Annotated in this window: 100 protein-coding genes (2 of these 100 cut by a window edge); 62 read left to right on the forward strand and 38 right to left on the reverse strand. The window is 40.9% G+C overall.

The window, feature by feature from the left end; genetic code table 11:
- Positions 1-1,182, reverse strand: the 5' portion of a protein-coding gene (gene betB, locus EAH57_RS10950; RefSeq protein ID WP_121930088.1) for a betaine-aldehyde dehydrogenase. The gene continues 291 nt to the left of window position 1, outside the view; only the first 1,182 of its 1,473 coding nucleotides appear in the window; it begins with the start codon at positions 1,180-1,182; its stop codon lies beyond the left edge, outside the window.
- Positions 1,175-1,798 (reverse strand): transcriptional regulator BetI, encoded by a 624-nt coding sequence (gene betI / locus EAH57_RS10955; RefSeq protein WP_121930187.1) that lies wholly within the window; start codon positions 1,796-1,798, stop codon positions 1,175-1,177. Before betI ends, betB begins: the two co-directional genes overlap by 8 nt.
- Before the next feature lie 201 nt (positions 1,799-1,999).
- On the opposite strand from betI, the gene EAH57_RS10960 reads away from it, so the two are divergent.
- Entirely contained in the window at positions 2,000-3,598 is a 1,599-nt protein-coding gene (locus tag EAH57_RS10960; RefSeq protein ID WP_121930089.1) for a BCCT family transporter, read from the forward strand.
- Positions 3,599-3,715: 117 nt separating this feature from the next.
- Positions 3,716-5,773, forward strand: coding sequence for a choline transporter (locus EAH57_RS10965; RefSeq protein ID WP_121930090.1), 2,058 nt, complete (start codon positions 3,716-3,718; stop codon positions 5,771-5,773).
- A gap of 55 nt (positions 5,774-5,828) precedes the next feature.
- Here the strand turns inward: EAH57_RS10965 and EAH57_RS10970 are convergent, their stop codons facing one another.
- The 3 genes from EAH57_RS10970 to EAH57_RS10980 all read right to left on the reverse strand — a co-directional run bounded on the left by EAH57_RS10970 (position 5,829) and on the right by EAH57_RS10980 (position 9,791).
- Complete coding sequence (locus EAH57_RS10970) at positions 5,829-6,284, reverse strand: hypothetical protein (protein WP_121930188.1); 456 nt, start codon at positions 6,282-6,284, stop codon at positions 5,829-5,831.
- Positions 6,285-6,698: 414 nt separating this feature from the next.
- Positions 6,699-8,339, reverse strand: coding sequence for a malate dehydrogenase (quinone) (gene mqo / locus EAH57_RS10975; RefSeq protein WP_121930091.1), 1,641 nt, complete (start codon positions 8,337-8,339; stop codon positions 6,699-6,701).
- A 540-nt stretch (positions 8,340-8,879) separates the two neighbouring features.
- Positions 8,880-9,791 (reverse strand): LysR family transcriptional regulator, encoded by a 912-nt coding sequence (locus EAH57_RS10980; protein WP_121930092.1) that lies wholly within the window; start codon positions 9,789-9,791, stop codon positions 8,880-8,882.
- 123 nt (positions 9,792-9,914) lie between these two features.
- Between EAH57_RS10980 and EAH57_RS10985 the strand changes: the two genes are divergently transcribed.
- A complete protein-coding gene (locus EAH57_RS10985; protein ID WP_121930093.1) occupies positions 9,915-11,297 on the forward strand; it encodes an MFS transporter in 1,383 nt (460 codons plus the stop codon).
- Positions 11,294-11,686, forward strand: a complete 393-nt coding sequence (locus EAH57_RS10990) for a DUF4440 domain-containing protein (RefSeq protein ID WP_121930094.1) — start codon at positions 11,294-11,296, stop codon at positions 11,684-11,686. Before EAH57_RS10985 ends, EAH57_RS10990 begins: the two co-directional genes overlap by 4 nt.
- Before the next feature lie 221 nt (positions 11,687-11,907).
- Here the strand turns inward: EAH57_RS10990 and EAH57_RS10995 are convergent, their stop codons facing one another.
- The 4 genes from EAH57_RS10995 to EAH57_RS11010 are packed head-to-tail and all read right to left on the reverse strand — an operon-like array spanning position 11,908 to position 16,727.
- Entirely contained in the window at positions 11,908-13,191 is a 1,284-nt protein-coding gene (locus EAH57_RS10995; protein WP_121930095.1) for a ribonucleotide-diphosphate reductase subunit beta, read from the reverse strand.
- 52 nt (positions 13,192-13,243) lie between these two features.
- The gene (locus tag EAH57_RS11000; RefSeq protein WP_121930096.1) at positions 13,244-13,696 is read right to left on the reverse strand and encodes a hypothetical protein; all 453 of its coding nucleotides are present in this window, start codon (positions 13,694-13,696) and stop codon (positions 13,244-13,246) included.
- Between the two features lie 9 nt (positions 13,697-13,705).
- A complete protein-coding gene (locus EAH57_RS16150) occupies positions 13,706-13,837 on the reverse strand; it encodes a preprotein translocase subunit YajC (RefSeq protein WP_121930097.1) in 132 nt (43 codons plus the stop codon).
- A 55-nt stretch (positions 13,838-13,892) separates the two neighbouring features.
- The gene (locus EAH57_RS11010) at positions 13,893-16,727 is read right to left on the reverse strand and encodes a ribonucleoside-diphosphate reductase subunit alpha (protein WP_121930098.1); all 2,835 of its coding nucleotides are present in this window, start codon (positions 16,725-16,727) and stop codon (positions 13,893-13,895) included.
- A gap of 523 nt (positions 16,728-17,250) precedes the next feature.
- Between EAH57_RS11010 and bfmR the strand changes: the two genes are divergently transcribed.
- A complete protein-coding gene (gene bfmR / locus EAH57_RS11015) occupies positions 17,251-17,967 on the forward strand; it encodes a response regulator transcription factor BfmR (protein ID WP_004669852.1) in 717 nt (238 codons plus the stop codon).
- Between the two features lie 85 nt (positions 17,968-18,052).
- Positions 18,053-19,693 (forward strand): sensor histidine kinase BfmS, encoded by a 1,641-nt coding sequence (bfmS, locus tag EAH57_RS11020; protein ID WP_121930099.1) that lies wholly within the window; start codon positions 18,053-18,055, stop codon positions 19,691-19,693.
- A 97-nt stretch (positions 19,694-19,790) separates the two neighbouring features.
- Here the strand turns inward: bfmS and EAH57_RS11025 are convergent, their stop codons facing one another.
- Positions 19,791-20,147, reverse strand: coding sequence for a hypothetical protein (locus EAH57_RS11025; RefSeq protein ID WP_004669854.1), 357 nt, complete (start codon positions 20,145-20,147; stop codon positions 19,791-19,793).
- 372 nt (positions 20,148-20,519) lie between these two features.
- Positions 20,520-21,938: a GGDEF domain-containing protein gene (locus tag EAH57_RS11030; RefSeq protein WP_121930100.1), complete on the reverse strand. Its 1,419-nt coding sequence runs from the start codon at positions 21,936-21,938 to the stop codon at positions 20,520-20,522.
- A gap of 395 nt (positions 21,939-22,333) precedes the next feature.
- Between EAH57_RS11030 and EAH57_RS11035 the strand changes: the two genes are divergently transcribed.
- The 16 genes from EAH57_RS11035 to EAH57_RS11110 all read left to right on the forward strand — a co-directional run bounded on the left by EAH57_RS11035 (position 22,334) and on the right by EAH57_RS11110 (position 39,357).
- Positions 22,334-22,885 (forward strand): NADH-quinone oxidoreductase subunit A, encoded by a 552-nt coding sequence (locus tag EAH57_RS11035; protein ID WP_121930101.1) that lies wholly within the window; start codon positions 22,334-22,336, stop codon positions 22,883-22,885.
- Between the two features lie 6 nt (positions 22,886-22,891).
- On the forward strand, positions 22,892-23,569 hold the full coding sequence (locus EAH57_RS11040; protein ID WP_004669857.1) for a NuoB/complex I 20 kDa subunit family protein: 678 nt from the start codon (positions 22,892-22,894) through the stop codon (positions 23,567-23,569).
- 86 nt (positions 23,570-23,655) lie between these two features.
- Entirely contained in the window at positions 23,656-25,443 is a 1,788-nt protein-coding gene (gene nuoC / locus EAH57_RS11045) for an NADH-quinone oxidoreductase subunit C/D (RefSeq protein WP_004669858.1), read from the forward strand.
- A 12-nt stretch (positions 25,444-25,455) separates the two neighbouring features.
- Complete coding sequence (gene nuoE, locus EAH57_RS11050; protein WP_121930102.1) at positions 25,456-25,965, forward strand: NADH-quinone oxidoreductase subunit NuoE; 510 nt, start codon at positions 25,456-25,458, stop codon at positions 25,963-25,965.
- Positions 25,962-27,287 (forward strand): NADH-quinone oxidoreductase subunit NuoF, encoded by a 1,326-nt coding sequence (gene nuoF / locus EAH57_RS11055; RefSeq protein ID WP_121930103.1) that lies wholly within the window; start codon positions 25,962-25,964, stop codon positions 27,285-27,287. Before nuoE ends, nuoF begins: the two co-directional genes overlap by 4 nt.
- An 11-nt stretch (positions 27,288-27,298) precedes the next feature.
- A complete protein-coding gene (gene nuoG, locus EAH57_RS11060; protein ID WP_121930104.1) occupies positions 27,299-29,983 on the forward strand; it encodes an NADH-quinone oxidoreductase subunit NuoG in 2,685 nt (894 codons plus the stop codon).
- A gap of 3 nt (positions 29,984-29,986) precedes the next feature.
- Positions 29,987-31,003 (forward strand): NADH-quinone oxidoreductase subunit NuoH, encoded by a 1,017-nt coding sequence (nuoH, locus tag EAH57_RS11065; RefSeq protein ID WP_121930105.1) that lies wholly within the window; start codon positions 29,987-29,989, stop codon positions 31,001-31,003.
- A gap of 18 nt (positions 31,004-31,021) precedes the next feature.
- Positions 31,022-31,564, forward strand: coding sequence for an NADH-quinone oxidoreductase subunit NuoI (gene nuoI / locus EAH57_RS11070; RefSeq protein ID WP_121930106.1), 543 nt, complete (start codon positions 31,022-31,024; stop codon positions 31,562-31,564).
- Positions 31,564-32,082, forward strand: a complete 519-nt coding sequence (gene nuoJ / locus EAH57_RS11075) for an NADH-quinone oxidoreductase subunit J (protein WP_171065302.1) — start codon at positions 31,564-31,566, stop codon at positions 32,080-32,082. Before nuoI ends, nuoJ begins: the two co-directional genes overlap by 1 nt.
- Entirely contained in the window at positions 32,082-32,390 is a 309-nt protein-coding gene (gene nuoK, locus EAH57_RS11080) for an NADH-quinone oxidoreductase subunit NuoK (protein ID WP_004638057.1), read from the forward strand. The genes nuoJ and nuoK overlap by 1 nt, the downstream gene beginning before the upstream one ends.
- On the forward strand, positions 32,387-34,282 hold the full coding sequence (gene nuoL / locus EAH57_RS11085; RefSeq protein ID WP_121930107.1) for an NADH-quinone oxidoreductase subunit L: 1,896 nt from the start codon (positions 32,387-32,389) through the stop codon (positions 34,280-34,282). The genes nuoK and nuoL overlap by 4 nt, the downstream gene beginning before the upstream one ends.
- A 1-nt stretch (position 34,283) precedes the next feature.
- Positions 34,284-35,882 carry an NADH-quinone oxidoreductase subunit M gene (gene nuoM / locus EAH57_RS11090; protein ID WP_121930108.1) on the forward strand — a complete coding sequence of 533 codons (1,599 nt, stop codon included), beginning with the start codon at positions 34,284-34,286 and terminating at the stop codon, positions 35,880-35,882.
- Positions 35,883-35,885: 3 nt separating this feature from the next.
- On the forward strand, positions 35,886-37,382 hold the full coding sequence (gene nuoN / locus EAH57_RS11095) for an NADH-quinone oxidoreductase subunit NuoN (RefSeq protein ID WP_121930109.1): 1,497 nt from the start codon (positions 35,886-35,888) through the stop codon (positions 37,380-37,382).
- A 106-nt stretch (positions 37,383-37,488) separates the two neighbouring features.
- Positions 37,489-38,124 carry a uracil phosphoribosyltransferase gene (gene upp / locus EAH57_RS11100; RefSeq protein WP_121930189.1) on the forward strand — a complete coding sequence of 212 codons (636 nt, stop codon included), beginning with the start codon at positions 37,489-37,491 and terminating at the stop codon, positions 38,122-38,124.
- A gap of 119 nt (positions 38,125-38,243) precedes the next feature.
- On the forward strand, positions 38,244-38,534 hold the full coding sequence (locus EAH57_RS11105; RefSeq protein WP_004669869.1) for a cold shock domain-containing protein: 291 nt from the start codon (positions 38,244-38,246) through the stop codon (positions 38,532-38,534).
- A 115-nt stretch (positions 38,535-38,649) separates the two neighbouring features.
- Positions 38,650-39,357: a cold shock domain-containing protein gene (locus EAH57_RS11110; protein WP_121930190.1), complete on the forward strand. Its 708-nt coding sequence runs from the start codon at positions 38,650-38,652 to the stop codon at positions 39,355-39,357.
- Positions 39,358-39,367: 10 nt separating this feature from the next.
- Here EAH57_RS11110 and gigC read toward each other — a convergent pair whose 3' ends face one another.
- A complete protein-coding gene (gene gigC, locus EAH57_RS11115; RefSeq protein WP_121930110.1) occupies positions 39,368-40,252 on the reverse strand; it encodes a LysR family transcriptional regulator GigC in 885 nt (294 codons plus the stop codon).
- 112 nt (positions 40,253-40,364) lie between these two features.
- On the opposite strand from gigC, the gene EAH57_RS11120 reads away from it, so the two are divergent.
- Positions 40,365-41,126, forward strand: a complete 762-nt coding sequence (locus EAH57_RS11120; RefSeq protein ID WP_121930111.1) for a ferredoxin--NADP reductase — start codon at positions 40,365-40,367, stop codon at positions 41,124-41,126.
- 86 nt (positions 41,127-41,212) lie between these two features.
- On the opposite strand, the gene EAH57_RS11125 is transcribed toward EAH57_RS11120, so the two are convergent.
- The gene (locus EAH57_RS11125) at positions 41,213-41,635 is read right to left on the reverse strand and encodes a hypothetical protein (RefSeq protein WP_121930112.1); all 423 of its coding nucleotides are present in this window, start codon (positions 41,633-41,635) and stop codon (positions 41,213-41,215) included.
- A gap of 208 nt (positions 41,636-41,843) precedes the next feature.
- On the opposite strand from EAH57_RS11125, the gene EAH57_RS11130 reads away from it, so the two are divergent.
- From EAH57_RS11130 to EAH57_RS15975, 3 genes are all read left to right on the forward strand, one after another.
- The gene (locus EAH57_RS11130; protein WP_121930113.1) at positions 41,844-42,044 is read left to right on the forward strand and encodes a hypothetical protein; all 201 of its coding nucleotides are present in this window, start codon (positions 41,844-41,846) and stop codon (positions 42,042-42,044) included.
- A gap of 237 nt (positions 42,045-42,281) precedes the next feature.
- Positions 42,282-43,844 (forward strand): mechanosensitive ion channel, encoded by a 1,563-nt coding sequence (locus EAH57_RS11135; RefSeq protein ID WP_121930114.1) that lies wholly within the window; start codon positions 42,282-42,284, stop codon positions 43,842-43,844.
- A gap of 95 nt (positions 43,845-43,939) precedes the next feature.
- Complete coding sequence (locus EAH57_RS15975) at positions 43,940-44,116, forward strand: hypothetical protein (RefSeq protein WP_171407441.1); 177 nt, start codon at positions 43,940-43,942, stop codon at positions 44,114-44,116.
- Between the two features lie 33 nt (positions 44,117-44,149).
- On the opposite strand, the gene EAH57_RS11140 is transcribed toward EAH57_RS15975, so the two are convergent.
- Positions 44,150-45,346, reverse strand: coding sequence for an NAD(P)/FAD-dependent oxidoreductase (locus tag EAH57_RS11140; RefSeq protein ID WP_121930115.1), 1,197 nt, complete (start codon positions 45,344-45,346; stop codon positions 44,150-44,152).
- 137 nt (positions 45,347-45,483) lie between these two features.
- Between EAH57_RS11140 and EAH57_RS11145 the strand changes: the two genes are divergently transcribed.
- A complete protein-coding gene (locus EAH57_RS11145; protein ID WP_004669878.1) occupies positions 45,484-45,849 on the forward strand; it encodes a DUF4870 family protein in 366 nt (121 codons plus the stop codon).
- A 29-nt stretch (positions 45,850-45,878) separates the two neighbouring features.
- Here EAH57_RS11145 and EAH57_RS11150 read toward each other — a convergent pair whose 3' ends face one another.
- From EAH57_RS11150 to EAH57_RS11165, 4 genes are all read right to left on the reverse strand, one after another.
- Positions 45,879-46,754 (reverse strand): 1-aminocyclopropane-1-carboxylate deaminase/D-cysteine desulfhydrase, encoded by an 876-nt coding sequence (locus EAH57_RS11150; RefSeq protein ID WP_121930116.1) that lies wholly within the window; start codon positions 46,752-46,754, stop codon positions 45,879-45,881.
- A 66-nt stretch (positions 46,755-46,820) separates the two neighbouring features.
- Positions 46,821-47,885: an HlyD family secretion protein gene (locus EAH57_RS11155; RefSeq protein WP_228200047.1), complete on the reverse strand. Its 1,065-nt coding sequence runs from the start codon at positions 47,883-47,885 to the stop codon at positions 46,821-46,823.
- A 120-nt stretch (positions 47,886-48,005) separates the two neighbouring features.
- Positions 48,006-49,661 (reverse strand): MFS transporter, encoded by a 1,656-nt coding sequence (locus EAH57_RS11160; protein ID WP_121930118.1) that lies wholly within the window; start codon positions 49,659-49,661, stop codon positions 48,006-48,008.
- 13 nt (positions 49,662-49,674) lie between these two features.
- Positions 49,675-50,223, reverse strand: a complete 549-nt coding sequence (locus tag EAH57_RS11165) for a TetR/AcrR family transcriptional regulator (RefSeq protein WP_121930119.1) — start codon at positions 50,221-50,223, stop codon at positions 49,675-49,677.
- Between the two features lie 185 nt (positions 50,224-50,408).
- On the opposite strand from EAH57_RS11165, the gene EAH57_RS11170 reads away from it, so the two are divergent.
- Entirely contained in the window at positions 50,409-51,032 is a 624-nt protein-coding gene (locus tag EAH57_RS11170) for a LysE family translocator (RefSeq protein WP_121930120.1), read from the forward strand.
- A gap of 57 nt (positions 51,033-51,089) precedes the next feature.
- Here the strand turns inward: EAH57_RS11170 and EAH57_RS11175 are convergent, their stop codons facing one another.
- Positions 51,090-52,061 carry an MBL fold metallo-hydrolase gene (locus EAH57_RS11175; RefSeq protein ID WP_121930121.1) on the reverse strand — a complete coding sequence of 324 codons (972 nt, stop codon included), beginning with the start codon at positions 52,059-52,061 and terminating at the stop codon, positions 51,090-51,092.
- Positions 52,062-52,436: 375 nt separating this feature from the next.
- On the opposite strand from EAH57_RS11175, the gene EAH57_RS11180 reads away from it, so the two are divergent.
- Positions 52,437-53,195: a class I SAM-dependent methyltransferase gene (locus EAH57_RS11180; RefSeq protein ID WP_121930122.1), complete on the forward strand. Its 759-nt coding sequence runs from the start codon at positions 52,437-52,439 to the stop codon at positions 53,193-53,195.
- Between the two features lie 45 nt (positions 53,196-53,240).
- Here the strand turns inward: EAH57_RS11180 and metG are convergent, their stop codons facing one another.
- On the reverse strand, positions 53,241-55,298 hold the full coding sequence (gene metG / locus EAH57_RS11185) for a methionine--tRNA ligase (RefSeq protein ID WP_121930123.1): 2,058 nt from the start codon (positions 55,296-55,298) through the stop codon (positions 53,241-53,243).
- A gap of 199 nt (positions 55,299-55,497) precedes the next feature.
- Between metG and EAH57_RS11190 the strand changes: the two genes are divergently transcribed.
- Positions 55,498-55,959 (forward strand): hypothetical protein, encoded by a 462-nt coding sequence (locus EAH57_RS11190; RefSeq protein WP_121930124.1) that lies wholly within the window; start codon positions 55,498-55,500, stop codon positions 55,957-55,959.
- Between the two features lie 25 nt (positions 55,960-55,984).
- Here EAH57_RS11190 and EAH57_RS11195 read toward each other — a convergent pair whose 3' ends face one another.
- Positions 55,985-56,482 (reverse strand): hypothetical protein, encoded by a 498-nt coding sequence (locus EAH57_RS11195; protein ID WP_121930125.1) that lies wholly within the window; start codon positions 56,480-56,482, stop codon positions 55,985-55,987.
- A 107-nt stretch (positions 56,483-56,589) separates the two neighbouring features.
- On the opposite strand from EAH57_RS11195, the gene EAH57_RS11200 reads away from it, so the two are divergent.
- The 4 genes from EAH57_RS11200 (at position 56,590) to EAH57_RS11215 (ending at position 60,198) form a co-directional block, all read left to right on the forward strand.
- Positions 56,590-57,132: a GNAT family N-acetyltransferase gene (locus EAH57_RS11200; RefSeq protein ID WP_171407442.1), complete on the forward strand. Its 543-nt coding sequence runs from the start codon at positions 56,590-56,592 to the stop codon at positions 57,130-57,132.
- Between the two features lie 182 nt (positions 57,133-57,314).
- Positions 57,315-57,764 carry a hypothetical protein gene (locus EAH57_RS11205; protein ID WP_121930127.1) on the forward strand — a complete coding sequence of 150 codons (450 nt, stop codon included), beginning with the start codon at positions 57,315-57,317 and terminating at the stop codon, positions 57,762-57,764.
- Between the two features lie 157 nt (positions 57,765-57,921).
- Positions 57,922-59,151, forward strand: a complete 1,230-nt coding sequence (gene apbC / locus EAH57_RS11210; RefSeq protein WP_121930128.1) for an iron-sulfur cluster carrier protein ApbC — start codon at positions 57,922-57,924, stop codon at positions 59,149-59,151.
- A gap of 171 nt (positions 59,152-59,322) precedes the next feature.
- Positions 59,323-60,198: a 5'-methylthioadenosine/S-adenosylhomocysteine nucleosidase gene (locus tag EAH57_RS11215; RefSeq protein WP_171407443.1), complete on the forward strand. Its 876-nt coding sequence runs from the start codon at positions 59,323-59,325 to the stop codon at positions 60,196-60,198.
- A 73-nt stretch (positions 60,199-60,271) separates the two neighbouring features.
- On the opposite strand, the gene EAH57_RS11220 is transcribed toward EAH57_RS11215, so the two are convergent.
- The 4 genes from EAH57_RS11220 to EAH57_RS11235 form a co-directional block, all read right to left on the reverse strand.
- Positions 60,272-62,293, reverse strand: coding sequence for a TRAP transporter permease (locus tag EAH57_RS11220; protein WP_121930129.1), 2,022 nt, complete (start codon positions 62,291-62,293; stop codon positions 60,272-60,274).
- Positions 62,290-62,766, reverse strand: coding sequence for a DUF1850 domain-containing protein (locus EAH57_RS11225; RefSeq protein ID WP_121930130.1), 477 nt, complete (start codon positions 62,764-62,766; stop codon positions 62,290-62,292). The genes EAH57_RS11220 and EAH57_RS11225 overlap by 4 nt, the downstream gene beginning before the upstream one ends.
- The gene (locus EAH57_RS11230; protein WP_121930131.1) at positions 62,763-63,767 is read right to left on the reverse strand and encodes a TAXI family TRAP transporter solute-binding subunit; all 1,005 of its coding nucleotides are present in this window, start codon (positions 63,765-63,767) and stop codon (positions 62,763-62,765) included. The genes EAH57_RS11225 and EAH57_RS11230 overlap by 4 nt, the downstream gene beginning before the upstream one ends.
- Positions 63,768-63,919: 152 nt before the next feature.
- Positions 63,920-64,462, reverse strand: coding sequence for a DUF2062 domain-containing protein (locus tag EAH57_RS11235; RefSeq protein WP_121930132.1), 543 nt, complete (start codon positions 64,460-64,462; stop codon positions 63,920-63,922).
- A gap of 238 nt (positions 64,463-64,700) precedes the next feature.
- On the opposite strand from EAH57_RS11235, the gene dcd reads away from it, so the two are divergent.
- The 7 genes from dcd to EAH57_RS11270 all read left to right on the forward strand — a co-directional run bounded on the left by dcd (position 64,701) and on the right by EAH57_RS11270 (position 75,015).
- On the forward strand, positions 64,701-65,270 hold the full coding sequence (gene dcd, locus EAH57_RS11240) for a dCTP deaminase (protein ID WP_004669899.1): 570 nt from the start codon (positions 64,701-64,703) through the stop codon (positions 65,268-65,270).
- 331 nt (positions 65,271-65,601) lie between these two features.
- Entirely contained in the window at positions 65,602-67,683 is a 2,082-nt protein-coding gene (locus tag EAH57_RS11245; RefSeq protein WP_121930133.1) for a hypothetical protein, read from the forward strand.
- 12 nt (positions 67,684-67,695) lie between these two features.
- The gene (locus tag EAH57_RS11250; RefSeq protein ID WP_121930134.1) at positions 67,696-68,388 is read left to right on the forward strand and encodes a hypothetical protein; all 693 of its coding nucleotides are present in this window, start codon (positions 67,696-67,698) and stop codon (positions 68,386-68,388) included.
- A gap of 19 nt (positions 68,389-68,407) precedes the next feature.
- Entirely contained in the window at positions 68,408-70,804 is a 2,397-nt protein-coding gene (locus EAH57_RS11255; RefSeq protein WP_121930135.1) for a DUF6160 family protein, read from the forward strand.
- 20 nt (positions 70,805-70,824) lie between these two features.
- Complete coding sequence (locus EAH57_RS11260; RefSeq protein ID WP_121930136.1) at positions 70,825-72,321, forward strand: hypothetical protein; 1,497 nt, start codon at positions 70,825-70,827, stop codon at positions 72,319-72,321.
- A 59-nt stretch (positions 72,322-72,380) separates the two neighbouring features.
- A complete protein-coding gene (locus EAH57_RS11265; protein ID WP_121930137.1) occupies positions 72,381-73,880 on the forward strand; it encodes a tryptophan 7-halogenase in 1,500 nt (499 codons plus the stop codon).
- A gap of 145 nt (positions 73,881-74,025) precedes the next feature.
- Positions 74,026-75,015 carry a DUF6160 family protein gene (locus tag EAH57_RS11270; RefSeq protein ID WP_121930138.1) on the forward strand — a complete coding sequence of 330 codons (990 nt, stop codon included), beginning with the start codon at positions 74,026-74,028 and terminating at the stop codon, positions 75,013-75,015.
- Between the two features lie 88 nt (positions 75,016-75,103).
- Here the strand turns inward: EAH57_RS11270 and EAH57_RS11275 are convergent, their stop codons facing one another.
- Entirely contained in the window at positions 75,104-76,036 is a 933-nt protein-coding gene (locus EAH57_RS11275) for a tRNA dihydrouridine synthase (protein WP_121930139.1), read from the reverse strand.
- Between the two features lie 79 nt (positions 76,037-76,115).
- Entirely contained in the window at positions 76,116-76,925 is an 810-nt protein-coding gene (locus tag EAH57_RS11280) for a cytochrome C assembly family protein (protein ID WP_004669908.1), read from the reverse strand.
- A 146-nt stretch (positions 76,926-77,071) separates the two neighbouring features.
- Here EAH57_RS11280 and ffh point away from each other — a divergent pair, with 146 nt between their 5' ends.
- Positions 77,072-78,484, forward strand: a complete 1,413-nt coding sequence (gene ffh, locus EAH57_RS11285) for a signal recognition particle protein (protein WP_004669909.1) — start codon at positions 77,072-77,074, stop codon at positions 78,482-78,484.
- A gap of 161 nt (positions 78,485-78,645) precedes the next feature.
- Positions 78,646-79,233, forward strand: coding sequence for an RBBP9/YdeN family alpha/beta hydrolase (locus tag EAH57_RS11290; RefSeq protein WP_121930140.1), 588 nt, complete (start codon positions 78,646-78,648; stop codon positions 79,231-79,233).
- Here the strand turns inward: EAH57_RS11290 and EAH57_RS11295 are convergent.
- Complete coding sequence (locus EAH57_RS11295; protein ID WP_121930141.1) at positions 79,203-79,946, reverse strand: pantothenate kinase; 744 nt, start codon at positions 79,944-79,946, stop codon at positions 79,203-79,205. The genes EAH57_RS11290 and EAH57_RS11295 overlap by 31 nt on opposite strands.
- 15 nt (positions 79,947-79,961) lie before the next feature.
- Complete coding sequence (locus tag EAH57_RS11300) at positions 79,962-80,714, reverse strand: biotin--[acetyl-CoA-carboxylase] ligase (RefSeq protein ID WP_121930142.1); 753 nt, start codon at positions 80,712-80,714, stop codon at positions 79,962-79,964.
- A gap of 29 nt (positions 80,715-80,743) precedes the next feature.
- Between EAH57_RS11300 and EAH57_RS11305 the strand changes: the two genes are divergently transcribed.
- The 5 genes from EAH57_RS11305 (at position 80,744) to ligA (ending at position 89,287) form a co-directional block, all read left to right on the forward strand.
- Positions 80,744-81,544 carry a sulfite exporter TauE/SafE family protein gene (locus EAH57_RS11305; protein WP_121930143.1) on the forward strand — a complete coding sequence of 267 codons (801 nt, stop codon included), beginning with the start codon at positions 80,744-80,746 and terminating at the stop codon, positions 81,542-81,544.
- A gap of 411 nt (positions 81,545-81,955) precedes the next feature.
- Positions 81,956-82,651: a GntR family transcriptional regulator gene (locus EAH57_RS11310; protein WP_004669914.1), complete on the forward strand. Its 696-nt coding sequence runs from the start codon at positions 81,956-81,958 to the stop codon at positions 82,649-82,651.
- Between the two features lie 21 nt (positions 82,652-82,672).
- Complete coding sequence (smc, locus tag EAH57_RS11315) at positions 82,673-86,173, forward strand: chromosome segregation protein SMC (RefSeq protein WP_121930144.1); 3,501 nt, start codon at positions 82,673-82,675, stop codon at positions 86,171-86,173.
- A gap of 1 nt (position 86,174) precedes the next feature.
- Positions 86,175-87,188 (forward strand): cell division protein ZipA C-terminal FtsZ-binding domain-containing protein, encoded by a 1,014-nt coding sequence (locus tag EAH57_RS11320; protein ID WP_121930145.1) that lies wholly within the window; start codon positions 86,175-86,177, stop codon positions 87,186-87,188.
- Positions 87,189-87,262: 74 nt separating this feature from the next.
- On the forward strand, positions 87,263-89,287 hold the full coding sequence (gene ligA, locus EAH57_RS11325; protein ID WP_121930146.1) for an NAD-dependent DNA ligase LigA: 2,025 nt from the start codon (positions 87,263-87,265) through the stop codon (positions 89,285-89,287).
- 42 nt (positions 89,288-89,329) lie between these two features.
- On the opposite strand, the gene EAH57_RS11330 is transcribed toward ligA, so the two are convergent.
- Positions 89,330-90,385, reverse strand: a complete 1,056-nt coding sequence (locus EAH57_RS11330) for an SDR family oxidoreductase (RefSeq protein WP_121930147.1) — start codon at positions 90,383-90,385, stop codon at positions 89,330-89,332.
- Between the two features lie 353 nt (positions 90,386-90,738).
- Between EAH57_RS11330 and ftn the strand changes: the two genes are divergently transcribed.
- Complete coding sequence (gene ftn, locus EAH57_RS11335) at positions 90,739-91,203, forward strand: heteropolymeric bacterioferritin subunit Ftn (protein ID WP_004669950.1); 465 nt, start codon at positions 90,739-90,741, stop codon at positions 91,201-91,203.
- 51 nt (positions 91,204-91,254) lie between these two features.
- On the opposite strand, the gene EAH57_RS11340 is transcribed toward ftn, so the two are convergent.
- Positions 91,255-91,830 (reverse strand): peroxiredoxin, encoded by a 576-nt coding sequence (locus EAH57_RS11340; RefSeq protein WP_171407452.1) that lies wholly within the window; start codon positions 91,828-91,830, stop codon positions 91,255-91,257.
- 132 nt (positions 91,831-91,962) lie between these two features.
- On the opposite strand from EAH57_RS11340, the gene EAH57_RS11345 reads away from it, so the two are divergent.
- The 7 genes from EAH57_RS11345 (at position 91,963) to EAH57_RS11375 (ending at position 98,179) form a co-directional block, all read left to right on the forward strand.
- Entirely contained in the window at positions 91,963-92,286 is a 324-nt protein-coding gene (locus tag EAH57_RS11345) for a DUF6176 family protein (RefSeq protein WP_121930149.1), read from the forward strand.
- 34 nt (positions 92,287-92,320) lie between these two features.
- The gene (locus EAH57_RS11350) at positions 92,321-93,055 is read left to right on the forward strand and encodes a hydrolase (protein WP_121930150.1); all 735 of its coding nucleotides are present in this window, start codon (positions 92,321-92,323) and stop codon (positions 93,053-93,055) included.
- 284 nt (positions 93,056-93,339) lie between these two features.
- Positions 93,340-94,635 carry an adenosylmethionine--8-amino-7-oxononanoate transaminase gene (gene bioA / locus EAH57_RS11355; protein ID WP_121930151.1) on the forward strand — a complete coding sequence of 432 codons (1,296 nt, stop codon included), beginning with the start codon at positions 93,340-93,342 and terminating at the stop codon, positions 94,633-94,635.
- Complete coding sequence (locus tag EAH57_RS11360) at positions 94,622-95,776, forward strand: 8-amino-7-oxononanoate synthase (RefSeq protein ID WP_121930152.1); 1,155 nt, start codon at positions 94,622-94,624, stop codon at positions 95,774-95,776. The genes bioA and EAH57_RS11360 overlap by 14 nt, the downstream gene beginning before the upstream one ends.
- Positions 95,773-96,561, forward strand: coding sequence for a malonyl-ACP O-methyltransferase BioC (bioC, locus tag EAH57_RS11365; protein ID WP_121930153.1), 789 nt, complete (start codon positions 95,773-95,775; stop codon positions 96,559-96,561). The genes EAH57_RS11360 and bioC overlap by 4 nt, the downstream gene beginning before the upstream one ends.
- On the forward strand, positions 96,558-97,202 hold the full coding sequence (gene bioD / locus EAH57_RS11370) for a dethiobiotin synthase (protein ID WP_121930154.1): 645 nt from the start codon (positions 96,558-96,560) through the stop codon (positions 97,200-97,202). The genes bioC and bioD overlap by 4 nt, the downstream gene beginning before the upstream one ends.
- Before the next feature lie 305 nt (positions 97,203-97,507).
- Positions 97,508-98,179: a hypothetical protein gene (locus tag EAH57_RS11375; RefSeq protein WP_121930155.1), complete on the forward strand. Its 672-nt coding sequence runs from the start codon at positions 97,508-97,510 to the stop codon at positions 98,177-98,179.
- Between the two features lie 73 nt (positions 98,180-98,252).
- Here EAH57_RS11375 and EAH57_RS11380 read toward each other — a convergent pair whose 3' ends face one another.
- From EAH57_RS11380 to EAH57_RS11400, 5 genes are all read right to left on the reverse strand, one after another.
- Positions 98,253-98,672: an ExbD/TolR family protein gene (locus tag EAH57_RS11380; protein ID WP_121930156.1), complete on the reverse strand. Its 420-nt coding sequence runs from the start codon at positions 98,670-98,672 to the stop codon at positions 98,253-98,255.
- A 21-nt stretch (positions 98,673-98,693) separates the two neighbouring features.
- Positions 98,694-99,119, reverse strand: a complete 426-nt coding sequence (locus EAH57_RS11385; protein ID WP_004669976.1) for an ExbD/TolR family protein — start codon at positions 99,117-99,119, stop codon at positions 98,694-98,696.
- Between the two features lie 11 nt (positions 99,120-99,130).
- Positions 99,131-100,006, reverse strand: a complete 876-nt coding sequence (locus tag EAH57_RS11390; RefSeq protein ID WP_121930157.1) for a MotA/TolQ/ExbB proton channel family protein — start codon at positions 100,004-100,006, stop codon at positions 99,131-99,133.
- A gap of 40 nt (positions 100,007-100,046) precedes the next feature.
- Positions 100,047-100,754, reverse strand: coding sequence for an energy transducer TonB (locus EAH57_RS11395; RefSeq protein WP_121930158.1), 708 nt, complete (start codon positions 100,752-100,754; stop codon positions 100,047-100,049).
- Between the two features lie 149 nt (positions 100,755-100,903).
- Entirely contained in the window at positions 100,904-103,585 is a 2,682-nt protein-coding gene (locus tag EAH57_RS11400; RefSeq protein WP_171407444.1) for a TonB-dependent receptor, read from the reverse strand.
- Between the two features lie 657 nt (positions 103,586-104,242).
- Between EAH57_RS11400 and EAH57_RS11405 the strand changes: the two genes are divergently transcribed.
- Genes EAH57_RS11405 through EAH57_RS11430 form a run of 6 tightly spaced genes read left to right on the forward strand, consistent with a single transcriptional unit; the run spans position 104,243 to position 113,735 of the window.
- On the forward strand, positions 104,243-106,027 hold the full coding sequence (locus EAH57_RS11405; protein ID WP_121930193.1) for an ABC transporter substrate-binding protein: 1,785 nt from the start codon (positions 104,243-104,245) through the stop codon (positions 106,025-106,027).
- A gap of 14 nt (positions 106,028-106,041) precedes the next feature.
- A complete protein-coding gene (locus tag EAH57_RS11410; RefSeq protein ID WP_121930159.1) occupies positions 106,042-107,853 on the forward strand; it encodes an ABC transporter substrate-binding protein in 1,812 nt (603 codons plus the stop codon).
- A gap of 21 nt (positions 107,854-107,874) precedes the next feature.
- Entirely contained in the window at positions 107,875-109,890 is a 2,016-nt protein-coding gene (locus EAH57_RS11415; protein ID WP_121930160.1) for a M3 family metallopeptidase, read from the forward strand.
- 11 nt (positions 109,891-109,901) lie between these two features.
- A complete protein-coding gene (locus EAH57_RS11420; protein ID WP_004669991.1) occupies positions 109,902-110,840 on the forward strand; it encodes an ABC transporter permease in 939 nt (312 codons plus the stop codon).
- Between the two features lie 7 nt (positions 110,841-110,847).
- On the forward strand, positions 110,848-111,990 hold the full coding sequence (locus EAH57_RS11425; RefSeq protein ID WP_121930161.1) for an ABC transporter permease: 1,143 nt from the start codon (positions 110,848-110,850) through the stop codon (positions 111,988-111,990).
- Positions 111,991-112,004: 14 nt separating this feature from the next.
- On the forward strand, positions 112,005-113,735 hold the full coding sequence (locus EAH57_RS11430) for an ABC transporter ATP-binding protein (RefSeq protein WP_121930162.1): 1,731 nt from the start codon (positions 112,005-112,007) through the stop codon (positions 113,733-113,735).
- 53 nt (positions 113,736-113,788) lie between these two features.
- Here the strand turns inward: EAH57_RS11430 and rluB are convergent, their stop codons facing one another.
- Both rluB and scpB read right to left on the reverse strand, forming a co-directional pair.
- On the reverse strand, positions 113,789-114,733 hold the full coding sequence (rluB, locus tag EAH57_RS11435) for a 23S rRNA pseudouridine(2605) synthase RluB (RefSeq protein ID WP_121930163.1): 945 nt from the start codon (positions 114,731-114,733) through the stop codon (positions 113,789-113,791).
- Positions 114,734-114,774: 41 nt separating this feature from the next.
- Positions 114,775-115,343, reverse strand: partial view of an SMC-Scp complex subunit ScpB gene (scpB, locus tag EAH57_RS11440; protein ID WP_121930164.1) — the 3' portion only. The gene runs 31 nt beyond the window's last position; the window shows 569 of its 600 coding nt (coding positions 32-600); the start codon falls outside the window, past its right edge; it ends in the stop codon at positions 114,775-114,777.

A 115,343-nucleotide genomic window follows, 5' to 3' on the forward strand; every position in this document is an offset into this window, starting at 1 on the left:
ACTCATGACTGGCCCAAAAATTTCGTCCTGTACAATCCGCATATCATCGGTACAGTCACTAAACACGGTAGGTTGAACGTAAGCACCTTGTGCAAAAGCATCTTCAGTGAGACGATCGCCACCAATCAATAATTTGGCACCTTGTTGCTTGCCTGCATTGATATATGAGAGGACTTTGTCCATATGAGCAAAGCTGGTAAGTGGGCCAAAGTTAGTTTCAGGATTCATCGGGTCACCGATACGAATACATTTCACGCGTTCGACGATGGCCGCTTCAAAATCAGCTAACAGGGCTTTTGGTACAAAGACACGGGTACCATTGGTACAGACTTGACCCGAACTAAAGAAGTTTGCCATCACCGCAATATCTGCGGCACGGTCGATATTTGCATCGGCACAAATGATCAGTGGTGATTTACCACCGAGTTCCATGGTGACTTCTTTAAGGGTAGAGCCTGCGGCACTGGCCATGACTTTTTTGCCAGTTTCGACTCCACCAGTAAATGAAATTTTTTCGATGATTGGATGTTCAGTTAACCATTGTCCAATTTCACTACCAGCACCTTGTACAACGTTAAATACGCCGTTAGGAAGACCTGCTTCGGTATAGATTTCTGCAAGTTTGAATGCGGTTAGGGGAGTGGTTTCACTTGGTTTGAAAATCATGGCATTGCCTGCTGCAAGCGCAGGGGCAGATTTCCATAAAGCAATTTGAATCGGGTAGTTCCAAGCACCAATCCCTGCAACCACACCGAGTGGTTCACGGCGAGTATAGAAAAAGCTTGATTCACGAAGCGGGACTTGTTCGCCTTGAATTGCAGTCGCAAGACCAGCGTAGTATTCAAGTACATCGGCACCTGTGACGATATCAACGGTTGATGTCTCGCTGTAGGCTTTACCAGTATCGAGCGTTTCAAGTTGCGCCAGCTCATCATTACGTTCACGTAAAATGTCAACTGCACGGCGTAAAATACGAGAACGCTCTATGGCGGTCATGGCAGCCCAGATTTTTTGTCCTTGTTGCGCGCTATGAACTGCGGCTTCAATATCTTGTTGCGAGGCTTGTTGAAGTGTTGCAATCACTTCACCATTGGCAGGGTTAATACTATCAAATGTCTTACCACTGGTTGCTTCTACATAGCGTCCGTGGATATATAATTGATGAACGTGTGCATCACTCATTCTGTTTCTCCTGCAAAGGTTTTTGCGCAAATTGTAATTGCGTTTTGACATAGTCATAGGCAATGGAACGGGCAAGTTGGCTGTCAAACTCTTCATGACTGCTCAAACTACCGCGTAGCCATAATCCGTCAATCAATGCCGCTAATCCGCGAGCGGCAATGCTGGCCTGTTCTTTATCGAGTAACTTGAGAAAATAAAACTTCAAGTTTGAATACAGGCGTTGATCATTAATGCGTTGCAAACGACCCAGTTCAGGTAGGTGCATACTTGCAGACCAGAAATCCAACCAAACGCGCATGGCTTGTTTATTGACCTGACTGATATCAAAGTTGGAATCAATAATCGCCTTAATTTGGCTTTCTGGCTGCGAGTCAGCTTCAACTTTATATTGATCAGTTTTCTGACGTAAAACGTTGAGCATTTCTTGCATACAAGTATTGATTAAGCCTTGTTTATCACCAAAATAGTGACTCACAATACCCGTTGATACTTCAGCTTTTTTTGCAATTTGTGCAATGGTGGTATTGGATAGCCCCACTTCATAAATCACATCGAATGCAGCATTGATGATTTCTTCACGCCGCACATGCTCTGGTTTTACTTTACGTTTCGTCATGTTGATCCATTGAAAGCCCGATATTGGTACTTTTTTATTTAACATTTCTCAATGTTGAACATCATAACATTTTTTTATCATACTTTTTATTGATTGAACGTTCAATCAATAAAAAGTATGATCTGCAAAAATCAACTAATTTTTGATTGATTGGTCAAGATTTAAAGCAATAAGAATACACCGATTGCAAGGAGCAACAACATGGTGTCAAAAGGTAGTGATGGATTTTTTTCAGAACGTATCCGATTAAATTTATTCGTTTTTTGGAGCTCTGCAAGCAGTATTGGCGTTTTCGGCTTATTGTTTGTGTTGTTTCCAGAACAAAGTCAGTTTTGGCTCACTTATGTGCAAGAACAAGTCAACCAATTGTTTGGCTGGTATTACATGCTGGTCATTGTCGCTTGTTTAGGTTTTGTTGCTTGGCTGGCATTTTCTCGGGTTGGACAGATTCCATTAGGGAAAGATCACGATAAACCTGAGTTTGGTTATATGGCTTGGGTGTCGATGTTATTTTCAGCTGGTATTGGTATTGCCTTACTCTATTATGGTGTTGCTGAACCTGTTGATCATTTTCTAAGACCACCAGAAGGTGAGGGCGGCACGGTTCAGGCGGCGCGAGATGCCATGATGTATAGCTTTTTACATTGGGGTATTCATGGTTGGGTGCTGTATGCCTTGATCGGTGTCACGCTGGGTTATTTTGCTTTCCGTTTAGATTTGCCTTTGGCATTACGTTCCGCCCTTTATCCTATCTTTGGTGAGCGAATTTATGGCTGGGTCGGGGATTTTGTCGATGGATTTGGTATTTTAGCCACGGTTATTTCATTGGTCACCAACTTGGGTATTGGCGCATTAGTCCTCGTCTCTGGCCTTGTTTATCTGATACCCGACATCCCTAATAATCATACAACGCTGATTGCCGTGGTGTTGTTGATGATGTTTGTGGCAACGATTACCACGGTGATTGGGATTGAAAAAGGACTGGCTTGGCTTTCACGGATTAATTTGCGCTTATTGTATGTTTTATTGTTATTTGTGTTTTTAACAGGACCAACCAATCATCTGCTCAATGGTTTGGTGCAGAATGTTGGGGATTATCTGAGCCAGTTTATTGCCAAAAGTTTTGATATGTATTTGTACGATCAGCAGGCAAATACGTGGTTAGGTTCATGGACGGTATTTTACTGGGCATGGTGGATTGCTTGGGCGCCATTTGTTGGCATGTTCATCGCGCGTATTTCCAAAGGGCGAACTATTCGTGAGGTGGTTTTAGGTGTATGTCTTGTGCCGCTTGGTTTTACCTTGGCATGGATATCGATTTTCGGGAACACCGCAATTCATTTAATTTTAAATCAAAAACAAAAAGTTTTAGGGGAAATGGTCTTAGCCGATCCCGGATTATCCTTATTTAAGTTTCTCGAATTTTTACCTTTCAATCCTTATATTGCAGGGATTGTTGTTATGATTTGTTTCGTTTTGTTTTTGACTCCTGTGGGTTCGGGTACACTCATGATCGCAAATCTGTCCTCGAAAGGCGGCAGTAATGAGAGTGATTCACCTATTTGGTTGCGTATCTTCTGGTCTGTGGTAATTACTATTGTCAGTATTGGCTTGCTCTTAGCAGGTAGCTTTGATGCGATGCAAAGTGCAGTTGTACTCTGTGGATTGCCATTCTCCGTGATTATTTTGCTTTATATGTTTGGTTTAGCTAAAGCACTTAAACAGGACAAATTTTTACAGATGGCAACGAGAACATCTCCGCCACCACCTCAACATACCAAACCATCAGAAGATATGTAATTTCGGTAAATGACCTTTTTTCATTTTTTATTCATCCTTGTCTTTTTGTTTTGAAGCCAATCGCGAAACGACAAGGATGAGTATTTTCTTTTTTTCTCTAACTCACTTGAGGATTGTATGGCAACAGATAATCCAAGAGCGGTAGATGATTCATCTCAAGAAAAAGATCAGTTAAATCGTGTGGTCTTTTATGTTTCAGCGCTCATAATTTTAATATTTTCATTAACTACGATTTTGTTTAACGACTTCGCCAATCACGTATTGAATACGGTTTTGGGTTGGGTCAGTTCTACATTTACTTGGTACTACCTACTTGCAGCAACGCTTTATTTAGTCTTTGTGGTCTTTATTGCTTGTTCTCGCTATGGTGATATCAAGCTTGGACCAAAACATTCAAAACCTGAATTTAGTTTATTGAGTTGGTCTGCGATGTTGTTTGCCGCAGGGATCGGGACGGACTTAATGTTCTTCTCGGTGGCAGAACCATTGTCCCATTATATGAACCCACCTATAGGTGAGGGGCAAACCTATGAAGCTGCACGTCAGGGCATGGTGTGGACACTATTTCACTACGGCTTGACTGGCTGGGGTATGTATGCCTTGATGGGCATGGCTTTGGGTTACTTTAGCTATCGTTATAATTTACCATTGACCATTCGTTCGGCTTTGTACCCTATTTTTGGTAACAAAATTGATGGTCCAATCGGGCATTCTGTTGATACAGCAGCCGTGATCGGAACGATTTTTGGTATCGCCACAACCTGTGGTATTGCTGTCGTTCAAATCAATTATGGTCTACATGTTTTATTTGATTGGCCTGAAGGTTTGTGGATTCAGTCGGGTCTCATTTTAGTTGCAGTCATTGTCACGATTATTTCTGTGACGGCTGGGGTTAATAAAGGAATTAAAGTTTTATCCGAAATTAACATTTATGTTGCCATTGGCTTAATGTTATTTGTTTTATTTTTGGGTAATACCGAATTCTTACTCAATGCTTTGGTACAAAACTTTGGTGATTATATCAGTCGTTTCCCAAGTTTATCACTCGAAAGTTTTGCTTTTGAACAACCAACTGAGTGGATGAATAGCTGGACTATTTTCTTTTGGGCATGGTGGGTAGCATGGTCGCCATTTGTTGGATTGTTCTTGGCGCGTATTTCGCGTGGGCGAACCATTCGTGAGTTTGTCTGCGGCACGTTAATCATTCCTTTGTTGTTCACTATTACATGGTTGTCTATCTTCGGTAATAGTGCTTTATACAATGTCATTTTTGATGGTAATACAGCATTAGCGCAAACGGTTCTCACTGATCCTGCACATGGTTTCTATGATCTATTGGCACAATATCCATGGTTTGCATTTGTTGCTGGGATTGCCACGATTACAGGCTTGCTGTTTTATGTGACCTCTGCCGATTCTGGCGCATTGGTATTGGGTAACTTCACAACCAAATTTTCCAATATTGATAATGATGCACCACGTTGGTTGCGTGTCTTTTGGGCGGTTGCTATTGGTTTATTGACCCTTGCGATGTTGATGGCAAATGGTATCACCGCCTTACAAAGTGCGACGGTGATCATGGGACTCCCATTTAGTTTTGTCATGCTGTTGGTGATGGCGGGATTGTATAAATCTTTACGTTTGGAAGACTACCGTAATGCCAGTCGCAGCCTCAATGCTGCACCAGTAGTGGGTAATGTCGATATTCTAAACTGGAAGCAGCGTTTACGGCGTGTGATGAAGCATCCGGGGACAACCGAAACGCAGCATATGTTAGATACGGTGTGTCATCCTGCGGTGAAAACAGTTGCAGATGAGCTGATTAAGCAGGGTATGCAGGTTGATGTGACCAGTACACCGCTTGAAGAAAACGATGCGCTGTATCATCTTGATCTCACGATTTATTTGGAAGAGGAACATAACTTCGTCTATCAAATCTGGCCTGTGCGCTATACAGCGCCAAACTTTAGTGAGCGCGGTAAGCGTGGTAAACAATTCTACTATCGTTTAGAGACCTTCTTATATGAGGGCTCTCAGGATAATGATTTGGCTGGCTATACCAAAGAACAGGTGATTAATGATATTTTGGATAAATATGAACGTCATATGTCTTTCTTGCATATGAATCGTATTGGTCCGGGAAATCGACTTTTGTATCCTGACTCGCAGGATTAAAACAACGCTATCAAAAAAAACCCTACAAATCATTGTGGGGTTTTTTATTGGGTTGTTATAAAGCACCGTACTGTTGCCATGTTTCACCTGTGTCATGAGCTGCGTATTTTTCTTTTAACTCATGTAAGGATTGAGCTTGATAAAGTGCAAAGACGATTAAAATTAAAAATAAACCCGCCAGTTTGATAAGCTTTTTATATCGATAATGTCCTGAATATAAATAAAAAATACAATAGAATGCTAACACTAAATAAGTGCAAAAAAGAGAGTTTAACGCTAAATAAATCAGCAGGAAGGTCGTGAACACCAAAGCTGTTCGATTTTTAAAAGTGCTTGGTCGGAAACTCAATAGATGAAGTACCAACAAACCCAACGACGTCCAAAACAGATAAGTGCTACCGCCAATGATCACAATATAAGTGGATTGGAGGCATAAAAGAGCCAACCATACCAAGACGGAAAAAATAATAACTTTTGAGTGGCCAGATGTTGCAGGTAACGAGTCTTTCATATGAATTAGATTACAAAATACCAAGCGCATGATTAGACGTCATAAAGATGCCACCGATAGCGGCGGCGCGTCCAAGAATGCTCTCGGAAAAGGGTAAATTGCAGTTGAGGTTACTGAATAAAAAATGTTGATGCTGTCACATGTGCTCATCATAGTGAGAAATAAGACAAAAAAATACAGTTGTCTGGTAACAATCAAGAATAGCAAAGTGCGAGGGCTAATGAGCACAAATAGCTTTTTTTTAATCAAGTAATGTAACAGAAAAGTGCGGACTGTATATTGATGGTCAATACGCTCAAGTCTCGACGCGAACATGCTGTAAACATGGGTGATGTTATAGAGAAAAGCAGGGCATACTCAATAAAAAAAGGGATGAGTCGTAACTCATCCCTTTTGATGGATCTAAGGATTTACTTATTGAGCTACAGCTTCCGCTTGAGCTACTTTTTTAGCAGGAACTAAGTTCGCAGGCGTTGAGTAGGTTAAGCCTAATGTTGAGCTGGTGTAATGACGGATTTGATCTAACAACGCTGGATCTGTTGCAAGGTCTTGACCATAAGAACGAACGATCTCATGAAGTTTGCCATTCCATTCCCCAGCCGTTTGCTCAGGGAATGCTTTTTCAAGCAAGTTCAACATGATGTACGGTGAGGTCGAAGCACCTGGAGACGCGCCAAGGAGTGCCGTTACAGACTTATCTTCAGAGGCGAAGATTTCTGTACCAAACTGCAATTTGGCTGGTTTGCCCGGTTCTTTTTTGATGATCTGGACACGCTGACCACCTTGGCGTAAGTGCCAGTCTTTAGGATCAGCTTCAGGGTAGTATTTTTTCAACTCATTGAAACGATCTTCATCAGACATCAATACTTGGCTAACCAAATACTGAACGAGGTCAGCATTTTGCATCCCAATCGCTGCCATTGGCAACACATTGTTCTTGTTGGTCGATGCAAGTAAATCAAGTTGTGAACCATATTTTAGGAACTTATTTGAATAGGTTGCAAAAGGTCCAAACAAGACATATTTCTTACCGTCGATATAACGTGTATCAATATGCGGTACTGACATCGGAGGCGCGCCTAGATCAGCACGACCATAGACTTTGGCAGTGTGTTTCTCGGTAATTGCAGGGTTATCAGTAACAAGGAATTCACCACCGACAGGGAAGCCAGCATATTGTTTTGCTTCTGGCAAACCTGTCATTTGCAATAATTTAATGGCTGCACCGCCCGCACCAATAAACACAAAACGTGTTTTGACATGGTTTACTTCACCAGATTTCAAATCTTTAAACGCAACAGACCATGTATTGTCATCATTTTTACTGATGCCAGTTACTTCAGTTGACGTTCTGAGTTTGAAGTTTGGATTTTTTTCCAGATGATTGACCAGTTGAGTTGTGATCGCGCCGTAGTTCACGTCAGAGCCAACGTCCATACGTGTAGCTGCGAGTTTTTGTTGCGTATCACGACCTGCCATAACTAAAGGCGCCCATTGCTTAATTTCAGCTGGGTCTTCAGTGATTTTCATGCCTGCAAACAATGGTTCTTTGATCATGGCTGCATAACGCTTTTCCATGAATTCCACATTGTCGCCCCATACAAAGGCAATATGTGGCACAGGATTAATAAAGCTGTTTGGAGTACCCAATACACCTTGTTTCACTTGGTGTGCCCAAAACTGCTTTGCAATTTCAAACTGGCTTGCCACATTGACTGCTTTAGAAACGTCCATCTTACCGTCTTTTACTTCGGTATAGTTCATTTCCATAAAGCCAGAGTGACCTGTACCCGCATTGTTAAAACCATTTGAACTTTCTTGAGCAACTGTATCAAGACGTTCATACATGCGAACGTTCCAATCGGGTTGTAGTTCGTTGAGATAAGCACCTAAAGTGGCACTCATGATACCGCCACCGATGAGAACAACATCGACAACTGGTTCGTTAGTTTTAGTTTTGATTGCCTTAGACGTAACAGGTCTAAAAAGAAAGGCAATTGCGATAACGATTAGCACTAGAAGGAGTGCTAATAAGTATTTCCAAAATTTTTTCATTCAATTTACCTTAAAAATTAAATGACTCCCTATATGTTTGATATAGAGAGAAAAGATTTAAATGAGGATTGGCGTATTAAAGACACATCAGGATAGGCGAGTGCTTTAATTGAAGTTGGAGACAATTTTGTGAATTTTACTTTAATTTGGACAGTATTTTTGTGTGTTTAGTGTTTCAGAATACGTGATTCATATCACTTTTTTAAATTTTGGTTAGGATAACTTATGGGAGGGTTTGAGCGTTGTGTGATACATGTTTTGATATTTTAGCCAATTTAATTTCAATGAGACTAGCTAGACGTCTAGGATGATATCGGGGAGCATCCACTTCTTATTATAACACCAGAGGCAATTGAGCAAATCTCTCGTATCTAGTTTGATCTTGATACTCCAAGGTATCTACAACCAAAAGGCATTTTACGACGAAATAAAACTTACTCGAACAAAGCTGAAATTAAATGAAAAGCTCTCTGTTGAGTGTATTGTCACTTATCATGAATCATACGAATGTATTTTAGATAAAAGTTCTGAGTTTCGTTACTATCTGCCACGCTGTTTATCTATTTGGCTTTGTAAAAAATCTATAAATGCCCTCACTTTCTCGGGCACATGGCGGGTATTGGGATAAAGTGCATAGATACCTTGTCTAGGAAAACAGTGGTCGGGCAGTAAATGAATTAAAGATCCAGTGGCAATATCTTCCTGTACCAACCAAGCGGGTAGTAAAGCTATACCTGTGCCATTACGTGCAAAAGCTAATAACGAAGCTGCGCTATCAGCCATAATTATGGGGGTGGCATCTGCCTTGAACACTACATTTTTTCCAGTCGGTGTTAGGACATCCCAAGTTAATGGTGTAGCGAGGCGACTATGAGCGAGCCAACGTGCGGTTTGTAGCTGTTTTAGATCAGTGATAGCACTATCATAATGCATCATCAAATATTCTTTTGAAGCGACAGGTAAAATGTCGAATCTATCGATTAACTTTGCTCGATGCGTGGAATCTACTAGTTGACCAAGACGTATTGCGACATCAAAACGTTCTGCTATCAAATCATCATTTTTTGAAGAAGACGAGTGCAAAATGTGCAGTTGCGGATGTAAGGCTGAAAATGCTGAGAGTATTGGAACGATGACTTTGGCTCCATATTCTGGCGTCGTGGTGATCCGTAGTCTACCTCTTAGACCTGTATGATCATTGCGAAAATCATCTAAGATACTTTCTGCATCTTGCAATAATTGCTGACAGCGTAAATAAAAATGCTCGCCTGCATCAGTGACAGCTACTTTTCGGGTACTGCGAGTGAGCACAGAAAAGCCCAATTCCTGCTCAAGCTGTTTTATATTAAAGCTCACTACTGCTTTGGTCAGCCCTAAAGTATCTGCTGCATTGGTAAAACTTTTGGTTTCCACAACCGCCACAAATATTTCTAAACGCTGCATATTCAGCATGACTCTTCCTAGTAACTTAATCTATTGTCAAAATAATTTTGACAGTGTAACTCCTTAATGTCGATTTATCTTTATTTTTCTAAATTTATACTACGTCTATTGTTTTATTTTTCATGAGAAGTTATGAGTTATCGAGGACGTGTCGCCAGCATCTATCTGCTAGTTTTTTTCATCGATTTGGTCAACATGTTTATCGCTAATATTGCTTATCCTGATATTGGTCAGCAACTAAATGTGTCAGTTAATCAGTTGGCATGGGTGAGTAATGGCTACATTCTTGGATTAACTGTGGTTATCCCTATAAGTGGTTGGCTGTCCAAAAGAATAGGTTCAAAGCGTTTATTTATCTTCTCATTGTTTATTTTTATCATCAGTACGTTGGGGGTAGCAGGCTCTAATCAAATTGAGCAGCTTATTATTTGGCGTTTGGTTCAAGGGATGGGAGGGGGGATGTTGATCCCTGTTGGTCAAGCAATGACTTATGCCCTCTATCGTAATCATGAACGGGCAAAGCTCTCTTCAATTGTTATGCTAGTCGCTTTATTGGCCCCAGCTCTTTCTCCTGTCATCGGTGGCGTGCTAGTAGACAATGTCAGTTGGCGTTGGGTCTTCTTGATCAGTTTGCCCTTTATGTTCGTTGCATTGGTTCTTACTATCTGCTGGCTAAAGAGTGATGTTGTTAATATCAGTACTGAACGACTAGATTTTAGTGGGCTGATATTGGGCTGTCTGGCGCTGATGCTAATTTTGATGAGCCTGACTTACATGGGGGAAACTGCTCATCTAAGCTTGGGAGGGATTTTACTGATATTTGGTATTTTGCTAATGGTCTGGTATGTCTGCTCTTCGTTACGTAAAACGCACCCCTTGCTCAATCTACGTTTAATTCGTGAGCCGATGCTGCATACTGCGATGCTAATCTATCAACTTGTTCCAGGTATTTTTACTGGCGTTAGTTTGATTACGATGCTGTATTTACAGGATATATTGCATATTCACGCTACCCTAGTAGGTGCGATGATGTTTCCTTGGGCTATAGCCGCGTTTGCAGCTATCTCTCTCACTGGCAAAAATTTTAATAAGATTGGCCCGCGTCCACTATTTATCATTGGTTGTGTTGTACAGGGATGTGGTATCGGACTATTACCTCTAATTGGCAGCGTCGACAATATCACTTTAATTGCTGTTTCTTATGCAATGATGGGGTTTGGCGGTAGCCTTTGTAGTAGTACTGCGCAAAGCTTAGCCTTTATTCATGTGCATGATAGTGAGTTAGCTGATGCTAGTGCCTTATGGAACATTAACCGTCAGCTTAGTTTTTGTTTTGGTGTAACGATAATCAGTTTATTACTAAACGTATTACTTAACATGTCAGATATGCAGCAGATTCAAGCTTATCAAATGTGCTTTGTAGTAGCGGCTATCAGCTCTGTCATTCCCATTTTACTCAGCCTACGCATAACGAATAAGAGTGTTTTACTTATGTTTAATCAGGAGAAATTATGAATCGCTACTTTCAAGAAGTATTAGATGCTCATGTATTGATCCGTCGTTGGCTTGGCGATGTGAGTATTCCCTACGAAGTTTGTGAGGATTTATTGGCACGTTTCAGTCCAGCATTTTCTATGGTAACGCCAAATGGTGATCAGCTTAATTATAAGTCGTTAACTGCATTTTTCCATACGCAATGTGGGGCGAAATCAGGGCTGGAAATTGAAATCGACAATATGCAGTTAATAGCGGAGAGTGCAACAGGAGCTACCGTAACTTATCAAGAGAAACAAAAACTACTAGGGGGAGCTCCAACACTGCGCTTTTCGACCGTGGTGTTCGAGTTAGGGAAGGATAGCCAAGTGATATGGCGTCATTTGCATGAGACAGCACTTCCTTTGTAGAAATTTAGACAATCCCTAGAGGTGGTTGTCTTAAATGATTTGAATGTTTTTTCAATAGTTTATGTCAGGTGTGAGACTTTAATACTCATTGGTAGTCCTATTCAAACTCTAGAAATCATGTGTCTTGCATCGAATTTATTTAAGTTTAAAAGTCAAAAGCCATCTAGTATTAGATGGCTTTTGACTTATTGAAATTTCAATTGTCGTTTTTCTTTAATTTTTTACCAGCTCAAAGCGCCGCCAGTCTGATAGTCAGTTACGCGCGTCTCGAAGAAATTCTTCTCTTTACGCAAGTCCATCATTTCTGACATCCACTGGAATGGATTGGTTACACCAGCAAACTGCTCTGGTAAACCAAGCTGAGATAGGCGACGGTTACAGATGAATTTTAAGTATTCTTCCATCATTGCTGCGTTCATACCCAATACACCGCGTGGCATCGTATCACGTGCATATTCGATCTCAAGCATAGTACCTTCAAGAATCATTTGAATGACTTCTTCTTGGAATTCAGCTGTCCACAACTGTGGGTTTTCGATCTTGATTTGGTTAATCATATCGATACCAAAGTTCAAGTGCATGGATTCATCACGCAAGATGTATTGGAATTGCTCAGCAACACCATTCATCTTATTACGACGACCCATCGATAAGATTTGGCTGAAACCACAGTAGAAGAAAATACCTTCAAGTACACAATAGAATGCGATCAAGTTACGTAATAAGATTTGATCGTTTTCAGGTGTACCTGTTTGGAAGGTTGGATCGCTCAATGACTGTGTATATTTCAAACCCCATGCTGCTTTACGTGCAACACTTGGGACTTCGCGGTACATATTGAAGACTTCGCCTTCATCCATACCCAAAGATTCAATACAGTATTGATAAGCATGGGTGTGAATCGCTTCTTCAAATGCTTGACGCAAGATGTATTGACGGCATTCAGGGTTGGTAATATGACGGTAAATCGCCAAGACCAAGTTGTTTGCAACCAATGAGTCCGCAGTCGAGAAGAAACCTAAAGAACGCATGATGATGGTACGCTCATCTTCGGTTAAGCCATTTTCAGACTTCCAGAGCGCGATATCATGGTTCATGTTGACTTCTTGTGGCATCCAGTGGTTGGCACATCCGTCTAAATACTTCTGCCAAGCCCATTCATATTTAAATGGAACAAGCTGGTTCAAGTCCGCACGGCAGTTGATCATCGCTTTGTCATCAACTTGCACGCGTTCTGCACCCATCTCAAGCTCTTCTAAACCTGGTGCAACATCGAGATGTTCTAAGGCTTTAGATGCTCGAGCCAACGAATCGGTGGGATTTGTTGATCGGATGGCACTGGCTCCAGTGGATTGTGAAGCTGCCACGCTCGGCGATGCAGGCTCTGCATCAGATACCATCTGCGTATCAACCGCTTTTTTCGGTTCGACGGGCGCAGACTTGTGTTCATGTGTAGTCGGTTTTTGCGAATCATCTTCAAAATCGTCCCAACTTAGGATAGACATTTGCGTTCTCTCTTTAATCTTAATTGATGCGTATTACAGTTGTTAGAGGCCTTCAACTTTGATAAAGATACAAAGTAAGACTTATAACAATGAAGACCACAATCCATATATATAATTTGGTTTGAGCTTTTTGTGCTAAAGCTAAATTGTCAGATGTTAAGGAGTTTCCCATTTCATCATAAATAGCGACAACTCTAGCGCCACTACTTAATCCTAATTCTTGCCAAGCACGAATCTCTACTAGTGTTAAGCCAGCCTCAGTTCGCTCCATGATCTGAATGAAAAGATAAGGAACGGTCAACGCATTAGAAATTGTTTGGTGTACTAAATTACTTACTAAACTCTCTGCAACAAAATAATCGCCTAATGACGAACGAGGATGAGAAAATTGAGCAGACATGGTAATTTGCTGAGATTTCTCAGGATATATTAAGACCATTCGATCAATATAAACCTGTACTAATCTCGCATTAGCATGTAATGCTAAATCTTGTTGAAGCGTCATCTCAACATCCTATTGATCATTTCGCTGCTTTTGTTGTTTGCGAATGGCTAAAAATGCATAAACCATGGGCACATAAAAGAAAATAAAAGCAAAGATTAGAACAGCAAGTCCTAACATATAGTTATGGCTCAAATTGAACATAATCTCTGCCTTCTAGTTAAGTCCCCCCTTTTGAAAAGGGGGATTTAGGAGAATTTTACTGACAAGCTTCACAGTCTGGGTTGTCGATTGAACACGCCATTGGCACTGGAGCCGCAGTGGTGAAACCATCTTCTTCAACTTTAGCTTCTGGCTTCTTCTCTTCTACAACTTGCGCTGCAACAACAGGAGCTTCAGCCGATGCTGGTTTCACTGCATTGAGTGCACCCGTATTAATCGTTGATTTCTCAGCAGAGGTTGCGCCCAAAGCTCGGAGATAATAAGTTGTCTTCAGACCACGTAACCATGCCATCTTATAAGTGATGTCAAGTTTCTTACCATTTGCACCAGCGATATAAAGGTTCAATGATTGTGCTTGATCGATCCATTTTTGACGACGAGAAGCAGCATCAACGATCCAACGTGTATCCACTTCAAATGCAGTCGCAAAGATTGCTTTCAATTCTTCAGGAATACGCGCAATTTTCTGTACAGAACCTTCAAAGTGTTTCAGGTCATTGACCATCACGGTATCCCACAGACCACGTTCTTTTAATGCACGAACGAGGTATGGGTTGATCACAGTGAATTCACCAGAAAGGTTTGATTTCACATATAAGTTTTGGAATGTTGGCTCAATGGATTGAGACACGCCACAAATATTTGAAATGGTTGCCGTTGGTGCAATCGCCATCACATTCGAGTTACGCATACCATCTTTTTGAACTTTGGCACGTAATGTATCCCAGTCCAAACGTTGAGTACGGTCAACTTCAAACATACGCTCTGGACGAGTTTTTGCAACAAGGTCTAAAGAGTCGATTGGAAGGATACCTTGATCCCACAATGAACCTTTAAATGTTGTATACACACCACGTTCAACAGCCAAATCACTCGAAGTTTGGATTGCATAGTAGCTAATCACTTCCATTGATTCATCAGCAAAATCAACTGCTGCATCAGAACCATAAGCGATGCCCATTTCATAAAGTGCATCTTGGAAGCCCATGATACCCATACCGACTGGGCGGTGCTTCAAGTTCGAGTTCTTCGCTTGTGGAACTGCATAGTAGTTAATGTCGATCACGTTATCGAGCATACGAACTGCAGTTTTAATGGTACGAGCAAGTTTCTCGCGATCGAGCACACCACCTTTAACGTGTTCTACGAGGTTAATCGAACCTAAGTTACATACCGCGATTTCATCTTGGCTAGTATTTAAGGTGATTTCTGTACACAAGTTTGATGAGTGCACTACGCCAACGTGTTGTTGTGGTGAGCGTAAGTTACATACGTCTTTGAATGTGATCCAAGGATGACCAGTTTCAAATAACATAGACAGCATTTTGCGCCATAAGTCTTTCGCACGGATTTTCTTATGAAGCATATTGCTTTCTTTAGCAATACCTTCGTAGTAAGCATAACGCTCAGCAAAGGCAGCGCCCGTTAAGTCATGCAAATCTGGTGTTTCAGAAGGGGTGAATAATGTCCAGTCACCATCTTCAAATACACGCTGCATAAATAAGTCTGGCACCCAGTTTGCAGTGTTCATGTCGTGAGTACGACGACGATCATCACCGGTGTTCTTACGTAGCTCTAGGAATTCTTCGATATCCAAGTGCCAAGTTTCTAGGTACGCACATACTGCACCTTTACGTTTACCACCTTGGTTGACAGCGACTGCGGTATCGTTAGCAACTTTCAGGAATGGAACAACACCCTGAGATTTACCATTCGTACCTTTGATATATGAGTTCAACGCACGAACAGGTGTCCAGTCATTACCTAAACCGCCAGCCCATTTTGATAGCATTGCGTTGTCACGCATTGCACCATAAATGTCGTACAAGTCATCACCAATAGTGGTCAAGTAACAGCTTGAAAGTTGTGGGCGTAATGTCCCTGAGTTAAATAGGGTAGGCGTAGATGCCATGTAGTCGAAGCTAGACAGTAAGTTATAGAACTCGATTGCACGGTCTTCTTTATTTTCTTCACTGACCGCCAGACCCATCGACACACGCATAAAGAATAATTGTGGTAATTCAAAACGCACGCCATTTGAATGGATAAAGTAACGGTCAAATAAAGTTTGTAGACCTAAATAAGTAAATTGGTTTGAGCGTTCTGGTTGAATCGCGGCTGCCAATTTTGCAAGGTCAAAATTAAGTAGATCAGGTGAGAGTAGATCGAGCTCAATCCCTTTCTTTAAGAAGGTTTCTAAAGCATCACCTTCCGAAGTATCGGTTGGTAAACCTAAGAAGATTAAGCCTGTGCTGACCAACTCATTACATAACAAACGTGCCGTCACATAGGTGTAGTTTGGTTCATGTTCGATGCGGGTACGTGTTGCCATCATCATGGTGGTGGCAATATCACTCTCTTTGACGCCGTTATATAAGTTCTTAACCGTTTCATCGACAATGGCTTGTACATCAATGCCTTCCAAATCTGCACTTGCAGTTTCGATCGTGGTCGTCAATGCATCTAAGTCCAACGGTTGCAGTTGACCTTTAGCATCAATGATTTGAAGTGTCGGGTGGTGGTTTGCCCCAGTTTGCTGGCGCGCAGTTGCACGTTGATCACGATAGATCACATAAGCGCGTGCAACTTTTTGCTCGCCTGTACGCATCAATGCCAATTCAACTTGATCTTGGATTTCTTCGATATGAATCGTACCACCTGACGGTAAACGGCGATTAAATGTATTCAGAACCATCTCAGTCAGTTGCGTGATACGGTCATGGATGCGACTAGAGTCAGCACCTTGTTGACCTTCAACAGCTAAAAAAGCTTTCCCAATCGCAACAGAGATTTTTTCAGCGTTAAAAGTCGCAATTTCACCAGTGCGCTTAATTACCTGAAGTTGGCCGGGTGTAGAAGTGATGATGCTCATGTCAGCATAGCTCCATTATCATCTATATTTTTATGTTCATAGACCGTTTGAATCGAGCAAAAAATATGCCACGATGTTTGAGGGATAAACACAAGACTTAGTGGTTAAAGTTTATTTTAAACACAAGATACGGTATTTTTAGCAGTAGATCAATATTGACATTTTACTAAAGTTTTTTTCATGTTTTAACTGCTGATTTCACAGACACATAGCATAGCAAAGCCCTTCAAAAAGCCGTATAGATAACTCTGTGGATAACTCAAAAAACAAACACTTAAATTCTTTTTGACCAACTAAGAAACAAATTGTTTAACATTGGAACAAATTTTATACTTATTTTTCATTTTGTTGGATGAATGCAGCAAAAACTAAAAAAGCTATTAAAATTCATAATTTTAATAAAATTATAACAAAATGAGGTAGGCGTGTATCAGTTTGGTGAACGGCTACTTGTTTACAATGTAAACGTGTGTATATTGCAAAACATGAACCAATGTATATGCCAATTTTTAGGGGCGAACAAATGAGCCAAGAAGAAAAGTTACCGAAAATTTTAATCGTAGAAGATGATGAGCGTTTAGCACGCTTAACACAAGAGTATTTGATCCGTAACGGTTTAGAAGTTGGGGTCGAAACTGACGGTAACCGTGCGATTCGTCGAATTATCAGCGAGCAACCAGATTTAGTTGTACTTGATGTGATGTTACCTGGTGCAGATGGTTTAACCGTTTGTCGCGAAGTGCGTCCGCATTATCATCAACCGATTTTGATGTTGACAGCGCGTACTGAAGATATGGACCAAGTACTTGGTTTGGAAATGGGTGCAGACGATTACGTTGCTAAGCCTGTTCAACCACGTGTGTTGTTGGCTCGTATCCGTGCTTTGTTACGTCGTACCGACAAAACAGTTGAAGATGAAGTTGCGCAACGTATCGAGTTTGATGATCTTGTGATTGATAACGGTGGTCGTTCAGTGACCTTAAATGGTGAACTGGTTGATTTCACCAGTGCTGAATATGACCTATTGTGGTTATTGGCATCAAACGCAGGGCGTATCTTATCTCGTGAAGATATCTTTGAGCGTCTACGTGGTATTGAGTACGATGGTCAAGACCGTTCAATCGATGTGCGTATTTCTCGTATTCGTCCAAAAATTGGCGATGACCCAGAAAACCCGAAACGAATTAAAACAGTACGCAGTAAAGGTTATTTATTCGTTAAAGAAACCAATGGGATGTAAAATTCAGCCCCTCCTTTTCTCGTAAAGGAGGGTTTCTCTTTTTTTACAAGGAGAAGTTGTTGAATAACTTGGAATCATTTCCCTTATGGTGAGTCGAGTACTGAAGAACAGCATATTCTTGCGAATTTATGCTGGATTGGTCGTATTGGTGGTTGTGGTAGCCGCATTTTGTTATTTGCTGGTACAAATCATTAACTATCAACGTGCGCAAGAATATCGTGAGTCTCTCACGGATGGTATTTCCTTCGTTATTAGTGAGGGGGTATCTCGTCAACCAGAAAAACAACAAAAACTAGATTGGATTTCGGATGCATCCGATTTGCTGGAATTACCCATCTATTATGTAGATGCGGCGCGGGTCGAGCTTTCTCGAACTGAAAAGAAACGTATCGCTGAGCAAAAGTCCGTGGTTCGTTATGATGCTAATAATGGTGTTGGTTATATCATTATTGGTTTAAAAGATGATCCTCAGCATTTCCTCTATATAAAAGTCGATAAACTTGGCGAACGTCAAATGAAGGCACTGCCTATTTTTGTTTTGGATTATTTGATTTTTTATCCAGGACAGGAACGGGAGTATTTAGAGAAAATTAAAGAGCACTTCTATTATCCTATTGAAATTTTAGATATTCGCGATATTAATCTGGATTCAGAACAGATTGGTCGTTTGCGTCAAGATCAAAGTGTGTTGCTATATAAAGATAGTGCCAGTATACGAGGAACAACCATTTCGATTGTTTCACCGATGCCGAATCACCCAGCACGCGTTTTGCTACTGGGTCCAGTGCCAATGTTTAATTGGATGCCTTTTCAGCTTTCAGCAGGTATTACCCTATTTAGCTTATTCTTATTGAGTTTAGGTGTGTATGGATTGATTTTGCCTTTAGAGCGCAAAATCCGTCAGGTACGCCATGCGTTGAATAAGATGAAGTCGGGTGATTTGTCCTTGCGTGTACCGATTGAAGGTACGGATGAAATGGCAAACTTGGCATCTAGTTATAATAATATGTCAGACCATATTCAGCGTCTGATCGAAGCGCAACGGGAATTAATGCGGGCAGTCTCGCATGAGCTTAGAACACCTGTGGCGCGCATTCGCTTTGGGATGGAAATGTTGGCTGAAGAAGATGATTATAATTATCGGATTCAACAAGTCGATATGATTGATAAGGATATTGAAGCACTGAATACCTTGATCGATGAAATCATGACTTATGCCAAACTTGAGCAGGGAACCCCATCTCTCGATTTTGAAGAAATCATATTGGTTGAAGTGCTTGATCAAGTTGCGATGGAAACTGAGGCGCTAAAAACACAAAAAGAGATTGAGTTGATTGCCCCTTCATTGGTATTGAGGGTGGATGCTGAACGTCGATATTTACATCGTGTGGTGCAAAACTTAGTGGGCAATGCAGTTCGCTATTGTGATCATAAGGTGCGTATTAGTGGCGGTGTTCGCGCTGACGGCAATGCTTATGTGTGTGTGGAAGATGATGGACCGGGTATCCCTGAGCAAGAGCGAGCGCGGATCTTTGAAGCCTTTGCACGTTTAGATGATAGTCGTACCCGTGCTTCAGGTGGTTATGGCTTGGGCTTATCTATTGTGAGTCGTATTGCGTATTGGTTTGGTGGCGAGGTTCATGTGGATCAGAGTCCAAACTTAGGCGGTGCGCGCTTTATGATGACGTGGCCTGCAAAACGTTATAAACAAACCTTAAAGAAATAATCAGCACTTAAATACCTAAAATAAAATGCCATAACTAAAAGCCAAAGCACTGTTTGCTTTGGCTTTATCGTGTATCTTTCAAAGATACAGCGTTGGTCTATTCCTGTAGAGAGGAATCAGGTTCGATTAAGGGGCGACCTGATCTTAAGCTTTGTAACGCATCTGCATTAAAATCAACCAATAAAGAATTGTTTTTAACGTCTATTTTATAACTTTGGATGAGTCGTTCATCTCCATTTATGGTTTCTACTCGATAAGCATCTGCAATATTAAGAATTCCTTCAAGATTTGTTGTGGTTGATGCAAAATCTTCTCTAAATAATTCGTAAATATCCCTTAAATCGAAAATTGCGTTATCTGCATCTGGGTGTTTTCGGACGTAATTCTCAATATGACGCATGAGTAATTGTGAAAAAAAGAAATAATCTGAGTGGTGTGCGAATTTTAGATCCATATTTTTCTCCTTATTATAGGGGCTGTGGATATTTCACAGATGCTTGCGACAGAGGATATTTTTTACTGATACAAGGCATAATTTGCGAAATTTAGTGATTCTAAATGATGAGAAACACTGTTTCGCAAGATAATGCTGTTGCAGTAAAAAATATTCCTGTCCCAAAGGGTTATGGCTAAAACCGCCCCAAACTTCGTTATGAAACTTGATAAGGGTATCGCCATTGTCTGCGTTTCATGCTTTGTTTGAGTTGTTTTAGCCTATAACGCAACACATGGATGAAATATCAACAGCCCCTTTTCTTTAGAATACCGATCTATTGCCGAAGCTGTGTAAAAAGATAATTAAAGTATTTAGCTGAATTGCAACATATTATGTCGAAATCACCACCTGATTTCGTCCTTGTCGTTTCGCTTGATAAAGTGCATCGTCCGCTTGTTTAAATAAGTATTCAATTGAATGTCGATTTTCAGCCGTGCAAACAAAAATCCCGATACTGATTTGGATCGAAAAAGTTTTGTGATGTTCCAATTCAATTGGAGTTTGACTCACGTGTAGACGGATTCTTTCAGCATCTTGGTAGGCTGTGTCGGCGTTGGTGTTGGTTAAGAAAATAGCGAATTCCTCACCACCTAAACGTCCGATCAAGTCATGAGGCTTTAAAAGCGATTGAATGGTTTTTACACAGCTCTGCAGGGCGCGATCTCCGATGAGATGACCGTAGTTGTCATTGACTTGTTTGAAGTGATCAATGTCGAGCATCAAGAAGGCTGTTGTTTGACCTGCATTTTTGGCTTGTTGTTGTAAAAGTTGTAGGGATTGTAGAAATTGACGTCTGGTTAAGCTAGATGTTAACTCATCATGAGCAATCGTGTGTTGTAGCTCTCGAATCAACTTAGATCGCACCACATTGATACTGGAAACCGTTAGCGGCGCGATGGTCATCATAATCAGCCCAAGACGAATAGAGATCGTATTATTTAGATATTGATCTGGATAGAGCACTAAATAATGTTGGGAGACGTGGTGAATAATAAATGCGCAGCTTATAGAGGTGATAATTGCCACTGAAAAATGGGGGTATCTCAGCGCACACCAAATCAATGGCGCAATAGGATAGAGTAATGAGCCAGGACCCGCATCATAGTAGGCAATCACAATTGAAATAATGACTGCAACCACAGGTAAGCTTTCTAGAATAATTTGAGATTTAAATGCATTGAGTTGTTGTTTAAATTTGGCTAAATGCGGTGTGCTAATGATGGCGGGTAAAAGTAAGAGTGCATTCTGAATTTCTGCTGTAAACCAATGTCCATAATCAAGCCAGAACGAGCCTAAAGCAAACTTAGTCTCAAAAAAGGGCAGTGTAATCGCTGCAAATAAAGCACTCGACAATCCGCCGATACAGCAAAAACTAAATAAAAATAAATAGAAATAGCCTTGATGCATTGAGCGAATAAAGGCGTTAAATTTTATATAAAGTGCGAGTGTGGTGAGCACATAAAGTAAATTGGCAAAGGTTAAGCAAATATTTAATAGAAGAGGTGTGTCTTGCCAACCGTCTGCGAGGAGGTAGCCAAGGATTGCGCCGATAAAACTGATTGGATGGCGTGTCTGTGGAAAGCGAATCAGTAAACCTAAAAGCACTGAATTGGCAGGCCAGAACGAAGCAAGAAAATTGAGTTGTCGCGTTGCAATACCGAGTAAGCAACACAAAAAAATCACACCCGTAAATATTAAAAATAATTGGAAAAGCGACAGGGGCTTTAATGCTACTCTTGATTGAGCCATTCTGACGCGTTTCCTTAGATATTTGGTCGCGCTATTATATAAATTTTGTTTAAATTTTCATCATAAATTTGTATTAATGCAATGATTTAGTGCATAGAGCGTTAATTGTGAGCATAGACCGTAGATTGCGATAGTTTTTGGTACATAAGTAAAGAAAAAAATGATTAACATGCTATGTTTGATTTGTTAATTCGATTTTTAAGGGTGAATTAACCATGATCTTGGATATATTTGTAATTTTAAGGACAAAATCATCCGAAAGACTAAAGCGCTTCAACTAGCATGCGAAATTAGAAATCAGGTACAATTGGCGGAATTAATTTTGTGTTTGGTGTATTTGAAGGCCAATACATACATTCTTTGTTAAAAATAGGCCTGCCAGGAGTTATCCCCGCATGAGTGCCATTACTCCATACGATTGGGCGATTATTGCCTTCGTGATCGGCGTTACATTTCTTTGCGTTTTTATGCTGACCGTTCCTTTACTCCTTGGGGGTAAAGCTTGGGGACGTGCCAAGCAAGAACAGTTTGAGTCAGGTGTAGTAAGTGCGGGCGGTGCTCGTATTCGCTTGTCAGCCAAATTCTATCTAGTTGCGATTTTCTTTGTCGTTTTTGATTTAGAAGCCCTCTATCTCTATGCATGGGCAACCTCTGTCCGTGAAGTCGGTTGGGTGGGTTTTGCAGCTGCCACAGTGTTTATTTTAGTGTTACTTATTGGTTTGATTTACGAACTTTCAACAGGTGGACTTAACTGGGCACCTTCAGATCGTCGTAAAGCGGCTGGTGTTAAAACTAAAATTGGTTCACCAAATATGAATATCGCTGACATTACTCGATTCAATAACATTGAAGAGTTAATCGTCGATCCTACTGGTCAAATTCCAGCGCAGTCTTCTGGTCGTGTTAAGTCTAAAACACCGACTACCTCATCATCTGAACAGGAGTAAGTCGGGATGAAATATACTTTAACCCGTGCGAATCCGGATGCCGATCAATATCCATTACAAGATCGTCAAATCGTAACTGATCCACTTGAGGAAGAAGTCAATAAAAGTGTGATGATGACTCGTCTAGAAGATGCTGTACATACAGCAGTCAACTGGGGTCGTAAAAACTCTTTGTGGCCATTTAACTTTGGTACTTCTTGCTGCTACGTCGAATATGCAACCACATTAACGGGTGTGCATGATTTATCTCGTTTCGGTGCAGAAGTAATTCGTGCTTCACCACGTCAGGCTGATTTGATGATTGTTGCAGGAACATGCTTTGTCAAAATGGCACCTGTAATTCAACGCTTGTATGAACAAATGCTTGAGCCTAAATGGGTCATTTCAATGGGTGCTTGTGCTAACTCTGGTGGCATGTACGACATCTATTCTGTGGTTCAAGGCGTAGACAAAATTATTCCTGTTGATGTGTACGTCCCAGGTTGTCCACCGCGCCCAGAAGCATTGATCCAAGCTTTAATGTTATTACAAGACCAAATTCAACTTGAGCGCCGCCCACTTTCAGCCGTAATTGGTGATGATCTTCAGCCTGTGTATAAGCCAAAGATGATGCCAGAACGCGACCGTAAAAATGCTGAACGTATTGCGGTGAAAAACTTGCGCTCTATGGATGAAATTAAATAATTTTTGAAGATGAGTTTTTGACATATCTGATGGATATGGTCATCTAAAAAATTGCCAGAATTTGTATTGAATAGGAAGCCAAACCAATGGCTGAAACTGACATTGCTATGCCAGAGTCAACACCAGTTGATTCACGCCCAGCATTTGCAATCGTAGAAGAGCTCAAAAATAAATTTGGTGAGAACTTCTACGTGCAGGCGACTTTTGAAGAGTTTCCAACAGTCTGGGTTGAGCGCGCACGCGTGCAAGAAGTCCTTATGTTCTTACGTAAAGTAGAACGTCCTTATGTCATGCTATTTGACTTATCTGCGATGGATGAGCGTTTACGTGTTCATCGTGATGGTTTACCTGCATCTGACTTCACTGTGTTTTATCATTTACTTTCACTTGAGCGTAATAGTGATATTCGTGTCAAAGTGGCTTTGAATGAAAATGATTTAAACCTTCCAACGGCGACTAACATTTGGCCAAATGCGAACTGGTATGAGCGTGAAGCTTACGATATGTTCGGGATCAATTTCGAAGGGCATCCAATGCTGCGTCGTATCTTGTTACCAACGTATTGGGAAGGTCATCCATTGCGTAAAGAATATTCTGCCCGTGCGACAGAATATACGCCGTATATGCAAGACCAAGCTAAGCAAGACTTCGAACAAGAACATCTACGTTTTGTACCAGAAGACTGGGGTCTAACACGCGGCAACGCTGATGAAGACTTCATGTTCCTGAACTTAGGTCCTAACCATCCATCTGCGCACGGTGCATTCCGTGTGGTTCTACAGTTGGACGGTGAAGAAGTGAAAGACTGTGTGCCTGATATTGGTTATCACCACCGTGGTGTGGAAAAGATGGCTGAACGTCAAACATGGCATTCTTTCATTCCTTATACTGACCGCGTGGACTACTTGGGTGGTTGTGCTCAGAACATGCCGTATGTGATGGCTGTAGAGCAAATGGCAGGAATCAAAGTTCCTGAACGTGCCCAAGTGATTCGGGTCATGTTGAACGAATTGTTCCGTATCAATAACCACTTATTATTCTGTGGTACGGCGATTCAGGATGCGGGTGGTATGACGCCAGTATTCTATATGTTCGCAGATCGTCAAAAAGTCTATGACATCGTTGAGGCGATTACGGGATACCGTATGCACCCTGCATGGTTCCGTATCGGTGGTACGGCGCATGATCTTCCAAATAACTGGCAAAAACTGGTTAAAGAGTTATTGGAGTGGATGCCAAAACGTTTGAACGAGTACTACACCGCAGCACTTAAAAACTCAGTATTTATTGGTCGTACCCGCAACGTTGCGCAATACGATGCAAAATCTGCGTTGGCTTGGGGTGTGACAGGTACAGGTTTACGTGCGACAGGTATTGATTTTGATGTACGTAAATATCGTCCATACAGTGGTTATGAAAACTTCGATTTTGATGTGCCGCTCGAATATGAAGGCGATGCGTACGCGCGTGTTCTGGTTCACTTCCGTGAAATTACCGAGTCACTGAAAATTATTCAACAGTGCTTGGATAATATGCCTTCTGGCCCATATAAAGCGGATCATCCACTGGCTGTTCCACCACCAAAAGACAAGACATTACAAGATATTGAAACTTTGATTACGCACTTCTTGAGCGTGTCATGGGGTCCTGTAATGCCAGCAGGTGAAGCATCGTTTATGACTGAAGTAGTGAAAGGTGCAAGTACCTATTATCTCACGTCTGATAAGTCGACGATGAGCTACCGTACTCGTATCCGTACGCCAACATTCACTCACTTACAGCAAATGCCTTCAGTGATTAATGGTAGCTTGGTCTCTGATTTGATCATCTATTTGGCGACCATTGACGTGGTTATGGCTGACGTGGATCGCTAGGGGTAAACGATAATGATGATTTTGACTGATAAAAAACCTCGTGTGAATATTGAAGGGATTTTGACTGCTGAAGAAATCCATGACATTGAACATCACATTGATCACTATCCGTACCCACGTGCTGCATCACTTGATGCGCTCAAGTGTGTACAACGCCGTAATGGTTGGGTAGATGATGCTCAAATGAATGCGATTGCGCAATTGTTGAGTATGAGTGTGGCTGATTTGGAAGGTGTAGCAACGTTCTATAACCGCATTTATCGCCAGCCTGTAGGCCGTCATGTGATTTTATTGTGTGACTCTATTGCTTGCTTCTTAATGGGTGCAGAAACTTTGGCAGAGGCTTTCCAGCGTGAGTTGGGAATCCAATATGGACAAACCACAGCAGATGGTCGTTTTACCTTGCTGCCAATTTGTTGTTTAGGCAACTGTGACAAAGGTCCAACTTTAATGATTGATGAAGATACCCACGGTTTAGTGGATGTGTCATCAGTCAAACAGTTATTGGAGAAGTATGTATGAATACTGAACCAAAACCAATCTATGGCGACGGTAACCCAGAAACACATCCATTGACTTGGCGTTTGAGCAAGCAAGAGCATGTTCGTGCTGCTGATGATTATGAAGCGCTTGAAGGTTATGCAGGCTTTAAAAAAGCACTCAGTATGTCACCAAAAGATGTATTGGAAGTGGTCAAAGCTGCAACCGTAAAAGGTCGTGGTGGTGCAGGTTTCCCAGCAGGAATTAAATGGTCATTAATGGCACCGAATGATGGTGGTCCACGTTATTTGATCTGTAATGCCGATGAAATGGAACCGGGTACTTTTAAAGACCGTTTGCTGATGGAAAAGCTTCCGCATCAATTGATTGAAGGGATGCTGATCGCAGGTTATACCCTAGAAGCGACACATGGCTATATCTTCATTCGCGGTGAGTATGTTGAAGCAGCTCAATACTTAAATGAAGCATTAGAGCAAATCCGTGCCAAAGGTTACTTGGGGGAAAATATCCTAGGGACTGGCTGGAACTTTGAGATGCACGTGCATACAGGCGCAGGTCGTTATATCTGTGGTGAAGAAACTGCATTGATTAACTCGCTTGAAGGTCGTCGTGCCAACCCGCGTACTAAACCACCATTTCCACAGGTGGCGGGCGCATGGGGTCGTCCGACGATTGTCAATAACGTTGAGACCTACAATAACTTGCCAGCGATTATGCTGCGTGGTCCTGAATGGTATATCAATCTTTCTGCGCATAAATCCAAAGACCCTGGCACCAAGATTTATGGTGCATCAGGTAAAGTGAAATTCCCTGGACTTTGGGAGCTTCCATTCGGTACGACTGCGCGTGAAGTGATTGAGGAGCATGCAGGTGGTATGCGTGATGGTTTAACCCTGAAAGCATGGTTACCGGGTGGTGCATCAACAGACTTCTTGGCTGCTGAGCACATTGACCTACCAATGGATGCTGAAAGCATTATGAAGGCGGGTTCTCGTTTAGGAACGTGCTTGCTAATGGTGGTTGATGAAACCCAATGTATGGTTTCAGCGACCCGTAATTTAGAAGAATTCTTTGCGCGTGAATCTTGTGGTTTTTGTACACCATGTCGTGATGGTCTACCTTGGGCTGTTAAAGCACTGAAAGCACTTGAAGATGGTAAAGGGAAGATGGAAGACATTCAACATCTGTCTGAACTCACTAAAAAGTTGTGGATCGGTAAGACTTTCTGTGCCCATGCACCGGGTGCGATGGAGCCGCTGATGGGCGCATTAAAATATTTCCGCCATGAGTTTGAAGCAAAGGTTAAAACCCATGCTCCAGCTCTTGACGTAGAACAAGCTTAAGGAATTCGACTATGGCTACAATTCATGTCGATGGAAAATCGTACGAAGTCAATGGTTCTGAGAACTTGCTACAAGCATGTTTATCTCTCGGACTTGATATTCCGTATTTTTGTTGGCACCCATCCTTAGGTTCAGTTGGTTCTTGTCGTCAATGTGCGGTGACTCAGTATGCAAATCCTGAGGACACACGTGGACGTTTAGTGATGTCATGTATGACACCTGCGACCGACAATACCTATATTTCAATTGAAGACAAAGAAGCAACCGAGTTTCGTGCATCGATCGTTGAATTTTTAATGACCAACCACCCACACGACTGTCCAGTCTGTGAAGAAGGTGGGCACTGTCATTTACAAGATATGACGGTGATGACACAGCACGATCGTCGTCGCTACCGCTTTACCAAGCGCACCCATCATAATCAAGAATTGGGTTCGTTTATTGCGCATGAGATGAATCGTTGTATCGCTTGCTACCGTTGTGTACGTTATTACAAGGATTATGCTGGCGGTACAGACTTTGGTGTGTATGCCAATGCATCACGTGTGTATTTCGGACGTCCAGAATCAGGAACCTTAGAGTCTGAATTCTCTGGTAACTTGACTGAAGTCTGCCCAACGGGTGTATTTACCGATAAGACCCATTCTGCACGTTATAACCGTAAATGGGACATGCAGTACGCACCAAGCGTCTGTTTTGGCTGTTCTTCAGGTTGTAACATTTCACCGGGTGAGCGTTATGGCGAAATCCGTCGTGTCGAAAACCGTTTCAATGGTGAAGTGAATCAATACTTCCTATGTGATAAAGGGCGTTTCGGTACTGGCTATGTCAACCGTGAAGATCGTCCTCGTCAACCACAGTTCCGCAATGGTGACACTGTTGCAACCGTGACTGTAGATCAGGCACTTGATCAAGTGATTGGTCAACTTCAAGGCAAGAAAGTGTTAGGAATTGGTTCGCCACGCGCAAGCTTGGAATCAAACTACGCTCTTCGTGAATTGGTTGGACAAGACAACTATTCAACAGGAATGTCGCAAAAAGAGCAAAATCTAGTTGAATTGGCTGCGTCAATCATGCAAACACAGGGTATTCATAACCCGAACATGCGTGAAATTGAAAGCTATGATGCAGTATTGATCTTGGGTGAAGACTTAACGCAAACTGCGCCACGTATGGCTTTATCTGTTCGCCAAGCTGCGAAAAATAAAGCCAAAGAAATGGCGGCCAAGACACGTACACCAGATTGGTTGGCTGAGCCTGTTCAACGTATTGGTCAAGATGCAAAATCTCCAATCTATATCCTTGCTGCAACACAAACGCGTTTAGCGGATGTGGCAACGGGTGAAGTGGTTGCATCGCCAAATGACATCGCGCGTTTAGGTTTCGCGGTTGCGGCTGCGGTTAAAGGTGAAGTACTTACAGGTCTTGCTGATGATGCAAAAGCATTTGCGCAAACCATAGCTGATACCTTGAAAGCAGCGACCAAGCCATTGATTATCTCTGGTACCAGTTTGCAAGATCCTGCAATCATGGAAGCGGCAGCACAAGTTGCTCAAAACTTGGGTGGAAATGCAGGTTTATCCTTGACAGTGCCTGAAGTGAACTCAATGGGCTTGGCATTGTTTGGTGGTTTAAGTTTAGAACAAGCCTTTGCACAAGATTTCGGTGCGGTTGTGATTGTTGAGAATGATTTAACACGTCGTTTACCTGTTGCACAAGTCAAAGCTGGGTTAGATAAAGCTGAAGCAGTGATCGTACTTGACCACAGCGAAACTGAAACCTTGAAATTGGCGGATATCGTCCTTTCAGCAGCAAGTTTTGCTGAGGGTGATGGTACGGTGGTCAGTCAAGAAGGTCGCGCACAACGTTTCTATCAAGTCTATGACCCAAGCTACTACAAACCTGATTATGCGATTAAAGAATCATGGCGCTGGTTACATGCCATTGAAACGGGCATGAAAGGTAAAGTGGTTGACTGGACGTTACTTGATGATGTGATTGATGACATTGTTAAAAATGTTCCAGTACTTGAAGCGATTCAAGATGTTGCACCAGATGCAGGCTATCGTGTTCATGGTTTGAAAATCGCACGTGAACCACGTCGTTATTCGGGTCGTACTGCGATGCGAGCAGGAATTTCTGTGCATGAACCAAAACAACCGACTGATCTAGACTCAGCATTGACCTACTCGATGGAAGGTTATGTTGGAACACAGAATGCGTCATCGTTGGTTCCATTTGCGTGGGCTGCAGGTTGGAACTCACCACAAGCTTGGAACAAATACCAAGATGAAGTGGGTGGTCACTTAAAAGGTGGTGATTCAGGTGTTCGATTATTTGATCGTTTAGCCAAGCGTCCAGCACGTAGCTATGTTGCACCGACAGCAGTTGTTGTGAATCCTGAAAGTTTCCGTCTCGTACCAATGCACCATATTTTTGGTTCTGGTGAGTTCACGATTAAAACGCCTGCGATGGAATCTCGTATTCCTGAAGCGATGTTTGCAGTGGCTGAACAAGATGCGACACGTTTAAATGTTCAAGATGGTCAACGTATTACGGTTAAGGCGGGTGAAACCAGCATTAGCTTACCTGTACAAGTGATTGAATATTTACCAACGGGTTATATTGGTTATCCAATTGGTTTAGCACCAACCGTTTCATTGGCTGAGCCTGTGTCTGTGGCAGTAGGAGTGTAATTCATGAATCAAGAATTTATACGTCAAACGCCACTTTGGGCTGAGCAATGGCCAATCGCTTATTCAGTGATTCAAGCGATTGTCATTTTGCTGGTTGTGGTGCTGGTCGCGGCATTGATGTCGTTTATTGAACGTCGTCTTTTGGCGCTCTGGCAAGACCGCTATGGTCCAAACCGTGTTGGTCCAGGTGGTATGTTCCAGATCGTTGCCGACATGCTCAAGATCATGTTTAAAGAAGACTGGACACCAAAGTTTGCAGATAAGTTAACCTTCCGTTTAGCACCAGCAGTTGCGATGGCAACTGCGGTTCTTTCCTTCATGGTTATTCCTGTGAGTCCGATGTTGGGCGTAGCAGATATGAGTATCGGTCTATTGTTCTTTATGGCAATGGCGGGTATTGCAGTCTATGCCGTGTTATTTGGTGGTTGGGCATCGAATAACAAATACTCATTATTAGGCGGTTTACGTTCTGCGGCTCAAACCATTTCTTATGAAGTGTTCTTGGGTATCTCGTTGATGGGTGTGGTTGCGATTGCAGGCTCATTTAACCTTCGTGAAATCGTTGAAGCACAACGTGATATGTGGTTCATCATTCCACAATTCTTAGGTTTCTTGATCTTTGTGGTTGCAGGCGTTGCAGTGACGCATCGTCATCCATTTGACCAACCTGAAGCCGAGCAAGAATTGGCTGAGGGTTACCATGTTGAATATGGTGGGATGAAGTGGGGGATGTTCTTCGTTGCTGAATATGTCAACGTGGTGCTGATCTCTGCTTTGATCGTGACTTTATTCTTCGGTGGATGGCTTGCACCATTTAACTTAGAAATTCCATTTGTTCCACCAGTATTCTGGTTCATTATCAAAACAGCATTCTTTGTGATGATGTTTGTCTTGGCTCGTGGCTCGTTAATGCGTCCGCGTTATGACCAAGTAATGAATTTTGGTTGGAAAGTTTGTTTGCCATTGGCGTTGGTCAACTTGTTGGTGACTGGTGCTGTGATTCTGATGAATCAGGCCTAGGACAGCAGGGAGTACAAAATGTATAAAATTCTAGCTGGATTCGGATCGATTGTACGTTCGTTGTGGATGGTGTTTAGCCATGTAACGCGTAAACGTGACACGATTTTATATCCAGAAGTACCAGCAGAACAAATTGTGCCTCCACGCTTTCGTGGTCGTATTGTATTGACGCGTGATCCAGATGGTGAAGAGCGTTGTGTAGCATGTAACTTATGTGCGGTTGCATGTCCTGTGGGCTGTATTTCATTACAAAAAGCGGAAAAAGAAGATGGACGTTGGTATCCAGAATTTTTCCGTATTAACTTCTCTCGCTGCATCTTCTGCGGTATGTGTGAAGAAGCTTGCCCAACAACTGCGATTCAAATGACCCCAGATTTCGAATTGGGTGAATATGTACGTCAAGATTTGGTTTACGAGAAAGAAAACTTATTGATTTCTGGGCCGGGTAAATACCCTGACTATAACTTCTACCGTGTTGCTGGTATGGCGATTGATGGTAAAGGCAAAGGTCAAGCACAAAAAGAAAGTGCGCCAGTTGATGTACGGAGCTTATTACCATGATGTGGCCATTTTATTTGATGGCACTTGTGGCCATTGTTTCGACTATTCGTGTTGTGACTAATACGAATCCTGTACATGCACTTTTAAGTTTGATCGTGTCACTACTTGCGGTTGCAGGTATTTTCCTGATCGTCGGTGCGCCATTCGCTGCTGCGCTTGAGATCATCGTTTATGCAGGCGCGATCATGGTCTTGTTCGTGTTTGTGGTCATGATGTTAAATCTTGGTCAAGACACCGTTGAACAAGAAAGTAAGTGGTTGAGCTCTGATGCTTGGGCATTTCCCGCATTGATGAGTTTTCTCATGGGCTTGCTTTTAGTCTGGATGCTGGGTAGCGACTATACGACTTCGGGTGCAGTGATGGGGCGTGAAGTGGTGGGTCCTAAAGCAGTAGGACAAGCATTATTTACGCATTATCTATTATTGGTAGAAGTTGCCGCGATGTTATTGCTTGCAGCGTTAGTTGCAGCATTCCACCTAGGCAAACGTGAACCAGGTGCAGAAGAGGATAAAGAATAATGGGACACATCCCTTTAGAACATGGTTTGATTGTCGCAACCATCCTTTTTGCACTGGGTTTTTACGGTGTAATGGTGCGACGCAACCTATTATTTATGTTAATGAGCCTTGAAGTGATGATGAATGCCGCTGCATTGGCATTCGTCTTAGCGGGTAGCGTTTGGGCGCAACCAGATGGACAAGTCATGTTCATCTTGATCTTGACCCTTGCAGCAGCAGAGGCGTGTATCGGTCTTGCGATCGTTCTTCAGTTCTATCATCGCTTCCATCATTTGGATGTAGATGCTGCTAGTGAGATGCGCGGATGAGTACATTATATTTAACCGTTTTATTCCCGCTCATTGGTTTTATCCTTTTAGCGGCAGGACGTAACAAACTTTCTGAAAATGTAGCCGCAATTATTGGCGTGGGTTCAGTTGGTCTATCTGCTTTATTTGCATTAATTGCAGGTCTTGCATTTAGCAATAGTGGTGAGACAGTCTTTATTCAACATTTGTGGACATGGTTCAGTGTTGGTGGTTTTGAACCAGGGATTAGTTTACAACTTGATGGTCTTTCATTGCTGATGATGGGAATGGTGACAGGGGTTGGTTTCCTGATCCACATTTTTGCATCTTGGTATATGCGCGGTGAAGAAGACTATGCACGCTTCTTTTCTTATTTCAACTTATTCGTTGCCAGCATGTTGTTGTTGGTACTGGGCGATAACTTAGCGTTATTGTTCTTAGGTTGGGAAGGTGTAGGTCTGTGCTCATACTTGCTGATTGGTTTCTATTATTCAAACCCAGCCAATGGTTGGGCGGCGATCAAGGCATTTACCGTAACGCGTGTGGGTGATGTATTTTTACTGATCGCATTGTTCTTGCTCTATCAACAGTTTGGTACTTTGAATATCCAGTACATTGTTGAAAATGCAGCAGCGGTGATGACGCAAAGCTCTTCATTGTCGATCTGGACAGCATTGATGTTGTTCTTGGGTGCAGCAGGGAAGTCAGCGCAAATTCCACTCCAAACGTGGTTAGCGGATGCGATGGCGGGCCCTACACCAGTTTCTGCATTGATCCACGCAGCGACCATGGTTACAGCAGGTGTGTACTTGTGCTGCCGTATGTTCTCTGTGATGGAAATGGCACCAGAAGTGATGCAATTCATTTCGATTACAGGTGCGGTGACATTGCTGGTGGCTGGTTTTGCAGCATTGGTTCAAACCGATATCAAACGTATCTTGGCTTACTCAACTATGAGTCAGCTCGGTTATATGTTTATGGCGGTGGGTGCTGAAGCATACCAAGCTGGTTTGTTCCACATGTTGACGCATGCATTCTTTAAAGCGTTATTGTTCTTGTCTTCTGGTGCGGTTATTTTGGCCTACCATCATGAGCAAAACATTTTCAAGATGGGCGGCTTGTTCAAGCATAACAAATTCTTATTTGCCTGTTTTGCGATTGGTGGTGGTGCACTAGCTGCAATCCCATTTATCACCGTCGGTTTCTTCTCTAAAGATGCGATTTTATGGCAAGTTTGGGCACATGGTCACACTACAGGTATTGAGACTTATGGCTCATTATTCTGGGTGGGTGTTGCTGGTGCATTCTTAACCTCTATTTATACTTTCCGTTTGATTTGGATTGTATTCTTTGGTGAAGAAAAGACCCCATATCACGAAATCAAAGGTGCGACTTACTGGGCGCCGCTTGCAATTTTGGCTGTACTTTCAACTGGTGTTGGTGCTTTGTTGCAAGGTCCAGTACAAGGGCTGTTAAATACCGCGGGTATCCCTGCATTTGTGATGACGGATGCGCTAGCACATTTACAGCATGCAGTTGAATTAAAAGCGGTTGGTATTGCGCTGGCTGGTTTAGTAGTTGGTATTGTGCTGTTTGTCTTTGCCTATGGTGCAGTCAAATCTTTTGCTCAAACATCGCTGGGTTCAGGTTTAGCACACATCTGCCGTACTGCATTTGGTTTCGATGCTTTATATAACATTGTATTTGTAAAACCTTATTTATTGATTGCGAAAATTTTAGGTCGTGATCCAGTAGATGGTTTGTGGCTGGTACTTCCTGCGATCGTGCAAGGTGGTAATAGCTTTACAAGTTCGCGTCAAACAGGTTCATTACGTGAATACGCATCAAGCATGTCACTTGGTATCGTGGTGCTATTGATGGTCTTGATCGTTATTGAGGTTGTGGGGAAATAAAATGGAAAATAATTTAATTTTACCCGCACTGATTTTAGTTCCTTTCATTGCTGGTTTTATTTGTTGGTTGGTAGATAAATTCGACCAACATTTACCGCGCTGGATTGCCTTGATTGGTATGTTGATTACCTTCGGTCTAGGTATCGCACTTTGGCAAAATGGTGATTTTGTCTATAAGTTAGGTAGTCAAACGCCATCTTGGGCTGCGGAGTTCTACCTTCCTTGGATTCAGACCTTAGGTATTAGTATTCATCTTGCAGTAGATGGCTTGTCTCTCTTGATGGTGCTACTGACTGCATTACTGGGTGTACTTGCTGTTGGCTGTTCATGGGGCGAGATTCAGAAAAACGTTGGTTTCTTCCACTTAAACCTCCTTTGGAGTTTAGGTGGGGTTATCGGTGTCTTCCTTGCAATTGACTTATTCTTGTTCTTCTTCTTCTGGGAGATGATGCTTGTACCAATCTATTTCTTGATTGCGTTATGGGGTCATAAAGGCTCGAATGGTCGTTCACGTGTTTATGCTGCTACCAAGTTTTTCTTGTACACACAAATCGCTGGTTTGATCATGTTGATCGGTATCGTAGGACTTGTTGTCTATGGATACACGATGACAGGCATGATTGGATTCGATTACAACTATCTTATGGCTGTAGCGCACCGTTTACCGCCAGAAGTTGCTTATGCATTTATGTTGTGTTTCTTCATCGGTTTTGCGGTAAAACTTCCTGTATTTCCATTACACGGTTGGTTGCCAGATGCGCATGCGCAAGCACCAACAGCGGGTTCTGTGGACTTGGCAGGGATTTTGATTAAAACTGCAGCGTACGGTTTGCTTCGTTTTGTGATTCCATTCTTCCCAGCAGCATCAGCACAATTTGCTGATATCGCGATCATTTTGGGTCTAATTGGTATTTTCTACGGCGCATTCTTGGCGTATCAGCAAACAGATATGAAACGCTTACTTGCGTATACGTCTATTTCACACATGGGTTTCATTTTACTTGCCATCTATGCAGGTAACATTCTGACCTTCCAAGGCTTAATGATTATGATGCTGGCGCATGGCTTGTCATCAGCTGCATTGTTCATCATGTCGGGTCAAGTGTATGAACGTTTACATACCCGTGACTTGCGCTTAATGGGCGGTCTTCGTGGTCAACTACAATATTTGCCATTCTTCTTGATGTTCTTCGTTGCGGCACTTGTTGGTGTACCTGGACTAGGTAACTTTATTGGTGAATTCCTGATTTTAATGGGTTCATTCAAAGCCTATCCAACCTTCACGATTATGGCTGCGGTGAGTTTAGTATTTGCTGGTCTTTATGGTTTGATCTTGATTCACAAAGCCTTATTCGGTGAACCAAATCCTGAACAAAAGCAACATTACACAAGCCCACTCAAAGATTTATCGGCGCGTGAAGTCAGCATTTTGATGATTTGCGCGATTGGTTTGGTTTGGTTAGGTATTTACCCTCAAACATTCTTGGATGTATCTCATTCGAGTATGCAATGGATCGTAAATAGTTATATGCCAGTACAAGAAGTTGTCGAAACTGTTCAGCAGGCTGCAACTCAACTTGAACATGTGGAGATGCAATAAATCATGAACTTCACACTTTCTTTTTCTGAGCTTATGCCGCTTGCGCCTGTGATGATTGTGGCATTGACTGCAATCGTAGTGATGTTATTGATTGCGATTAAACGCCATCATAACCTTATTGCAACAACCTCGGTGGTAGGTTTAAATCTCGCGGCAATCTTGATTGTATACACCATGTTTACTGGAAGCTTTATTCCTGTAAATGTAATGGGCATGTTTATGGTTGATCCATTTACCATGCTCTATCAATTTTTGATTTTGATTGCAGCTCTGGCGTGTTGTACTTTGTCTCATGCTTATATTGAGACTTATAAAGACAACCGTGAAGAGTTGTATATCCTGTTACTGACTTCAGTAGCGGGTGCAATGTTGATGGTGGCAAGTTCGCACTATGCTGCATTCTTCATTAGTCTTGAGCTCATGTCGATTCCGATTTATGGCATGTTGGCGTATACCTATCAACGTAGTCAGTCTTTGGAAGCAGGGATTAAATACCTCGTACTTTCTGCGACCGCATCTGCGATGTTATTGATGGGTATGGCATATATCTATGCTTATACAGGTTCATTGTCATTCTATGATTCAGTTCAGAATTTATTCGCTGTCATTGATCAGCCAATGGTCTTATTGGGCTTAGCATTAATTATCTTTGCTGTGGCATTCAAACTCTCGCTTGCTCCATTCCACAAATGGACGCCTGACGTGTATGCAGGTGCTCCAGCACCAATGGCAACTTTCTTGGCCACTGTCGCTAAAGTTGCAACAATCGGTTTATTTGTCCGTTACTTACTCACTTCTGGTGCAATCCTAGATCAAGGTTTAATTACGGTTTTAACCATCCTTGCAGTATTGTCAATTGTGGTCGGTAACTTACTCGCTGTACGTCAAGTGAACCTGAAGCGTATCTTGGGTTATTCATCGATTGCGCACTTTGGTTATTTGTTGATTGCTTTAATCAGCATGACTTATGCAAGTCTAGGTAGCGTAACGGTTTATGTGATTACTTATGTACTCACTACAATCGGTGCCTTTGGTGTTGTGGCGTTGATGTCAAGTCCATATAACAATGTGGATGAAGCACAAAGTCTTGCAGACTATCGTGGTTTGTTCTGGCGTCGTCCGATTTTGACTGCTGCTTTAACTGTGATGATGTTGTCTTTGGCAGGTATTCCATTAACAGCAGGCTTTATTGGTAAATTCCTTGTCGTGTTAGCTGCAGTTACAACTCAGCACTGGTTCTTGGCTGCGATGATTGTAGTCGGTAGTGGTATCGGTTTGTATTATTACCTCCGTGTGATGGTAGTGATGTATATGACACCACCTGATGTACCGCGTATTGATGCTGATGCCCATTGGGGTCAACAAGTCGGTGGGATCATGGTTCTCGGCGCTGCATTACTGGTATTGTTCTTGGGTATTTATCCAGATCCGATGATTAACTTGGCATTGAAAGCAGAAATTCTTTCTCCATTGCATTTTATGTTATCTCAACAGCAGTAATGATCTGATTTGTACAAAAAAGCCTCCAAAATTGGGGGCTTTTTTATTGAAGAGTAAAAAAACACTTTATAATAGCCAAAGATTAATATGTTTTAGGTACATGCTTGTGTCCATTCAAGAAATTCATCATCCACTTATTCGCCATAAACTTGGTTTATTGCGTCGTTCAGACATTAGTACCAAGAACTTTCGCGAATTGGCGCAAGAAGTTACGATGTTATTAACTTATGAAGCTACTAAAGACCTACCAATGGTTGATCATGACATTGATGGTTGGGCTGGGACGGTCTCAACGCAACGTATTGCGGGGAAGAAAATTACCATTGTTCCAATTTTACGTGCGGGTATTGGGATGTTAGAAGGTGTACTCAGCCTGATTCCAAGTGCAAAAGTTAGTGTATTGGGTCTAGAGCGTGATGATGAAACGTTAGAAGTTCGCACCTATTATAAAAAGTTGGTGCCAGATGTTGCCAATCGTTTAGCCATGATCATTGATCCCATGTTGGCAACAGGAAACTCTTTGATTGCTGCAATCGATGTCTTAAAAGCAAGTGGTTGTAAAGATATTCGAGTCATGATCTTAGTTGCTGCACCTGAAGGTGTTGCAAAAGTGGAAGCAGCCCATCCTGATGTACGTATTTATACGGCTTCGATTGATCAAGGATTAAATGCTGAAGGCTATATCGTTCCTGGTTTGGGCGATGCAGGTGACAAGATTTTTGGTAGTGTTCAAAAAGATTAATTTTTGAAATACAGATAAAAAGAGGCTGCATTCACCCGTAAAATCTTTATGGGCGGATCAACAGTCTCTTTTTTTATATATACTGTGACTAATAGCGTTTAAAGAATAGGGTGAAGTTAATGAAGCAAGAGTTCTATCAAGGAAAAATTAAACAATACAATCCAGACAAAGGGTTTGGCTTTATTGCAACGGCTGAAGGAGATGTGTTTTTTCATATTTCAGAATATCCAACAGACGGTGAGCCGAAAAGAAATGAAAAAGTGAAATTTGTGGTAATTGAAAATGATGGAAAATATAAAGCCACAAAAATTGAGCGCGTTGATCCAAACCCTGCCAAAACTAGAAAAACTAAAATACTGGCGCATAATGAATCGATCACAACAGATTTGTTGTCAAATTTTCGACGCTAATGATTTAGTTTTTTGTGCTGATCGGTTCAGACTTCGTTTTGAATATACTGATAAAAGAGGCTTTTTAGCCTCATTTTTATTAGAATATAGTCACTATAAAAATAGAGTATTAATGATGTTTCTTGAGGGAGAAATTAAAAAATATAATACCGAACGCGGTTTTGGTTTTATTGAAGTAGACGGAAATCAATCGGATATTTTCTTCCACATTACTGATTTCCCCAAAGCTGCTGGAGAGCCAAAACTTGGAGAGAGGATCAAGTTTCTCATTGTTGAAGATAAGGGAAAGTTTAAAGCTGTAAATATCGTTCGCTTAGATTTAAAGACAGCAGCGTTAGGCAATTCAACTGTTCAAAATGAGCCAGCTCAGAAGTTAGTAGCTCGACCTCATTCTCAATCAAATAAGAACGGGATAACTTTTATGATAGTGGGATTGATTGTGATCTCGATATTAGCGGGATTAGTCTTCCAAAAATATCAGTCCTATCAACAATCGCAAAAAATAAAAACAGCTCAGCTTATTGAAGAGCAAAAGAGAATTATTGAAGAACAACGAAAAGCGATAGGGGATTTACCAGAAGTAAAGTTCACAGAAAAATCGCAGAAAGCACTAATGTCCTTGGGAAATAATAATGATCTAACTCAAAATTATCAATCGGCACAAACAAACACAGTGAACAGCGAATTTAGCTGTGATGGACGTAAACATTGTTCTCAAATGAGATCTTATGAAGAGGCTGTATTCTTTTTAAGGAACTGTCCAAATACCGAAATGGATGGCGATGGAGATGGCATTCCATGCGAGCGGCAATTTGGACGATAACAAGATTAGATCAAGTCTGATTTTCGCAGAACTGTAAAAAAGCTTTTAAGCCAGGTCCTTGATATTTTTGACGATGTACCAGCATGTAGAGTGGGCGAGTCAATTGCCAATATGGTGTTTCTAAAATAACCAATTGACCTTTTTCAAGCAATGGTTCAATCGCAAGTTTAGAAATACACGACATCCCTAAACCACCTGCAACGATTTTTAAAATCGCTTCGTTGTGACCGAGGGTTAAACGAATATTGGCATCGGGTAAGTCTTGCAAGATTGCGTTATCAAACACTTCTCGTGTGCCTGAGCCTTCTTCACGTAAAATCCATTCGACATCAAGAAAATCTGCTTGTGTGATTGGGCGATTTAACTGAGCTAAAGGATGATCAGGTGCACAACACACCGCCAGTTCATCATTACGCCAATGAATGCATTGCAGTGAAGGTAGATGACAAGAACCTTCAATTAATGCTAAATCGAGCTGAAACTGATTAACCGCTTCAATCATTTGGCGTGTATTGCCCACTTGTAGTTGTAGGTGCGCTTGTGGGTGACGCTTTAAAAAATCTGCCATGAGATCAGGCATTAAATAATCACTGATGGTCAGGGTAGCACCTAAGCGTAAATCAATGCTTTGTAGCTCGCCCTTCGCTGCTTGTTCAAAGGATTCACAGCGACCTAATATTTCCAAAGCTTGTGGAAGTAAAAATCTTCCTAAATCATTAAGTTGTAATCGTTTGCCTAAACGGTCAAATAAAGGTGCGCCGAGACCGTCTTCTAAATCAGCTAAAGCCATGCTCGCCGCACTTTGTGTGAGTCGGACAGCATCACTGGCTTTGGTTACCGTTCCCTCTTGAGCGACCGCCACGAAAACTGCCAATTGGCGTAATGTCATGCGCATGTTAAAAGCCTTAACGTGTTGAGGGTCTCGTCACATTTAACTGACCCTAGAGTATTCATCAATAATCAGATCATGCTACCATGAGCGCACTGTTTCGTGCCACGTTCAAATCATGTCAATTGAAAAATTTAGCGTAGAAAAAGTTTTATCGGTACAGCGTTGGACCAGCAACCTTTTTAGTTTCACAATGACTCGACCAGCACACTTTAAATTTACTGCAGGGCAGTTTGCTCGGATTGGTTTAATGGTCGGTGATGAGCTAGTCATTCGTGCCTATTCCGTGGTGTCTTCGCCATATGATGAAACCTTAGAGTTCTTTTCGATTGTGGTACCCGATGGGGCATTTACCTCAAACTTACAGCACCTAAAAGTTGGTGATGAACTTTATCTCGAAAAAATATCTTATGGGTATCTAACACTGGCTCGCTATCAACAGCCATTGCCACAAGATTTATGGTTGTTGGCTACGGGAACAGGTTTAGCGCCATTTCTTTCTATGTTGCAAGACTTTGAAACGTGGAACAAATATCAGAAAATTACCTTGGTTTACAGTGTCCGAACTGAGTCTGAGTTGGCGTATATCGAGCGTATTCAGGAGATTGCGGAACTGTTTGGTGAGGGGCATTCCGGGTTTAAATTTGTACCGATTATCACCCGCGATCCAAATGCAGCGTTACATGATCGTTTGCCAGTATTGATTGCAAATGGGGACTTAGAAAAGGCTGTAGGACTGTCATTCAATCCTGCCAGCAGTCATGTGATGTTATGTGGCAACCCACAAATGGTCGATGACACCAAAGAAGCATTAAAGCAGCGTGGTCTCATTATGAATCGGCGTGGTGTGGGAAATATTGCGGTAGAGAATTATTGGTAATGAGGAGCGATTGTAGCTCCGCAAGGCGATTGTAGCGGCGCTAGGGGGCGATGAAAACAGTGTGCAGGAGTGGGAGAGGATATATTTTAATGAACAAACATATCCATAAATTCGCGGATTTCTTGAATTGCGGTCTCAACATCTGTAGATAGCCAAGTCGGTTCGAAAATCCCCGTATAATGCTCTAAACGATCTTGTGGGACGACTAAGCGTACAGGGCAATCTTCTTCCAATAAACGCCAAGGTAAAATCGGAACTTCATTATCTAAGAAAGGCTGTACATTGCGAATGTCGACAATCATCGCGTTGATGCAATCAGGTAATGGCATCACAGAAAGCTCTTCTGTTCGACGTCGAAAATATTCCAAATCCCCCCATTTTAGGATATAGCTCGGCTTATTGAACTCAATAATTCCAATCAAATGTTCGTCGCGTGTATGGTGCAAAAAGCATTGATGTGTGACATCAGTGTCTAATTCAAGAGAAACGCGCTGTTGGCTATAGGACATAAAGCAGAATATTAAAGAAACGAGAAGACATATTATAGCTTACTTTTATCGCATTCTAAAATCGCATATATTTTAAACAAGACTTCAAACAATATAAAGTAGAGTTCTGCAAACAAGACAACGATAGTCCGATGTTTCTTCACACAATGCAACATTGAGTACTGCTAAGATGAAAGTCAAATAAGTAATAACAAGAGGGCTAGCTGCGATGCATGATTTTAGTAAGCCAAAACCACATGTAGAAAGTAAAGAAGATACAGCGCGTAAACGGAAACTACCTGTCTATATGCTCATTATTGTTGGGATCTTTCTGATCGCGCTGCTTGTGTTTATGCTCGCTGACCATTCAGCCAAACCAACTGCACAGGTGATTATGCCTTATTTGCAGTCGTTGCTACTGAATGCGTAGAGCATTATTTAAGACCATATTCGATGAATAGTTGAGTAACCAAAGCCCTTTGATATAAATCAAGGGGTTTTTTGCAAACTATTACATGTTTTTTGTTGTATTAGTGATGCGGTTCATTGATTGGGAAATAGACAAAAACTAAGGTTGAAGCATCCATAAACTATGTGCTTGCTTATAAAGTGATCATGATTGGATCGTACAAAATGTAAAAACACGACATGACATAAGGATAACAACATGAATGATTTTTTTAGAGATCCCTCCCAACGTGGAGGATTCGATGCAATGTATTATTGGGATCAATTTCAGCCGATTTTAGCTGCAATTGCGATCCTGCTAATCGGGTGGATTATTGCATTGGTCATTGCGGCAGGTGTAAAGAAATTACTGCAAAAACTTGATACCAATAATAGATTGTCATCTGCTACAGGCAGTACACCGAATATTGAGGGTATTGTTTCCAAAATTGTATTTTGGTTCATTATGATCCTTGCTGTTGTTGGGGCATTAAACGTGCTCAATATCAATAGTATTAGCGATCCGTTTAGTAATATGGTGGGCAGTGTCTTACTGTTTATACCGCATCTTATCGCTGCGATTGTTGTTGGTGGACTGGGTTGGCTTATTGCCAGTTTAGTACGAACGGGCATCACGCGTGTACTTGCACGAACTGAGCTTGATGAAAAGCTAAGTGGTGAAGTTGGTGTTGGTTCGCTGAGCAGCAACATTGGTGAAATTATATACTGGTTGATTTTATTACTTTTCTTACCGATTGTTTTATCTATCTTAGGTTTAACAGGTTTACTTATTCCTGTGCAGAACATGGTGAACGAAGCAATTGCTTATTTACCAAGTCTATTTATTACTGGTGTGATCATTTTTGTAGGCTATATCCTTGCAAAAATCGTTCGTGGAATTGTGGAAGGCTTGGTCAGCAGTGTGGGTCTACAAGCACAAGCTGAAAAAGTGGGGTTATTTAAAAATTCAAGTGTTGGTAAATTTTTAGGCTCTTTTGTTTTTGCTGTGATCATGATTACGACATTGATCATTGCATTTGAGGCATTAGGGGTAGATGCAATTTCTCAACCTGCAACAGCAATGCTCAATGACATTATGTTGGCAATACCACAAATCATTGCGGCGATATTGATTCTAATAGTTGCATACGTGGTTTCTCGTTTTGTCGGACGTTTAGTTGCTGAACTCATTTCAGGGGCAGGTGTTGATGAAGTTCCAATGAAGCTGGATGTGCAGCGTTTCCTTGGACAAACACGTGTTTCTGATGTGGTTGGCTATTTGATCGTATTCTTTACCATGTTATTTGCGGTATCAGAAGCTGCAAATCGACTTGGATTGGAACAGGTTAGTGTACTGATTGCGATGTTCATCCAGTTTGGTGCAAGTATCTTGCTCGGTGCTGTGATTCTAGTGATTGGTTTCTGGCTAGCAAATGTCGTTGCGAATGTTGTGCAGCGTGGCGAATATAACTGTTCACGCTGGTTGGGTACGCTGGTTCGTATCTTGATTATGGGCTTAGTCATTGCAATGGGCTTAAAAGCAATGGGTATTGCAGACTCGATTGTGAATTTGGCATTCGGTTTAACGCTTGGTTCGGTCGCTGTTGCATTTGCACTGGCATTCGGATTGGGTGGTCGTCAACCTGCTGAACGTTTACTGGGTGATTTGCTCGATAAAGCAAAAGCTGATGCGAAACAACCAAATCCTTTGCATAAAAACGAGACTGTTTCACCAAATACGGTTCAACCGACACCGCCATCTCCACCACATTCGGATGAATAGAAAAAATAATCTTTGATTTTTTTTGCCAATTCGACCACTCTTAGCGAGTGGTCGTTTTACTTATATATGAATAAAAAAATTTATAGGAGAATGAAATGAAGAAGCCAAATCGAGTATTCGCGCCGATTATTATTGCAGGGATCACTGTAGGTTTTTTGGCGAGTGCTTATAAATTTGTCTTTTCGAAATCAAATGCTGAAAAAGAACAATCAAGCTCAAACGCACGTAAGGCATCTTCTTCAGAAGCAGAAAAGACTTCAGAGCATCGTTGACGTTCTGAGCCAGCTCTCGATTGATGTCGTGGTTTAGACAAATTGGGCGGCAGCTTGTGCTGATGACCATGCCCATTGGAAGTTATATCCTCCTAAGTGTCCCGTTACATCAAGCACCTCACCAATAAAATATAAGCCCTTCTGTTTTTTACTTTCCATGGTTTTCGATGAGACTTCGCTGGTATCTACACCACCGAGGGTGACTTCGGCTGTACGATAACCTTCAGTTCCAGAAGGCTTGACTGAAAATGCATGCAATTGTGCTGCGATTTGTTCAAGTTGTAGATCACTGATATTGCCAATCGCCGTTTCGCTTTGCTCAGCCCAAATCAATTGTTGTAATTCGAGTACGATACTTTTGGCGGTGAATTCATTGAGTAGAGTGCGTAATAAAACTTTAGGCTGTGTTTTTTTCTTATCTTTAAAGAATTGATTGAAATCTTGGCTTGGGAAAAAATCAATGTTAAAACGTTCACCGATATGCCAGTAATTTGAAAGCTGTAATGAGCTTGGCCCACTTAAACCTCGATGGGTAAACAATAATGCTTCAGTAAATTGATGGCGATCATTGCTCAAACTTACATCCAAGGCATTACCGCTTAAGCGAGTGGTCACTTCTTTAAACTGATCTGAAAAAGTAAATGGAACTAACCCTGCGCGAGTTGCGAAGACGTGATGACCGAATTGTTGTGCAAGTTCATAACCAAAACCTGAACCGCCTAAGGTTGGAATGGATAATCCACCTGTCGCAACAACTAAGGATTCACATTGAAAGGTACCTTGATTGGTGTCGATAACAAAGCCAGATTCTTTTTGTGCCTTCACACTTTGAACCTCACAATGCGTTTCAATGTCGACTTGTTTGGTTTTTGCACATTCTGCAAGTAACATTTCCAAAATCTCTTTTGCACCTTTCGTGGTGAAAAGTTGTCCGTGTTTGCGCTCTTCATATTCGATACCATACTCACAAACCAAACCGATGAAATCCCAATTGGTGTAGCGTGATAGCGCAGAAATAACGAAATGTGGATTTTCAGAAAGAAAGTTTTTAGGTTCAACATCTAGGTTGGTGAAGTTACATTTACCACCACCCGACATTAAAATCTTTTTACCGACTTTATTGGCTTTTTCGAGTACCACAACCGAGCGGCCACGTTTGCCTGCTTCAGCAGCCAACATCAAGCCCGATGCGCCTGCACCTAAAACAACTACATCAACTTGATGAACCATGAGTATTACTCGGTAGACGAAAAGCGGGCGATTATAAAAGATTTAAACAAATTTTAATATGTAGAGTGCTTGACTAGAAAAAATGTTTTTACTGCAAGGTATGTTATAAACATAACTTTAAATAAAAGGGCAATATAATGAATGATAAAACAATTTTAGGTCATAACCAGCCAGAAAACCAAGATCAATTGAAACAATATACACTCATTATTTATGTATTATATGCTGTGAGCATCATTGTTGGCTTAACCTGTATTGCTGCAATCATTATGAATTATATCAAACGTGATGAAGTACAAGGCACATGGCTTGCTAGTCATTTTGAATGGCAAATAAAAACCTTTTGGGTCACTTTGATTGCAGGTGTGATTGGATTTGTATTGTCTTTTATCTTGATTGGCATTCCAATTCTATTGGCAGCGACGATTTGGTTTATTTATCGTATTGTGAAAGGATTGATTGTATTCAATGATAACAAGCCAATAGGCGATGGTTGGTTCTAATAACAGTGTGAAAGCGATGACAAAAGCTATCAGATGATAGCTTTTAATTTACCTTGTAAACCACCTGTATGAATCACCAAAATTCGAGTATGTGCAGGAAAGTAATTTTGTTGAATTAAATCAAGTACACCCAACATCATTTTAGCTGTGTAAACTTGCTCTAAGGGAATCGCATAATGTTGTTCAAATTGCTGCATAAATTGTAGTAGCGCAGGTGTGGTTTTGGCGTAGCCGCCACAACAATAAGCGTCGGTGAGCGACCAATTATTTTTATCCGTCCATTTCTGAATGTCTTGCTTCAAAAAATCTCCTTTTAAAGCAGAAAAGCCTAAGACGTGTTGATGATCAGCACTGCTTTCGATGAGGCCTGCAATCGTTCCTCCTGTCCCCACTGCACAGCAAATTACATCATAATTTGCTAAGTCATCGGCAGATAGAATTTCCTGCGTACCTTGAATAGCAAGCACATTGGTTCCACCTTCAGGAACGATCATGGTCTGAGGATATTGTTGTTGTAACTGCGCTAAGTATTCAGTTTCATGGCGCAAACGATATTCAGCACGACTGACAAAATGTAGTTGCATACCAAAGTCATGCGCTGTTTCTAATGTTGGATTTAAGCGTTGTGAGGCTAACTCTTCACCTCGAATGATGCCAATACTATCAAAACCAAAATGTTGTGCTGCATAAGCGGTCGCAGCAATATGATTTGAGTATGCTCCGCCAAAAGTGAGCACTTGTCTTAAGCCTTGTTGTTGAGCTGCCAATAAATTGTATTTGAGTTTAAAAAATTTATTGCCTGAAATTCGAGGATGAATTTGGTCTAGCCGCTTGATGGTCAGCTGAACAGGATAGGGCAGTGCTAATGTTTGATAAGGAATGGGAAAAGCAATGTGATCAAACATTTCATTGAGCTAAAAATTAATTTGATCACATTGTAAATCGATTTGATTGAGAATGTCAGTGATGGTTTATGAATCAGTATCCACTGAGGTCACCACTGACATACCTGGACGTAAGTTCTCTATGCCCTTTTGATTCGGATCAATGGCGATACGTACGGCAATGCGTTGCACTACTTTGGTAAAATTACCCGTCGCATTATCGGCTTTCAACACACTGAACTCTGAACCTGCAGCAGGTGAGATTTGCTCAACATGCCCCGTGAATTTTTGATGATTCATCGCATCCACAGTGAAGGTGGCTTTTTGTCCAATTTTCATATTGGCGATCTGAGTTTCTTTAAAATTTGCAATCACCCATGTTTGCTTTGGGATCAAATAAAGCAATTGGGTGCCTGCCGCAACATATTGACCCACACGAGGATTGACTTCGCCTAACTGACCATCCAATGGAGCTTCGATGGTACTGTAATCCTTTGTCGTATTGGCTTGGTCAAGCTGAGCTTGTGCACTATTCACCTGTGCTTTTAAACCCATTTGTGCAACTTGCGCTGTTTTCAATGCTTCTTGAGCCACTAAAATATTGGCTTCAGCTTGCTTGAGCAGTGCAAGATTGTTTTGTGCATCAGCCGCCGCTTTGTCTTGTTCTGATTTGGAAGCAGCACCACTATTGCCCAGTTGTTGATAACGTCTCAATTGTGCAATAGATAAATCATATTGTGCTTTAACTTGCTCCAGTTTTGCCTGAGCTGCGACAACATCGGCTTGGCGTTGTGCGATGGCTTGGGTTTGATTGGCGAGGCTATTCTGGGCCTGTTCGACCCCTGAAACGGCTTGGGTGACCTTCTGATCATAGGTTGTGGCATCAATATGCATCAGCACTTGACCTTGTTTCACCTGATCAAAATCTTTAACCAGTACATCTTTGATATAGCCATTGATTTGTGAGGACAAAATCGTGGTTTTGCCTTTGATATAGCTATTGTCGGTTTGTTCAATCGCGGTGTGAAAAGGACCAATTCGCCATGCCCATAAAATAATAATAATTCCCACCAATAAAACCCCTAACATCCACCATAGTGTTGAGCTTTTGGTTTTGATGAGTTTGCTCGCAGGTGGCGGAGGCGGCGGCATTTGTGCCACAGCATCTGGTGCTTTCGCTGGTGTAGCAGGCTCTTTTGACTCAGTAGTTTGGGTGAGCTCTTTTTCCGGTTTATCTTGTTCTTCAGGCATAATCTTTTCTCAATCAAACAATCAATTAGGTGAATTCGCTGGTTGTATATTTCTTCGTGCGATGTATTTGTCACGTATGTACTTAAATAAGCCCCATAACAGCAAAATAACGGCAAAGATGCCATTCAGTACAATGACGTCGTTATAGGCACGGACTTGAGCTTCACGCGTCACAACTTGATTTAAATTTTGCAATGCCTGCTTGTTTTGTAATGCAGGATCTGTGGTTGTTATCATGGCACTGTGCTGATAGCTCTGTAAACGTTGCGCAACAACTGGATCAGTGGGGTCTAAACTGCTATTGATTTCGACCTTGTAATCGTAGGTTTGACGTTGTTGATAGGTATTGAAGAATGATGATCCAACCAGACCACCAAAGTTTTGAGTGGCGGTGAATAGTACGATAAAGGTCACGACGTACTGCGGACCACGTTGTAAAGTACGTAGAAATCCCATCAACAATAATGGGCCAATAAATACACCACCCGCAAAACTGACTAAGAACTGACTTCGGTAGAAATTCGCAGGGCGAACATCACTGGTCAGGTGATAATCGAGTATGCATGCAATAAAAATCAAAATTTCGGCTAGGAACAGATTTAAGATCAAACGATCTTTATTAAAAGTAAGCGCGCTAAATACTGAGCCAGCGATGGTTCCGCAAAAGATAACCACATAGAGTGGAACAAACTGGTCAGGTCCCATCCCCATTGTTTTTAGAAAATTAACAGCAGCATAGCTTTGTTCGGACATGAGGAGTCTTAAAGCAAAGGCACTTACCACAAAACTCAGCAAATCACCTGTTGCGAGCCAACGCGTCATAATCAGTGGGTTACGTCGATAATGCTCATAGGTTAGACCTAAAACAATCAAGCAAAAACCAACGATCAAGGTATAAGCCAACCATGGGCTATTGAACCACCATAGAATTGGCCCTTGGGTGAGTACGATACATAAGCAAGCAAAGCCGGGGGCGAGCAAAGCAAAAGTGAAAAAATCTTGTTTTTCAAAAACGTCTAAGCGTAAGCTACGAGGAAGTTTTAACGCCACTACCATCGCAAAACAACAAATAGCTAAACCGAGTTCAAAGGTGTAAATCACATCCCATTGATTGGCACTGAGTAGGAATGGAGAAATAATCCAAGCTAAAGGCAAGCCTAATTGCTGAAACCCAAAGGCCAGATAAATTCCTTTCGCCATATCAGCCTTTCCAAAGGCTTGCATGGTGTAGTACATGCCCAGCGAACTTAACGGTGCTGCGGCTAAACCTGCAATAAACCGAACAAACAGTGCCATTTCATAAGTCTGCACGATGAGATGAAGAATCAGAACAGCAATAAAAGCCAATAATCCAATTTCTGAAAACAGGCGCAATCCATACTGTTGTCGCGCTTTGAATAAGATTAAGTTCGAGCTGACGTTTGCCATCACATAAGCGGCAGGTAGCCATGCTGTTTGAGAGGGGGTTAACGCATATTCACCTTGGAAAATTGGTAAATTAGCGATAATAAATCCATTACTCAAACTCGCAGCGATGCAGATAAATAAACCAATAATAAAATAAGCAAAGCGTTTCGGTGTGGGATGTGCAATAGCGGCAGGCGAGCCGGGTAGTGTTGGACGCTCATCAGCAGACCAATCAGGTGGAGTCTCAAGATAACGAGGTGTTTTATCCATTTTATGCCTCGAACTAAACTTTAATACCGTTTAATAATAATTGTATTGCTCGTTTAGCCAAACGAACCTGATCTGATGCGTTATGACCTTGAAATGAAGACCCTAAAATCGCCGCAATCATGGCAAAATCTTGTGTTGTTAGATCTGGGCGGCATAAATGATGTTGTATGGCTCGATCAATGAGTGGTTGTAATGCTTTATCACGCCGTGCATAAATGTTTAGCATGATTGGGTCTTGGCGATCAATGATACGCCAGTAATCAATCAGTACAATCAGATGAGGGAGCTGTTCAACATGACCTTCAATCAAGCGAATGAAACCATCATCAAATTCAAGTAAAGCTTGCGCTCTTTGTTCTAAACGAATGATGGCTTGTTCGAGTAGAGCGGCGATTAACGCTTGACGATCAGCAAAATTACGATAAAACGTTGCACGTCCAACACCAGCGTGATCAATAATCGCCTGTAAGGGCACGTGTACACCTTGCGTTCTGAAGATTTCCTCTGCGGCATTGAGTAACTCATCACGGTTATGAGCTGCTTGTTGCTGACGATTTAACATGATTTATATTCTAGGAATGTTTACATGATATTTAACGGACATTTTTGTCCGAAGTAAATTCAAGTCATTTTGATTTTTGTTTTAGTTCAGTAAAATAACCGATATGTTATGAAGAGTACTATCTTATTTAAGTGGTTTTCGTATAAAATTTTCTATGGAAAATTATACTAATTTTGAGGTTTATCTTGGAATCAATGTTGATTTTAGGCTCGATTACATTGGCATTGATGTTAGGTGCAATCAGTCCCGGTCCTACATTTATTTATGTAGCAAAAAACTCGATTTCGATTTCACGTAAACACGGATTATTTACTGCGTTTGGTACAGGTACAGGGGCAGCTTTGTTTGGTTTTCTAGCTGTTATGGGATTACAGGCGATATTACTTGCGGTGCCTTCAGCTTATTTGGCTTTGAAAATTTTTGGTGGTCTGTACTTACTTTGGCTCGCATACAAAATTATTAAACATGCGAAGGAGCCGATGGAATCAATGGAAAGTGCAGTTCAGACTATGAGTTATGCGCAAGCTTTTCGTTTAGGTCTCATCACACAATTAAGTAATCCTAAAATTGCGATTGTGCTTGCGAGTATTTTTACCGCGTTATTACCTAAAGAAATTCCGACCAATTTCTATGTGGTTTTACCAATGCTGTGTTTTTTTATTGATGCAGGTTGGTATTCACTTGTTGCTGTCGCACTGTCAGCAGAAGGTCCACGTAAAGTTTATTTAAAATCTAAAACTGTGTTTGATCGCATTGCGGGTGGGGTGATGACATTGCTTGGCTTGAAGTTGATCTTCGGTATGAAATGATATGAGAAAGCGACCAAATAGGTCGCTTTTTTATGGATGGTGATGGCGTTGTATTATTCAATCTTTGAAATGGGTTGGAATCCATTGATAACTTTTACCATCTGCTGAATAAATATGTCCAATCCCTGGAAATGGTAAATGTGGTGCTGCAATGGTTTGTCCATTCTTGGCAAAATTCGCAAATTGTTTTAAACGTGTCTGAACTGCTTTTTTCGGATCGATATCGTATTCAATTGCAGTTTGAGGTTTATCAAATTGCACGGTATGAGAATGAACAATATCACCAATAAACACGACACTTTGATCTTTGGTTTTTAGCTCATAACTATAGTGTCCCGGCGTATGTCCTGACGTGTTGATGACTTTAAAGCCTTGAATTTCATCACCGAGCTTAAATGTTTTAAAACGTTGTTTCGCTTGATAGGGCGCGATAGCTTCCTTAATCATTTCGACAGTGCTTAAGTAGTTGGCTTGTTTTTCTTTTGGTAGTTTTGCTGTTTGTTTTGGATCTAGCCAATATTTAGCCTCATCATTTGATACATAAACTGTGGCATTGGGGAAATTAGCTGTGCCTTTTTGGCTGATGCCACAAACATGATCTGGGTGCAAATGGGTAAGTAAAATCGTATCGACTTGTTCAGGTTTATATCCTGAAGCAACTAGATTTTTCAAAATAGAACCAAGATGTGCACCGAAGCAACTTTCAGCACCGCTATCTACTAAAATCAGTGATTTTTCTGTATTGACGAGGAAAGCATTGATTGAGGTTTGAATACCTTTGTCTTGATCAGCATAGTATTTCTTTAAGATTTCTTGGACTTGTTGTGGGGATATATCTTTAAACAGACTTGGCGACATAAAGTTAGTGCCATCCAATAATGCCGTAATCTGTACATCACCAACTTGATGTTGGTAAAAGCCAGAGACTTGTTTTTGTTGTTGGATCGGTGTTTGAGGAGAGCTGGCTGCAAATGCTGAGAAACTAAAGAAACTTGTGCTTATTAAAGCGGATATAAGAATTTTGTTCATTTATAGAAGTTCACAAATTTAGTTGATTTATCTACTTTTAACATGAATAACTAGAGATTTATATGGGCTATCTTGTTTCAAAATATATGAAAAAAATGCACTAGTAATAAAAGCTACAATGTTTTTAATGTATCTGTGATTTTTATTTGGCAAGAAGTTTTCAATAAGATAACAGGGCAGAAATTCTTAACCTCATATAAGTAGATTATTTGGATTTTATTTTTAGCCGTTATAATTGTTTAAATTAATATTACTCTGGAGAATAGAATTATCACTAATTACTTAAAGTTATGAATAAGATAAAAAATGATCATTTTTATTTTTAAATTGAGTTGATTATTTTAAAAAAGAAATCAATGAATTTAAGGATAAAAAATGAGTACTCAACATCAAGTAAATCAAAGTCAATATCACAATAAATCAAATGCTTATTTACATAGTTTAGTCCATGCCGAAGGGGCTGAATTTAAAAAAATGCAGCAACTTATCCAAAAATATGAGTTTAAAAAAATTCTGGATTTAGGCTGTGGAGGTGGACATGTTAGTTATCATATCGCGCCGTATGTAGAAGAAATTATTGCTTATGATTTAACTCCTTCAATGGTAGAACTTGTTACTACGCAAGCAAAAGTAAGGGGCTTTGAAAATATTTTCGGTCAGCAAGGAGCAGCAGAGTCATTACCTTTCTCAACACAACGTTTTGATTGTGTGATTACCCGTTATTCAGCACATCACTGGCAAAACGTAGCTCAGGCTATGAATGAAATCCATCGTGTATTAGAAAAAAACGGCAAAGTGATTATTGTGGATATCCTTGGGAATTCACATCCAGTCATTGATACATTTTTTCAAACCATCGAAAAGATTCGAGATCCTAGCCATGTTAGAAATTATAGTTTACAAGAATGGATGGATTTTGCTGAATTTTCTGGGTTTAGAGTAGACGTAATTGAAAAACAAACTTTAGACTTAGAATTTCAGAGTTGGGTAGAACGGATGAATACGCCTAAACATGCAGTTCAAACCATACGTGATTTGCAGAAAAAGGCATCGACTCAAACCCAGCAATATTACCAAGTTCAAGCAGATGGCTCTTTTACCAGTGAGGTGTTATGGATGGTTTTAACAAAATAATATGAGATAGTAAGGCTTCTGAAGAAGCCTTACATGCACAGCTAATTAAGAAACCTTATCACCAGCTTTAGCACCTGATTCAGGTGAAATCACCCAAACACCTTCGCCATTACCCGCTGCAAGTACCATACCGTTAGAAATACCAAAACGCATCTTACGTGGCGCAAGGTTCGCAACCATCACCACCAATTTGCCTTTTAAGTCTTCTGGCTGATAAAACTCACGAATGCCACTAAATACATTACGTTGTTCGGCTTCGCCAACATCCAAAGTCAATTGAAGAAGTTTATCCGAACCTTCGACAGTTGAAGCTTCTAAAACTTCAGCTACCCGCAGGTCAACTTTCATAAAATCTTCAATACCAATAATTTCGGCTTCACCGACTTTTGGCTCAGGCTTTTTCTCGGCTTTCTTGTCTTTTTTCTTTTCTACTTTTGGCACTTCTGCCGTAGCCGCTAAAGAATCTTTAGAAGAATCAACCATTGCAGCAACTGCTTTCGGGTCGACACGTTGCATTAACGGTTGGAATTGAGCAATTTCATGAGCAATTAAGATTTGCTTACGTGATTCGAAGTTAAAACTTTCAAGTTTTAAGAAAGCCTGAACTTGTGAAGCAAGTGTTGGCAATACAGGGGATAAGTAAACTGCAAGCTGACGGAAAAGGTTGATACCCACTGAGCATACATCGTGAACTTGTTGTTCTTGACCTTCTTGCTTTGCAAGTGCCCAAGGTTTTTTCTCATCAATGTATTGATTCGCACGATCTGCCAATGCCATGATTTCACGGATTGCAGCAGAGAATTCGCGTGCTTCGTATGCTTGTGCAATTGAATCGCCTGCATCAATAAAGCTTTGCACGAGTTCAGGCTCAGCACAGGTACTTGAAAGAGTATTATTGAAATTGGTATTAATGAATTTTGCACAACGGCTCGCAATATTCACCACTTTACCAACAAGATCCGAATTCACTTTTTGAACGAAGTCATCTAGGTTCAAATCAGAATCTTCAACTTTGTCTGAAAGTTTAGAAGCAAAGTAATAGCGTAAATATTCAGGATTTAAATGCTGTAAATAAGTTTCAGCTTTGATGAATGTACCGCGAGATTTCGACATCTTCTGACCATTCACAGTCAAGAAGCCATTGACGAATAAACCAGATGGCGTACGGTAGTTTGCGCCTTCAAGCATTGCAGGCCAGAACAGTGCATGGAAGTAAACGATGTCTTTACCAATGAAGTGATAGACTTCATTTTCTGAATCTTTTTTCCAGAAATCATCAAAACTTAAATCAGAGCGTTTGGTTTTGATGTAGTTTTCAAAACTCGACATATAGCCAATCGGTGCATCCACCCAAACATAGAAATATTTGTTTGGTGCATCTGGAATTTCAAAACCGAAATAAGGCGCATCACGCGAAATATCCCAATCCGATAAACCTGCTTCAAACCATTCATCTAGTTTGTTGGCAATCGAAACAGGTAAACGACCTTGATCACGTGTCCATTTCTGTAAATATTCTGAGAAATTTGGCAGTTTAAAGAAGTAGTGATCTGATGATTTTTCAACTGGTGTTGCACCGCTCAAGGTTGAGCGAGGATCAAGAAGTTCAGTTGCGTTATAGGTTGTGCCACAGACTTCACAGGCATCGCCGTATTGATCTTCCGATTTACATTTAGGGCATGTACCTTTAATGAAACGATCAGAGAGGAACATGCCTTTTTCTGGATCAAATAGCTGATTTACAGGACGAATCGCAATATTGCCTGCTTCACGGTTTTTAATATAAATTTCTTCTGAACGTGCTTTGTTTTCGTCACTATTGGTTGAATCATAGTGATCGAAATGTACACCAAAGCCATCAAAGTCACGGATATGTTCTTTTTGAACGTTGGCAATTTGTGCTTCTGGGCTAATGCCATTTGCTTCAGCACGCAGCATGATCGCTGTACCATGAGCATCATCCGCACAAACGTAAGTCACGTCATGACCCATTGCACGCATCGCACGAACCCAAATATCTGCTTGGATATAACCGAGTAAGTGACCCATATGGATAGGACCATTGGCATAAGGAAGGGCATTGGTGACTAAAATTTTACGCACGGATATTGTTCTCTCATTCGTATTTCAAGGTGGATGATTTTACATGACTTAACACCGACTTGCACAAGGGAATCGGTGAAATCTTTTTAGCCTAACGGGAATATTATTTTGAAACTTCATACAAGCTTCACTTTGACTTCAATCAAAGTACATCTGTTTGATCGAGAATAATCACAATATCAAAGAGAGGAAAACAAAAATGAGATCTTGGTCATTAGTTTGTTCATCAGTCTCAGCAAGTATAGTTTCTGTTTTTAGCTTCGTGATACCATTTTGTTTGTTCTTAAATTATCGACAGAATCATCTGATTCATGTGGTCAGTGATGGCATGGAAGTCATGATATATCTGACCCCAATCCTCATCGTTTTGGCTTTTATCTTTTATCTGATTGTTTTTGCAGTATTGAAATTACCAAAACAAATTTTTGATTTATTACAGTTTTTAAAAATAAGTTTTGTGATCTTAATTGCTTGGGCTTTACTGGTCTTAACGATTCTGTTCGAAGATCAAGTGAACCACATTGATTTCTCAACATTAAAGATCGGTATTTTGATGTATTTCATTATGCTGCCGATTTTGGCTTTGGGTTGTATGAGTGCGAACAGTTGTTATTTTGTGATGAATAAAGTAAATCAAAAGAAGAACATGATCCTATTTTGATTAAAAAAGTATGCATCCCAAAGGATTACATACTTTGCATCTGCTTAACGGTCACACTTTGCTTAGAATTCTTTCTTAAAGAGATGATTTTGCCTTTAGATAAGAAATGAATGTGATAGCTTTTTAAGCTATTGCTCTTTGGGTCAACCGTGATTTCAGCAAATAAAGGCGTTTGCCAAAGTTCATCACTACCTAAAGTACCTAACCAAGCTTGAGCTTTAATCGCAACAGTCAACTCATCTTTTATCTCTAAATCACTGATGCTCATCTCGCTACACCAATGCACGGTTGTTGGGAATTCTACTTTTGAAAATTTCCAACAAATCGAAAGTGCTAAGCTCGTTGCAATTCCAGCATAATCATTGCTTTCATTATGAATGACAGGAAGTAATTGTTCTGCCAAATCACGCTCAAAAGAATCAATCATGCTTTGGATTCTTCTTTTACTTGAAAGAATGTACCTTAAGCGCTTTTCTTGTGCTTGAAGTTCATGTTGAATTTCTAAAAGTTCGTTTTCATTCATATTTAAAGCTTTATAAATAAGGTTAAGATTTCGATAGTGCAAAAGTATATCTGATCTATTTTTTTATATTGTGAATAGTTTTTAATTGAAATTTAATGGGTCTAAAAATGATCGAAACAGCTCGACTACGTTTAAGACAGTGGCGAGCAGAGGACTATGTATCCTTTGCCACAATGAGCACCAATCCACAGGTTATGGAATATTTTCCAAAACTGCTGACGCGAGCAGAAAGTGATGCCTTGATCGATAGAATGAGGTCGATTATCGAGACTCAAGGCTGGGGCTTTTGGGCGGTTGAGTTAAAACACAACCAGCAATTTATTGGTTTTACTGGTTTACATGACCAACCTACCCAGTTTTCTTTTTCGCCGTTTGTGGAAATCGGATGGCGACTTGATCAAGCGTATTGGGGGCAAGGCTATGCACCAGAAGCTGCTCAAGCGGCATTAGCATTCGCTTTTGATCAGTTGAAATTAGACAAAGTTGTGTCATTTACCACATTAGGAAATGAAAAATCGCAAGCGGTCATGAGAAAGTTGAAAATGAGAAAAATCACAGAATTTCAACATCCAGCTTTGGAATCAGATCACCCTTTAAGCTGGCATGTCTTATATGAGATCTCTAAAAATGAATTTCTTGAAGTAAATTAAACGTTATTCATTTATATGATTTTTATATCCAAAAATTCATAAGGTTATCAATCAGAAATGATTTGAATCTTCCTGTATATCCTTTGTTTCAATTTGCTGCAATCGCTAAAAAATCAACATAAACGCGGTATAACTAAGGCTGATCCAAACAATTTATATTTACCTATAAGTGAGGAATTAAGATGACAAATGAAAAAATTGATGAGTTGAAAACTCAAGCAGCTGACTTAGGTAATGATTTAAAACACAAAGCAAAAGAAGCACAGTTACAAGGTGGAAAAGCGGTTGATGATTTAAAGCACTCAGCTGAGGAGCTTAAGTTGAAAGGTGAAAAAGCATTAGATGATCTTAAAAAAGATGCATCTGAACAGACTAGCGAAAGCAAAGAAGCAGCTTCTAATAAAGTAGATGAAATTAAAGCTAAACTTGAAGATACGCAACATAGTGTTCAAGACAAATTTGATCACTTAAAAGTAGAAGCAAGTCATAAGTTAGATGATGCGAAAGTAAAAGCGGCTGAATTGAAAGAGGAAGCTGCTGCAAAATTTGATGATCTCAAAGCTCAGGCAAGTAGCAAATTGGATGATTTAAAGAAAGCAGCTACGGATACTATAAATAAATTCAAAGGCTAGTTGGCTGATTAAACTTAAATAACCGACGCTCATATCCTGTGAAGAAATATGCTGTAAAAAATAAGCAATTGTCTTCTTTGATATGAGCGTCACTTCTTCGATCCTGCTAAACTAACCAAACTCAGTCCTCTGTTGATCTGTTTTTGGAGTAAACAAAATGTCGTGGCTTTCTTCCTTAAAATCTGTTTTTTCACCAGCACAAGAAGTGAAGGAAGACGAGATTCAAACAGTTCTACAAAACTATGTATTACCTTATTCAGAAAATGGCTTAAAAGATCGGATTAGCCAAGTGAATGTGCAAGGTCGTATTTTGCAACTGACAATTAATACTTTTCCTGAAGAGAAAGAGCATTTACAACAAATCCATGATGAACTTGCTGAAGCCTTAGAAAAATGTGGCATTCAAGAGTTAAATCTACATGTCGTTCAACAAAAACATGCTGCACATGGCGAAGCAGGTCATAGTTGTTCCTCTAAGCCTAAAGCGGAAAATACAAAGTTACCTCCTGTGATGGATGCGTCCGCAAAAGCTGAAACTGACCCAAATAACCCGCCTATTCAAAAAGCAGCACCACAACAACGTGACATTGCAGCTCATCCACGCATTCAAAATGTTATTTTGGTGTCATCGGGTAAAGGTGGTGTAGGTAAATCAACCACGACAGTGAATCTTGCACTTGCACTACAAAAAATGGGCTTAAAAGTTGGCGTTCTCGATGCCGATATCTATGGCCCAAGTATTCCAACGATGCTTGGAAATGCGGGTCAAACACCACAAATTGAAAATGAACACTTTGTTCCTTTAGATGCCTATGGCATGGCGGTGATTTCGATCGGTCATCTCATTGGGGCGCATAATACGCCTGTGGCTTGGCGTGGACCAAAGGCAACAGGGGCATTGATGCAATTATTTAATCAAACGCTTTGGCCAGATTTAGATGTGCTGGTGATTGATATGCCACCGGGAACAGGTGACATCCAATTGACATTGGCACAGCGTATACCTGTGACAGGTGCAGTGATTGTAACAACACCTCAGAACGTTGCACTTATGGATGCGGTGAAAGGGATTGAATTGTTTAATCGCGTCAACATTCCAGTGCTCGGTGTGATTGAAAATATGTCGACACATATTTGTTCAAATTGTGGTTTTGAAGAACAAATTTTTGGGATCGGTGGTGGTGATCAGATTTCTGAGCAATACCAAATTCCATTACTCGGGCGTTTACCTTTGGATGCTAAGATTCGTGAACATGCGGATCAAGGTAAACCAAGCGTAATTGCGCAAGATGCCGCGGCTGAAAGTTTTATGAGTATTGCGCAAGCATTGCTTGAGCAAATGGAAAAATTACCAAAGCATCAAAAAGATGACAAACGTATTTTCTAAATAAACCGATTTCCAAGCTTAACGCTTCAAAAAACCAACATCATGATGTTGGTTTTTTTTATGTGCTGAGCAAAATGATTTTCTGATTGATAAGAATTAAAAAAATATACCATTTAGTAAAAAATTGGCATATGGATTGCTTGTTTTCTCTTTTCGATTGAGAGTAGATGGATGATGCATTTTAAACGGTTTATGGGGATTGCCAGTGTCTGTACCGCTTTGTTTCTAAGTGCTTGTAATGGAGATGGTGATTCGAATTCTCAGCAAGCACAAAAAAAGCCCCAATTACAGCCTATCGTGATACAAGGTGCATTGCCGATTGAATCCGAAAGAATGGCTTCAAAGTTAGACAGTGTTACAGTCGAAACGATAGGAGGTTGGACATTTTGGAAGGGGAGCTATAAGGGTTATCCCATGATTATCTCGAAGACTCGAATGGGTATGAGTAATTCGGCTGCAGCAACGGCCATTGCCATTCAACACTATCAACCCATTGCGATTATTAATCAGGGTACTTCGGGTGGACATGATCCTGATTTACATGTATTTGATATTGTTCTTGGAAAATATACGACTAATATTGGTGCATTCAAAACACCTTATCAACGTATAAATGGCGGTTCAAATTCACTGACATGGGATGAAGCATTTGATGTACTTCCTGATGATGAATCTGATCCTGAACCGATTGCCATACGTAAGTTTGAAGGGGATCCAGCCTTACTGGTTGCAGCTTATAAAGCCAAAGCAAACTATAGCAAAGGGCAAGTTGTAGAAGGTACGATTGGTTCGGCTGATGTTTGGAATAATGAATTAGATAGAATTAATTTCTTGCATAGCACATATGGTACTTCTGTTGAGGAAATGGAAGCAGCATCGGTTGCGCAAATTGCATATCAATTTAAAGTGCCATTTCTGGGTATTCGAGTTTTATCCAATAATATTACCAATAATGGTGCTTATAATCCGGCTACAGGTGAGGCATGCCAGGATTATGTATTAGATGTTGCGGAACACTATATGAAGGCAAAAACTAATAGACATTAATACAGCAAAAAGCTGTCTCATCACATGTTGAGACAGCTTTTTAGATTTTATTCACAGCCGCGTAATGGTAGTGCTAGTGAGCTGATTGAGGTGGTGTAGAACCCGTTTCTTTTTTCGCTTGTGCGATATTCATGGCAACACAAACTCCCACAATAACAACACCAACGAGATCAGTCGTTGATTCAGGCACAATCATCATCAATGCTCCAATACCTAAGACCAATCGCCATAGCCAGTTCATCCTGGTTTTGAAATAGCCCTCTACAGCTGCTCCTAAGGCGAGGATACCAATAATCGATGTCGTCGCGATGCTGACAATGCTCCATATCGAAGGTAGCGCAAATTCACGAGCATTAATGGCCACATTGGTGGTATCGATCATCAACATGGCTGGGTTATAAACAAACAGGAACGGCACAATAAAGCCAGCTAAGGATAATTTAAGTGCTTGAAACCCTGTTTTCATCGGATCTCCACCTGAAATACCAGCCCCAGCAAAAGCAGCCAACGCAACAGGAGGGGTGATATTGGCGAATAGACCGAAATAGAATACAAACATATGTGCAACAAGAATTGGCACATCAAAATGAGCAAGCGCAGGGGCCGCCATTGTCGCCGTGATGATATAGGCAGGAATAGATGGAAGCCCCATGCCTAAAATCATTGACGCCACCATGGTAAATAACAGCGTAAGGAATAGATTTCCAGCGCCAACACTCATGATATAAGAGGTCATCACCGAACCGAAACTGGTCAAACTGACCACACCGATGATCAATCCGACAACAGCACAGGCCGCCATGACCGATAAAGATTGCTTAGCGCCATCCGCCAACGCTTCAAGAATTTGTTTAATTCCCATGCGTGTGGTTTTACGTAGATTGGCCACAACGATGGTTAAAAGAATAGTGTAGACCGCTGCATAACTGACAGGCATGGACTGGAATAAGAAAAACACCAAAGCCACAATTGGAATGAGCAAGTGACCACGCTCTTTCAATACTTCTTTGACACGAGGCAAATCTGATTTAGGTAAGCCTTTGAGATTGTCACGGCCTGCACGAAAATGGACTTGTGAAATGACACCAAGGTAATACAACAGTGCGGGTAATATGGCAGCGAGGGCAATCGTACCATAACTGACTCCCGTTGTTTCTGCCATGATAAAAGCACTCGCCCCCATGATAGGAGGAAGAATCTGCCCACCAACCGAAGCACTGGCTTCCACTGCACCTGCGAAATTTTTGTTATAACCAATCTTTTTCATCAATGGAATGGTAAATGAACCTGTTCCCACCACATTGGCGACAGCAGTACCATTAATACTTCCCATAAAACCACTAGAAATCACAGCAACTTTTGCTGGACCACCTTGTTTATGTCCAGCTAAAGCCATCGCGAGATCATTAAATAATTTACCCATACCTGACTTGGCCAAAAACGCACCAAATAAAATAAACAGAAAGATAAAGGTCACTGAAGCGCCAATCGCAGAAGAATAGAGTCCTTCTGTTTTTAAATACATTTGCCCGAAAATATCACTGACACTATAAGGTCGGGTAAGTAGACGGTCTGGCATCCAACTAAAATGGCTGACAAAAGGGTAGGCAAGAAAAATCAGTCCAAGAATAGGCAACATCCAACCCATGACTCTTCGTGCTGCCTCAATAACTAATACCACCGTCATAATGGCAAACACGACATCTAGGGTATTTGGAATCCCACCTCGAGAGGTCATGATGTTTTGATACTCAATCCATAAATAACCAAATGAGGCAAAGGAGGCTAGCATTAAGACCCAGTCAAACCACGATATATGCTGTCTATCACTACTTTGTCGTGCTGGATACAATAGAAAAATAAGTGCTATACCTATCGACACGTGTGCTGAACGTTGGATCAGTTCAGGTAATGGGTTATAGGTAATAAATAAATGAAAAAGAGAATAAAAAATGGCCAATATCGTAATAAATAGACCAATAGACTTCTGTTTAGGGTTTCGTGTCACAGACTCTTTATCAAATTGTTCTAATAGTTGTTTTTGTTTTTCTAGATCTGTTTGTTCTGGTGTGACTGTATCATTGGGTGTATTCATAAACATTCTCCTAACCACCAGATCTTCCATAATGGTGTATAACTGTTCTTAAACTGCACGAGGCTATAATCGGGGAGTTCATTAGCGATCGACCAGCTTTTGTTTCCAAACAAAATACGTCCTTGCATATTTCGTGAAACGGTCCAGTTAATCTCAGCAATTTTTTGCTTTACCGACATTCGAATAATGCCGTCCTTTTGAAAAATAATCGGATAATCGCTTGGAGTTCCTGCACCAAATGCGATCAGATCTGTATAGACGAGCTGGAAACCCTTTTTCTCACGATGATAATTTTCTAGCCATAATGTTTTTTCAACTGAATGTCGCCATTGCAAATTAAAATCCGTTTCACGAATAACACAATCATGTTTTGGAGTGGTGACATGTGTGCTTGCAATGGGACACGCTATAACGACTCCCAATACGATTAGTCCACTGAAAAGTGCAGCCGAGGCTGCACTTAAAGACTTCATTTCGTTGCTGCAATTTCATCGTAATATTTTTTCGCTCCTGGGTGTAGTTGAGCAACTAAACCTTGTTGAGCACCTTGCAAGCTAATGTCTTTCGCGGCTTGATGACTGTTCGACAAACTGTTGAGATTTTCAAAGAATGTTTTAGTTAACTTGTATACATCATCTTCGGGTAGGTCAGAACGTACCACCAGAGCATTCATGATGGCTGCGGTAGGGATATCTTCTGCATTGTCATAAGTGCCTTTCGGAATGATCATTGGCAAAAAATAAGCCTGATCTTTAGCAATTTGTTTTACTTTTTCTGGATCAATACTGACAAGCTGTAAATCGTATCCACGTTGTAGTTCCATAAGTGAAGAGTTTGGAATACCACTGGTGAGGAAGGCCGCATCTAATTTTCCGCCTTTAAGTGCATCTGCCGCTTCGGCATATCCTAAATAATCTACTTTAACGTCTTTATAGCTAATACCAAAACCTTTTAGTAAACTACGAGCATTCACTTCAACGCCAGAATTTTGAGCACCCACTGCGATACGTTTACCTTTCAAATCTTCAATGGTTTTAATTCCAGATTTTTTTGAAGTCACAATTTGCACATAGTTCGGGTAGAGTGCTGCAATTTGCTGAACATTGGTGATTTTATCCTTAAAGCTTCCTTGTCCATTGATTGCTTCAGTTAGGCTGTCGCTCATCACGAATGCCATTTCAACCTTGTTTTGTTTCATTAGATTTAGATTTTCAACAGAAGCCCCTGTGGTCTGGGTTTTGGAGTTAACCCCATAAGTTTTATGATAAATTTCAGCTAAATTTGTTGCAATCACGTTATATGGACCAGATGCCCCACCTGTAGCAATATTGACGAATTTTGTTTGAAGGGCATTGGCATCAACTGCTGCACTACTCTTTTCTTGAGCTGTATTTTTGTTGCCAGTATTGTCAGAGCAAGCTGATATACCCGTTATTGCTAAGCTCAATAAAATGAATTGGGGCCATTTTTTCATTACTCTCTCCTGTTTGTGTGCAAACCATAAATCCATCATTTGGTTGCTTTATTTAGTCTCAAGTTCATCTTTAACGCGATCAAATATGTTCTACTCTTACCGTATTATTATGGGGATGGCAACCTTTTTTGATGCTTCTTATACTAAAGAATTTATCCTTTTTTATGACGAGATTTCCATTTCTTGATCACCATCCAACGCCAGACAAGATGTGTAACGACGTAAAGTAGCAGCGCACACAGCAGCGCCTCAACAAACAGGCCAGACAAAAGTATTTTTGCTAAATGAAAATCAATATGACCATGACCAAAATTCCTTAACCAATTGATCATTTGATGTAAAACACCAAGTAACATCTCATTATTAATCATTTTGACATGATACATCTGAGTGCCAAACCAAAAACCTAAATATAAAATGGGCACAACCGTCAATGGATTTGTAAGCCAAGCCATGCACAAGCCAATTGGCAAATTCACTTCAAAATATAAAATACTCAAAATGATAAACAGGCTATGAAAAGGCACGGGTAAGATGCCCCAAAACGTACCAATAAAGATCGCTTTAGCAATAGTGTGGCGGTTCACATACCACAGTAAGGGGTTTAAGGTATGTGGACCAAAAACTTTCATCAACTTGAGCTTGGCGATTTTTTCCGAAGAGGGGAGCCATTTCTGAAAGAATAGCTTAGGCATAAAATGGGAAATGTATCAAAGTAATAGAGCAGTACTCTTAAAACTAACAAGCTTTGCTTAGTTCAAACTTAAAATCTGATTATTTTTCAATACTGATCAGTTATTCAGCATTTAACTTTTTATAAAATTCCATCGTTTCTTACTTGGTTGGTTATATCGATTGGGGTGTTGTTTTCATTAATGTCATTTTACGTTAAAGTAGCTGCCAATCATCAACTTCGTTTTTGGATAGAAAGACATGGCAATAAAATCTGATCGTTGGATTCGTGAAATGAGCGAAAAACACGGCATGATTGAACCTTATGCAGAAAATCAAGTCCGTTTCGATGAAAATGGAGAAAAGTTGATTTCTTATGGGGTCTCAAGCTATGGCTATGATGTTCGTTGTGCGCGTGAGTTTAAAGTCTTTACCAATGTGCATTCTGTCATTGTTGATCCTAAGAATTTTGATGAGAAAAGCTTTATTGATATCGAATCCGATGTTTGTATCATTCCACCCAATTCATTTGCACTTGCACGTACCATCGAGTATTTCCGTATCCCGCGCAATGTACTGACCGTGTGTTTAGGAAAATCGACCTACGCACGCTGCGGTATTATCGTAAACGTAACCCCTTTGGAACCAGAGTGGGAAGGTCACGTTACACTTGAGTTCTCGAACACCACAAACTTACCTGCACGTATTTATGCGGGTGAAGGTGTAGCTCAGATGTTGTTTTTTGAAAGTGATGAGGTCTGTGAAACTTCATATAAAGATCGTGGTGGCAAATACCAAGGTCAAACAGGTGTGACGTTGCCGAAGACTTAATTATCCTAATTAAAATTTGCGACAAGGCCTATTGATAAAAGGTCTTGTTGCAAATTTGATTCTAATAAAGGTAATTACATAATAACCAAATACAAAATAAAAATGATGTGTTTTATCATCGGTTCGCTTATCGGAAAAATGTAACATTTGACCACTTTCTTTTGCTTTTGTGTAAATATTCGGCATAATAAAAAATGAGAATGCCTAGGCGGAAAAGCCTGCAAAGTATGAGTGTGGCTCGGAAGCTAACTGGTCTTGATAGATTTGGTCGCTCAAAATGATGTAAGAAAAATAACGATGATGCGGAGCATCAAGGGATAGGAAGGTCAAAATGACTAGATTAACTTCTACGGTGGTTTTTAAACGAACTGTTTTAGCGAGTTTGATTGGTTTATGCATCAGTCAGACTGTTTTTGCAATGCAGGAAATTTCCGATGAAGGACTTAGTCAAACCACGGGTGAAGGGATCGCACTTTTGCCAGAAAATTTTTCTTTCCGTTTTAATGGTGCAGATAATGCGAATGGGGGCGCAGGAACATACGGCGCTGGTTCAATTCGTTTAATTCCAGTGGGACCGTTAAGCGCAACTGCAACTGCAAAAGGCTATAAAAAAGCAGATGCTTGGCTGTACGGTTTGTCACTTTCGCAATCAAATAAAAATGTAGGTGCTGCAATCAATGGCAGTGATTGGGGGACATTATATGGACGCCCGATTGATACATGGGGCACAGCAGATAACCCATGGTTGTTTAAAACCTTGAATGATGAAAACGTACCAAACTTTGTTGGAAATATTGAAAATGTCACTTATTTAACTTTAGAGGCACCATTACGCCACACCACGCTACCTGCTTCGGGCAGTGCGGAATCTTCTGCGTACAATCTAAAACTTGGCTTATGGACGGACATTTTTCAGCGTGATGCAGCAATCGCTGAAAATGGTTTAAATGGATTAAGTAATCGTTTGCGTCTCGCTGCGGTATGGGATGGGTTTAGTATCAATGGTTCAAACCTTAAGGTATTCCAAACACTTGAAGGCGTGACATCAGCGATGGGTGGAACCTATGATGCACAATTAAAAATTAATAATGTGCTGACAACCAAGACGTTTAACTATGGTTTAAATACTAATTATAATAAAACCTTTGGTGTGGCTGGATTGGTGCGCTTGAATAGTGGTGCGACTGATACCAAACGTGGCACGGTGAGTAATCAAACCGTTACGCGAGAAATTGTACAGGTGAATTATAACCCTACGACGAATACCTTTTCTGAAGGTGCTGTATTGGCAACAGGTACAACCATCACCCCTACCCAAGCGAATGCGACAAACGATGCCGCGGGTACGGGTAAAAATGGTCTGATAACTTCCTATGATCCACCAACCAATGCTACTGTATCTGGGAGTTTTCCTAGTGGTGGGATGTGTACCACTCCTAAGACGAATACTTCTGGTGGGTCAGTGCAAGCCGGACAATGTTTAAACCAAAATGGTTTTACCACGCGTCGCTTAAGAGCGAAAGGTGCGAATAACTGGACAGCACCAACAGCAACCAGTGTATTCAGGATTAGCACTCAGGAGTTAGTCGGTGCTGCATCTGATACAAGTACGCCTGCACTAGGTGGCGTGGTGCCAAACTTCCAACCTAACTCAAATGCAGATGGGCTTTTCCTCTATGATGTCAATATCAACTTGGTGTTAGGGAATTTATACCAACCCTTGATGTTGAGTACGGATGGCAACAACTTCTCTATCGAGTTGGCACGTATCCCAAATGTACAAGAGGTTTACCGTCGTATTTATACGCGTTATGAGCATATTGATCCTGCGGCAAGTGTTGACTCAGGTGTGAGCTATTTGGGTTCAACCTGTAATATCTATAAATGTGGTAGCTCTACTATTGCTGGTTATCAGGGCAGTAATGCCACGCATAGTAGCATTACTATTGGTTCTACCGAATACGATCCTGTTACCAATCAGTTAACCGCACACAAAGGTATTGGTGCCTATGGCGTATCGATCGGTGAATTGAAATCTGGCACCGGATTACAAAGTTCTGTGCAAGAGGATTTTACTCAGGTTTGGAAACGGACGCGTGAACGAGAGTGTGGTTGGTTGGGGTGTACTAACAATTGGACAAATTGGCAAGATAATTGGAGTAAGGTTGATCCCAAAGCACCACTAACTGGGCAGGCGCATCCTTCATTAAATCGTCCTGATCCTTATGAAACCACTTGGCGTCAAAACACCAATAATCAAATATTAGGGATACAAACTACGACACCATCGGATATCGCAGGACGAATTAATAGTATGCAGCCAACAGGTGCAACGGTCAGTAATAATTTTGGTTCTGCTGTGATTGATGGTTTACTTATTCAACATCTTAAGTTCACAACTACGGGCTTATAAGGATATAAGACGATGAAGTTCAATAAAAAGTATCGTTTTCATCGTATCACGATGAATATCTTACAAGGATGTGGTCTAGTCTTGCTATCAACTACGTTGTCTGCGATGGAAAGCTTGGATGATTCCAGTTTGCAGCAGGTTACTGGGCAGGCAGGCGCAGATTTATCGTTAAAATTTAGTTTAAACCATGATAACAATGCCAATTTTCTATGTGCTGATCTGCTGTATTGTCGTTTAGCATTATCGTTGAATAACCGTTACCACGATGGAACTCAAGATACCTATGATGCGCAGGGCAATCGGATTCCTTCAGCGACAGGGCGTAAACAGTGGTTGGTGATGAAAGGTATCCAAGGTACTGTCAATATTCAAGAGCTTAAGTTGGATGGTGAAGATGTTGTCTATAATGGCGCACCACACGCGGCGATCAAGTTAGGCTTCAACCCAGCAAAACCAATTGAGTTTAGAAATGTTGGATTCCAGTCACTATCGATCGAAACGGATACTTGTACCGAAAGTGATGCCAATTGTTCTACAGGCTCAAGTAATTTGCCTGGTTATTTGACCCCTGCCACACCTTATGGTGGCAGTGGTTTTGACGCCAATAAAGAACGAGGTTTTATTGGTGTGAATATGAATGGAAATTTGTCATTGACTGGAGATGTTAAAATCTTCTCTTGTGGTGCTGGTCATCCACGTTGTTAAAATAAAAAGGAAAATGGTTATGAAAAGGATTGCAACGACACAACGCCATTTTGTTTTAACGGCATTGGCCAGTAGTATTTTGTGTTTGACACAAACAGTGTATGCATTACAGGAATTACAAGATCGCGATTTGCGTATGGTCAATGGTCAAGATGGCATTTCTTTACAAGTCGAATATGATGAGGTCAAAATTGATCAGCTTTATTGGCAAGATCAAGCGGGTACTTCAAGTAATGTTGAACAATCTCTGAGAGCTGTTGCTAACGGTGTAAGAGTACGTAAGAACATGGCTTATGATGCAGGTTCAGGTGCTGGAAATTATAATTTAGGAACACATTATAAAATCAATACAGGTTCAAATGGCACTAAAACAGGACTTGATCTGCACATAGAGTCACAGCCATCTACGATCTCAATCGATAATTTTCAAATTTGCGCGCAGACCCCAAGTGTAGATTGTAATGCGGGCATTGGTAATTTCGCAATTCAAACCGGTTCACCGCAAGTAATTGCACTCAGTACCCGAGATGGTTTGTTTAATTCAAACTCTCAATCAACTTTACAGTTGGGTTTACAAAATATCAATCTGTACACAGGATTAGGAACTGGAACAGCAAACCAATTCAATCAACTTATTCTGAAAAATTTCAATTTCAATTTTTTAGGTAAAGGTGCCATGTATGTCGACGCAACCAAAGGCTTAATATTACAAACCAACTTAGGTGTAGCCACTGCCAGTAAGCTGAATAGTCCTGATACGACCTATGGTTATGTAGACTTTGCGCGGGTGACCGATCCGAACCAGTTGGGCGCTGAGACAGGAACTTATGCGGGTACTAGTGCAGGTCTAAATATTGAGTTGATGACTAAAAGTAATGCTGTACTTGATCCGAATATGCCGAACTATAATTTAGATAATAGTAAAGGCTTAATTCGTGTGGGCATGAGTGGCCGTATGGTTAACGGGGCACTGCAACTACGCGGTACCAGTGCCAATGGGATCGCTGCGCCAGTGGATAACAATAATACTAATACCCATACATTAAATAATGTATTGGGCTTCGCCAGTGATGCGAATACCACAGCGAATGGTGCCGATGGAACAGTCATTGGGTCAAGTGGTTTAGCGTTGCGTTTGAGAGGGGAGTTTACTCAAAAAGGCGATGCTATGTTAGCTGGTGATGACAGTAAGGCAACCACCCTAGAAATTGGTGGTGCGGGCAGTAATACCTTCGGTTTTGAGTTTGGTGATCTAAGTCCTTTGGTTGTTAATTCAAATCAACGTGCTTATTTTGATAGTGGAAATGTGTATGTCAATCTAGCCAATACACGTACTTTGATAATGCCAGAGAATTCGGTTTTACGTAATGCACGTTTTGGCGGAACCAATACAGGCACACTGACAACATCAGCTGATTATCTTCAACAAATTCATAATCAAGCGGTCAACCCATATAGTCTAGTGGTCGCAGTACGTGGTGCAGACTTCCAAGCGGTATCAAGACGTGGACGTTTTACTTCGAGCAGTGGTGTTTCAGCGACAAATAAAATCGAAGCGGATGCGGGGCTGGACAATAAATGGGGATTGGGACTGCCTTTTTATAACGTCAATGCAAACATAGCGACCTATGCAACCAATTATACTGGGGAAGTATTTAATCTAAATAACAGTAATAATATAGTCTCACGTTCAGCGGTGACTAATTCACAGCGTTTAGGTTTAGCTGTGGGATTGAGTACTGAAGGACGTAATAGTGATGGTAGTAAAACAACCTCGATATTAATTGTGGATGGCGATAAAAACTATTATATGGGCTTACGTAACATTGACATGTTACTTCGCGGTTACGGCAGCATGGGCTTTGAAAATGGCAATGTAAATGTCGAACTCAAAGATTTACTTATGGTGATGGCGGCTGAAATTGCTGCTGGATATTTACCAACTTATAATGATCCAAATAGTGGTAGCCCAGTCATCATGAACGCTTTTAATACCAAAAATGATGTATTGCTAGGATTAAAATTGAAATTTTTAGGAGATATGAATTTTAGTTTGATCCCGAACAATGAAATTACAGCCAATAATGGCAATCGTTTGTCTATTGTTGGACGTTATCGTTTAAAAGATGGTTCATTACAACTTAGCGACCCGATTGATGAAGCCAGTATTGGTTTTGACAAAATGTCTGGTTTAGTACAGTTCAATAACGCGATTGTGATCAATAAAGACAATGTTGGTTTTAATTTAGGTTTTGATTTTAACCCAGACCGAAATCCGAATGATGTATTCCGTGTACAAGATATTAACTTCTATCCAAGAGTTGATGCGGTGAATAACAAAGCACAAAGACTTGGTGAAATGGTCATGACAGGCGGGCAAATCCGTTCTGAACTTACCTTAAGACCACGTAATTAATTGAGTAGCAGAGGAAGAGAATGATGAAAAAAGGAATTAAAAAATCAATATTGACTTCTTGCCTACTCATGTCAGTGGTTTCAACCCATACATGGGCGAGTGAAAGTCTCGTGGAAATGACCGATACAGAGTTATCTGCTATACAAGGGCAAGCACTTTTATCTTTAGGTTTTACTGCACCTAATACTGCGAATCCGCTACAGAACTATGGTTATTATAAACTTGGACTTGAGGCAAAGATGGAATTAAATGCCAATATTCGTGCTTTGCAACTCGGCTGTGGTGGACGAAATGGCCCAGATGGCTGCGATATTGATATGGAAAATGTCTCTCTGAGTGGGCCACCAGATGGCAAGTTAGCTGATGGCACCCCGACATGGTCCAAAGGTCGTGCCAATACCAGTGCGGTACTGACCAACCCCTTTGTTGAGTTTGCCATCAAAAATCCAAATAGTGCCTCTACTCGTGAGATTGCTGGTTTTCGGCTCAGTGCTGAAGAAATCTTAGGTTATCTCACTGCGGGTACCCGTAATGATATTGATGGTAATGGTCTATCAACCGGCGGTGGAATCAATACCTTTAGTGGTTTTATTAAAGTTGGTGAAACCCCAGTCAATGCATTTACTCAGGATGCAATGTTTGGTACAACACCAGAAGACATAATTTATGCGAAAATCAGGGCACTTGGATTGGATCGAGTTGCATTTACAAACTCAAATAAGATGACATCAGGATCTGGAAGCTATGAAAATCCTGCTGGGGCAAATGGTTCTGAGAATCTATACCATTATAATGGTAATCCAATTTGGGGCATTAACGTGCCACGACAAGAGGTACAATTCAATTTTCCTGAAACCATAGTCACAGGAAGTCGGATGAAACAACTGAATTTGGTGGTAAAAGATGTACCAATCCCAACCATCGCTATTGGTGCAGATAACGGTGGTATTGCTATGACTTTAGATCAATCAATTCTAGGCTTGGTTGATGAAGCAACCTTTTTTATGGGTGCAAAAGGAACAACAGGTGCAGGTTGTGCTGCAGTGATCAATAAAACCAATTGTTCGTATATTACCAATCTCAAGGCCAATGTGCAGGTCAAACAGAACTTTAACTTAATTCATAACTTACCAATTAGTAGCGGTGGTTATCTTGCATTGCAAAATACTGCGCTACAATGGCCTGGGGTGGATGCTGCTGATATTGCTCAGCCAGGCTGGTGGCTATCATTTAAAGATCCATTAGATTTTGGTGCTTTAAATCCAACCACAGGCATCCCAATGCAAGATGTGCTTCCTCAAATAGCTACATTTATTACAGATTATTTATCAAATAATCGGATTGATCTTAGTCTTGGGGAGGCGTTTGGTGCTTTATTTGGTACTCCTATTTATAAAGGGATTGGTGATGTTCGTTTAGCAGATGATGCACGTGCGGTTATGGTTTTGGAAAACCTGCTTTTAGATGGCCATCAGAAACCTGTTGCGAACTGTTTTGGTGGTTTGAAGTTCTGTTAAATTTTGGTGGGTTAATAAAAGGTGGCTATTGGCCACCTTTGTTTTGTGTGGGAATTTAAATGCTCAACTTACGTGGTCAACAACGAGTTTGTATTGTCGGTGGGGGAACAGCGGGATGGTTCGCTGCTTTACATCTTCGTCAACTATTTAGTCCTAGCGTTGAAATCTTACTTATTTCTGCTCCTGAAGTTCCGATTGTAGGGGTTGGAGAAGGTGGGATTTTAAATCTTATGGAAGCATTGCATCGGTTAAAAATTCCCTTTGGGGAGTTCATGCAAGAAACTGAGGCAGTGCATAAGTTGGGTTTTGTCTATGAGGGTTGGAGAGATCATCAGCTCAACCCCAAAGACTGTTTTTATCATATGTTTCCTGTCAAAAATGAAGAGATATTCTGGGATGAACAGGGGTATTTTCCTACGCTTTCAGCGCTATTGAATCATGATATTCCGATTTCTTATGTAGCAGATTCTATTCAATTAAGAGAAAATAATATTTCGCAAGATACGCTTACGCAAATGTTGGTTAGCGATAAAAGCCATAATTTTGCGAGTTCTTTTCATTTCGATACTTATAAAGTTGGACAATATTTAAGAAGAATCGCATTGCAACGTGGCGTGATTCATCAAGAAGGTATGTTTAAGGAGATCATTCGAGAAACCGAAACAGGTTTAGTCTCAACTATTTTAGTGGATGATCAATCTATACATGTTGATTTTGTTGTTGATGCAACAGGTTTTTCGAGGAAAGTTCTAGGTGAAAAACTCAATGTATCTTGGCAATCTTTTCAGAATTATTTACCAGTCAATACGGCGATTCCTTTCCATTTAAAACATTCACAAAAGAATCCTGATCTTGTGACACGTTCAACAGCTATGAATGCTGGATGGGTATGGCAAATTCCCTTGCAACAACGCGTTGGTGCAGGATATGTATTTGATCGAAATTTTATAACATCTGAGCAGGCAGTTGAGGAAGTTGAGCAATGGCTAGGACATGAAATTGATCCGATTCGTACGATTTCATTTGAAGCTGGGTGTTATGAGGAAGTGTGGAAGGGCAATGTGTTGGCGATTGGTTTGGCATCAGGATTTGTTGAACCACTCGAAGCGACCTCAATCGGACAAATGCTATATCAATTAGGTTTGTTTTGTGCAGTTGTACAAGAGTGCCATGGTGTTGTTCCACAACATAGCATAGATAAATTTAATCAAGAAAATTTACAAGGCTGGCATGGGATACGTGATTTCATTCGAATGCATTATGACACGCCTAGAACTGATTCAGCGTTTTGGAAAGCGATGCAACATAGACCGATGTCTGCAACATATACAGAGTTAAAACAGTGTTGGAGATCTCGGACACCACGAGAACTGGACTTGTCCTGCTATGAAATGGGAGGTGTGTTACAGTTTGGTGTGTATAGTTGGCTGGCAATTGGTCAGGCATTAGGCGTTGTGAAAGCTGAGGCGAGTGCAGCGGAACTTTATGCTTTGGCCCCTGAGAAAAAGCAAAAAGTAGCACAATATCTTTCTGCTATAAAGCAAAGGTATAATATTTAAAGATTTTATGAAATATTTTTAAAATGTGAGTAGATATTAATATGGTTTGAGTGTTTATCTGATTTATTGTGTTTCACATTGTGGTTTCTCTAGATTATGCTAAGCTAGAGTACATATTTTAAACATTTGTCTATGGATGAGGGCAATGAATAAAAACAAAAAGCTAGGATGTTTTTCATTGTTATTGTTAAGTCCTTTAACGATGGCAATGCAACCCATGGATGATCAAAGCCTTTCAGCCACGACAGGACAAGATGGTTTGACGATCGGTGTACAGTCAAATATTCAGTTCAATCAGTTGGCAATTATTGATAATGATGGTTTAGCTACAGACTATACCAATCGAGCAGGTTTGGTCGTTGCTGGTGTTGCAGGACAAACGACAGATACATCCGTAAAAGTAGTCGGTTTAAATAGTGGTGCTGAAACGACACTTGGTTTTACTGCCACGATAGATACAGATGCTGGCACAGGTGGCGCATTTGCAAATATCGCGATCGCATTGAATAATAATGTTACAGGGCTTCGAATTTCTCCATTCTCTGTATATGCTGCCGCAGCAAACTCACTCTCTAGTATTAGTGGTAGTACTTACACACAAAACTCTATTTTTAATTCTGGCACCTTGTTAAAGAGCGATGTCAAAGAAATATTACGAGTAGGTGGAATTGACGTTGTCTTTGCTGCAAATAAGCCCACGATGAATATTCAATTGGGAGCTGCACCGCAAGGTAACATGATCAAGTTTGGCGGTGGTATTGATTCAATCTGTGGCGCTGGTGATGGTTGTAATATCATGCTGGTTTCTGACTATGCCGTTTCTGGTGATTCAACTACTGCACCGATAGGCGCAAGCTTTGATTTTAAATTTACTGGGCATAATGGTTCACCTTTTGATTTGAATGGTTTTTATGCAGGGATTGAAGCTCCTCAAGGTTCAGATGCGGGTGGCTTTATTTTTGGGCATGCAGGAACAACAGATAAGTTCAATTTACAACTCAACAATGTGTTGCTTGGTAGTAATAATGCTCAACAAGCAAATGTCTTCAATAATTTACCCAATGCATCTATGGGGAGCTTTGGTTTGACTGGCGCTTCTGTGACTAATTTGAGAATGAGAGTGAACGGATTATAGGCTGAGGTTGTATCTTCTGGTTTTTCAGTTTTGCGAAAGCGACTTTATGCATTTAGTTCATGAATCGATTTTTTTAATTTGATAACCTTTAATTTGTGGCGTTGAGTGCATCAATAATCTGCTCAAGTTGTTTCATTCGCTTCACTTGCCCCCATAGTTCCTGTGCTTCGGGATAGGCTTTGCTCATCATGCCTAACCACTGTTTATAACGGCCGATCATGCCGATTTCAGTTTTATATTGACCGCTTAAAAAGCGTTGTTGCAGTTCAACTAAGTCTTGCCAAGAAAGCAGTGCATCGTCAATGTCTTGACGAACACATAAGGTAATATCAGGCGTGGTGACAGCAGCACGACCAATCATGATGTCCTGACAGTGTGATTGTTGTAAGCATACTTTGGCATCGGCATTATTCCAAATTTCACCATTGGCAATGACATTAATCTTTAACGCTTCTGTAATCGGCTGAATTTTTTCCCAATAGGCTGGCGGGGTATAACCATCTGCTTTGGTTCGAGCATGTACAGTTAACCAACTCGCGCCTGCATCTTCTATAGCATGAGCATTATCTAAAGTGTGGTTTTCATCTAGATAACCCAAGCGCATTTTGGCAGAGACAGGGATATGTGCAGGAACCGCATCACGAACAGCTTTGACTAATAGGTGGACTGTTTCAGGTTCATCGAGTAGTACCGAACCACCTCGATGGCGGTTCACCGTTTTTGCAGGGCAGCCAAAATTTAGATCAATTGCTGGTGCACCTAGCTCGACGGCTTTCGATGCATTGGCTGCAAGCATGTCTGGGTTATTGCCTAGGAATTGTACATGTACAGGTGTCCCCGCTGCCGTTTTTCCATCATTTTTAAGTTCCGGGCAGAAATTATAATAAATATGATCAGGCAGAATAGTATCAGTAATACGAATAAACTCAGTGACACACCAATCAAAACTGCCGACATGAGTGAGGACATCACGCATGATTGGATCAGTTAGACCTTCCATTGGGGCGAGCACAAGTTTCACGATGGTTACCTAGTTAAGCGAAAACAGCGTTATACGCATTTTAAAGGAGGCTGTCTAGTTTTATTAGAAGTGTAAAAACTTAACGTCCTAAAAGCATTTCTAAGACAAACTTGCTACCAATAAAGCCAATGGCTAATAAAATGAAAGCAGTCACTGTAAAGCGAATGGCCTTGAGTCCACGCCAGCCAAATTTGTAACGTCCGATCAGCAGAGCACCATATAAAAACCACGAGATAATACTAAATGCCGTTTTATGTGCAAGGTGCTGAGCAAAGAAATTATCAATGGTGAAAAAACCAAAGATTAGCGCAGCCGTCAATAAACCAAAACCTGTAATAATCAGATCAAAAAGTAATGATTCCATCACTTGGAATGGGGGGAGTAAATTGACCCAAATTCTTTTTTTCTGTTTCTTTTTGAGTTCTCGGTCTTGAAACCAAAGTAATACGGCTTGTATGGTCGCCATCAAGAGTACGGCATAGGCTGATAAAGACAGGATAATGTGTAGATCTAAGCCAAAGCTATGCAGCTCAATAAATTGATTTGGCTGGCTATAGGCATAACCCAAGATTAGACCAACCGCTGCGACAGGCGTACCTATGAGATTTAATGGCAAAATCGGACGAATCAGGCTCAGGATCAAACTCAGCGCCAGCATCAATCCCGAAGTAAAAGAAATGAGGTTAAATACATCATAATTTATTCCCATTGGTGTCATCATGTCTTGATAGAGGACAGCACTGTGAAGCAGTACTCCTAAACCCACCATCAGACCATAACACCAAAGATTTGGTGTACGTTTTGACATTAGACGAATAAACAAATACCAAAACGAACTGGTATAAGCAATAAGTGCCAAAATTGTGTAAACCAAGGGGAGACTAATCATGTCAAACCTTTTTTAGGAGGATGAATAATATTCACCATTAAGATATAAATTCGCTGCGAACTACAGTATCCTATAGCATCTTATGCATAAATTTTCTATTTTAAGAAAGATTTTTTTGCAACTAGCCATTTTAAGCGGATTTCGCAATGTTTGATACCTTAACAGAACGACTCACACAGAGTTTAAGAAATGTTACTGGCTCAGGGCAGCTGACCGAAGACAATATTAAAGATACCTTACGTGAAGTACGTATGGCACTTCTTGAAGCCGATGTGGCGTTACCTGTAACACGTGAATTTATCGCGAAGGTAAAGGAAGAAGCGCTCGGTCAAGAAGTCATGACGCAGCTTTCTCCTGGTCAGGCATTTGTAAAAATTGTCTATGATGAACTCACCAAAATGATGGGTGAGGAAAATGCAACATTAGATTTAAGTGCAAAACCACCTGTCGTGGTGTTGCTTGCTGGTTTGCAGGGTGCGGGTAAAACCACCACTGCTGCAAAATTAGCGCGCTTCTTAAAAGAACGTCAAAAGAAAAAAGTAATGACGGTTTCTGCCGATGTCTATCGTCCAGCAGCTATTAAGCAGTTAGAAACTGTATCCAATGAAGTTGGTGTCGGTTTTATTCCGTCACATGCGTCTGAAAGACCAATTGATATTGTCAATCGTGCGATTGAACAAGCCAAAATTCAGTTCGCTGATGTACTGATTGTCGATACCGCTGGTCGTCTGCATGTCGATGAAGACATGATGGATGAAATTAAAGAATTACATGCTGCGGTTAAGCCTACTGAGACTTTATTCGTCGTTGATGCGATGACGGGTCAGGATGCTGCCAATACAGCAAAAGCTTTCAACGACGCTTTGGCATTGACTGGTGTGATTCTCACCAAGACCGATGGTGATGCCCGTGGTGGTGCTGCACTTTCTGTCCGTGCGATCACAGGTAAGCCAATTAAGTTCTTAGGTATCGGTGAAAAGCTCGATGCACTTGAGCCATTCCACCCTGATCGCGTTGCACAACGTATCTTAGGGATGGGGGATGTCCTTTCTTTAGTCGAAGAAGTTGAACGTAAAATCGACAAAGAAAAAGCCGAAAAAATGGCGAAAAAATTGCAAAAGGGCGGAACCTTCAATTTTGAAGATATGCTGATGCAATTTGAACAAATGAGCAAAATGGGCGGCATGATGGGCTTCTTGGACAAGTTGCCTGGCATGAGCAATTCTGGCATTCAAGACGCGATCGAAAAAGCGAATCCAGAAAAGCAAGTCAAGCGTATGGAAGCCATCATTCAATCGATGACCATTAAAGAACGCCGTAATCCTGATCTTATGAATCCGAGTCGTAAGAAACGTATTGCAGCAGGTTGTGGGATGGATGTGGCTGAAGTCAATAAGTTAATCAAGCAACAAACCCAAATGGCAAAAATGATGAAAAAGTTTGCCAATCCATCTGGCATGAGCAAAATGCTGAAATCGTTTGGCAATATGCAAAAACAATTTGGCGGTGGTGGTGGTGGTATGGGACCATTATTTGGAAATAATGACTCCAAGAAATAACTGCTCTACATCCAAAAAAAGGCGCAATCTGCGCCTTTTTTTATTGAGTTTGAATGGCTGTATTCTGTATAAAATTGATACAAAAGATCAATATCTAATCAAAGATTAAAAGAAGAAAATTGGTTTTAAATCTATGTTTTATATTGAAAATAGTGATAACTATGTCGCATAATTCAGTCAATACGATTTACATCACACATTGTGTGAATGCTGACCCTGAACAACATTGGTACCTATGGCTAGAACAACAGCTAAAACAACTGAATGTCACCGTTGAACGAGTTTTTTTGGCAGATGCAAGCCATCCAGATAGCGAAATTTGGCATACATGTTTAGAGGCGCAGTTAAAAAAATTAAATGAGCACAGTATTGTGGTTGCTCATGGTCTTTCCTGCGTGGCTGTTGCTCAGTTTCTTGCAAGAAAGCTGCAACAACATACCATTAAAGCCGGAATATTTATCGCGGCTTTTCATGAACCGTTGCCTCAGCATCCTGAGTTGAATTTATTTATTGCTCATTCCACTTTTGATAGCGGAATATTGAGGCAAAATATTCAGCGCCGTGTGGTGCTGTTCTCTAGCAATGATCCTATTGTTCCAGTTCCGTTCAGTTTTAAATTTTCACATCTATTAAATGCCCAACTGATCGAAGTGACTCAGGCTGGGCATTTTCGTGCCGAAGATGGTTATATTGAATTTTCACAATTATTACAAATACTTCAAACTTTAGTTAAAGCCGAATTGAGTTGAACATAGGTTTTCAATCCCTTCAGTAATAAATCTGATTCTACTTGTGGTTGATAGTGATCTAAGAACTTGGCAAATAAATGTGCATCACCGCCTGTTAAGACCAGACTTTTTGGTGACTGTTGCATGATTTGATCAATGCTACTGATCAGCCCCAGTAAAATCCCATGATGAACTGCATCAACAGTATTGTGACCGGGTTTTAAATTATCGAAGGCCGAATCAGGAATTTTAATGCCTTTGGTATTTTGAATAAGTGCATCGCGCTGCAGATACAAATTTGGCAGAATATAGCCACCTAAATGTTGTAAATCTTTCACGAGGTCAATTGTCAGCGCGGTACCGCAACCGATTACACAAAAGCTTTCATTTGGCTTTGCCACTGCCAAGACTTGAAGCCAACGGTCAATCCCGAGTTGACTAGGATCATCGTAACCACATGTCAATCCTGCGTAATCGGCATGAACTTGTGCAAAAATAATCGGGATATCCAAAATATCGAGAATGATTTGGATACGCTGATTATTTTCAGTATCCAGCACGGAGGAAATACCCACCCGACTCAAATTTTGATAGCGGAAGTGTTGAATCAAACCTAATAACAAATCAGCAGGAGACTGTAGATGTAACTCGGCAGCGTGTTCAATCACCTGATCTTGTTCTGTGATCCAGTATTTTAAGCGGGTGTTACCAATATCGAGCCATAAGCTTTTCATAGGACGATGATTTCCTCAAACGGACACAAGTCGTAAACGACCTTGATAGAAGTGCTGTAGTTGATTTGTTTGGATCATGACTGCGCCATCATTTGAAATCCCTTGAAAAATGCCCAGAACTTTGCCTTGAGCATGTTCAAACTCAACCTGTTGATTGAGCCAAATCGCATGGTGATTAAAACGATCTGCTAAATTATAACAACCATGTTCAAACCATCGCGAGGCTTGTTGAATCGCCGTGTACAACTCAGCGATCAAACTTAAGCGATCAATCTGCTCTAAACCTAACATCTGTAAAGAAGTAATCGGTTGATCTGCACTTTCAATTGCAGGGGTATTTAAATTGATTCCCACACCCACAATGGCTTGATTGGCGGATAATGGCTCAACCAAAATCCCGCCCCATTTACCTTGTGGGCTGTATAGATCATTGGGCCATTTGACTTGTAAGTTTAAATCTTGCAGGCTTGGCATCTGTAAAATATTCAGGGCAACTTCTAATGCAAGGCGGCCATCTAATGCTGTTTTGCTTTGAATCAGTGTGCTTAAATAAACGTTGCCTTCAGGAGACACCCATTGTCGCTGGTGCTGACCACGACCTTGCGTTTGTTGTGCACTGCACACCAAGCCTGTAGTAATACCTTTTTGTGCAATTTCACGCATATCATCATTGGTCGATGTCGTGGTCGTTTTGAGTAAAACCACTTCAGGATATTGATTTTTTGCGTTCAATAATTGCTGTAACTGGCGAGTTGCGAAATCATCCATCGTTTTAAAAGTAGAGTGGTCATGTGTTTATGGAGTTAATCATATATTTGTTGATTGGTGCAATCGCAGGATTTACAGCGGGGCTATTCGGCGTAGGTGGTGGTTTAATTATTGTACCAATTTTATATATCGTCTTTACTCAAATGAATTATGACCCGAATGTCATTATGCATATTGCGATTGGTACTTCCTTGGCAACGATCATTGTGACCTCAATTAGCTCGGTGATGGCACATCATCGGCAAGGTGCGGTGTTATGGTCAGTATTTCGAAATTTAGCGCCAGGACTGGTTCTAGGCTCATTTCTTGGTGCTGGGATTGCCGATCTGATGTCCGGGCAGCATTTGCAGCTTGTGATCGGTGTATTTGCGATTTGGATGGCATTTAAAATGTTCAGAGGAGCTTATGCGATAGTCAATTCCAGTCGCCATTTGCCTTCTGCACCGATCCAGTTTGCTGCGGGTGGAGGTATTGGTGTTGCCTCGGCGATTTTTGGGATCGGTGGAGGAAGTTTAACCGTTCCATTTTTAAACCGATATGGGGTGGTGATGCAAAAAGCAGTTGCTACTTCGGCAGCTTGTGGCTTGCCAATTGCAGCAGCAGGCGCAATCGGCTTTATGTGGTTTGGTGCCAAAGAGCAAATCAATGTGCCAAATACCATTGGCTATGTACATATTTATGCTTTTCTCGGTATTAGTACCATGAGCTTTATTACTGCAAAAGTGGGGGCGAAAGTGGCACATCGATTATCTCCTGCGATGCTGAAAAAATGTTTCGCTGGCTTATTGGTCACCGTAGGTTGTTATTTTGTCTATAAAGGGCTGATGTAAGCTTCTTTAATTGAATTCTGAATAGACTTCCATCACGACAAGCATGTTTTGATGGAAGTTACGTAGCGCCCCATCTTGCTGATCGCATAATTAGAAGTGAGGTTTTAAAATGTGCTTTTACTCATTAAATTTTTATTTTATGTGATTTTAGTCAATAAAATAAATTGCTCATATTTTATCTTTCAGATATGTGGTCAAATCCGATAAAAAAATGTAAATACCTGATATTAAAAATAGAAAATCTTGGTTTTTTAGTCAAATTGGGTGTTTTAATCGTGTTTTTAGCGTGATTGGCTTAAAAAGCAATGAAATTGTCTGACAATGATATAGAATTTATACACTAAGATCAGTTAAAACAAAAAAGCACAACCAGTATCGGAAAATGCGTATAACAAAGATAGCGAGGGACTCATGAATCTCGAAGAGGCTGATAGTCTTTCTGAACAGATTGCAAAATATATTAGTGAACAAATCATTAGCGGTGAGCTGGTTGAGGGCGAACGTATTCAAGAATTACGCATCGCTAAAGAATTAGATGTTAGTCGTGGTTCTGTCCGTGAAGCGTTGTTATTACTTGAACGAACCTATTTGATCGAAATTTTTCCGCGTCGAGGGGCGATTGTTTCTGAAATGTCTGCTCAACAGGTCAAGGCATTATTTGATACCAATGTGATGGTGCTTGGTCATATCGTGCAACGTATCAGTGAAACTTGGCGTGTCAATGAGGCAGAGCAATTACAAGCATTGCTGGATGAGTTGGTCGAGTTTGTTCGCGCAGGGGATATTGAAAAATTTTATGATGCGATCTTTAAATATTTAGCAGAACAACACGATATGGTGGCCAATCCCTATCTGATGCAGTTTTATAAAGAACTGTTGCCATCGTTACGTCGTAGCTATTTTTTAACCTTAAACACCTCACGTCGTGAGCTACAAGAATCATTTACCCTGTTTAAATTGGTGATTGATGCTATTTTGATCCGAAAATCACAACAAGCTGCTTTATTTATGGAAGATTTTTGTCGACACTTGCGCAACCTTGTGTTGGAATCTCTGACACGTATGAAACAGATTGAATTGGCTTGGGCGAGACGCTCACGCCGCTAATTAGGGTTAAGATACGGCAGTATGCGTTTAAGCAGTTTAAAACTTTCCGGCTTTAAATCTTTTGCCGATAGTACCACCTTACATTTTAAGGCGAACCGTACGGCGGTTGTGGGGCCGAATGGTTGTGGAAAATCAAATGTCATTGATGCAATTCGCTGGGTTATGGGCGAGTCTAGCGCACGTCAGTTGCGTGGTGGCAGTATGCAGGATGTTATATTTACAGGAACATCCAAGCGTAAACCTGTAGGCGTTGCCAGTGTTGAACTTCGCTTTGATAATACTTACGGTAAATTAGGCGGCGCATACAATGCTTATAATGAACTTGCTGTACGTCGCCAAGTCACCCGTGAAGGCAAGTCTGAGTATTTTTTAAATGGCACACGCTGTCGTCGTCGGGATATTACCGATATCTTTTTAGGGACGGGTTTAGGGCCACGTTCTTATGCTGTCATTGAACAGGGCATGATTAACCGCCTTGTAGATGCCAAACCTGAAGAAATGCGGGTATTTATTGAAGAGGCGGCAGGGGTTTCTCGCTATCAAGCGCGTCGTCGTGAGACCCTACAGCATTTAGAACATACTGAGCAAAACCTTGCACGATTAGATGATATTGCGGCTGAACTTAAATCACAGTTACGTACATTAAAACGGCAGTCAGAAGCTGCGATTCAATACAAAACTTTAGAAACTCAAATTCGAACTTTAAAAATAGAAATTTTGTCCTTTCAAGCCGATCAAAGTCATAAGTTACAGCAAGAATATACCTTGCAAATGACCGAGCTTGGCGAAAGCTTTAAATTGGTTCGTTCAGAGTCACATACGATTGAACATGATTTAGAGGCAACCAGTGCATTATTCCAACGCTTAATTCAGCAGTCCTCTCCGTTGCAACAAGAATGGCAACAGGCAGAAAAAAAACTGGCTGAATTGAAAATGACATTGGAACAAAAACAGGGTTTATTTCAGCAGAACAGCAGCAGTTTAGCTCAGCTTGAACAACAAAAAGCACAAAGCAAAGAACGTTTGCAATTGTCTGAATTACAGGTTGAAACCTTAACAACTCAGTTTGATGAGCAAAACGAGGCTTTAATTGGACTTGAGCAACAAACTCAATCCTCAGAGCAAAATTTAAGTGATTTACAGGCTCAGCATAAGCAAGCACAGCAACAGTTTGAACAGTTAAAAAGCCAAGTAGACAAGCAACAACAGCAAAAGCTGCAAATGGCTGCTCAAATCGAACAACTGACAAAAAATGTGTCGCGCATAGAGCAACAGAAACAAACCTTGCAAACGCAAACGAGTCAAATCCGTGCTCAAGTACAGCATGATGAACAGGCACCATTGCAGCAACATCAGCAGCAGTTACAGCAAGAGATTGTTGCGCTAGAAACAGCCATTGAACAGCTACAGCAAAGGGTGCTGACCCAGCAAGACCAGCAACAGTTGAGTAAGACAGATTTACAGACGCTCAAGACAGATATTCAGGTTTTATTGGCTGAGCAAAAGAATTTAAATCAGTTGATGGCAAAGCAAAGCCCAAAGCAGCATCAAGATGCTGTGCGATTGATGCAAAACTTGCGTTTGACCGCTCAAGGTAAAGCCCATGCTGCCATCATTGAGAAGTTTTTAGCCAAGTGGTTGCAAGCATATTTGTTGGATGATGAGCAGTCTTTCCAAGAAGGTGTGGCGCGTCAGTTAAGAAATCCCTCCCAACCTCCCTTTGATAAAGGACTTGCGAAGCATGGCTTCTCATCCCCTCTTTTCCAAAGAGGGGTTAGGGGAGATTTGCAATATCTATCAGACTGGATCGAATCACCTCAATCTTCGCTATGGTCAAATGTCGCTGTGGCTGAAAATTTAGCGTTAGCATTGGATCATCAAAAAGATTTAAACCCAGCCCAGTCAATTTTAACTCTTGATGGTTATCATGTTGGAGCAGATTGGGTTATTGGCTTACTTTATGATGAAGATAGCCAAACTGCACAGGGTTTGCTGAGTCATCAAGTACGTTTAGAAGAAATCGAGCAACAACTTGCTGAACATCAGCCGCAGTTATCTGCTTTGGAACATCAATTTTCGCAACAACAGCACGTTTTGCAACAACAGCAACAGACTGCGCAACAACAGCAGCAACATCTGAAGCAAAAGCAAAAAGAGCTGCAACAGCTAGATGTGGAGATTGCCAAATTACAAAGTACGGCACAGGCTTTTGTATTGCAGCAACAGCAACTGGCAGATCAGCTCAAACAGCTAGATGTACAGCTTGAAGAAGATGCCATGCAGCGTGATGACTTGGAGATTGATTTACATGCTTTGGCGATCAAGTTAGAAGCCGTCCTGCCGAACTACAAGACTTTGCAGTTTCAAGTCGAAAATCTAACGGAACAGTTGGATGAACAGCAGCAACATTTAACCCAACAACAGCAACAGCGTGAACATTTACGTCGTCAAACGGCTCAAGCGAGTCAGCAAATTGAGTTGTTAGAGAAAGATATTTCGTTCTTAAAAACACAATATCGACAAATCATTGAGCAAATTGAACAGGCGAAGAAGTTTGTTGATCCGATTCAGCTTGAATTACCAAATCTTGAGTCACAGTTTCAAGAGCAATTGCAGCAAACGGAAAAGCTGCAAAAAACATGGAGTGAATGGCAGCTTGAGCTGAATCAAGTACAAGAAAAACAACAACAGCTCACTGAACAACGTCATTTGGCACAACAAAAAGATGAGCAGGTACGTGAGCAACTCGAACAGAAACGTTTGGCTTGGCAGGCTGCTAAATCAGATCGCGAGCATTATTTAGAACAGCTTAAAGCGCACAATTCTGAACCATTGTCCGATGTGTTGATTGAAATCAAAGACCATCAGCAGAAATTGGAAAAAGCCCAGCAACAATTTGAAAAGATTGGAGCAGTCAACTTGGCTGCATCGCAAGAATATGAAGAAGTTTCACAGCGTTTTGATGAGCTGAGCCATCAAATGCAAGATTTACAAAATACCGTAACTCAACTGAAAGATGCGATGAAAAGCATTGATCAGGAAACGCGTAAGTTGTTTATGAGTACATTTGATCAGGTCAATCAAGAGTTGCAGTTATTATTTCCAAAGGTGTTTGGTGGCGGTGAAGCGACTTTAAGTCTTGAAGATGATTGGCAGTCAGGCGTGAAATTGATGGCGCGTCCGCCGGGCAAGCGTAACAGTTCTTTGGCACTACTTTCTGGCGGCGAAAAGACCTTAACTGCAATGGCATTGGTGTTTGCGATTTTTAGATTGAATCCTGCGCCGTTCTGCGTATTGGATGAAGTTGATGCGCCACTGGACGATGCGAACGTGCAACGTTATTGTAATTTGGTAAAAGAGCTTTCTGAACAGGTGCAATTCATTTACATTACACATAATAAATTGGCAATGACAATGGCAACAGATTTGTTAGGAGTGACCATGCCTGAGCCAGGTACATCAAAATTAGTGACTGTTGATTTAGAACAGGCAAAAGAATACGGGTTAGTTGCGGAGTCTTAGTATGGAAATGAATACAATAATAGGCATTGTTATCGCCGTTGTGATTATGCTCGTTGGCCTAACCATGATTTTAAGAAAACCAAAACCAGTTGAGCCTTCATTAGAAACAGATTTGCATATTAACCCTGAAAGTAATCAGCCTGTCATTCCACGTCATGTGCGTGATCAATTACAACACGATCAGGTGAAGATTGAGACAGACCGCGTTGAACCAAGTTTAAAGGTTGAATCGACTGAACTTGAATCGCAAGTTGTGAAACCTGTGGAATTGGTTGAAGTTGAAGAAAAAACCACTGTAGTTGCTGATATAGAAACGGTTGAGCCAAAGGTACAGGTTGATGTTGATCCCATTCGAGAGCCTGAAACACCTGAGCCGCAATTGGAAAAAATTGTAGAAGTAGAGCCAGTCGCATCAGCAGAAACCGAGGCGATGGAAAAGGATGGGGAAACCAAACTTGAATCAGAACTGAGCTTAAATCCAAATATCGAGACTGTAGAAATCGCTGACTTCGAAGGCGAGAGTAATATTTTGGACGTACATTTGCATGAACAGCAACGTTATGATGATGAAAGTGCATTAGCAACGGCTGAACAGATTATCGCCCTTAATGTTTATCCAAATCCACGCCGTGCATTATCTGGTGATAAGGCATTAAAAGTTTTACTTAAATATGGTCTACGTTTTGGTGAGATGTCGTGCTTCCATCGTTATGAAAATACCGATGAACCAAGTGTATTGATGTTCTCTGTATTGCGTATTACGGATCATGGTCCTGCTGGTTTTGATTTGGAAACCTTGTCGACTGAACAAGTGCAAGGTTTGGCATTTTTCTTGGCATTGCCAAATAGCAAGGCAGTCACAGGTTATGACATGATGACCAGTATTGCGGGCTTAATTGCACGTGAAGTGGATGGCAAAGTCTATGACGAAAATAATCTGGAGTTCACGCCGCAGCTGAAAGAACATTGGCGTCATCATGTGATTGATTATCGTCCAAATCAAGCAGCAACATGATTAATCTTTTATAATAAATTCAGTGAAATGTTTTATAGGGCGGTTTTTCCGCCCTTTTATATGGTGAAAAACAAATGGAACAAAATTCAGTGATTGAGCAAATGCGTCAATTGATTCAACTCATTGCAAAACACAATCATGCGTACTATGTCATGGATCAGCCATCCATTTCAGATAGTGAATATGACCATTTATTTCATCAACTTAAAGCTTTAGAACAACAACACCCTGAGCTTGTTCAGGCAGATACGCCAACCAATAAAGTCGGTGGGCAAGCACTTTCTAAATTTGAAAGCGTCACACATAAAGTTCCGATGTTGTCTTTGGGTAATGTCTTTAATCAAGAAGATTTGTTTGCTTTTGCCCGCCGTATTGATGAGCGTTTACCAAATCAAAAAGTCCAATATGACGTGGAATTAAAACTGGATGGTTTGGCGATTTCATTGTGGTATGAACAGGGGGTACTGGTTCGAGGCGTGACCCGTGGCGATGGGGAGACGGGTGAAGATATCACTCAAAACGTTAAAACTATTCGTAATTTACCAAAAGTATTATCCAGTCAGTATCAAGCGATTCCGCAATTTTTAGAAGTGCGTGGCGAAGTCCTGATGCCAAAGCAAGGCTTTGAAAAGCTCAATGCAGACCAAGAAGCGAAAGGTCATAAAACTTTTGCCAATCCGCGTAATGCCGCAGCAGGAAGCTTGAGACAGCTAGATCCAAATATCGCTGCATCGCGTCCATTGGCCTTCTATGCCTATGGAATCGCGCAATGCGAGCCACATCATAACTTGCCGACCATGCATGATAGTTTACATTGGTTGACTAAATTTGGATTTGAAATCGCAGAGCGACAATTTCTCTGTGCTTCGATTGATGAAGTACAGCAACGCTATGAACAGATTCAGCAAGAGCGTCCAGATTTAAAAGTTGAAATTGATGGCATGGTGGTGAAGGTTGATAGTCTTAAACAGCAACAGCAACTCGGATTCCTCAGTCGCGAACCACGTTGGGCAACGGCTTATAAATTTCCTGCCCAAGCTGCACTCACTAAAGTTGAAAATATTGATTGGCAAGTGGGTCGTACTGGCACATTGACTCCTGTTGCAAGGCTTAGCCCCGTGAATGTTGGTGGGGTAATGGTATCCAACGTAACTTTGCATAATATTGGTGAAATTCATCGCTTGGATGTGCGCATTGGAGATACGGTCAGCGTGTATCGCAGTGGTGATGTGATTCCTAAAGTAGAGAAAGTCTGGGCTGAATTCCGACCTGCCGATGCAGAGATAGTACATCTCCCTACGAATTGTCCAGTATGTGATTCACCCGTAGTGATGCCAGAAGGAGAGGCATTAGCACGTTGTTCAGGCGGTTTGTATTGTGCTGCGCAACGTATTGAAGCGATCCGTCATTTTGTATCTCGTAAAGCTTTAGACATTGAAGGCTTGGGTGATCGATGGGTGGAGTCACTTTTACACCTTGATTTGTTGAAAGACGTTGCTGATATTTATCACCTGCACGAACATCGGGCGACGTTACTGACTATTGAAAAAATGGGCGAGAAGTCTGTCCAGAATCTGATTGATGCGATTGAAGCCAGTAAGAAAACCACATTAGCGCGTTTTATTTATGCATTAGGAATTCGTGGTGTCGGTGAAACGACAGCACGGATGCTTGCCAATACGTTTCAAACACTTGAAGCTTTAAAACAAGCCGATGTTGAAGCATTAAAGAAAACACCTGATGTTGGTGATATCACTGCTGAGTGGATTGCAGACTTTTTCCAAGCGACGCACAATCTAGAAGTTTTAGACCGTTTATTGGCTGCGGGGATTCACTGGGATGCACCAACAGCACCAACACGCCAACCGTTAAATGGGGAAAGTTGGGTGGTGACTGGTACGCTAGAAACGATGGGGCGTGATGAGGCAACTCAAAAGCTTCAAGCCTTGGGTGCTCGTGTGAGTGGTAGTGTGTCGAGTAAAACTAAATGTGTGGTTGCTGGTGAAAAAGCAGGTAGTAAGTTGGAGAAAGCGCAGAAACTGGAAATTAGCGTTTTGAATGAACAAGAGTTTTTGGAATTCTTGGCGCAGTATTCGTAAAAATTGTAGGCAGCGATTACCGTCGCTGCCTACAGCATTATCTTAAATATATTTTCGCACCACACCATCATCTAGTAGTTGTTGAAAGTGTTCAACAACACTTGATTCGATATTTCTGTACTGAATCCCAAGCTCTTGCTGACTTTTTTGCGCATTAAAATAAATTGGATAGCCCATATTTAGTTCGACAAATGATTTGGAAAATCCTGCTAGTGGACCGAATAATTTAAACGCAGATTTAGGCAGTTGATTTCTCGGGAATGGAAATTTATTGCCAAAATTCTGACGTAAGATTTTTCCCATTTCCAATAAACTTAAAGTGCCGCCGCTAATAATATAACGTCCTTTCGCATTAGTATTGGTTGCAGCTTGAACGTGCGCATCTGCGACATCACGAACATCAACGATTCCATTCCACATCGGTGGTACACCAAGCAAGGTCATACCATTGGCAAATTGCTGTAAGACTTCAACACTGCCTGATTGAGTATTTGCGGTTAATGAAGGACCCATGACCAGCGCTGGGTTAATACAAACCAAATCCCAGCGATTTTGCTGTTCAGCCATTTCCCAAGCTTTACGTTCTGCTGCGACTTTTGAATAAGGGTAAGGTTGGTGTTTTTCATTACTGGTATTGTTCCAGTGACTTTCATCAAACTCATTATTTGATGTATTGAGAATTTCGACAGCATCGCCATAGGTCGATGCAATGCTTGAAGTAAGAACCACACGTTTTACCGATTCAGTGCGGTTTACGCTTTCCAATACGTTTTCTGTTCCAATCACCGCAGGTTCAATAATATCTTTGACCGCATCTTTGTAGTTGGTTACAACAAAAGGAGAGGCAGTATGAATGACCACTTCACAGCCTTTCATTGATTCATCAAATGCACCCAACTGAAGTAGGTCAGCTTTAAAGAAGTGAATTTGTCCAGATGACTTCTCAGCAAGATTATAAAGATGTTGAATTTTATTCTTTTTTGATGGATCACGAACAGTTGCATGAACGGTATATCCTTGATTTAGGAGGCGCTCAATAATCCAACCAGCAATATAGCCCGTCGCCCCAGTGACCAAGATTGGTTTACTTTTATCCATTTTATATATCCAAATTGTGTTTTTGTAAATGATTCTATTTAACCAGTTTTATGTGAACATACAACTGTTGAATGCTTTTTTTTTAGCTTTTTTGATCAATTCAGGGAGTGAATAAGAAGCATTGCCAATCGTTACAAAAAACAAAATATGCCATTTTTAGTAAATTCATGGTGAGCTAAAAGAGTTTATCTACTGCAAAGGCTTATTTTATTTCAATAAATTGGGTTAATTAGAACTGTAAATGCGTATGTTTCTCATTTTAATTTTATAAAAATCATAAACTTACACAATTATAATTTTGCAATTAAACTCTAAGTTGCTCATAATAAATGTATTCGAAAGGAGTAAGTATTATGCGTGGCAATCCAGAAGTCATCGACTATTTAAATATGCTCATTGGCGGTGAATTGGCTGCTCGTGATCAATATTTAATTCATTCAAGAATGTATGAAGATTGGGGTTTGAGCAAGATTTATGAGCGCATTGATCATGAGATGCAGGAAGAAGCTTCTCACGCCGATGCAATCATTCGTCGTGTATTGTTTTTGGAAGCAAAACCGAATATGAACCGCGAAGACATCAATGTGGGTACAGATGTTGTGAGCTGTTTAAAAGCAGATTTAGCGCTTGAATATCATGTTCGCGAAAAACTTGCGGTTGGTATTAAGCTCTGTGAAGAAAAAGGCGATTATATTAGTCGTGATATGTTGCGCCAGCAGCTTTCTGATACAGAAGAAGATCATACTTATTGGTTAGAAAAGCAATTGCGTTTAATTGAATTGATTGGTTTACAGAATTATATTCAATCACAAATGTAAAATTTATAAATTAAAAAACTCAGCTTTATGGCTGAGTTTTTTTTGGGTAATTTATTTCTTTTGAGCAGTATTTAAATCTTTCAAGACTTGATCCGCATGGGTCTGTGTATTCACACTGGTATAGTGATACAGAATTGCGCCTTGTGGATCGATGAGAAAACTTTCTCGTTTCGCGATTTTGGTTATGCCTAAATTTCTGACGATGCCAAATTTACTGGCGAGCGTGCCTTTTTCATCCGCCAAAATTGGGAAGGGTAAGCCTAACTTTTCAGAGAACTTTTGATGCGAAGCAACATCATCTAAACTGACGCCTAATACAACTGCATTCGATTTTAAAAATTGTGGATAGAGTGATTTAAATTGGTTGGCTTCCTCAGTACAGCCTGCGGTGTTATCTTTAGGGTAGAAATAGAGTACCACCCATTTGCCTTTATATTGGCTTAAGGTATGCCATTTGCCATTTTGATCTTGTAGCTTGAAATCAGGCGCAGATTGTCCGACCCATTCTTTTTGGGCGGTATTTTGCTTAGAAAATAAGGTGTTTTGTGCGCTACTTAAACTTGGTGCGCTAAGTAAAATAAGAGAACTACATAGAATAAGAACTTTGGATTTTATCGTAGCCATTATCTTGATCTCAAAGTGTGGTAGACGCTTACTTTAGCAAATTTAAAAATTTGATGTGTGAGTAAATTCTTTACAGGGCTTTTGATTGTTTTATATAGTTGAATTTAAATGAAGTATAACTAAAAGGAAAATAGAGTGGATGTCGGTGCAGTGTTAATTAAATTGAAGCAAGACACGCTAGCAAATGTCGATGCTTGGAAAATAGAAATTGAACAACGAAAAGATGAAGCCATTCAAACACTCCAAGCTGAAGGTGTGAAAATAGAATCTTGGTTCCATCTTGAACTTGATGGAAATAATTATCTACTTGCCTATATGCGTGCAAATGATATTGCACATGCTCAACAAGTCGCACGCAACAGCCCTTTCGAAATTGATAAAGTTCATAAACAGTTTAAACAAAATTGGGAACGTGTCATTCCTACGACATTATTGGTTGATTTGGAAAATAATGATTAGAAAAAACAGGTTATAATTTTGAAAGTTTGCATAATTGGGTCATAAGGTGAAGCACAAGATTTTACTCATCACAGGATGGGGCGGTGGCGTTGAATTATTAAAACCTTTATATGATGCTTTAGCACAACAAGGACATCAGGTTGAGCGAATCAATATTTTTAATGCTTTTGATGACGGTGTCTTAGAACAGCATGTTGAACTTGCACGAAAATATGATGTGATTGTGGGATGGTCTTTAGGCGGTGAACTTGCAACATTGTTGGTCAATTTGATCCAGCAGCAATATACAGAGCAAAAGGTTTTAATTACGCTAGCTTCAAATCCGTGTTTTGTCGCCCAAGAAAATTGGATGACGGCGATGCCAGTCGAGACCTTTATTCAGTTTAAGCAGTCATTTGAGCAAGATGCGATTACCACCTTAAAACGGTTCGGGCTACTGGTATGTCAAGGTGCAAGTTCTGCGAAAAAAGATTTTTTGGCAATGCAAAAATTGATTCAGCCACAACCGATTGCATTACTTAAGCATGGGTTACAATTGTTGGAGCAGTTAAATCTGGTCAATATCTATAAAAATTATCAAGGTGCTCAGTTACACGTGTTTGCAGATCATGATGCGTTGGTTCCTTACCAAGTTATGCAGAATATCCGTAATTTGGCTGCAAAGAATCAGTCTATTGTTTCGGTTGGTAGTGCATCACATGGTTTCCCATGTTTTATGGTGAAAGAAACTGTGCAAATAATTGAGGATTTTCTTAAACAGACGGTTTAATCTTGTTGAGAAATGAAATTTCTCGCAATGTATTTTAGATTTTGACAGGTTTAAGATAATGTTTATTTTATAGGCCTAACGGAATCGTGCCGAGTTCTCATTCATTTTTAGGATATGCCCTCGGCGACCTACCTTACGAAACGGTGTTTCTCATTTCGGGAAAAGTAGGCAAAACCTGAGGTACGGCAAAGCGAATGCTTTACTTAAGCGTGAACTACGCACTTCGTTTGTCTTGCGCTATGCCAAAACTAATTGAAATTTTAAAGTGGTAAAAGGAGTAACGGATGACCGATTTATTTGATTTAGAACATATATGGCATCCCTATACCTCGATGTTAAATCCACTGCCAACTTTTAAAGTGAAACGTGCCTACGGTGCGACAATTGAATTAGAAGATGGTCGAACTTTGATTGACGGTATGTCTTCATGGTGGTGTGCGATTCACGGTTATAACCATTCTGAACTCAACAAAGCCATTACTGATCAATTGCAAAATATGGCGCATATCATGTTTGGTGGTTTTACCCATGAACCAGCGATTGAGTTAGGCAAATTACTTTTAAAGATTACCCCGCCGAGTTTAGATAAAATCTTCTATGCAGATTCAGGTTCGGTGTCCGTTGAAGTGGCTTTAAAAATGGCGGTTCAGTACTGGACTGCGTTGAATCAACCTGCGAAAACCAATTTTATTACCACGCGCTCTGGCTATCATGGTGATACTTGGAATGCGATGTCGGTCTGTGATCCTGTCACGGGGATGCATCAGATATTTGGTAGTAGTTTACCGAACCGAATTTTTGTGCCTGCACCGCAAAGTCGTTTTGATGGTGAGTGGAATCCACAAGATATTCAAGAACTCAAACAGCAAATTGAACAGCATCATCATAGTATAGCTGCCTTGATTATTGAACCGATTGTGCAGGGTGCAGGGGGGATGCGGTTTTACCATCCTGAATATTTGCGCCAAGCCAAGATTTTGTGTGAGAAGTACAATTTATTGTTGATCTTTGATGAAATCGCAACAGGTTTTGGTCGTACGGGCAAAATGTTTGCTTGGGAACATGCGCAAGTTGAACCAGACATCATGTGTATTGGTAAAGGTTTAACTGGCGGCTACATGACTTTATCTGCGACCTTAACCACTAAAGAGGTGGCTGAAACCATAAGCCGTGGTGAAGCTGGCGTGTTTATGCATGGTCCAACTTTTATGGCAAATCCTTTGGCATGTGCAGTTGCTCTAAGAAGTACTCAATTATTGGTTGAACAAGATTGGCAGAGCAATATTCAGCGTATAGAAAAGATTCTTGCTGAACAATTAACAGATTTAGCACAGCTTGACCACGTTGCTGACGTGCGTATTCTGGGTGCGATTGGGGTGGTTGAATTAACCTCTAGTGTCGACATGAAAAGCTTACAACAACAGTTTGTTGAGCGTGGCATTTGGGTGCGACCTTTTGGAAAGTTGGTCTATGTGATGCCACCATATGTCATCACTGATGATGAACTAAATTACTTATTAGTACAGATGAGTGAAGTAGTGAAAAATATGCAAGGAGCAAATGCGAATGTCCTTGCTTGATCACTATGCAGAGCAGCTTGACCAGCTCAAACAGCAGGGCAATTTTCGTCAATTTACCTCGAATCAACAGCAAGGAAGATGGATTACGATCCAAGATCGAACCATGCTGAATCTAGCCTCCAATGACTATTTGGGTTTGGCAGCAGATTTAAGTTTGAGAGAGGAATTTCTCGATACTTTGAAAATAGAACGGGCATTGTTTAGTTCATCTTCTTCGCGTTTACTTACAGGTAATTTTGCAGAATATGAGCAATTTGAAAATAGCCTAAGCAAAGTTTTTGGTCGAGCTGCCTTACTTTTTAATAGTGGCTATCACATGAATATCGGTATTTTGCCTGCCTTATGTGATAGCAAAACTATGATTTTGGCGGATAAACTGGTTCATGCCAGTATGATTGATGGTATTAGACTATCCAACGCTCAGTATGTGCGTTATCGTCATAATGATTTGCAACATCTGGAACAGTTATTGCAAAAGTATCAACAAGATGAGCAAGTTGAACGTATTATTGTGGTGACTGAAAGTATTTTTAGTATGGATGGTGATGAAACCGATTTAGCTGCATTGGCTCAGTTAAAACAACGCTTTGCTAAAACCATGCTATATGTCGATGAAGCTCATGCCATAGGTGTGAGAGGTGAGCAAGGATTAGGTTGTGCTGAGCAATATAGGGTACTGGATCAGGTTGATTTTCTAGTCGGAACCTTCGGTAAGGCGATCGCCTCTGTGGGAGGTTATATTATCTGTGATCCAATTATCCGTGATTACCTCATCAATAAAATGCGTCCTTTGATTTTCAGCACAGCGTTACCACCAATCTCAATGGCATGGTCTGACTTTATCTTTAAGAAAGTTTTAAATATGCAGCAGCAGCGTCAACATTTAGCTGAAATCAGTCAGTATCTACAGACGGCGGTGATTACGAAAGGTTTTTCAAGTCCATCAAGTAGTCATATCATTCCGATTATTGTCGGCGAAAGTCAGGCAGCGATTGAAAAGGCGAAATATATACAGCAACAAGGCTTTTATGCCATGCCAGTCCGTCCGCCGACTGTGCCGCAGAATAGTTCACGCTTACGCATTTCATTGACTTCTCTGGTGCAAAAAACTGAATTGGAACAATTGGTGGAGTGTTTGTGAGTTTAAATAAAACACTGGTCGCGCAGCGCTTTGCCAAAGCTGGGCAAAGTTATGTTGAACATGCTGTGGTACAGAAGCAGATTAGCGAACAGCTATTTGAATATCTCAAAAAGCATTGTCCCGAATTTTTAGCTTCAGTACTTGAGATTGGTTGTGGTTCTGGTAATTTAACCGATTTATTCCAATCCTATTTTCAGGTTGAACAACTGTTTTTAAATGATTTATATGAAGACGTGCAGCAGCATTTTGCTGATGTGGAATCCCCTCTAAATCTCCCCTTTATAAATGGGAGACCTGGAGTTAATTGGTTGATTGGTGACATTGAACAACTTGCCTTACCAACATCATTAGATGCCGTGATTTCCAGTTCAGCTTTGCAATGGATGACTGATCTACCTGCATTATTGAAACGGATTCATATAGCATTAAAATCAAATGGTTATTTCTGTTTTTCTACATTTGGGGCAGAGAATTTAATTGAGATCAAGCAATTGACTGGACAAGGTTTGAATTATTATTCTTTAGAGACCTTACAACAACAATTAGAAGAAAATGGTTTTGAGATTTTATTGATAAAGCAAGAGCAAAAGCATCTGTATTTTGATCACCCTAAAGCAGTTTTGCAGCATTTGAAAGCGACGGGCGTGACCGCGACCGCAAAATCGCATCGCTGGACCAAGCAATCCTTACAACAGTTTTATTTAGATTATCAACAATTTCATGATGAGCATGGTTTTCGTCTGACTTACCATCCTATGTATGTAATTGCGCGGAGAACAGTATGAGTGCAGCAATTTATTTCGTCAGCGGTATTGATACGGAAATTGGTAAAACTTACGCCAGTGGTTATCTCGCCAAACTTTGGACCGGACAAGGGCAGCGTGTTATTACCCAGAAGTTGGTGCAAACAGGCAATATCGATGTGTCTGAAGACATCGAAAAACACCGTGAAATTATGGGTAGTGGCTGGTTTCAGGAAGATCATGAAAAATTGACCATGCCTGAAATTTTCACTTATCCCGCTTCACCGCATTTGGCAACGCGTTTAGATGGGCGTGAGTTAGATTTTGCCAAGATTGAAGCTGCAACTAAAGAACTTGCCCAGCGTTTTGATGTGGTGTTATTGGAAGGTGCGGGTGGTTTAATGGTGCCATTAACCACAGAGTTGTTAACCATTGACTATATTGTGCAGCATCAATTTCCTGTGATTTTGGTGACTTCTGGACGTTTGGGAAGCATTAACCACACATTGTTGAGTTTAGAAGCATTAAAACAGCGTGGTTTGAGTTTGTATGCTTTGGTGTATAACTTAAAAGATGAATCGAAAGACCCATTGATTTCTAAAGATACGGCGGATTATTTAAAGGCTTATTTGGCAAAGCATTTTCCAGATGCAGAATGGATTGAGTTGGAAAAGTTTAATTAACTTAAATTTTAATTAGAATCAAAATAGAGGCTCTTCACGGAGTCTCGCCGAGTTCAAGCTAAAGTTAGGGATAAACCTGCGGTTCGCCCTACTTTGGTTTCGCCCAAATGAGAAGCAACGCTTCGCAAGAAAGGCATCTTGCGCTGCTATAATCGCAGCTCACCACAAAACCTGTTCTCTTTCTGTTTTTTGTGTTTATTATTTCGCAGAAACAATATATTGCAAAATTCACGCAGGTTGTGGATGACGTTTCCGAGTATCATATTTCACTTGAGAGTTTCGATTGTATAAAAGTAAGGCCTAAAATGAACAAGAAAAATAAATTAGTTCTATCCATTTTATTTGGATTTTTGATTCCAGTCTCAGCATCCTATGCTGCTGTACCAACAAATAAAACCATCATCAGTTGGATCACTAACTTACAAGATTCAAATGCTAATCCTCAGCAAGCCATTAAGATTGATCACACGGAAAAAGTAAAATTAATTTCAGACGAAGAAGCCTATTTATCAGGTGTCAGTTTTGACAATGCTGGGCGTAACTTTTGGGCTGGTTATGTGTTAACTCGTCCTAAATTAAAACAAGCTAAAATTTTAAAAGAGTTTGGTGGTCAATCTAATATATTTAAAATCCATTCAACTGTTTATAAAGGCAAACCTGTTGATCTTGTTGAAATAGAAAGTGCTGGTTCAGGACAAGGGGCTGTTAAATCGACCAAAAGTTTAGTTTATTTGAGCCAATGGAATACTAAGTTGATTACTGAGGTACAGGAGTCATCATATGCTGGGCACTATAATGCAAAACTAGATATGGAAGCTTGTCTTACGGGGGCAGATAATACGGGTTATTTAAATGTAATGCCGTATTCGCCTTATGTTGTGAAAACAACGGTGACAGGAGATGCCTGTAATGACAAACCTAAAGGATACAAAGTAAATAGTTCAGTTCTTCCAATCGTAATTAGCGAAATAAAATAAAAAAAGCTAACAAGCGCACTTGTTAGCGGAGGAGGAACTTAGAATTGTGAAGCCTAATTTATAGTGTTTTTTTCTAGTTATTACTCACGATCCCAATTTTAGTGACATTACTTTGCTGAGCTAATGCCATGACCATCGCAATGTTTTTATATTCTGCTTGAGGATCAGGTTTAAATTTAATTTGATTCTGATCTGTTTTTTGTGCAACAGCGTCAAACAAAGCCTTTAATGCCTGACGATCAGCAACCGTTTGATCATTCCAAAAAATCTGACCTTGTGCATCAACTCTAAGATTGATGGTTTCAGGTGGTTTTTGATCTGTTGGCGGTGGAGGCGTACCATTTGGTAAATTAATATTAATGGCATTGTTTGGGATCGGAATCGTGATGATGAACATGATCAATAACACCAGCATGACATCAATCAATGGCGTCATATTGACGTCAAGCATGACATCATCTTCACTACTTTTTGGACCAACATTCATACCCATGACTAACTCCTTATCGTCTGATTAAGGTGAACTAGGCGGAGTAGTGACAAATGCAATTTTGCCGATACCCGCTTGTTGGGTGGTACTAATCACCTGATCAATCGCTTCATAATGCGTGAGTTGATCGCCACGGATATGAACCTCGGGTTGAGGGCGCTTTTGCGCCTCAACTTGCAAACGTGCAAGTAATGTTTCTTTATCTGCAACGTTTTGTTCATTCCAAAAAATATCGCCAGTTTTGTTGACTGAAAGTTGGATATTTTGAGGTGTGGTGGCATATGGCGTATTTTTTTCTTCAGGAAGTTTCACAGGCACTGTGTGTGTGACAACTGGAACAGTGATTAAAAAGATAATCAGCAGAACCAGCATGATATCAACCAACGGTGTTGTGTTAATCGTACCAATGACATCATCGTCATCTTGGCCAGAATTCATCATCATGCCCATAATCGTATTCCTTATTTAGAATCACGGTTTGGGTGATTGCCATTTAGTTCACCACTCAATAAAACAGCATGTAAGTCCGAACCAAATGAGCGGACATTATCCATCACCGCTTTATTACGGCGAGTAAGCCAGTTATAGCCAAGTACCGCTGGCACAGCGACAGCAAGACCAATTGCAGTCATGATCAAGGCTTCACCAACTGGTCCTGCGACTTTATCAATCGATGCTTGTCCTGAAATACCGATGGCTGTCAGTGCGTGATAAATTCCCCAAACTGTTCCAAATAAACCAACAAAAGGTGCTGTAGAACCAACCGTTGCCAGAAATGCCAAACCATTACCTAAATGGCTTTGTACTTTTTCAATTGCACGTTGGATCGAAATGGTTACCCACGTGTTGAAATCAATTCTTTCTAATAAAGAACCATCATGGTGTTTGGTAGAGTGGATTCCTTTTTCAGCGATATATCGATAACTACTGCTGGGATTTAAACTGTCTTTGGCACTATTGAGCGTATCTGCTTCCCAAAAATTACGTTCAGCTTCTATACCGTGACGTTTAACTTTGCTTTGTTGGAATACCTTAGAAAAGATGATGTACCACGTACCAATCGACATCAATACCAAAATAAATAGTGTTGTTTTGGCAATAACATCGCCTTCACGCCAAAGTGCTTCTAAACCATAAGGGTTATAAGCTTCTTGTTCAGTAGCTGGAAGTGGAGGAGGTGTTGCTGTCGTTTGCGTGGTTTCATCCGCCACGACTGTGGTTACAGGCGTTGTTTGGGCGGTTTCTTCAGCCCACACTGTACTGATTGGGAGTAAAGTGCTGGTTGAAATTAAACCAATAGCTGCGAATCGAGCGATATATTTTGCTGTTTTATTCATTTCAAATTCTCCAAAAAATTTGTTTAATTCATTCATTTGTTTAAGTAATTGTGAATGGGTATTCGATTTCGTACCATTCTTGTTGGGGAACACCGTCTTTCATGGCAGGTGTAAACGAACATAAGCTGTATGCTTTGATCGCGGCTTTATCTAAGCTTTTGCTACCGCTAGATTTTGCGACTTTTGAATCAATTACCTTGCCTGAACCATCGACCAATACACGCATCCGTACCGTACCTTCTTCTTCATTCATTAAAGCTTCACGTGGATAGTCTGGTTTTTTACAACCTACGCTACCTTCTGATACCCCACGTGAAATTCCAGCAGGTTTTGGTGCGGGAGCAGGTGCGGCGATCGGTGCTGCAACAGGACTCGGACTGGGTGCTGCAACAGTAGGCGTAGCTGTAGGAGTCGCAACTGTATTTTGGACAGGTGGCGTTGGCGTTGGTTTGGCAACAGATGTTACTTTTTCCACTTGTTTAGGTGGATCAGGCATTTTTGCCACTTTCTCTACCATTTTGGGTGGTTCAGGTGGTTTTTCCTCTGGTTTTGGTGGAGGAGGTGGAGGGGGCGGTTCAATATCTTGAATAATTAGTAGTTCGACAGGTTTCTCGACAGGCTTAATCGTTGCAGTCGTTAAACTTGTTACTAAAATATAGGCGATCACGAGATGTAGAAATAAAACCACACCAAGACCGATGAAACGTTTGGCAGATTGATTTTCATTCTCAGCAAAGGGTATGCCCATAATTGCTCCTGAAATTGTAATCGTTGACCCATACATAAATTTGAAAATGAAATCTCTGATTTATGTGATGCAAATAAATGTTGTTTTGGATCGGCGGATCACGGTAGATCACTACAGCATCTGAAAATCATGCTGTAGTGATGCGCATATTAAAATTTGAAAGTGCTACGAACGAAGTAAGTTCGACCCAGTACATCTGCGTATCGAGGGTCATAACCCATTTGGAAGTTATCCAATACATTTGATGCAGGGGGAGCTTCATCAAACATATTTTTGACACCTAACGTAAGCTCTAAATTTTTAAAGCCTTTATACGTTCCTGATAAGTTATAGGTGGTGTAGTCACTGACTTTATGGTTTTGACCACTGGAATTTTGATCTTTGTAACCTTTAGAGAAACTTTGCTGTAAGTTCAGTGCCCAATTTTCATAGCGCCAATCTAGATTCGCGGTGTGCTTCCAACGTAAAACAATGGCTTGATAATCCAGACCAGCATAACTACCCGCAACACCAACCCATGGCATTCCTTTGTCTTCTTGATATTGGTAATCGGTTATATAGGTACCATCAATATTAAAACCGAGCTGACCTGTGCTGGTCATAGGGGAGCGCCACGCCATACCGACATCAAATCCTGAAGTTTTGATACCACCTAAGTTTTGCTTGGTTGTAATGATGTGGTGGAGTGAGCCATCTGCATTGCGGACAAATTTATCTGCATATTTTTCTGGGTCGCCGAAAATAGCCGTCTCGGAAATCGCTGTAATCTGATTTTTAACCTTGATATCAAAATAGTCTAATGTGAAGACTAGGTTTTTGGTTGGCTGAAAGACCAGACCTGCTGTAATCGAATCTGATTTTTCTGGCTCTAAGTCTTTGTTACCACCATCTTGACGATCAAACTGCATACCACAATCGCGGGCAGGGAGAGCACCAGCGGCAGGAACACCATTCGGGCATAGAACAGGATCATTGTAAGTTGCTTGCGTATTGGTTAACGAGTTCGGTGAATGCATTTCTGCGAGTGTTGGTGCTCTAAAGCCTTTGGTATAGCTAGTTCTGAACATTAATTGTTGAATTGGTTCCCAGCGTAGGGAGAACTTAGGATTAAAGGTACTCCCAAAATCACTATAGTCGTCATAACGAGCAGCAAGTTGTGCTTCTAGAGTTTTGTGCAATGGGACGTGTAGTTCTGTAAAAACGGCTTTAATATTTCGAGAACCTTCATTTATTGGTTCATTTGGATCTACACCCGTACTTGGTGCAACACTCGCAATCTCAGAAATGGTTTTTGATTGCCAATCATCTTTACGATAACTTGCACCAATCGCAAGACCTACATCACCTGCTGGCAAAGTGTAAATAGGGCGACTTGCAGTAAAATCGATCGTTGTTGAGTCTAATTTTGCGTCTAAATATTTACCTTTTACCCCTAAGCTACTCCAGACATCTCCATCTTCAGCGGCTTGTGGTCCAAATGGGTTCAGCGTGCCATTGAGTAAAGCTTCCGATGTTTTATCGTAATTGAGATATCCATTTATAACATTATCTGCTGCGTTACTACGCGCATAGGTTACGCCTGTATTGATATCCCAACCATAAGCATCACCTTCAATACCTGCAAAGATACGATGTGAATCATTGACGCTATTACTGACACGATTACCCGCTTGAGAGCGAAGATAAAGTTCTAATGGACCATTCACGCCATCCATTGCTGGAGTTATACCTTTGCCTGGATAATATTTGCTTGAAGGATCTAGAGGTAAATCAAAAAATACATCTGGTGCCACAGAAGTGGTGACTTCGTTCCGTGCATATACATATTCGCCAATAGCATTAAAATTATCATTTAATTTTGCAGTGACTCGTCCCATGACAGAGATATCTTCTGTTTTAGGAACGATACCAATGACTGCTTGACTGTTATAACGACAGGTTTTACCTTTGGCTGTTACTAATGGGTTATCGCCACAACCGATATTTGCATACGGATTACCAAAAACTTCTGATTCAGGATCATATAAATTTGCTGGGAATGAGCCACTACTGGTTCTGTCCACACCGAGTTCTGGAAAAACACCGCCACGACGACTGACCTTACGATCTTTTGCCATGACATCTTCACCACGGCGATAATCAATTACACCGAACGCGTTAAATCCATTTTCATCAAGATCACCAAAACCACCAAAAATTGAATAGCTTTGTTTTTCCCCGCCTTTTTGTTCTGGCTTTTGGTAGTCAGTACTAAAATTCAATCCATTGAACTGCTTTTTAGTAATGAAGTTAATCACCCCACCGATCGCATCCGTTCCATAAACGGCAGAAGCGCCATCTTTTAAAACCTCAATCCGATCTAACATCGCAAGCGGAATGATATTTAAATTTGTGATGCCACTATCATAGGCATTTGCTGCAAGACGTCGTCCATTCAATAACACTAAAGTTTTATTCGCACCTAAGCCGCGCATGTTGGCTGCGGACCCTTCTGTTCTACTTGCACCTACATTAGAGGCTGTAACAAAGTTGGATTGGTTGGCTGTGATTTTAGATAATGCCTCCTCAGTGGTGGTGATCCCTTGCTTCAGAATTTCATCGACTTTTACGATCGTGATTGGAGAAGCGCTCTGCGCTGCAACACCTTTGATCGATGAACCTGTGACTGCAACTTTTACAACTTTGGTCGCTTTTTCATCTGTGGGTGACTCTGTTTCGGCCGCATGGGTCATTGATAAACACAACATACTGAGGCTCAGGGTACTGAGTTTTAGTATGCTTTTGCTCGCTTTTGGCAGAGCATTAGATTGAACGAAATTGGTATTTTTCATTGAATTTATAACCCCTAAATAGACGGTCACTCTAAAAGAATGAACAAAATCGTTTTAGCAAGACATGTGCCAAATACTATTTTTAGGTCTCAATTTAGTTAGATTAAATTGTGTAAAAGCGTTATAGTTTTATCTAATAAGCGTTTCATATTTTTACTAATTATTAAAAAACAACCAATATACAAAAAATATTTTTATTGTCATTTTTCTACAACAAACATGATTTTTTATATCGCATTAAAATGAAACAGGATGTTTATGTGTTGCTTTTATTTGGTGCGAATTTTTATTTATTTATTTAAAATTATGCATTTGTATTTTTATACTGTCTGAGGTGTAAATTAATATCAAAAATGATCTTTGCATAATATTACTTTTAATTAACATCGATAAATCCATATCTTTAGACTACTTATTAAATTTTTTTTTATTATTGTTAAATATTTTATTTGAAAAGTGGCATGAATTTGGCAGTGGTTTTTCCGTCATGGAAATGATTCTTCCATCTTTGTTATTTTTATGAATGGTAAAAAATAATCAATTTTTAAATTTCATTAGAAATATCATTTAATTAAACAAAGATGCTCGAATCGTTAAGTGATTGGCTGCTATTCGAAAGACTAGCGTTTATTGAAAAACGACGATGTGAGCACTGAGTTGAAGTCTAAATTTTCTAGCGTTGCTTTGTTTTCAACCATTATTGCATTTGCCTCAATTGGATATGCCAAAACACCTGCACAAGCGGACAAAGTGCTTCGAATTGCTTTTGAAGCCCCCGATGATGGTTTTGATATGGTTAAAACTTTCAATTTCTATAGTGGGAATGTTGCTGATGTTATTTTTGAAAGGTTACTCCAATATGATTATTTGGCCAGTCCAGTAAAGCTTGTGCCGTCGACGGCAGAGAGCATGCCAATCATTCAAGAACATGGCAAAGTTTATATTTTTAAAATAAAACCAGAAATTTATTTTACCAATGACCCTGCATTCAAAGGCAAGCGCAGAGAGTTGGTTGCAGAGGATTATGTTTATTCGATTAAACGTATTTTAGATCCTAAAAATCACTCCTCATCATTTGCTTTTATTGATCATAAAATTGTGGGTGCAAATGTATTGGTTGATCAAGCGAAGAAGTCTGGTCGATTTGATTATGATGCGCCGATTGAGGGAATCAAGGCATTAGACCGTTATACGATTCAATTCACACTGACACAACCTGATTATAACTTTCCTTATATTTTGGCATATAGCACTTTTGGTGCAGTTGCTCGTGAAGTGGTTGAATATTATAAAGATCGTCTAGGTATGCATCCTGTTGGTACAGGTCCATATATGCTCAGCAAGTATGTTCCTCGTAGCAAAATAGAGTTGGTCGCAAATCCTGATTATCGTGGTTTTGTCTGGAATTATAAGTCAACGGGAACGGCTTGGGATAATCAGCTTGTCAAAGAAATGACTGGCAAAAAGATGCCGCAAATCGGCAAGGTGAACATCAGTATTATCGAAGAAGAGCAGTCACGTTGGTTAGCCTTTAAATCCAAGCAACTTGATTTTGATAAGTTAACTTCAAGCTCAGTGCCCAAAGTATTGGATCAAAATAATCAATTAAAAGCTGAGATGAAACAGCAAGGTATTCTCCTTTATCCGAATAAAGAAGCTGAAATCACTTATACCATGCTGAATATGCGTGACCCGATCATAGGTGGGAAGAGCTTAGATAAAGTCGCATTAAGACGTGCTATAGCGATGTCTTTTAATTTGGATGAATACATCCGTATTTTACGAAAGGGGCAGGCAGTCAAAGCCGAAATGTTGGTTCCCGCCGGTGTAAATGGTCATAACCCGAATTATCGTAGCAGCATTGGTTACAACCCTGTTCTCGCTAATAAACTGCTGGATCATTTTGGATATAAAAAAGATGCGGATGGTTATCGTACTCTACCTAATGGCAATGCTTTAACTTTAAAAATTAATACAGAAAGTGGCTCAGCTTCAGTTATGTACTCTGAGTTGTGGAAGAAAAATTTAGATGCAATTGGCATCAGAGCAGAATTTAAAGTCAGTAATTTTGCCGATAACTTAAAAGCGGCAACTCAATGTCAATACATGATCTGGGGTGGTGCATGGCATGCAGATTATCCAGAAGGAGAGAATTTCACCCAATTACTTTATGGTCCTAACGTTGGACGCGCGAATCAATCTTGTTATCAGTCAGCAGCTTATGATCGTTTATATAAACAAGTGATGCAGCACGCACCAGAACAGCGTATGCCTTTTTATGAAAAAATGAGCCGACAAATCGAAGCAGATCATCCTTTTATTCTTCAAGACACCCGCATAAGAAACTGGGTCATTCAGCCCCATGTGCAAGGCTTCAAAGCCCATCCAATCATGAATACCAACTGGCAATATCTAGATATTGCTTCACCGCGTCAAAAATAAGTGATGAGTTCAAGATGAAGCAAAATTTTAAACTTTCGTTAACACGCTATGGTTTGGCAATTTGTGTTGGGCTCACGGCAACGCTTTCAACTTCATTGCTTGCTGCCAAAAGCCCAGCCGATCCCAATAAAGTATTGCGTTATGTCTTTCCCGTCGCAGAAACAGGTTTTGATCCTGCGGGTGTACACGACTTATATTCTGCGCATGTGAATGGATCTATTTTTGAGACCTTATTTACCTATGATTATTTGGCCTCACCTGCAAAATTAACACCTCGAACAGCGCTGTCATTGCCAGAAGTCAGTGCAGATGGTTTGACTTATACCATTCGAATCCAGAAAGGCATTTATTTTGTTGATGATCCTGTATTTAAAGGGAAAAAGCGGGAACTAACCTCGGCTGATTATGCTTATACCTTTAAGCGCTTGCTCGATCCAAACTTGCGTTCACCTAACAGTTGGTTGCTGGATGGGCGTATTGCGGGAATGGATGCAGTGCTGAAGCAAGCACAAAAAACAGGAAAATTTAATTACGATCTACCTGTTGTCGGCTTACAGACACCAGATCGCTATACCTTGGTGATTCAACTGACCAGTCCTGATCAAAACTTCCCGATGATCTTGGCACATCAACCTGCTGGTGCAGTTGCCAGAGAGGTGATCGAAAAGTATCGAAACAAGGCTGGTTTTGCTATGGGACATCCTGTGGGCACAGGTCCTTATATGTTGGCTCGTTGGACACCGGGGTCACGCATTATTTTAAAAGCCAATCCGAACTTCCGAAGTTTTGTTTGGAACTTTAAAGCGAGTACTGCTGAAGACCAGAAAATTGTTCAAGCCATGCAAGGCAAACAGATGCCGCAAATTGGTGTCATCGATATACAAGTGATGGAAGAGGGTCAATCACGTTGGCTGTCCTTTAGTAAAGATGAGGTTGATTTATTTCAGCTCGATGGTGAGTTGACCGTTCAAGCTTTGCAAAATGGTGAGTTGAAACCTGAATTGGTGAAAAAAGGTGTGCAACTATCTCGTATCGTTGATCCATCCATTGACTATCACTATTGGAATATGAAAAACCCCATTGTGGGTGGGTTGAGTAAAGAAAAAATTGCACTCCGCCGTGCCATGGCTATGGCTTTTTCTGCCGACAGTTATATCAATATTTTGCAAAAAGGGGATGCCCAAAAATTACAAGCACTGATCCCAGATGGTGTAGTCGGCTACGATCCTGATTATAGAAGCAGTATTCCGTATTCAGTCAAAGCCGCCAATCTGTTGCTTGATCGTTATAACTACAAGGTGAGTGCAAATGGTTGGCGAACGCTGCCGAATGGAAAGCCGCTTGTAATTGATATGACGATCTCTGGAAATAGTCTAAGAAGTCAGCAACAAGCGGAGTTTTGGAAAAAAATTCTGGATAGTCTCAAGATCCAAATGACCACCAAATCTTTGCCATTTTCAGAAGCACTGAAGTTAGAAAAACAATGCAAAACCATGTTCAAAACATCTGCTTGGATTGCGGACTATCCTGATGCAGATAATTTTATGCAGCTTTTTTATGGCAAGAACGTTCATGTGAGTAACAACAGTTGTGCCGAAATTCCTGAATTTGACCGCCTATACGAACAAACCCAGAAGCTGCCACCTAGTCCAGAACGTGATGCCTTATACCGAAAAATGTCACGTGTCTTGGAAGTCTATATGCCCGTACAAGTGATCGGTGCTCGTTACCGAAACATCTTGGCTCAACCTCGTGTGATTGGTTTTAAAAAGCATCCGATTCTTCCTGCGGAATGGATGTACATCGACATTGATATGAAGAAATAGAAATAAAGAACTGGAGTCATCATGAAATTCAATACTTTTAAATTAACCACCTTATGTGTATTGACGATGGGCGTTAGCCAGATGGCAATCGCAGAAACCACAAAACGTCAGACATTACCAACATTTCAGGCCCAAGACATTGCAGCAATGTGCGATGCCAAAATGAATGAGGTGAAAAAACAGCTAAAGTCGGTAGAAATGTTGCGGTTAAAACAAGATGCACCTGCAGCACCTGTTCTAGCAGAATGGGATCGTATCTTTGCAGAATTTGAAGATTTTTATGGGCCGATTGGTTTATATGGCAACATTTATCCCGATGAGGCTGTACGCAACGCGGCTGAGGATTGTGAAGTTAAAATTACTCAGTTCCAAACCGATATTTTCCAAAATCCCAAGCTCTATCAGCAGTTTAAAAAACTAAAGCCATCTGATGCAATAGACAGCAAATTTCAGCAAGACATTTTGGATAATTTTGAAGAAAAAGGCATTCTGCTGACCACCAACAAGCAAAAACGTCTGAAAGAGATTTTGGACGAACTCGCAACGGTTGAGCAGGTCTATGCCAGAAATGTACGTGAAAATCCACAGAAATTAGAGTTTAGTGCCGCTGAGTTAAAAGGTTTACCGCAAAGCTATATTGATGCTTTAAGCAAAAATGATAAAGGTCATTATTTATTGGGTTTTGAATACCCTGAATACCGTCCTTTTATGCAGCTTGCGGAAAATGATGATGCGCGTAAGCGCTACCAAATTGCTTTTAGTCGTCGTGGTGGAGAAAAGAATTTAGCATTGCTGAAGCAAGCGATCGATTTACGCTATGCCTTAGCGCAGCTTTTTGGCAAATCTAGTTATGCTGAATGGGTTTTACAAAAGCGAATGGCAAAAACACCAGAGGCAGTCAATACATTTTTAGCAGAAGTTCATGCAACGGTCGCGCCGTTAGAACAAAAAGAAGTTCAGACTTTAGGCGAGTTCAAAGCAAAAAGTTTAAATATTCCATTACAACAAGCCAAGATCGAGCGTTGGAGCGAGGAATATTGGAGTGAAAAACTCCGCCAAGTCAAATATCAAATTGATCAGGAAAAGTTGCGGGAATTTTTCCCTACACAAGCGACGCAAGATTGGTTATTTGCTATTTCATCTGATTTATATGGGATTGAATTTAAGCCAGTAAATGTAGAAGTTTGGCAAGACGAAGTCGAGTATTACGATGTGGTCGATGCGAAAACAAAGCAATTAATCGGCGGTTTGTACATGGATAAATTTCCACGCGAAGGCAAGTATGGCCATGCTGCGGTTTGGAGTGTTTTTGGACGAAGTCGTTTAACTGAGCGTAAACCAATCTCAGCATTGGTCACCAATTTTAATCGCAAGGGGCTGAATAGTGATGAGTTGGAAACCTTCGTACATGAGTTTGGACATGCTTTGCATGGCATTTTGTCAGATACGCGTTATGCATCACAAGCAGGAACCAGTGTAGAACGTGACTTTGTTGAAGCGCCGTCACAAATGTATGAAGAGTGGGCGAGACGTAAAGAAACCCTGTCCAAAGTCGCAGATTATTGTAGCCCTGCGTGTCCACGTGTCGATGATGCCTTAATCGAGAAACTAAATGCAGTACATGGCTATGGGCGGGGTCTGCATTATGCGCGTCAAACATTATATGCTCAGTACGATATGGCACTACATGGTGTTGATGCTTTGAAAGTACACCCCCTTGATCTATGGGGGAAAATGGAGGGTGCAACCGCATTGGGTTATGTGCCTACGACACAATTTCCAGGTCAGTTTGGGCACGTTATGGGCGGTTATCAAAGCAGCTATTATGGCTATATGTGGTCAGAGGTCATGGCCTTAGATATGTTGTCAGCCTTTGGCAATAACCTGAACAATGCTGAGGTTGGACAGCGTTATCGCGAAACAATTTTATCTCAAGGTAGCCAAAAGCCTGCACAAACATTAGTTGAAGCGTTTCTTGGACGTAAACCCAACAACACCGCATTTTTCCATGAAATCTCAGGTCAACGAATTAAATAAGGGGCATCTTTATGCTGGCATATATTGTACGTCGCATATGGCAGATGATCCCAACTATGCTGGGTGTCGTGCTGCTGATCTTTTTCTTGTTCAATTGGGTAGGGGGTGATCCAGCTTATATCTTGGCAGGGAAAATGTCGAATCCAGAACAAATTGAAAATATTCGTCAGCAGCTTGGGGTTGATCAGCCTTACTATGTACAACTCTGGATTTTTATCCAGCAAATTTTAACATTTGATTATGGGGTGAGTTGGAGTACCGGTGAATCAGTCTCCCAGATTATTACGACACGTTTAGGGCCATCACTGACCATCTTGATTCCACTGACGATTTTACAAACGATTATTTCGATCATTTTGGCTTTAGCAGTTGCCTCAGTGCGAGGCAGTTTGACTGATCGGATGGTGATGATGTTATGCACCATCGGTATGTCGATTAGTATTTTAGTTTATATCATTGTTTTTCAATATTTCTTTGCTTATCAATTGGGGTGGTTTCCAGTGCAAGGCTGGAGCGATAGTTTTAGTGAAAACTTATTTAAATATGCCTTACTCCCGATTTTGATCATGCTAGTGGTGAGTATTGCGCCAACGCTCAGACTATATCGCAGCTTTATTTTAGATGAAGTCAATCAGGATTATGTCCGTACTGCACGCGCCAAAGGGGTGGGTGAACATCGCATTTTTGGTGTGCATGTATTACGCAATGCATCTATCCCAATCGTGACCGATGTCATGGCAACTTTGCCTGCATTACTGATCGGTGCATTTTTAATTGAACGCTTTTTTGGTATTCCCGGCATTGGTCGCGAAGTCATTATTGCGGTGGAGCGGAGTGATTTTCCCGTCATTAAAGCTATTACCGTGTACATCGCTGCTGCGACCATGTGTTTTAACTTAATAGCTGATCTGATTTATAAATTAATCGATCCGCGCGTACAGTTGAAGTAGGTGCAATATGCTGAATATATTATTCAAAAGAAACGCATCTGCTCAGTCTAGCGCAACTTCGTCTGGACTCTGGCAGTTGGCTGTGCAGCGCTTAAAAGCGGATCGTATCGCAATGGTTTCGCTACTCGTCGTGCTGAGTTATTTCATCATATTGGTTCTGTCGGTAACGGGTGTGATTGCATCGAATTGGAATAAAGAGGTTGCTGTGAGTTATGCACCACCTACTTTTATCGGTGCTGATATTGAGGAACGGATTGCTGAGAAAAAATCAGAACCATTGCAAGCTTTACCTGAAAACCCTGTTGATCCTTTAAAAGAGATTATTCGTGAATTGAATATTCAAATTGCGAATGAGCAGATCACCGAAACTCCAATTGATTACTATGGGGTGACAGATCCTTTAGCAGCAGATATGCAAGCCATTGATCAGCAATTGGGTGAGCATTTACTCGATCATAGCCAAGAATTAAAAACTACACTCGCTTTTGGTGCTGATAAGTGGGGGCAAGACATTTTACTCAAAACCATCAAAGGTGCCGAAACATCGATCCTCGTTGGATTGCTATCTGCGTTATTGGCAGTGGTGATTGGTACTGGTTTAGGGGCGATTGCAGGCTATTTTGGTGGTTGGGTCGATGATGTACTGAACTGGTTCTACAATATTTTTACCTCAATTCCTTATCTGTTATTGGTGTTAGCCGTTGCGGCGGTTCTGCAACAAAAAGGGGTACTTTCGATTGTACTTATTTTAGGTTTAACGGGCTGGACAGGTGTATTTCGCTTGATTCGTGCCGAGTATATGAAGCACAAATCTCGCGAATATGTACTGGCTGCTAAGGCGATTGGTGTCAGCCATTCGCGCCGTATGTTTGTGCATATTTTTCCCAATGTCAGTCATATTGCTTTAGTACAAATTTCTATTCTTGTGGTGGCATTTATCAAGTCAGAAGTGATTCTAAGCTTCCTTGGTTTTGGTGTTCCTGTGGGGGTGGTGTCGTGGGGAAGCATGTTGAATGAAGCACAAACTGAGTTGATTCTAGGCAAATGGTGGCAATTAGCTGCAGCATCGATCGCTATGGCAGTGTTAGTCACCGCATTTTCAATGTTCACCGATGCATTGCGTGATGCATTAGACCCTAAACTGAAATAGCGGAGTGGAATGAGATGATACGTAATGATGAAACACTGCTATTAAATGTAGAAAATCTTCGGGTTAGTTTTAAAGGTGAGGATAAACAGTGGATTGAAACAGTCAAAGGGATTTCATTTTCGATTCCTAAAAACAAGACTGTTGCCTTGGTGGGGGAGTCTGGAAGTGGTAAATCGGTCACTTCGCTTGCGGTTATGGGGTTGCTACCCAAAGGACAAAGCCAAGTCTCTGAGCAAAGTAGAATTATCTTTGAGGGTAAAGATTTACTTAATCTCTCAGCGAAAGAGATTCGGAGTATTTGTGGTAAAGACATTGCCATGATTTTCCAAGAGCCAATGTCATCGTTGAATCCTGTGTTTACAGTAGGGGATCAAATTGCTGAAGTTCTTCGTATTCACCTTGGCATGGGGAGAAAGCAGGCGCGAATACGCGTTTTGGAATTACTAAAGGAAGTTGGGATTCCTTCACCTGAGAGCAAAATTGATGCTTATCCAAGTCAGCTTTCAGGAGGTCAGCAACAACGTATTATGATCGCGATGGCGATCGCTTGTGAACCAAAGCTCTTGATTGCCGATGAACCGACAACTGCTTTGGATGTAACGATTCAAAAGCAAATTATTGATTTGCTCGAATCTTTACGTCAGCGTCATGAAATGTCGATGTTATTTATCACCCATGACTTAGCTTTGGTCGGTGAAATTGCTGATGAAGTGATTGTGATGCGACATGGTGAAATTCGTGAAAGTGGTGATGTGAAACAAGTGCTTGAACAACCCAATGATGTTTATACACGTGCGCTTTTGCATTGTCGTCCTCAACTTTCATCGCGTCCATATCGCTTGCCTGTCACCAGTGATTTTATGAAACAGGAAAATGGGCAACTGGTTGAAGCGATTAATCTGTCCACCCTTCATCTTCAAGAGCGAACAAGAGGGCTTACAGGTCTAGAGAAAATCGTGCTGGAGGTTAAAGATTTGAAAAAGTCTTTTTATAGCCGTAAAGGTTTATGGGGGCATGAGGAGTTTCAGGCGGTAAAAGGTGTCTCTTTCCAACTAGCAAAAGGTAAAACTTTGGGGTTGGTGGGAGAGTCAGGCTCAGGAAAAACCACAATTGGCTTATTGCTGATGCGTTTACATGAAGCCACGGGTGGACAAATATTGATTGATGGGAAAGATATTCTTTCCATGACGGAGAAAGAATTTGCCCTCTACCAGCGGAAGATACAAATCATCTTTCAAAATCCATATGCTTCGCTCAATCCACGCTTTACCATTGGGCAGATTTTACTTGAGCCAATGCGCATTCATGGTATCGGTGAAAATGATGCGGAACGTAAAAAAATTGCATTAGCGCTTTTAGAGAGAGTCAGTTTGCCTGATCAAGCTTATGATCGCTATCCACATGAGTTTTCAGGTGGTCAGCGTCAACGCATTGCGATTGCCCGTTGTTTGACATTAAAACCTGAGATTTTGATCTGTGATGAGTCGGTATCTGCGCTTGATGTATCAGTGCAGGCACAGGTGTTGAACTTATTGCAAGATTTACAGGATGAGTTTGGTTTGAGTTATATTTTTATTTCACACGATTTATCGGTTGTAAAATATATTTCGGATCAAGTGATGGTGATGAATCATGGAGAGATCGTCGAAATTGCAGATTCAGATGAGCTGTATTTACATCCTCAACATGAATACACTCAAAAACTGCTGAATGCAATTCCACAAGGCATCATATCTAATCGCTAGCAGTGATAAAAAAACGCTCAAATTTGAGCGTTTTTTTATATCAAGGTAAAGTCTTAAAACTTCTTAAAGCCTTTACTGATACCAAGAGGTTTACGGTCACTGGTATTTTGATTTTTAGAATTGCTGTTCGGGCGTTGTTCTGGTTGTTCATCATCACGACGTTGTTGACGTAAATAACCACCACGACGTGCAGCCATTGGTTTTTCAATCATTCTGTCACTACGACGTTTGGCCATACCAAATAAACCAGTGCCTTGACGTGGTTTCAATTCAACAGATTTCGCAAGATTATCGATATCGCCTTTATCCAATTCCATCCAGCGACCTGTACGCAATTCGCGTGGTAGAATCACTGTGCCGTAACGGGTACGCAGTAGGCGACTAACTTTTAAACTTTGTGTTTCAAAAATACGGCGTACTTCACGGTTACGACCTTCTTTGACCACAACTTGATACCAACGGTTGATCCCATCACCACCAATGTCAGTGAATGATTCAAATTTGGCAGGGCCATCTTCAAGCTCTACACCTTTGAGCATATTGTTGCGAATTTGTGGTGTCACTTCACCCATGACACGTACCGCATATTCACGCTCAATTTCATTAGATGGATGCATCAAACGATTGGCAAGCTCACCATCATTGGTAAATAACAATAAACCAGTACTGTTAATATCCAGACGACCAACCATGACCCAACGATCATTGGCAATTTGTGGTAACTGTTCAAAAACAGTTGGGCGATTCTCAGGATCATTACGTGAACAAATTTCGCCTTCAGGTTTGTAGTAAACCAAAACACGACGACGGATTTCATCTTCAATTTGGAATTGGACTTTACGACCATCAATACGCAGTTCATCCGTCGGTTCAATTCGTTCACCGACCTGTGCAATACGACCATTGATGCTGACACGACCAGCAGCAATAACTTCTTCCATATAGCGACGTGAGCCTAGCCCAACCCTCGCTAACACCTTTTGTAATTTTTCACTCATGACAGCACAACCTTAGACATAATGATCAACAGTTCACCTTATCAAGACTTCGGCGCATGTGCGTCGAGTGTCATGAATGCTTCCTTGGCGTTCTGTAGGGGAGGCAGTTGACCTAGCGAGGCTAGACCAAATGCATTTAAAAATTGGGGCGTTGTAACTAACAACGCAGGTCTTCCAGGTAAATCTCTGAAACCAGCTTCTTTGATCCAGTTCCAGTCAAAAAGCGTTCTTAAAATCTGACTATTATTTGATACGCCACGAATTTGTTCAATATCGGCACGTGTGACGGGTTGATGATACGCAATCACTGCTACTGTTTCGAGTAGTGAGGGTGACAGTTTGGTTGGGCGTTCTGGCCAAACCTGCGCAATAATATTCCGATATTTGGCTCGGACTTGAAAACGAAACCCTTGTACCGTTTCAATCAATTCTATGGAGCGACCATGTTGTAACATAGCCAATTGTTGCAAAAACTGACGTAACTGTTGCTTATTATATTGGTTTTGAAATGCTTCTTTTAGTCGTGCAAGTGAGACTGGTGAGTCACTGGCGAATAAAATTGCTTCAATTTGCAATAAAACATCATGATGAATGTCTTCAAGCGACATAC

This window comes from Acinetobacter sp. 2JN-4 (assembly GCF_003687745.1).
Lineage (GTDB): Bacteria > Pseudomonadota > Gammaproteobacteria > Pseudomonadales > Moraxellaceae > Acinetobacter > Acinetobacter halotolerans.

What these genes read in the sequence shown, in the direction of transcription:
- betI (WP_121930187.1), bottom strand. Translation starts at nt 1,798, where the DNA reads ATGACGAAACGTAAAGTAAAACCAGAGCATGTGCGGCGTGAAGAAATC.
- EAH57_RS10960 (WP_121930089.1), top strand. Translation starts at nt 2,000, where the DNA reads ATGGTGTCAAAAGGTAGTGATGGATTTTTTTCAGAACGTATCCGATTA.
- EAH57_RS10965 (WP_121930090.1), top strand. Translation starts at nt 3,716, where the DNA reads ATGGCAACAGATAATCCAAGAGCGGTAGATGATTCATCTCAAGAAAAA.
- EAH57_RS10970 (WP_121930188.1), bottom strand. Translation starts at nt 6,284, where the DNA reads ATGAAAGACTCGTTACCTGCAACATCTGGCCACTCAAAAGTTATTATT.
- mqo (WP_121930091.1), bottom strand. Translation starts at nt 8,339, where the DNA reads ATGAAAAAATTTTGGAAATACTTATTAGCACTCCTTCTAGTGCTAATC.
- EAH57_RS10980 (WP_121930092.1), bottom strand. Translation starts at nt 9,791, where the DNA reads ATGCTGAATATGCAGCGTTTAGAAATATTTGTGGCGGTTGTGGAAACC.
- EAH57_RS10985 (WP_121930093.1), top strand. Translation starts at nt 9,915, where the DNA reads ATGAGTTATCGAGGACGTGTCGCCAGCATCTATCTGCTAGTTTTTTTC.
- EAH57_RS10990 (WP_121930094.1), top strand. Translation starts at nt 11,294, where the DNA reads ATGAATCGCTACTTTCAAGAAGTATTAGATGCTCATGTATTGATCCGT.
- EAH57_RS10995 (WP_121930095.1), bottom strand. Translation starts at nt 13,191, where the DNA reads ATGTCTATCCTAAGTTGGGACGATTTTGAAGATGATTCGCAAAAACCG.
- EAH57_RS11000 (WP_121930096.1), bottom strand. Translation starts at nt 13,696, where the DNA reads ATGACGCTTCAACAAGATTTAGCATTACATGCTAATGCGAGATTAGTA.
- EAH57_RS16150 (WP_121930097.1), bottom strand. Translation starts at nt 13,837, where the DNA reads ATGTTCAATTTGAGCCATAACTATATGTTAGGACTTGCTGTTCTAATC.
- EAH57_RS11010 (WP_121930098.1), bottom strand. Translation starts at nt 16,727, where the DNA reads ATGAGCATCATCACTTCTACACCCGGCCAACTTCAGGTAATTAAGCGC.
- bfmR (WP_004669852.1), top strand. Translation starts at nt 17,251, where the DNA reads ATGAGCCAAGAAGAAAAGTTACCGAAAATTTTAATCGTAGAAGATGAT.
- bfmS (WP_121930099.1), top strand. Translation starts at nt 18,053, where the DNA reads ATGGTGAGTCGAGTACTGAAGAACAGCATATTCTTGCGAATTTATGCT.
- EAH57_RS11025 (WP_004669854.1), bottom strand. Translation starts at nt 20,147, where the DNA reads ATGGATCTAAAATTCGCACACCACTCAGATTATTTCTTTTTTTCACAA.
- EAH57_RS11030 (WP_121930100.1), bottom strand. Translation starts at nt 21,938, where the DNA reads ATGGCTCAATCAAGAGTAGCATTAAAGCCCCTGTCGCTTTTCCAATTA.
- EAH57_RS11035 (WP_121930101.1), top strand. Translation starts at nt 22,334, where the DNA reads ATGAGTGCCATTACTCCATACGATTGGGCGATTATTGCCTTCGTGATC.
- EAH57_RS11040 (WP_004669857.1), top strand. Translation starts at nt 22,892, where the DNA reads ATGAAATATACTTTAACCCGTGCGAATCCGGATGCCGATCAATATCCA.
- nuoC (WP_004669858.1), top strand. Translation starts at nt 23,656, where the DNA reads ATGGCTGAAACTGACATTGCTATGCCAGAGTCAACACCAGTTGATTCA.
- nuoE (WP_121930102.1), top strand. Translation starts at nt 25,456, where the DNA reads ATGATGATTTTGACTGATAAAAAACCTCGTGTGAATATTGAAGGGATT.
- nuoF (WP_121930103.1), top strand. Translation starts at nt 25,962, where the DNA reads ATGAATACTGAACCAAAACCAATCTATGGCGACGGTAACCCAGAAACA.
- nuoG (WP_121930104.1), top strand. Translation starts at nt 27,299, where the DNA reads ATGGCTACAATTCATGTCGATGGAAAATCGTACGAAGTCAATGGTTCT.
- nuoH (WP_121930105.1), top strand. Translation starts at nt 29,987, where the DNA reads ATGAATCAAGAATTTATACGTCAAACGCCACTTTGGGCTGAGCAATGG.
- nuoI (WP_121930106.1), top strand. Translation starts at nt 31,022, where the DNA reads ATGTATAAAATTCTAGCTGGATTCGGATCGATTGTACGTTCGTTGTGG.
- nuoJ (WP_171065302.1), top strand. Translation starts at nt 31,564, where the DNA reads ATGTGGCCATTTTATTTGATGGCACTTGTGGCCATTGTTTCGACTATT.
- nuoK (WP_004638057.1), top strand. Translation starts at nt 32,082, where the DNA reads ATGGGACACATCCCTTTAGAACATGGTTTGATTGTCGCAACCATCCTT.
- nuoL (WP_121930107.1), top strand. Translation starts at nt 32,387, where the DNA reads ATGAGTACATTATATTTAACCGTTTTATTCCCGCTCATTGGTTTTATC.
- nuoM (WP_121930108.1), top strand. Translation starts at nt 34,284, where the DNA reads ATGGAAAATAATTTAATTTTACCCGCACTGATTTTAGTTCCTTTCATT.
- nuoN (WP_121930109.1), top strand. Translation starts at nt 35,886, where the DNA reads ATGAACTTCACACTTTCTTTTTCTGAGCTTATGCCGCTTGCGCCTGTG.
- EAH57_RS11105 (WP_004669869.1), top strand. Translation starts at nt 38,244, where the DNA reads ATGAAGCAAGAGTTCTATCAAGGAAAAATTAAACAATACAATCCAGAC.
- EAH57_RS11110 (WP_121930190.1), top strand. Translation starts at nt 38,650, where the DNA reads ATGTTTCTTGAGGGAGAAATTAAAAAATATAATACCGAACGCGGTTTT.
- gigC (WP_121930110.1), bottom strand. Translation starts at nt 40,252, where the DNA reads ATGCGCATGACATTACGCCAATTGGCAGTTTTCGTGGCGGTCGCTCAA.
- EAH57_RS11120 (WP_121930111.1), top strand. Translation starts at nt 40,365, where the DNA reads ATGTCAATTGAAAAATTTAGCGTAGAAAAAGTTTTATCGGTACAGCGT.
- EAH57_RS11125 (WP_121930112.1), bottom strand. Translation starts at nt 41,635, where the DNA reads ATGTCCTATAGCCAACAGCGCGTTTCTCTTGAATTAGACACTGATGTC.
- EAH57_RS11130 (WP_121930113.1), top strand. Translation starts at nt 41,844, where the DNA reads ATGCATGATTTTAGTAAGCCAAAACCACATGTAGAAAGTAAAGAAGAT.
- EAH57_RS11135 (WP_121930114.1), top strand. Translation starts at nt 42,282, where the DNA reads ATGAATGATTTTTTTAGAGATCCCTCCCAACGTGGAGGATTCGATGCA.
- EAH57_RS15975 (WP_171407441.1), top strand. Translation starts at nt 43,940, where the DNA reads ATGAAGAAGCCAAATCGAGTATTCGCGCCGATTATTATTGCAGGGATC.
- EAH57_RS11140 (WP_121930115.1), bottom strand. Translation starts at nt 45,346, where the DNA reads ATGGTTCATCAAGTTGATGTAGTTGTTTTAGGTGCAGGCGCATCGGGC.
- EAH57_RS11145 (WP_004669878.1), top strand. Translation starts at nt 45,484, where the DNA reads ATGAATGATAAAACAATTTTAGGTCATAACCAGCCAGAAAACCAAGAT.
- EAH57_RS11150 (WP_121930116.1), bottom strand. Translation starts at nt 46,754, where the DNA reads ATGTTTGATCACATTGCTTTTCCCATTCCTTATCAAACATTAGCACTG.
- EAH57_RS11155 (WP_228200047.1), bottom strand. Translation starts at nt 47,885, where the DNA reads ATGCCGCCGCCTCCGCCACCTGCGAGCAAACTCATCAAAACCAAAAGC.
- EAH57_RS11160 (WP_121930118.1), bottom strand. Translation starts at nt 49,661, where the DNA reads ATGGATAAAACACCTCGTTATCTTGAGACTCCACCTGATTGGTCTGCT.
- EAH57_RS11165 (WP_121930119.1), bottom strand. Translation starts at nt 50,223, where the DNA reads ATGTTAAATCGTCAGCAACAAGCAGCTCATAACCGTGATGAGTTACTC.
- EAH57_RS11175 (WP_121930121.1), bottom strand. Translation starts at nt 52,061, where the DNA reads ATGAACAAAATTCTTATATCCGCTTTAATAAGCACAAGTTTCTTTAGT.
- EAH57_RS11180 (WP_121930122.1), top strand. Translation starts at nt 52,437, where the DNA reads ATGAGTACTCAACATCAAGTAAATCAAAGTCAATATCACAATAAATCA.
- EAH57_RS11190 (WP_121930124.1), top strand. Translation starts at nt 55,498, where the DNA reads ATGAGATCTTGGTCATTAGTTTGTTCATCAGTCTCAGCAAGTATAGTT.
- EAH57_RS11195 (WP_121930125.1), bottom strand. Translation starts at nt 56,482, where the DNA reads ATGAATGAAAACGAACTTTTAGAAATTCAACATGAACTTCAAGCACAA.
- EAH57_RS11200 (WP_171407442.1), top strand. Translation starts at nt 56,590, where the DNA reads ATGATCGAAACAGCTCGACTACGTTTAAGACAGTGGCGAGCAGAGGAC.
- EAH57_RS11205 (WP_121930127.1), top strand. Translation starts at nt 57,315, where the DNA reads ATGACAAATGAAAAAATTGATGAGTTGAAAACTCAAGCAGCTGACTTA.
- apbC (WP_121930128.1), top strand. Translation starts at nt 57,922, where the DNA reads ATGTCGTGGCTTTCTTCCTTAAAATCTGTTTTTTCACCAGCACAAGAA.
- EAH57_RS11215 (WP_171407443.1), top strand. Translation starts at nt 59,323, where the DNA reads ATGATGCATTTTAAACGGTTTATGGGGATTGCCAGTGTCTGTACCGCT.
- EAH57_RS11220 (WP_121930129.1), bottom strand. Translation starts at nt 62,293, where the DNA reads ATGAATACACCCAATGATACAGTCACACCAGAACAAACAGATCTAGAA.
- EAH57_RS11225 (WP_121930130.1), bottom strand. Translation starts at nt 62,766, where the DNA reads ATGAAGTCTTTAAGTGCAGCCTCGGCTGCACTTTTCAGTGGACTAATC.
- EAH57_RS11230 (WP_121930131.1), bottom strand. Translation starts at nt 63,767, where the DNA reads ATGAAAAAATGGCCCCAATTCATTTTATTGAGCTTAGCAATAACGGGT.
- EAH57_RS11235 (WP_121930132.1), bottom strand. Translation starts at nt 64,462, where the DNA reads ATGCCTAAGCTATTCTTTCAGAAATGGCTCCCCTCTTCGGAAAAAATC.
- dcd (WP_004669899.1), top strand. Translation starts at nt 64,701, where the DNA reads ATGGCAATAAAATCTGATCGTTGGATTCGTGAAATGAGCGAAAAACAC.
- EAH57_RS11245 (WP_121930133.1), top strand. Translation starts at nt 65,602, where the DNA reads ATGACTAGATTAACTTCTACGGTGGTTTTTAAACGAACTGTTTTAGCG.
- EAH57_RS11250 (WP_121930134.1), top strand. Translation starts at nt 67,696, where the DNA reads ATGAAGTTCAATAAAAAGTATCGTTTTCATCGTATCACGATGAATATC.
- EAH57_RS11255 (WP_121930135.1), top strand. Translation starts at nt 68,408, where the DNA reads ATGAAAAGGATTGCAACGACACAACGCCATTTTGTTTTAACGGCATTG.
- EAH57_RS11260 (WP_121930136.1), top strand. Translation starts at nt 70,825, where the DNA reads ATGATGAAAAAAGGAATTAAAAAATCAATATTGACTTCTTGCCTACTC.
- EAH57_RS11265 (WP_121930137.1), top strand. Translation starts at nt 72,381, where the DNA reads ATGCTCAACTTACGTGGTCAACAACGAGTTTGTATTGTCGGTGGGGGA.
- EAH57_RS11270 (WP_121930138.1), top strand. Translation starts at nt 74,026, where the DNA reads ATGAATAAAAACAAAAAGCTAGGATGTTTTTCATTGTTATTGTTAAGT.
- EAH57_RS11280 (WP_004669908.1), bottom strand. Translation starts at nt 76,925, where the DNA reads ATGATTAGTCTCCCCTTGGTTTACACAATTTTGGCACTTATTGCTTAT.
- ffh (WP_004669909.1), top strand. Translation starts at nt 77,072, where the DNA reads ATGTTTGATACCTTAACAGAACGACTCACACAGAGTTTAAGAAATGTT.
- EAH57_RS11290 (WP_121930140.1), top strand. Translation starts at nt 78,646, where the DNA reads ATGTCGCATAATTCAGTCAATACGATTTACATCACACATTGTGTGAAT.
- EAH57_RS11295 (WP_121930141.1), bottom strand. Translation starts at nt 79,946, where the DNA reads ATGAAAAGCTTATGGCTCGATATTGGTAACACCCGCTTAAAATACTGG.
- EAH57_RS11300 (WP_121930142.1), bottom strand. Translation starts at nt 80,714, where the DNA reads ATGGATGATTTCGCAACTCGCCAGTTACAGCAATTATTGAACGCAAAA.
- EAH57_RS11305 (WP_121930143.1), top strand. Translation starts at nt 80,744, where the DNA reads ATGGAGTTAATCATATATTTGTTGATTGGTGCAATCGCAGGATTTACA.
- EAH57_RS11310 (WP_004669914.1), top strand. Translation starts at nt 81,956, where the DNA reads ATGAATCTCGAAGAGGCTGATAGTCTTTCTGAACAGATTGCAAAATAT.
- smc (WP_121930144.1), top strand. Translation starts at nt 82,673, where the DNA reads ATGCGTTTAAGCAGTTTAAAACTTTCCGGCTTTAAATCTTTTGCCGAT.
- EAH57_RS11320 (WP_121930145.1), top strand. Translation starts at nt 86,175, where the DNA reads ATGGAAATGAATACAATAATAGGCATTGTTATCGCCGTTGTGATTATG.
- ligA (WP_121930146.1), top strand. Translation starts at nt 87,263, where the DNA reads ATGGAACAAAATTCAGTGATTGAGCAAATGCGTCAATTGATTCAACTC.
- EAH57_RS11330 (WP_121930147.1), bottom strand. Translation starts at nt 90,385, where the DNA reads ATGGATAAAAGTAAACCAATCTTGGTCACTGGGGCGACGGGCTATATT.
- ftn (WP_004669950.1), top strand. Translation starts at nt 90,739, where the DNA reads ATGCGTGGCAATCCAGAAGTCATCGACTATTTAAATATGCTCATTGGC.
- bioA (WP_121930151.1), top strand. Translation starts at nt 93,340, where the DNA reads ATGACCGATTTATTTGATTTAGAACATATATGGCATCCCTATACCTCG.
- EAH57_RS11360 (WP_121930152.1), top strand. Translation starts at nt 94,622, where the DNA reads ATGTCCTTGCTTGATCACTATGCAGAGCAGCTTGACCAGCTCAAACAG.
- bioD (WP_121930154.1), top strand. Translation starts at nt 96,558, where the DNA reads ATGAGTGCAGCAATTTATTTCGTCAGCGGTATTGATACGGAAATTGGT.
- EAH57_RS11375 (WP_121930155.1), top strand. Translation starts at nt 97,508, where the DNA reads ATGAACAAGAAAAATAAATTAGTTCTATCCATTTTATTTGGATTTTTG.
- EAH57_RS11380 (WP_121930156.1), bottom strand. Translation starts at nt 98,672, where the DNA reads ATGGGTATGAATGTTGGTCCAAAAAGTAGTGAAGATGATGTCATGCTT.
- EAH57_RS11385 (WP_004669976.1), bottom strand. Translation starts at nt 99,119, where the DNA reads ATGGGCATGATGATGAATTCTGGCCAAGATGACGATGATGTCATTGGT.
- EAH57_RS11390 (WP_121930157.1), bottom strand. Translation starts at nt 100,006, where the DNA reads ATGAATAAAACAGCAAAATATATCGCTCGATTCGCAGCTATTGGTTTA.
- EAH57_RS11395 (WP_121930158.1), bottom strand. Translation starts at nt 100,754, where the DNA reads ATGGGCATACCCTTTGCTGAGAATGAAAATCAATCTGCCAAACGTTTC.
- EAH57_RS11400 (WP_171407444.1), bottom strand. Translation starts at nt 103,585, where the DNA reads ATGAAAAATACCAATTTCGTTCAATCTAATGCTCTGCCAAAAGCGAGC.
- EAH57_RS11410 (WP_121930159.1), top strand. Translation starts at nt 106,042, where the DNA reads ATGAAGCAAAATTTTAAACTTTCGTTAACACGCTATGGTTTGGCAATT.
- EAH57_RS11415 (WP_121930160.1), top strand. Translation starts at nt 107,875, where the DNA reads ATGAAATTCAATACTTTTAAATTAACCACCTTATGTGTATTGACGATG.
- EAH57_RS11420 (WP_004669991.1), top strand. Translation starts at nt 109,902, where the DNA reads ATGCTGGCATATATTGTACGTCGCATATGGCAGATGATCCCAACTATG.
- EAH57_RS11425 (WP_121930161.1), top strand. Translation starts at nt 110,848, where the DNA reads ATGCTGAATATATTATTCAAAAGAAACGCATCTGCTCAGTCTAGCGCA.
- EAH57_RS11430 (WP_121930162.1), top strand. Translation starts at nt 112,005, where the DNA reads ATGATACGTAATGATGAAACACTGCTATTAAATGTAGAAAATCTTCGG.
- rluB (WP_121930163.1), bottom strand. Translation starts at nt 114,733, where the DNA reads ATGAGTGAAAAATTACAAAAGGTGTTAGCGAGGGTTGGGCTAGGCTCA.